Annotated in this window: 104 protein-coding genes, 1 tRNA gene and 1 pseudogene (1 of these 106 only partly in view); 56 read left to right on the top strand and 50 right to left on the bottom strand. The window is 61.6% G+C overall.

All coding sequences use genetic code 11. The annotated features are described in order from the left end of the window. The 13 genes from J7E36_RS00995 to J7E36_RS00935 form a co-directional block, all read left to right on the top strand. A protein-coding gene (locus J7E36_RS00995; protein ID WP_214999012.1) for a DKNYY domain-containing protein crosses the window boundary here: on the top strand, positions 1-1,920 show its 3' portion. 102 nt of this gene lie to the left of the window's left edge; 1,920 of the gene's 2,022 nt are visible here — the last part of the coding sequence; the start codon falls outside the window, past its left edge; it ends in the stop codon at positions 1,918-1,920. Between the two features lie 224 nt (positions 1,921-2,144). Beyond that, entirely contained in the window at positions 2,145-4,019 is a 1,875-nt protein-coding gene (locus tag J7E36_RS00990; protein WP_214999010.1) for a 3-dehydroquinate synthase, read from the top strand. Beyond that, positions 4,016-4,906, top strand: a complete 891-nt coding sequence (locus J7E36_RS00985; RefSeq protein ID WP_214999007.1) for a UbiA family prenyltransferase — start codon at positions 4,016-4,018, stop codon at positions 4,904-4,906. The genes J7E36_RS00990 and J7E36_RS00985 overlap by 4 nt, the downstream gene beginning before the upstream one ends. After that, on the top strand, positions 4,903-5,676 hold the full coding sequence (locus tag J7E36_RS00980) for an EboA domain-containing protein (protein WP_214999005.1): 774 nt from the start codon (positions 4,903-4,905) through the stop codon (positions 5,674-5,676). Before J7E36_RS00985 ends, J7E36_RS00980 begins: the two co-directional genes overlap by 4 nt. A gap of 37 nt (positions 5,677-5,713) precedes the next feature. Further along, positions 5,714-6,598 (top strand): TatD family hydrolase, encoded by an 885-nt coding sequence (locus J7E36_RS00975; protein WP_214999003.1) that lies wholly within the window; start codon positions 5,714-5,716, stop codon positions 6,596-6,598. Beyond that, entirely contained in the window at positions 6,595-7,824 is a 1,230-nt protein-coding gene (gene eboE / locus J7E36_RS00970) for a metabolite traffic protein EboE (RefSeq protein ID WP_214999002.1), read from the top strand. Before J7E36_RS00975 ends, eboE begins: the two co-directional genes overlap by 4 nt. Beyond that, complete coding sequence (locus J7E36_RS00965) at positions 7,814-9,259, top strand: alkaline phosphatase family protein (protein ID WP_214999001.1); 1,446 nt, start codon at positions 7,814-7,816, stop codon at positions 9,257-9,259. Before eboE ends, J7E36_RS00965 begins: the two co-directional genes overlap by 11 nt. Beyond that, positions 9,238-10,380, top strand: coding sequence for a hypothetical protein (locus J7E36_RS00960; RefSeq protein WP_214999000.1), 1,143 nt, complete (start codon positions 9,238-9,240; stop codon positions 10,378-10,380). The genes J7E36_RS00965 and J7E36_RS00960 overlap by 22 nt, the downstream gene beginning before the upstream one ends. A gap of 10 nt (positions 10,381-10,390) precedes the next feature. Further along, complete coding sequence (locus J7E36_RS00955) at positions 10,391-12,751, top strand: hypothetical protein (protein WP_214998999.1); 2,361 nt, start codon at positions 10,391-10,393, stop codon at positions 12,749-12,751. 59 nt (positions 12,752-12,810) lie between these two features. Further along, a complete protein-coding gene (locus tag J7E36_RS00950; protein WP_214998997.1) occupies positions 12,811-13,734 on the top strand; it encodes a hypothetical protein in 924 nt (307 codons plus the stop codon). A gap of 84 nt (positions 13,735-13,818) precedes the next feature. Beyond that, complete coding sequence (locus J7E36_RS00945; RefSeq protein ID WP_214998995.1) at positions 13,819-15,108, top strand: hypothetical protein; 1,290 nt, start codon at positions 13,819-13,821, stop codon at positions 15,106-15,108. Positions 15,109-15,111: 3 nt separating this feature from the next. Continuing rightward, a complete protein-coding gene (locus tag J7E36_RS00940) occupies positions 15,112-16,926 on the top strand; it encodes a hypothetical protein (protein WP_214998993.1) in 1,815 nt (604 codons plus the stop codon). 29 nt (positions 16,927-16,955) lie between these two features. After that, entirely contained in the window at positions 16,956-18,005 is a 1,050-nt protein-coding gene (locus tag J7E36_RS00935; protein ID WP_214998991.1) for a hypothetical protein, read from the top strand. 75 nt (positions 18,006-18,080) lie between these two features. Here the strand turns inward: J7E36_RS00935 and J7E36_RS00930 are convergent, their stop codons facing one another. Then, positions 18,081-18,782, bottom strand: coding sequence for a GntR family transcriptional regulator (locus J7E36_RS00930; RefSeq protein ID WP_231286349.1), 702 nt, complete (start codon positions 18,780-18,782; stop codon positions 18,081-18,083). Positions 18,783-18,956: 174 nt separating this feature from the next. On the opposite strand from J7E36_RS00930, the gene J7E36_RS00925 reads away from it, so the two are divergent. The 5 genes from J7E36_RS00925 to J7E36_RS00905 all read left to right on the top strand — a co-directional run bounded on the left by J7E36_RS00925 (position 18,957) and on the right by J7E36_RS00905 (position 25,262). Continuing rightward, entirely contained in the window at positions 18,957-19,790 is an 834-nt protein-coding gene (locus J7E36_RS00925; RefSeq protein WP_214998989.1) for a fumarylacetoacetate hydrolase family protein, read from the top strand. Positions 19,791-19,869: 79 nt separating this feature from the next. Then, on the top strand, positions 19,870-20,790 hold the full coding sequence (locus J7E36_RS00920; protein ID WP_214998986.1) for a VOC family protein: 921 nt from the start codon (positions 19,870-19,872) through the stop codon (positions 20,788-20,790). A 105-nt stretch (positions 20,791-20,895) separates the two neighbouring features. Beyond that, positions 20,896-22,515, top strand: coding sequence for a bifunctional 3-(3-hydroxy-phenyl)propionate/3-hydroxycinnamic acid hydroxylase (locus J7E36_RS00915; RefSeq protein ID WP_214998984.1), 1,620 nt, complete (start codon positions 20,896-20,898; stop codon positions 22,513-22,515). Positions 22,516-22,583: 68 nt separating this feature from the next. Continuing rightward, positions 22,584-23,945, top strand: a complete 1,362-nt coding sequence (locus tag J7E36_RS00910) for an outer membrane beta-barrel protein (protein ID WP_214998982.1) — start codon at positions 22,584-22,586, stop codon at positions 23,943-23,945. A gap of 60 nt (positions 23,946-24,005) precedes the next feature. Next, positions 24,006-25,262 (top strand): MFS transporter, encoded by a 1,257-nt coding sequence (locus J7E36_RS00905; RefSeq protein WP_214998980.1) that lies wholly within the window; start codon positions 24,006-24,008, stop codon positions 25,260-25,262. 238 nt (positions 25,263-25,500) lie between these two features. Here J7E36_RS00905 and J7E36_RS00900 read toward each other — a convergent pair whose 3' ends face one another. The 13 genes and pseudogenes from J7E36_RS00900 to thrS form a co-directional block, all read right to left on the bottom strand. Continuing rightward, positions 25,501-25,638 carry a hypothetical protein gene (locus J7E36_RS00900; protein ID WP_214998978.1) on the bottom strand — a complete coding sequence of 46 codons (138 nt, stop codon included), beginning with the start codon at positions 25,636-25,638 and terminating at the stop codon, positions 25,501-25,503. Positions 25,639-25,706: 68 nt separating this feature from the next. Continuing rightward, a pseudogene (locus J7E36_RS25150) lies at positions 25,707-25,865 on the bottom strand (type II toxin-antitoxin system ParD family antitoxin); the annotation flags it as partial. Positions 25,866-25,879: 14 nt separating this feature from the next. Then, a complete protein-coding gene (locus J7E36_RS00895; RefSeq protein ID WP_214998961.1) occupies positions 25,880-26,521 on the bottom strand; it encodes a DUF4276 family protein in 642 nt (213 codons plus the stop codon). Beyond that, positions 26,518-27,687, bottom strand: a complete 1,170-nt coding sequence (locus J7E36_RS00890; protein ID WP_214998958.1) for an AAA family ATPase — start codon at positions 27,685-27,687, stop codon at positions 26,518-26,520. The genes J7E36_RS00895 and J7E36_RS00890 overlap by 4 nt, the downstream gene beginning before the upstream one ends. 145 nt (positions 27,688-27,832) lie before the next feature. Then, positions 27,833-27,909 (bottom strand) — tRNA-Pro (locus J7E36_RS00885). A gap of 91 nt (positions 27,910-28,000) precedes the next feature. Then, entirely contained in the window at positions 28,001-28,357 is a 357-nt protein-coding gene (locus J7E36_RS00880; RefSeq protein ID WP_003179985.1) for a MerR family transcriptional regulator, read from the bottom strand. After that, entirely contained in the window at positions 28,338-28,640 is a 303-nt protein-coding gene (gene ihfA, locus J7E36_RS00875; protein WP_002553164.1) for an integration host factor subunit alpha, read from the bottom strand. The genes J7E36_RS00880 and ihfA overlap by 20 nt, the downstream gene beginning before the upstream one ends. A 3-nt stretch (positions 28,641-28,643) precedes the next feature. Further along, entirely contained in the window at positions 28,644-31,022 is a 2,379-nt protein-coding gene (gene pheT, locus J7E36_RS00870) for a phenylalanine--tRNA ligase subunit beta (RefSeq protein ID WP_214998956.1), read from the bottom strand. A 179-nt stretch (positions 31,023-31,201) separates the two neighbouring features. Beyond that, a complete protein-coding gene (pheS, locus tag J7E36_RS00865) occupies positions 31,202-32,218 on the bottom strand; it encodes a phenylalanine--tRNA ligase subunit alpha (protein ID WP_214998954.1) in 1,017 nt (338 codons plus the stop codon). A 109-nt stretch (positions 32,219-32,327) separates the two neighbouring features. Continuing rightward, positions 32,328-32,684, bottom strand: a complete 357-nt coding sequence (rplT, locus tag J7E36_RS00860; protein WP_002553161.1) for a 50S ribosomal protein L20 — start codon at positions 32,682-32,684, stop codon at positions 32,328-32,330. Between the two features lie 30 nt (positions 32,685-32,714). Further along, a complete protein-coding gene (rpmI, locus tag J7E36_RS00855; protein WP_002553160.1) occupies positions 32,715-32,909 on the bottom strand; it encodes a 50S ribosomal protein L35 in 195 nt (64 codons plus the stop codon). A 60-nt stretch (positions 32,910-32,969) separates the two neighbouring features. Beyond that, a complete protein-coding gene (infC, locus tag J7E36_RS00850; protein ID WP_178084319.1) occupies positions 32,970-33,521 on the bottom strand; it encodes a translation initiation factor IF-3 in 552 nt (183 codons plus the stop codon). Further along, a complete protein-coding gene (thrS, locus tag J7E36_RS00845; RefSeq protein WP_214998952.1) occupies positions 33,521-35,443 on the bottom strand; it encodes a threonine--tRNA ligase in 1,923 nt (640 codons plus the stop codon). Before thrS ends, infC begins: the two co-directional genes overlap by 1 nt. A gap of 374 nt (positions 35,444-35,817) precedes the next feature. Between thrS and J7E36_RS00840 the strand changes: the two genes are divergently transcribed. Together J7E36_RS00840 and J7E36_RS00835 are read left to right on the top strand one after the other, a co-directional pair. Next, positions 35,818-36,120, top strand: a complete 303-nt coding sequence (locus tag J7E36_RS00840) for a hypothetical protein (RefSeq protein ID WP_214998950.1) — start codon at positions 35,818-35,820, stop codon at positions 36,118-36,120. Between the two features lie 289 nt (positions 36,121-36,409). Next, positions 36,410-36,622, top strand: a complete 213-nt coding sequence (locus tag J7E36_RS00835; protein WP_003179963.1) for a cold-shock protein — start codon at positions 36,410-36,412, stop codon at positions 36,620-36,622. A 69-nt stretch (positions 36,623-36,691) separates the two neighbouring features. Here J7E36_RS00835 and J7E36_RS00830 read toward each other — a convergent pair whose 3' ends face one another. Together J7E36_RS00830 and J7E36_RS00825 are read right to left on the bottom strand one after the other, a co-directional pair. Continuing rightward, positions 36,692-37,006: an I78 family peptidase inhibitor gene (locus J7E36_RS00830; RefSeq protein ID WP_214998948.1), complete on the bottom strand. Its 315-nt coding sequence runs from the start codon at positions 37,004-37,006 to the stop codon at positions 36,692-36,694. 164 nt (positions 37,007-37,170) lie between these two features. Next, positions 37,171-37,476: a hypothetical protein gene (locus J7E36_RS00825; protein WP_214998945.1), complete on the bottom strand. Its 306-nt coding sequence runs from the start codon at positions 37,474-37,476 to the stop codon at positions 37,171-37,173. 128 nt (positions 37,477-37,604) lie between these two features. Here J7E36_RS00825 and J7E36_RS00820 point away from each other — a divergent pair, with 128 nt between their 5' ends. Beyond that, positions 37,605-37,802, top strand: a complete 198-nt coding sequence (locus tag J7E36_RS00820) for a hypothetical protein (protein WP_214998943.1) — start codon at positions 37,605-37,607, stop codon at positions 37,800-37,802. Positions 37,803-37,926: 124 nt separating this feature from the next. Here the strand turns inward: J7E36_RS00820 and J7E36_RS00815 are convergent, their stop codons facing one another. The 7 genes from J7E36_RS00815 to J7E36_RS00785 are packed head-to-tail and all read right to left on the bottom strand — an operon-like array spanning position 37,927 to position 44,887. After that, positions 37,927-38,955, bottom strand: a complete 1,029-nt coding sequence (locus J7E36_RS00815) for a nucleoside hydrolase (RefSeq protein WP_214998941.1) — start codon at positions 38,953-38,955, stop codon at positions 37,927-37,929. Between the two features lie 28 nt (positions 38,956-38,983). Then, positions 38,984-39,388, bottom strand: a complete 405-nt coding sequence (rbsD, locus tag J7E36_RS00810; RefSeq protein ID WP_214998939.1) for a D-ribose pyranase — start codon at positions 39,386-39,388, stop codon at positions 38,984-38,986. Beyond that, positions 39,385-40,299, bottom strand: a complete 915-nt coding sequence (gene rbsK / locus J7E36_RS00805) for a ribokinase (RefSeq protein ID WP_214998937.1) — start codon at positions 40,297-40,299, stop codon at positions 39,385-39,387. Before rbsK ends, rbsD begins: the two co-directional genes overlap by 4 nt. A 24-nt stretch (positions 40,300-40,323) precedes the next feature. Then, positions 40,324-41,343, bottom strand: a complete 1,020-nt coding sequence (locus J7E36_RS00800) for a LacI family DNA-binding transcriptional regulator (protein ID WP_214998935.1) — start codon at positions 41,341-41,343, stop codon at positions 40,324-40,326. Positions 41,344-41,346: 3 nt separating this feature from the next. After that, entirely contained in the window at positions 41,347-42,324 is a 978-nt protein-coding gene (locus tag J7E36_RS00795; protein ID WP_214998933.1) for an ABC transporter permease, read from the bottom strand. Next, positions 42,321-43,874 (bottom strand): sugar ABC transporter ATP-binding protein, encoded by a 1,554-nt coding sequence (locus J7E36_RS00790; protein WP_214998931.1) that lies wholly within the window; start codon positions 43,872-43,874, stop codon positions 42,321-42,323. Before J7E36_RS00790 ends, J7E36_RS00795 begins: the two co-directional genes overlap by 4 nt. 56 nt (positions 43,875-43,930) lie before the next feature. Continuing rightward, positions 43,931-44,887: a sugar ABC transporter substrate-binding protein gene (locus tag J7E36_RS00785; protein WP_214998929.1), complete on the bottom strand. Its 957-nt coding sequence runs from the start codon at positions 44,885-44,887 to the stop codon at positions 43,931-43,933. A gap of 296 nt (positions 44,888-45,183) precedes the next feature. Here J7E36_RS00785 and J7E36_RS00780 point away from each other — a divergent pair, with 296 nt between their 5' ends. Both J7E36_RS00780 and J7E36_RS00775 read left to right on the top strand, forming a co-directional pair. Then, positions 45,184-45,462 carry a DUF1654 domain-containing protein gene (locus J7E36_RS00780; protein ID WP_214998927.1) on the top strand — a complete coding sequence of 93 codons (279 nt, stop codon included), beginning with the start codon at positions 45,184-45,186 and terminating at the stop codon, positions 45,460-45,462. Between the two features lie 5 nt (positions 45,463-45,467). Further along, on the top strand, positions 45,468-46,157 hold the full coding sequence (locus J7E36_RS00775) for an endonuclease (RefSeq protein WP_214998925.1): 690 nt from the start codon (positions 45,468-45,470) through the stop codon (positions 46,155-46,157). A gap of 141 nt (positions 46,158-46,298) precedes the next feature. On the opposite strand, the gene J7E36_RS00770 is transcribed toward J7E36_RS00775, so the two are convergent. Continuing rightward, positions 46,299-46,664 (bottom strand): SPOR domain-containing protein, encoded by a 366-nt coding sequence (locus J7E36_RS00770; RefSeq protein ID WP_214998923.1) that lies wholly within the window; start codon positions 46,662-46,664, stop codon positions 46,299-46,301. Between the two features lie 247 nt (positions 46,665-46,911). Between J7E36_RS00770 and csrA the strand changes: the two genes are divergently transcribed. Beyond that, a complete protein-coding gene (csrA, locus tag J7E36_RS00765) occupies positions 46,912-47,106 on the top strand; it encodes a carbon storage regulator CsrA (RefSeq protein WP_003179932.1) in 195 nt (64 codons plus the stop codon). A gap of 197 nt (positions 47,107-47,303) precedes the next feature. Here csrA and J7E36_RS00760 read toward each other — a convergent pair whose 3' ends face one another. The 3 genes from J7E36_RS00760 to J7E36_RS00750 all read right to left on the bottom strand — a co-directional run bounded on the left by J7E36_RS00760 (position 47,304) and on the right by J7E36_RS00750 (position 51,062). Continuing rightward, a complete protein-coding gene (locus J7E36_RS00760) occupies positions 47,304-47,759 on the bottom strand; it encodes a DUF2214 family protein (RefSeq protein ID WP_214998921.1) in 456 nt (151 codons plus the stop codon). A 201-nt stretch (positions 47,760-47,960) separates the two neighbouring features. Next, entirely contained in the window at positions 47,961-49,343 is a 1,383-nt protein-coding gene (gene cysS / locus J7E36_RS00755; RefSeq protein ID WP_214998919.1) for a cysteine--tRNA ligase, read from the bottom strand. Between the two features lie 21 nt (positions 49,344-49,364). Beyond that, positions 49,365-51,062 (bottom strand): glutamine--tRNA ligase/YqeY domain fusion protein, encoded by a 1,698-nt coding sequence (locus tag J7E36_RS00750; protein ID WP_214998917.1) that lies wholly within the window; start codon positions 51,060-51,062, stop codon positions 49,365-49,367. A gap of 249 nt (positions 51,063-51,311) precedes the next feature. Here J7E36_RS00750 and J7E36_RS00745 point away from each other — a divergent pair, with 249 nt between their 5' ends. Beyond that, positions 51,312-51,815, top strand: a complete 504-nt coding sequence (locus J7E36_RS00745; protein ID WP_214998915.1) for a peptidylprolyl isomerase — start codon at positions 51,312-51,314, stop codon at positions 51,813-51,815. Beyond that, the gene (gene lpxH, locus J7E36_RS00740) at positions 51,812-52,564 is read left to right on the top strand and encodes a UDP-2,3-diacylglucosamine diphosphatase (RefSeq protein ID WP_214998912.1); all 753 of its coding nucleotides are present in this window, start codon (positions 51,812-51,814) and stop codon (positions 52,562-52,564) included. Before J7E36_RS00745 ends, lpxH begins: the two co-directional genes overlap by 4 nt. Before the next feature lie 131 nt (positions 52,565-52,695). On the opposite strand, the gene J7E36_RS00735 is transcribed toward lpxH, so the two are convergent. The 7 genes from J7E36_RS00735 to J7E36_RS00705 all read right to left on the bottom strand — a co-directional run bounded on the left by J7E36_RS00735 (position 52,696) and on the right by J7E36_RS00705 (position 63,928). Beyond that, positions 52,696-54,225, bottom strand: coding sequence for a DHA2 family efflux MFS transporter permease subunit (locus tag J7E36_RS00735; RefSeq protein ID WP_214998910.1), 1,530 nt, complete (start codon positions 54,223-54,225; stop codon positions 52,696-52,698). Positions 54,226-54,417: 192 nt separating this feature from the next. Then, positions 54,418-55,620, bottom strand: a complete 1,203-nt coding sequence (locus J7E36_RS00730; protein ID WP_214998908.1) for an HlyD family efflux transporter periplasmic adaptor subunit — start codon at positions 55,618-55,620, stop codon at positions 54,418-54,420. A 15-nt stretch (positions 55,621-55,635) separates the two neighbouring features. Next, entirely contained in the window at positions 55,636-57,105 is a 1,470-nt protein-coding gene (locus J7E36_RS00725; protein WP_214998906.1) for an efflux transporter outer membrane subunit, read from the bottom strand. Beyond that, entirely contained in the window at positions 57,102-57,575 is a 474-nt protein-coding gene (locus J7E36_RS00720; RefSeq protein WP_214998903.1) for a MarR family winged helix-turn-helix transcriptional regulator, read from the bottom strand. Before J7E36_RS00720 ends, J7E36_RS00725 begins: the two co-directional genes overlap by 4 nt. Positions 57,576-57,801: 226 nt before the next feature. After that, positions 57,802-61,488 (bottom strand): translocation/assembly module TamB domain-containing protein, encoded by a 3,687-nt coding sequence (locus tag J7E36_RS00715; RefSeq protein ID WP_214998901.1) that lies wholly within the window; start codon positions 61,486-61,488, stop codon positions 57,802-57,804. Further along, complete coding sequence (locus J7E36_RS00710; RefSeq protein WP_214998899.1) at positions 61,485-63,212, bottom strand: autotransporter assembly complex protein TamA; 1,728 nt, start codon at positions 63,210-63,212, stop codon at positions 61,485-61,487. Before J7E36_RS00710 ends, J7E36_RS00715 begins: the two co-directional genes overlap by 4 nt. Before the next feature lie 65 nt (positions 63,213-63,277). Continuing rightward, positions 63,278-63,928 (bottom strand): GNAT family N-acetyltransferase, encoded by a 651-nt coding sequence (locus J7E36_RS00705; RefSeq protein ID WP_214998896.1) that lies wholly within the window; start codon positions 63,926-63,928, stop codon positions 63,278-63,280. 176 nt (positions 63,929-64,104) lie between these two features. On the opposite strand from J7E36_RS00705, the gene xthA reads away from it, so the two are divergent. From xthA to J7E36_RS00690, 3 genes are all read left to right on the top strand, one after another. Next, the gene (gene xthA / locus J7E36_RS00700) at positions 64,105-64,917 is read left to right on the top strand and encodes an exodeoxyribonuclease III (protein WP_214998894.1); all 813 of its coding nucleotides are present in this window, start codon (positions 64,105-64,107) and stop codon (positions 64,915-64,917) included. 296 nt (positions 64,918-65,213) lie between these two features. Beyond that, positions 65,214-66,548 (top strand): substrate-binding domain-containing protein, encoded by a 1,335-nt coding sequence (locus J7E36_RS00695; RefSeq protein WP_214998892.1) that lies wholly within the window; start codon positions 65,214-65,216, stop codon positions 66,546-66,548. A gap of 395 nt (positions 66,549-66,943) precedes the next feature. After that, the gene (locus J7E36_RS00690) at positions 66,944-67,270 is read left to right on the top strand and encodes a DUF6124 family protein (RefSeq protein ID WP_214998890.1); all 327 of its coding nucleotides are present in this window, start codon (positions 66,944-66,946) and stop codon (positions 67,268-67,270) included. 153 nt (positions 67,271-67,423) lie between these two features. Here J7E36_RS00690 and J7E36_RS00685 read toward each other — a convergent pair whose 3' ends face one another. Next, positions 67,424-68,509 (bottom strand): diguanylate cyclase, encoded by a 1,086-nt coding sequence (locus J7E36_RS00685; RefSeq protein ID WP_214998889.1) that lies wholly within the window; start codon positions 68,507-68,509, stop codon positions 67,424-67,426. A gap of 375 nt (positions 68,510-68,884) precedes the next feature. Between J7E36_RS00685 and J7E36_RS00680 the strand changes: the two genes are divergently transcribed. From J7E36_RS00680 to J7E36_RS00670, 3 genes are all read left to right on the top strand, one after another. Then, positions 68,885-69,814 carry an alpha/beta fold hydrolase gene (locus J7E36_RS00680; RefSeq protein WP_214998888.1) on the top strand — a complete coding sequence of 310 codons (930 nt, stop codon included), beginning with the start codon at positions 68,885-68,887 and terminating at the stop codon, positions 69,812-69,814. Positions 69,815-69,950: 136 nt separating this feature from the next. Continuing rightward, on the top strand, positions 69,951-71,327 hold the full coding sequence (gene hglS / locus J7E36_RS00675) for a 2-oxoadipate dioxygenase/decarboxylase HglS (protein WP_214998887.1): 1,377 nt from the start codon (positions 69,951-69,953) through the stop codon (positions 71,325-71,327). Between the two features lie 218 nt (positions 71,328-71,545). Then, a complete protein-coding gene (locus tag J7E36_RS00670; protein WP_214998886.1) occupies positions 71,546-72,064 on the top strand; it encodes an Hcp family type VI secretion system effector in 519 nt (172 codons plus the stop codon). Positions 72,065-72,618: 554 nt separating this feature from the next. Here the strand turns inward: J7E36_RS00670 and J7E36_RS00665 are convergent. From J7E36_RS00665 to J7E36_RS00645, 5 genes are all read right to left on the bottom strand, one after another. Further along, a complete protein-coding gene (locus J7E36_RS00665) occupies positions 72,619-72,792 on the bottom strand; it encodes a hypothetical protein (RefSeq protein WP_214998884.1) in 174 nt (57 codons plus the stop codon). A 27-nt stretch (positions 72,793-72,819) separates the two neighbouring features. Next, complete coding sequence (locus J7E36_RS00660) at positions 72,820-73,062, bottom strand: hypothetical protein (RefSeq protein WP_214998882.1); 243 nt, start codon at positions 73,060-73,062, stop codon at positions 72,820-72,822. Between the two features lie 65 nt (positions 73,063-73,127). Then, entirely contained in the window at positions 73,128-74,198 is a 1,071-nt protein-coding gene (locus J7E36_RS00655; RefSeq protein ID WP_214998880.1) for a lipocalin-like domain-containing protein, read from the bottom strand. Next, on the bottom strand, positions 74,195-76,672 hold the full coding sequence (locus J7E36_RS00650; RefSeq protein WP_214999048.1) for an ABC transporter permease: 2,478 nt from the start codon (positions 76,670-76,672) through the stop codon (positions 74,195-74,197). Before J7E36_RS00650 ends, J7E36_RS00655 begins: the two co-directional genes overlap by 4 nt. Continuing rightward, positions 76,669-77,337, bottom strand: coding sequence for an ABC transporter ATP-binding protein (locus J7E36_RS00645; protein WP_214998878.1), 669 nt, complete (start codon positions 77,335-77,337; stop codon positions 76,669-76,671). The genes J7E36_RS00650 and J7E36_RS00645 overlap by 4 nt, the downstream gene beginning before the upstream one ends. 207 nt (positions 77,338-77,544) lie before the next feature. On the opposite strand from J7E36_RS00645, the gene J7E36_RS00640 reads away from it, so the two are divergent. Beyond that, complete coding sequence (locus J7E36_RS00640) at positions 77,545-79,491, top strand: acyltransferase family protein (protein WP_231286348.1); 1,947 nt, start codon at positions 77,545-77,547, stop codon at positions 79,489-79,491. Positions 79,492-79,674: 183 nt separating this feature from the next. Here J7E36_RS00640 and J7E36_RS00635 read toward each other — a convergent pair whose 3' ends face one another. After that, the gene (locus J7E36_RS00635; protein ID WP_214998876.1) at positions 79,675-81,372 is read right to left on the bottom strand and encodes a sulfatase-like hydrolase/transferase; all 1,698 of its coding nucleotides are present in this window, start codon (positions 81,370-81,372) and stop codon (positions 79,675-79,677) included. Positions 81,373-81,753: 381 nt separating this feature from the next. On the opposite strand from J7E36_RS00635, the gene J7E36_RS00630 reads away from it, so the two are divergent. The 17 genes from J7E36_RS00630 to J7E36_RS00550 all read left to right on the top strand — a co-directional run bounded on the left by J7E36_RS00630 (position 81,754) and on the right by J7E36_RS00550 (position 100,679). Next, complete coding sequence (locus J7E36_RS00630; RefSeq protein ID WP_214998874.1) at positions 81,754-83,118, top strand: UDP-glucose dehydrogenase family protein; 1,365 nt, start codon at positions 81,754-81,756, stop codon at positions 83,116-83,118. Beyond that, the gene (locus J7E36_RS00625; RefSeq protein ID WP_214998872.1) at positions 83,115-84,173 is read left to right on the top strand and encodes an NAD-dependent epimerase; all 1,059 of its coding nucleotides are present in this window, start codon (positions 83,115-83,117) and stop codon (positions 84,171-84,173) included. Before J7E36_RS00630 ends, J7E36_RS00625 begins: the two co-directional genes overlap by 4 nt. Beyond that, on the top strand, positions 84,170-84,916 hold the full coding sequence (locus J7E36_RS00620) for a sugar transferase (protein WP_214998870.1): 747 nt from the start codon (positions 84,170-84,172) through the stop codon (positions 84,914-84,916). The genes J7E36_RS00625 and J7E36_RS00620 overlap by 4 nt, the downstream gene beginning before the upstream one ends. After that, a complete protein-coding gene (locus J7E36_RS00615; protein WP_214998867.1) occupies positions 84,917-85,561 on the top strand; it encodes a CpsD/CapB family tyrosine-protein kinase in 645 nt (214 codons plus the stop codon). It begins immediately after the preceding gene. 20 nt (positions 85,562-85,581) lie between these two features. Then, positions 85,582-86,607, top strand: coding sequence for a polysaccharide biosynthesis/export family protein (locus tag J7E36_RS00610; RefSeq protein ID WP_214998865.1), 1,026 nt, complete (start codon positions 85,582-85,584; stop codon positions 86,605-86,607). A gap of 15 nt (positions 86,608-86,622) precedes the next feature. After that, positions 86,623-88,215, top strand: a complete 1,593-nt coding sequence (locus J7E36_RS00605; RefSeq protein ID WP_214998863.1) for a GumC family protein — start codon at positions 86,623-86,625, stop codon at positions 88,213-88,215. After that, complete coding sequence (locus J7E36_RS00600; RefSeq protein ID WP_214998861.1) at positions 88,212-89,315, top strand: glycosyltransferase family 4 protein; 1,104 nt, start codon at positions 88,212-88,214, stop codon at positions 89,313-89,315. The genes J7E36_RS00605 and J7E36_RS00600 overlap by 4 nt, the downstream gene beginning before the upstream one ends. Then, on the top strand, positions 89,312-90,682 hold the full coding sequence (locus tag J7E36_RS00595) for an O-antigen ligase family protein (RefSeq protein WP_214998859.1): 1,371 nt from the start codon (positions 89,312-89,314) through the stop codon (positions 90,680-90,682). The genes J7E36_RS00600 and J7E36_RS00595 overlap by 4 nt, the downstream gene beginning before the upstream one ends. Beyond that, positions 90,679-91,638, top strand: a complete 960-nt coding sequence (locus J7E36_RS00590) for a glycosyltransferase (protein ID WP_214998857.1) — start codon at positions 90,679-90,681, stop codon at positions 91,636-91,638. The genes J7E36_RS00595 and J7E36_RS00590 overlap by 4 nt, the downstream gene beginning before the upstream one ends. Continuing rightward, positions 91,631-92,767 (top strand): glycosyltransferase family 2 protein, encoded by a 1,137-nt coding sequence (locus J7E36_RS00585; RefSeq protein ID WP_214998855.1) that lies wholly within the window; start codon positions 91,631-91,633, stop codon positions 92,765-92,767. Before J7E36_RS00590 ends, J7E36_RS00585 begins: the two co-directional genes overlap by 8 nt. A 12-nt stretch (positions 92,768-92,779) precedes the next feature. Continuing rightward, complete coding sequence (locus tag J7E36_RS00580; RefSeq protein WP_214998853.1) at positions 92,780-93,784, top strand: polysaccharide deacetylase family protein; 1,005 nt, start codon at positions 92,780-92,782, stop codon at positions 93,782-93,784. Then, the gene (locus J7E36_RS00575) at positions 93,781-95,085 is read left to right on the top strand and encodes a lipopolysaccharide biosynthesis protein (RefSeq protein WP_214998851.1); all 1,305 of its coding nucleotides are present in this window, start codon (positions 93,781-93,783) and stop codon (positions 95,083-95,085) included. Before J7E36_RS00580 ends, J7E36_RS00575 begins: the two co-directional genes overlap by 4 nt. 293 nt (positions 95,086-95,378) lie before the next feature. After that, positions 95,379-97,274: a hypothetical protein gene (locus tag J7E36_RS00570; RefSeq protein WP_231286347.1), complete on the top strand. Its 1,896-nt coding sequence runs from the start codon at positions 95,379-95,381 to the stop codon at positions 97,272-97,274. Further along, positions 97,271-97,960 (top strand): N-acetyltransferase, encoded by a 690-nt coding sequence (locus J7E36_RS00565; protein ID WP_214998847.1) that lies wholly within the window; start codon positions 97,271-97,273, stop codon positions 97,958-97,960. The genes J7E36_RS00570 and J7E36_RS00565 overlap by 4 nt, the downstream gene beginning before the upstream one ends. A gap of 79 nt (positions 97,961-98,039) precedes the next feature. After that, complete coding sequence (locus tag J7E36_RS00560) at positions 98,040-98,729, top strand: N-acetyltransferase (protein ID WP_214998839.1); 690 nt, start codon at positions 98,040-98,042, stop codon at positions 98,727-98,729. A 5-nt stretch (positions 98,730-98,734) separates the two neighbouring features. Further along, a complete protein-coding gene (locus J7E36_RS00555) occupies positions 98,735-99,913 on the top strand; it encodes a GNAT family N-acetyltransferase (RefSeq protein ID WP_214998837.1) in 1,179 nt (392 codons plus the stop codon). Further along, positions 99,885-100,679, top strand: coding sequence for a ChbG/HpnK family deacetylase (locus tag J7E36_RS00550; RefSeq protein ID WP_214998835.1), 795 nt, complete (start codon positions 99,885-99,887; stop codon positions 100,677-100,679). The genes J7E36_RS00555 and J7E36_RS00550 overlap by 29 nt, the downstream gene beginning before the upstream one ends. Positions 100,680-100,751: 72 nt before the next feature. Here J7E36_RS00550 and J7E36_RS00545 read toward each other — a convergent pair whose 3' ends face one another. Further along, positions 100,752-100,988: a hypothetical protein gene (locus J7E36_RS00545; RefSeq protein ID WP_435304147.1), complete on the bottom strand. Its 237-nt coding sequence runs from the start codon at positions 100,986-100,988 to the stop codon at positions 100,752-100,754. Between the two features lie 215 nt (positions 100,989-101,203). On the opposite strand from J7E36_RS00545, the gene J7E36_RS00540 reads away from it, so the two are divergent. Continuing rightward, positions 101,204-102,145: an alpha/beta hydrolase gene (locus tag J7E36_RS00540; protein ID WP_435304146.1), complete on the top strand. Its 942-nt coding sequence runs from the start codon at positions 101,204-101,206 to the stop codon at positions 102,143-102,145. 224 nt (positions 102,146-102,369) lie between these two features. Here J7E36_RS00540 and J7E36_RS00535 read toward each other — a convergent pair whose 3' ends face one another. Genes J7E36_RS00535 through J7E36_RS00510 form a run of 6 tightly spaced genes read right to left on the bottom strand, consistent with a single transcriptional unit; the run spans position 102,370 to position 108,320 of the window. Continuing rightward, the gene (locus J7E36_RS00535) at positions 102,370-104,112 is read right to left on the bottom strand and encodes an ABC transporter substrate-binding protein (protein ID WP_214998831.1); all 1,743 of its coding nucleotides are present in this window, start codon (positions 104,110-104,112) and stop codon (positions 102,370-102,372) included. Positions 104,113-104,159: 47 nt separating this feature from the next. Beyond that, positions 104,160-104,432 (bottom strand): DUF2160 domain-containing protein, encoded by a 273-nt coding sequence (locus tag J7E36_RS00530; protein ID WP_214998829.1) that lies wholly within the window; start codon positions 104,430-104,432, stop codon positions 104,160-104,162. Positions 104,433-104,442: 10 nt separating this feature from the next. Further along, complete coding sequence (locus J7E36_RS00525; protein ID WP_025212860.1) at positions 104,443-105,243, bottom strand: carbohydrate ABC transporter permease; 801 nt, start codon at positions 105,241-105,243, stop codon at positions 104,443-104,445. A gap of 10 nt (positions 105,244-105,253) precedes the next feature. Next, entirely contained in the window at positions 105,254-106,120 is an 867-nt protein-coding gene (locus tag J7E36_RS00520; protein WP_030142069.1) for a carbohydrate ABC transporter permease, read from the bottom strand. Further along, a complete protein-coding gene (locus tag J7E36_RS00515; RefSeq protein ID WP_214998827.1) occupies positions 106,117-107,226 on the bottom strand; it encodes an ABC transporter ATP-binding protein in 1,110 nt (369 codons plus the stop codon). The genes J7E36_RS00520 and J7E36_RS00515 overlap by 4 nt, the downstream gene beginning before the upstream one ends. Further along, positions 107,226-108,320 (bottom strand): ABC transporter ATP-binding protein, encoded by a 1,095-nt coding sequence (locus tag J7E36_RS00510; RefSeq protein ID WP_214998825.1) that lies wholly within the window; start codon positions 108,318-108,320, stop codon positions 107,226-107,228. Before J7E36_RS00510 ends, J7E36_RS00515 begins: the two co-directional genes overlap by 1 nt. Positions 108,321-108,739: 419 nt before the next feature. Here J7E36_RS00510 and J7E36_RS00505 point away from each other — a divergent pair, with 419 nt between their 5' ends. After that, positions 108,740-110,590: a sigma-54-dependent Fis family transcriptional regulator gene (locus tag J7E36_RS00505; protein WP_214998822.1), complete on the top strand. Its 1,851-nt coding sequence runs from the start codon at positions 108,740-108,742 to the stop codon at positions 110,588-110,590. Between the two features lie 33 nt (positions 110,591-110,623). Here the strand turns inward: J7E36_RS00505 and J7E36_RS00500 are convergent, their stop codons facing one another. Further along, the gene (locus J7E36_RS00500; protein WP_214998820.1) at positions 110,624-111,106 is read right to left on the bottom strand and encodes an anti-virulence regulator CigR family protein; all 483 of its coding nucleotides are present in this window, start codon (positions 111,104-111,106) and stop codon (positions 110,624-110,626) included. 347 nt (positions 111,107-111,453) lie between these two features. On the opposite strand from J7E36_RS00500, the gene J7E36_RS00495 reads away from it, so the two are divergent. From J7E36_RS00495 to J7E36_RS00485, 4 genes are all read left to right on the top strand, one after another. After that, positions 111,454-111,660, top strand: coding sequence for a hypothetical protein (locus tag J7E36_RS00495; RefSeq protein WP_214998818.1), 207 nt, complete (start codon positions 111,454-111,456; stop codon positions 111,658-111,660). A gap of 109 nt (positions 111,661-111,769) precedes the next feature. Further along, positions 111,770-111,946, top strand: a complete 177-nt coding sequence (locus J7E36_RS00490; RefSeq protein ID WP_214998816.1) for a DUF3606 domain-containing protein — start codon at positions 111,770-111,772, stop codon at positions 111,944-111,946. A 66-nt stretch (positions 111,947-112,012) separates the two neighbouring features. Further along, a complete protein-coding gene (locus J7E36_RS25370) occupies positions 112,013-112,147 on the top strand; it encodes a hypothetical protein (RefSeq protein WP_269216529.1) in 135 nt (44 codons plus the stop codon). Positions 112,148-112,415: 268 nt separating this feature from the next. Next, on the top strand, positions 112,416-112,841 hold the full coding sequence (locus J7E36_RS00485) for a DUF2628 domain-containing protein (protein WP_214998814.1): 426 nt from the start codon (positions 112,416-112,418) through the stop codon (positions 112,839-112,841). Between the two features lie 151 nt (positions 112,842-112,992). Here J7E36_RS00485 and J7E36_RS00480 read toward each other — a convergent pair whose 3' ends face one another. Continuing rightward, the gene (locus tag J7E36_RS00480) at positions 112,993-113,259 is read right to left on the bottom strand and encodes a YceK/YidQ family lipoprotein (protein WP_214998812.1); all 267 of its coding nucleotides are present in this window, start codon (positions 113,257-113,259) and stop codon (positions 112,993-112,995) included. Between the last annotated feature and the right edge of the window lie 438 nt (positions 113,260-113,697).

The raw sequence follows: 113,697 nt of genomic DNA, 5'->3' as shown, positions 1-113,697 counted from the left end.
GTGCCTGATGTGTACATCATGCTCAGCCCTGAAGGCGCACGCCCCGCTGAGTGGGCGCAATGTGCGAACGCCGGGCATTATCCGCCCTCGCCCTTGCTGGCAGGTCAACCGGTTTGGCGGCATCGACGCAGCCCTTGGGTCTTGCGCGACGCCCTGCGCGATTACTATCTGCTTCCAGGCTATCGGGAGCGCCACGGCTACCACGCGCTTCAGGCCCTGCCGTTTCGGTTCGACAAAGGCCTGGAGAGCCTCGGCCACCAGTACTGGCGTGACGAATCCCGCGCCTATTGGTTCGGTGAGTACGCGATCACTCAAATCCCCCAGGCGCGCCCCGACCGCCTGGCCCTGTTGGCAGCGACACCGGCCTCGGTGGCTTCAGCCTCCGCGCTGTTCAGCGACGGCGTGCATCTCTTTCTGCAAGGCCAATTTATCGCCAGCGCCACGGCGCGGGTGCGGTATTGCAACCACCCGTCCTATCGAGTGATCGACGATCAGGTCTACAAGGGGTTCAAGCCCCTGCACCAGAAAGACGGTACGCCGCTGCCGATTGCAAATCCGGACGACTTCCAGATGCTCGCCCATCGCTGGGGAACCGATGGGCAGTCGGTCATCGTGCAAGCGCAGCAAGGCTCGGGCATCTCCTATGAATATTTCTACCGTATCGACAATGCCGACCTGAGCACCTTCACCGTACTCAATGAACGCTACGCCAAGGACAGCCAGCGCGCTTACTACCTGACGGGCAAGACTATCCGCTACGTCGGCGACTTCCACCTGCTCAAGTGCTGGCAGCCAGCGTTCGATGAGTGCGGCCGCGTGGTGGGCGCCAGCGAGTACGAAGATGATTATTTTGCCGTGGACGACAGGTTCGTCTACGCCGCCGGAACCCGCTTGCGTGACGCTCATGGCCCCAGTTTTCGTCACTTGGGGTTCGATTACTACCGTGATCACCAACACGTCTACAAGCGCCAGAAACGCCTTGATGTCGATGTAGAAAGCTTCGTAGTGGCCCAGCTCTATCGCAACGACCAGGATGACGCGCCCGTACTGGCAGGTGACAAGAACGGTCCGCTGGACTCCGGCGGCATCATCGATGAGGCCATGCAAGAAACCTGGGCACCGTACTTCGAAGCCCATCCGCAATTGGAGGATTATTGGTGGCACCGCTTGCAGGCACTACCCGCAGCCGCGCAAACGCATACGCAAACGCTGCCGTTACAGCCCATCGGTCTCGGGTTCGAACGGGGCCGCCAGGTGTATTTTCACGGACGTGTGATCAACGGACTGGACGCGGCGAGTTTCAAATTGCTGGACACGCACCTGTGCGGCGATGCCCAAGGCTTGTATCTGATCCCGTTTCATAACGTCGAAACCCAGGTGCCTGAACGGTTTTCCCAAGAACCCGCAGAGCACTTCCGCTCACTCGGCCCGCCCTACCTGACCGACGGCAAAACCGTGTTCTGCCACCGGATTTTCTACCATCCCCCCGAACCGATTCGTAAGGCGCAACTGGCCACCTTCGAGTCCTGCGGCCATGGTTGGGCCAAGGACCGGGACGCGGTGTATTACTACGGCGAGGCGAAAAAACGTCTCCATCCCTCTGACACACGCATTCTCGGTACTTATGCCATCAGCCCGACCTTGATCTTCTCGGAAGGCAAGCCGTTGGATGTGGCGTTCGATCCTGAGGAGGTCCGCGTACCGCACCCCGATTTTTTGCAGTTGGGTACGCGCAAGCTGTTCTGCCACCGTCGCCCACTGAGCGCCAAGCGTATCGACCTGGCCACCCTCGAATTCCTGACAGACCGCTATGCCCGAGACAAGCATCGAATTTATCACTACGACGGCTATGCAACCCTGACCGAAGTCGACGAAGAACATTATCGGCAGTCTCTCGGCCATGGGGTGGCAAGTGTCTAGAACCTCCCAGTGCATATGCATTGGCCCGGAAAAAATCACATTGCCATCAGACGACCTTGCAAAAACACCATGTCCGACTAGATTCAAGACTGTCTTCACCCACACGGCCCACGGCTCGTAAAAAACAGCCCTCCCGGCGAGAGAATTTATTGATCTGAAACGCACCCGACGCTGCATTTGGTAACTGACACGGAATCTGTCGAAAACAACAAGAGGGATGCTTGATGAAGCGCAGCCGTTGGTTTCGTGCACGCTCGCAAAGAGAGCCTGCCCGTCTGTTTTGGCTTTCCTTACTGTGCTTCTCGGGCCTGGTCATTGCCAGCTTTCTGTTGTTCGAACAACAGATCCAGGACTTCCTGACCCACCTCAACCTGTACCTGCCTTCGACGCCTTCCCAGAAACTTGGCCTGGCGTTGTTGCTGATCGCGCTGCTGGCGCTGGACGTGGTGCTGCCGGTGCCTTCAAGCATGGTGGCGCTGCTGGCCGTGGCAATGCTCGGCAGTCTCGGTGGCTACCTGGCGATTTTCATCGGCCTGTGCCTGGGGGCCGGATTGGGTTACGCGCTGGGGGCCGGGTATTTTCGCCTGCTGTCCGGGCGCCTGGGCTTGCATCAGCGCCAGCCGGGGCAAATGGCCTACCGGTTGGGCACGCTGTCGTTGATCTGCCTGCGCGGCGTACCGGTGCTGGCAGAAACCTCGGTGGTCGCCGCCGGCATGCAACGCTACCCGCTGCGCCCGTTCCTGTTGGTCACCACCCTGGCGAATGCGGGCCTGGCACTGGCCTACAGCGCCATCGGGACCTTCCTGGTCGAACAGAATGCGTTGCTGGTGACCCTGCTCGCCAGCATGGTGTTGCCCGGGCTGTTCATCGCCGGGTACAACCTGACCAAGGCCCTGCGTCGCAGCGGCGCGGAGCAACCATTGCGCGGACGCTTCGAGGTCAGCTACGACTACCCGGTGCTGTTCACCGACCACCTGTTCGATCCGCTCAATCCTTGCCTGCACCGTCAACTCACGGCCCAGCACAGCGGCCCGGTAACGGTGCTGGTGTTCGCCGATGAACAGCTGTTGCAAAGCGCCCCGCCGTTGTTGGGCCAGATCGACGGCTACTTTGCCGCCCATGCTGCGGACTTGCGTTTGCAGGCGGCGCCCATTGCGGTGCCGGCTGGCGAATTGAGCAAAACCGCAGAGGTGCTGCAGCAGTTGTACACCGACATGCTGCACCATGGGCTGGACCGGCATTGCTATGTGCTGGCCCTGGGCGGCGGCGCGGTGCTGGATGCGGTGGGCTATGCCTGTGCGACCTTCCACCGTGGCATTCGCCTGATCCGGGTTCCGAGTACGGTGCTCGCGCAGAACGACGCCGGTATCGGCGTGAAGAACGGCATCAATGCCTTTGGCCAGAAGAACCTGCTGGGCGCCTTTTATCCTGCCACGGCAGTGATCAACGACTTCCAGTTGCTGACGAGCCTGAGCCATCGCGACCAGATTGCCGGGCTGGCCGAGGCGGTAAAGGTCGCGTTGATCAAGGACCGGGCGTTCTTCGAATGGATGGAGCAGCACGCCGATGCCCTCGCCCACTTTGATCACGCGGCCAGCCGCTACGCAATCCGCCGCTGCGCCGAACTGCACCTGGGGCACATCACCGGTGCCGGTGATCCTTTCGAACGTGGTAACGGGCGGCCCTTGGACTATGGGCACTGGGCCGCGCACAAATTGGAAAACCTCAGCCGCCATCGCCTGCGGCATGGTGAAGCCGTGGCGGTGGGCATGGCGCTGGATGGGCTCTACGCCAACGCCTTGGGGCTGTTGAGCAATGCCGACAGCGAACGCGTCCTGCGCCTGCTGGTCAAGCTCGGCTTCTGCCTGAATCCACCGGAGCTGGACTTGAAGGATGCACAGGGCCGCTCGCAGGTGCTGCTCGGGCTGGAGGAGTTCCGCCAGCATCTGGGCGGGCAACTGTCCATCCCCATGCTCAGCCGGATCGGCGAATCGGTGGACCTGCATGACATCGATACCGCGCGCATGGAGCAAGCATTGCAACGACTGTCCACCGGACTCGACCCCACGCTCATCCTCAGAGAAGGCTGCGCGCAATGAGCCCGCTGCCGCTGAACCTGAAGACCTGGATGACCCTGGGCCGGGTGTCCAACCTGCCCACGGTATGGACCAACGTCATGGCCGCCGCGCTGCTTGCCAGCAGTGCCGGCGCCTTGGCCCCGCCCTCTTCGTTGGTGTGGGTACTGCTGCTGGCCGCGCTGTCGCTGCTGTACCTGGCCGGCATGTTGTTGAATGACTTGCTGGACGCCGACTGGGACCAGCAACACCAGAACCCGCGCCCCATCACCCTTGGCCTGGTCAGCCGACAGCAAGTGAGGCTGGCCACCGTTTTGTTGCTGACCTTGGCCGCTGCATCGGTGTTGGGCCTGAGCCGGCTGATCGATCAACCGCACTGGCTGCTGGGCAGTGCCGCCCTGCTGGTGGGCTGCATCCTTGGCTACAACCTGCTGCACAAGAAATACGCCCACAGCGTCTGGCTGATGGGCGCCTGCCGATCGGCGCTCTACCTCACGGCGGCGGCCAGCCTGGCGGTGCCAGCGGAACCGATCTGGTTGTGCGCCCTGTTGCTCGGGGTCTACATCAGCGGCCTGACCTACCTGGCCCGCCAGGAACACCGCAACCAGTTGCTCAGCCGCCTCCCTCTGGTCCTGATGCTGAGTCCACTGGCCTTGGCGTTCTATAGCGACAACGTCTGGTTCTGGCCGGTGCTGTTGCTCTGGCTGGGCTGGCTGGGCTGGCACTACTGGCGTCACCTTGCCAACCCCCGGCAGCGGCAGGTGCGCGCGTTTATCGGTGCCGGCCTGGCTGCCTTGCCACTGTTCGATGCCTTGGTGCTGGCCGTGGCTGACCAGCCCTTGGGCAGCCTGCTCTGTGTCTTGGTGTTTTTTCTGCTTCCACACTTTCAGCGCTGGATCAAACCGACATGAACACGGACGTTACCAAGCCGCCATCGACGGCTCTCGACATGCGCCTGGGCTGTCTCGCCGAGCATCGCCAGTTGTTCGGCCAACAGCTCGATGACAGCGAGCTGCAGTGGTGGCGCCAGGCACAAGAACAGTTGGCGCAACACCCGGACGCCCGCACTGCGGCGCTGTTGAGCAGCCAGTGCAAGCGCCACCTCAAGGAACGTGAGCTGCCCGACTGTGCCGGCTGGAGCAGCGTTCAACTGGCGCGGGCGTTGCTGCTGGCCCAGGTGCTGGAGCAGCAACCCGCTGCCGAGCAATTGCCCGTGTTGCGCCAACTGTATTTGTGGGGCGACGACCAGGAAAAGATCGCCACCCTGAAAGCCTTCGACTGGCTCGATCGCCGCGGGCTCTGCGTGGAGCTGGCGTTGCAGGCCGGGCGTACCAGTAATAACCAGGTGTTTGCCGCCCTCGCCCTGGACACCCTCTACCCATCGCGACACTACAGCGAACGGGCCTTCCACCAATTGGTGCTGAAGACGCTGGGCATGGGCCTCGACATCCGGCGCCTGATCGGCCTGGCACAACGACAGGGCGTCAGCCTCAATCAGTTGGCCCTCGACCTGCTGGACGAACAACTCGCCGCCGAACGAACGGTGTCGGTCGGTCTGCCCCGGGTGATTGCCTTCGACTTGCTCAGCCCGGCGCAACGCCAGCGCTTGACCGGCCTGAACCAGCAGCAGCGCCTGCCGCCGGAATGGCACGACTACCTGGTCGGCCCCTCAGCGAAGTGATGCACAACGGTCCCGCCTTTTCTGATGAGGATTCACCATGCTCAAGTATTTCGACCCGCACATCCACATGGTCAGCCGCACCACCGATGACTACCAGAACATGGCGGCCGCCGGCATCACCGGGGTCATAGAACCCGCCTTCTGGCAGGGCCAGGCCAGGACCAGTGTCGGCAGTTTCATCGACTACTTCGACACCTTGCTGGGTTGGGAGCGCTTTCGTGCCAGCATGTTCGGCATCCATCACTTCTGCACCATCGGTCTCAACCCCAAAGAGGCCAATGATCTGTCGGTGGCCAATGAGGTGTTGGAGATTCTGCCGCGCTACCTGGTGAAGGAAGGCGTCGTGGCGGTCGGCGAAATCGGCTACGACGACATCACCCCCGAAGAGGATCGTTTCCTCGCCGCCCAGTTGGAACTCGCCAGGCAATTCAACCTGCCGGTGCTGGTCCACACACCGCACCGCGACAAGATCGGCGGCACCAGGCGCACCCTGGCGGTGATCCGTGAAGTGGGGATTGCCGAGCATCTGGTGATCATTGACCACCTCAACGAACTGACCCTGCCGCTGGTGCTGGAAAGCGATTGCTGGCGCGGCCACTCCATCTACCCCAACACCAAGATGTCGGAACAGCGCATGGTCGCCCTGCTCCAGCAATACGGCACGGAGAAAATGGTGGTCAACAGCGCCGCCGACTGGGGCATCAGCGACCCGCTCAAGGTGCCCAAGACGGGCCAGGCGATGCTGGCGGCCGGCTTCAGTGAAACCCAGGTCGAGCAGGTGCTGTTCCATAATCCGGTGGACTTTTTCGGCCAGAGCGGCCAGCTGGATAAAACCCTGGTCAGTACCCCGCTGCCCATCGACCAGCGTCGCCAATGGCAGGACAACTCCGCCTTGCGGGGCCAGGAACCGGTGATCAAATGACGGCCGGCACGGGTTGGGCAGCCGGGCAGATCGGTTACTGCAGCAATGTGCATCCGACCCGTGACCTCGCCGGGCTCCGGTCCTCCATCGAAGCGCATTTCCAGGGCGTACGAAGCCTGCGCGGCTTGCAGGAGCAGGACAGCGGGCTGTGGATCAGCGACCTCGCCGCAGCGCAGTTGCAACAGAAAGCGGCTAGCACGGACTTTCTCAACCTGCTGCAACGCTGTGGGCTACGCCTGACTTCGCTTAACGGCTTTCCCTACGGCCAATTTCATCAGGGCGCCGTGAAAGCCGAGGTCTATCTGCCCAGTTGGGCCGATCAGAAACGCCTGGCGTACAGCTTGAACCTGGCCTGGATCCTCGCCCAGGCCTTGCCGCCGGATTGTCAGCAGGGCGTGATCTCCAGCGTGCCGCTGGGCTATGCCGCGAACTGGAACCCGACGTTGCAGGAGCGCGCCGAATACCAGTTGCGTCAACTCACGGCTTCATTGGCGAGACTGCACCTGGAGACGGGCAAGAAAATTGTGTTCTGCCTGGAGATGGAACCGGACTGCGTGCTGGAAAACACCGACCAGGCGATTGCCTTTTTCCAGCACCTGCAAGCCAGCGACCCGCACCACGATCATCTGGCGCTGTGTTTTGATGTCTGCCACCAGGCCGTGATGTTCGAAGACTGTTATCACTCGCTGGACAAGCTGCGTCAGGCCGGGGTGCCCGTGGGCAAGATCCAGCTGTCCAACGCCTTGATCTGCCGCCTGCCCCAAGATGTCGAGCGGCGTGAACACGTGCTCAAGACCTTGGGCGACTTCGCCGAAACCACCTACCTGCATCAAGTGAAGGCGCGCGATGCGCAGGACCGGCTATCGGCCTGGGCGGACCTTCCCGTCGCCCTCGACGAATGCGCGAACAATCCGGGGCAACACCCCGAACTGCGCATCCACTTTCACATTCCTTTGTTCAGCGAACACTTGCTGTTGCCCGAGCTCAGCGGCAGTCAGGTCGCCCTGACGCAGACCTTCGACTTCCTCGCCGAGCACCGGGATTTTCGCCCCGTCCTGGAGGTGGAGACCTATAGCTGGGGCGTCCTGCCCGCGCCGTTGCGTCCCACCACCGAGCACGCCCAACTCCAGGGGATCACGGCGGAACTGCATTGGGTCGAAGCGCAACTGCACCAGCACCAGCTACTGCACGTCCCAGCGCTGGAGGCGTACGCCAATGCCCGCTGATCGCCCGCGTCAACCGCTGCTGCTGATCAACGTAGTGGGGCTGACGCCGGCACTGCTGGGGGACGCGACGCCGCACATCAATGCCCTGCTGAAAACCGCCCGGATGGCGACCCTGCAACCGATGTTCCCGGCCGTCACATCGACGGTGCAGGCCTCGATCCTCACCGGCCAGGCGCCTTCGGAGCACGGCATCGTGGGCAACGGCTGGTATTTTCGCGATCAGGCCGAAGTCCGCTTCTGGCTGCAACCCAACGCCTTGATCCAGGGAGAAAAGGTCTGGCAAGTGCTCAAGCGCCAGCTCCCCGGCTTTCGTTGCAGCCAGTTGTTCTGGTGGTACAACATGTATGCGGACGTGGACGCCGCCATCACCCCACGCCCTCACTACCCCGCCGACGGGCGCAAAGTCTTCGGCCTGTATTCGGCGCCAGCCACGTTGCACGAATGCATCGAGGAACAGATCGGCAAATTCCCCTTCCCGAGCTTCTGGGGCCCGGCGGCCGGCATTGCGTCAAGCCGTTGGATCGTTGATTGCGCCATCGCCGAGTTCCAGCTGAACCGGCCCGATTTGCAATTGACCTACCTGCCCCATCTCGACTACAGCCTGCAACGGCTGGGGCCCGATCATCCATCGATTGCGGACGAGGTACGGGCCATCGACGGCGAAGTGGGGCGTCTGCTGGCCTTCGCCCAGGAACAGGGCGCGGCGGTGATGCTGCTGTCCGAATACGGCATCGAAGCGGTCCGGCAATCGGTGTCCATCAATCGCCTGTTGCGCTCGGAAGGCCTGTTGCAGGTGCGCCAATCGCTGAGCTGGGAGCTGCTCGACCCCGGGGCCAGCGCGGCCTTCGCCGTGGCCGATCACCAGATCGCGCATGTCTACGTGAAGCAAGCGCAAGACATCCCTCGGGTCAAGGCGCTGTTGCAGCGCCAGCCCGGCATCGAGCGCGTGCTGGATAAAATCGAACAACGGGCCTGGCAACTGGATCACCCACGCAGTGGCGAGCTGGTGGCCGTGGCCGAGCCGGGGTTCTGGTTCGATTACTACTACTGGTTCGACGAGCGCAAGGCACCCGACTTTGCCCGCACCGTGGACATCCATCGCAAGCCGGGCTACGACCCGCTGGAGCTGTTCATCGACCCGGCCATTCGTTTCCCCCAATGGAAAGTGGCGCGCCGCCTGCTTCAGAAGAAGCTCGGCTTGCGCTACTACATGGACCTGATTCCGCTGGACACCAGGCTGGTTCGCGGCAGCCATGGGCGCCTGCCCGGCAGCACCCGGACCGGGCCACTGCTCATCACCAATTGTGATCTGCCATTGCCGCCGCACCTGGCGGCCACGGCCGTGAAACAACTGCTCCTCGAACACTTCCTGGGGCACCCTCATACCGACACGGCCAATGCCAAGGAGCTTCCATGCGGCGAGCCATATCCATAACCGTTCTCAGTGCCGTGGCCGGTTTGGCTCAGGCTGAGAACACCAACAGCTTCGATTGCAGCAATTTCCTGCAATTTGGCGCCAACGTCGACCAGACCCGGGCAGCGTTTGCCAAGAGTCCCGAGACCATGGCCTGGAACTGGTTCGTCTGCCTGAATCAGCCCGCCACCACCGGGAGCCCCAACCTCGAGTGGGAAACCATGAAGCCCTCCGATCAGGTCTACCTGCCCAATGGCGCCCCTCCCGGCGCCTACGGCGCGTCGGTGCCGCCGCCGGACGCGGTGCTCAAGCAAGCCCAGGCAGAAGGCCTGGACCTGACCCGGACCCTGCACAACCTCAATGCCACCCAACAGGTCGACGGGCTGATCCTGCAAATGGGCGGTGCCGTGCCCGCGTCCCAAAAAGGCAGCCCGGTACGCTTCCAATTGCTGATGGGCCAGGACACGTTCGATTACATCGTGCAGCGTCAGGTCTACAACATGAATGGCCAGGCCGCGCTGCCGGACAACCTGGTGTTCCCGTCCACCGCCTGGGAGTTGAAATCCGCCTGGTTGTGGATCGGTACGGACACGGCCTACAAGCAGACGCTGGAAAACGATGGCTACTACATTGCCCAGGCTTACTACCAGCAGAGCGACGGCACCTACGCGGTCGGCTATGCCGCCCTGAGCGGCCTGCACGTGGTCAACAAGCTGAACGCCAATTGGGTCTGGACCACCTTCGAAAACATCAACAACAGCAAGTACACGGTGACCAATGCGCCAAAAGCCGAACCGATGACCAACACCACCGGACCGACACCGGCGGCCAAGCCGGTCAATGCGCAGTTCCAGGCCAGTAACCCCACCCTGTCGAAGTACGAACTGATCGGCGTGGAGTTCCAACCCGTCACCCAGGTGCTGGCCAACTCACAGCTGGAATCGGCGTTCCAGAGCACGTCGTCGTGCCTGGCCTGCCATGGCACCGCCGCCTATTCGACCGATAAGGGTTACTTCAATTTCGCCATTCCGCATCAAGGCGGCATCGCCTACCCCACCACTCCGCTGCCGGACTCGGCTTTCGCCGGTTACAAAAAACTGGACTTTGTCTGGTCGCTGAAACGCGCCCAGTGGCAACGCTAAGGAGCATGACATGAGCGTATTGAATTTCCCGCGCATCTACCTCAACGGCCATATGTTCTGGAACCCGCCGACGGCCAACAATAACGACGTGCTGCCGCTTTATGACGCGGTGAAGATGGATATCAACTGGCCGTTTGTGGAAACCTACGGCATCACACCGGACAACGCTCCCACCACCTTGATGCCCTGGGCGATCAGCCCCGTGGAGACCTTCCCGACCTATGTGACGCAAGTACCCACCAATGGCGGACCCCCGTTCATACCCGCCGAATGGGACCTGTTCGGCGACAATGCCTGCGGCACGGTGAACTACAACCAGACCCAATCGCTGATCATCGGCGGCGAGCTGCAAGCCAACACCTACATCGCCCAGGATGCACTGGTCGGCAAGAGCTACCAGTTGAATGGCAATCCCTTTGGCAGCACCGGGCCTTCCGCCGCCCGCTTCGTGGATATCAGCCCGTGGCAGAACACCTTCACCGCGCTGTACTTCGACAAACTGGTGCTGGGGGATGCTACCTGCGGCCTGACCCTCAATCGCCAGCACCGCATGCTGGACCGCTTCCTTAACTTCAAGTGGGCGAACCTCGGCGGCCTGGCGTATGTCACCACCACCTGGCAGACCTGTTTCACCCAGGACAGCCTGGAGTGGGTCATCGGCAACTCGTCGCTGCTGAACAATCTTCAACAGCAGATGAAGCAGCAGAACGCCCAGGGCCTGATGTTCAGGTTCTCCACGTACCTGACCTGTTACGACAGGAACGGCGTGTTCAATGACTTCCCACCGATCGATACCCACTCGACGACCCCGGAGGCCATGGACAACGTGAAGAGGATGTACGAGGCGGGCCTGAACAACGTCGCCGATATCTTCTTCAACCCCGCCTACAGCCGCACCGCCGCGACCCTGGGCCTGTGGTTCGCCGACGAATACCCCACTGCCCCCGCCGGGCCGCGCCTGGTGCCCGCCGAAGCGGTCAGTCTGTATCAAGGCACCCAGGAGAAATCCATGACGCTGGGCGTAACGTCGGCACAAATCACCGGCAACACCCTGTCGCTGGACCTGGGGAACACCTTTCCTTTCTATCCGGTAGACCCCAAGGCCCCCATTCTGACCGCCGAAAAATACCAGGCCGGCGACTACCAACTGGGGGCGCGCAAAAATGGGGTGTTCACCCCGGTGGTGAGTTTCGGTTTCGACCAGTATCAACAATCCGCCTTCGACCTGCGCTCAGGCCTGCTGGACTTCACCCTGAGCGACGCAGACAAGGCCACCTTGCAGTCAGGTCCGCTGGAGCTGCACCAACAGGGCCCGGCGCCAGAGGAGCCGAAGATTGCCGCCACCCAGCAGGTGTGGACCGCCGAAGTGATCGAGAGTGGTACGTTCATCGATGTGGGGGACCACAAGACGCTGAACATCATGGTGCAGAAAAATGGCCAGCCGGCTGCCAACACCACGCTGTGGGTGGCGGAATATGACAACCCCTACATGGTCACCACCAGCGACTACTACCTGGCCTTCAGCAATGCGGCCGACTTCACACTGTTCTATGACAACCCGGCAGACCGCACGAAGAACACCGCCAACCTGCCGCGATTCGAGAACGCTCCCCCGGTGTCCCCTTACCTGGCGACCGGCAGTGGTCGCCGGCTCACCGCACTGCAATCGGTGGAGACACCAACGGGTACACCCATCGGCTATCAGCAGTTCCTGCATGGCCCGAGCAGCGCGATCGCCATCGACCTGCGCCCGTGCCTGGCCTTCGATGCGGCGATCTATACCACCGGGACGCTGGACAACAGCCAGTCCAGCCCGATCGATTACGCCTATGTCACTACCACGACCGACGCCAAGGGCATCGCTCAACTGAGCTTCAGGGCGGTTGCCCCGGGCTTCCCTACGCTGCGTTTTTTCGTGAAGGAAGACCAACGCGACCCGACCATCCCCTTCAGCTTCAAACTGCCCCAGGCCTACATCGACTTCCTCGCCCCGCTGCGGGTCCTGCCCTTGGACCCGCAGCTGCAACAGGACTTCGTCAACAAATGGAACGCCATCTACAAGGATCCGAACGCCCCCCAGGAGCTTTGGGACAACTTCATCTTCCCCCGCGTGCTGCAATCGTTCTATTACCTGTACCCGATCATGAACAAGTACATGCCGCTCAACTCCCAGGCACGGGTCGAAGGCGCCGTTGATCAGCTGATCGTGCTGATCAGCAAGGAGTACCAGGAAGAGAGCACGCTCTCGATGCCCATCACCCGCGACATGTCGCAAAGCCGACGCGCCGTGCTGGAGCTGTGGGCCAAGGCGTTGGTGAAGCGCAATTACCCGCCCATGCCACTGAAGATGAGCGACTACGGCGACCTCTGACGGTTTCACAGGACCACCGGGTGGCGAACCCGCCGCCCGGCATTTCACAGGAGTGACATATGAAAGCCAGCATTTTGAAACGGCTGTTGCTGCTGACCCTGCTGCTCAGCCCTTGCGTTTTAGCCCAGCAGGACAGCGGCGCCGTGTACTTCACCATGGGGGTGCACAACACCGAAGGCTGCAACGAACAGAACGGCAACTGCATCGCCAAACGCGCGCCGGGCGACCCGTCCGATCCGTTTTTCCCGGCGTTCTGGATCAGTGACTGGACCATGTACCGGGTGATGCACAACTACGAGAAGAACCCGCCGCCCTACAGCAATCCACCCACTACCCTCAGCCCGGCGGACTACACCGTCTCCCGCGGGACAAGCTACTACGACACCACCTACATCCCACCGGATGGCGACGGCTTCGGCGCGATGATGGAGCACTACGAGAAATACTGCCTGCCGATTTTCCCGATCAAGAACAACAACTACACCTGCTCCTTCGTGTCCCTGGGCAACAAGGCGTACTTCCTGACCTACCCGCAGGACCGCCCCAAGGACATGCCGGCCTGCTGCATGTTCTCGCCGATGAATCATCCGCCAAGGCAAGACTTCATCCAGCATTTGCCCTACAGCGCCGAGCGCAGCAAGAACCTCGACGGCAGCGTGCAGGCCTACGCCCTGGACCTCGACTCGCCGCAAGGGCCGATCCTGTTCGGCTACGCCTTCTACAAGAAGATGGCTGGCCAACCACCCTACCGGCCTGCGCAGTCGTTCTATTTCTCCGGTGACACCAGCGTCGCCAACGCACCGATTGTCAGCCAGAACTACACCCACTTCCGTATCGCCAAGCCTGATCCGGCCCAGACCTGGGCACAGGTCGCCGCGATGTGCCCGTCCAATCCACCGCCCTGCCAGCTGTTCGAGCCACCGGCTTCACAGAGCAACGGCCAAAAAGCCCAGTGGAACAAACTGATGCAGCGCAAACCCTGACGATTCATTTATGGATTTGGAATGAGTGTGTGGGAGGGAGCTTGCTCCTTCCCACAGTGAATCGACTCAAGACGAAGGATTGCCATGAAAACGTTCACCATGCTGTTGCTGGGGCTCGCCAGTTTGCCGGCCCTGGCGCTGGATCAAACCCAGGCCCGGAACACACCGACACAGACCAGCCTGAATTGCCAACCCCCGACCACGGCACCCGCCGCCAACGCCAGCCAGGACCTGTTCGATCAGTACAGCTGGCAGTTGTTCATCGCCTTGAACTGGCCCGCGCAGAATGGGCAGCGCGGTGATCCCGATTGCAGCAAACAGCCTGGGGACCCCGGCTACACCGTCTGGCAAACCTACAAGACCGTGGCGGAAATCTTTCTGCCACAAGGGGCCGACCCGGGCCCCTGGAATACCCCGCAGGCGGCCAAGAGCCTGGGCATCATCAACATCGCCGCGCTGAAGAACAGCACCCAGGTGAATGCCGTCGACCAGGCCGTCGGCGGCTGGCTGATCGACCAGGCCGGCAACCCGACCTACTACGACATCTCGGCCAACGAGACCTCCTACGACTACATCGTCAACAACCAGTTCTACAACGCCAATATCGTCTCCAAGGCCAGTAACATCAACTTCCCCAACGGCGTCATCGAGGTCAAGTCGAGCTGGCGCATCCTCACGTCCAATGACAATGCCAGCCACTACCTGACCCAGTTCGCCCGCGTCGCCACCTTCGATGACCAGGGCCAGCGTAACGGTGTCACCGAAGCCTACCTGGGCCTGGTGGGCCTGCACCTGATCACCAAGGTGAACGGTTATCCGCAGTGGATCTGGTCAACCTTCGAGCAGATCGACAACGTTGCGCCCAAAACGCTGGAGCACGGTCAGTGGGTCGATCAGCCGGCAACGGGCACAGCCTATTCCTACTTCAACGCCAGCACCCCCGCCGCCAGTCTCAACCAGTCCCCCTGCGACTGGCAGACCCAAGGCGGCCACCTGGTCTGCGTGCCCAAGCCCGGCACCACTTTCCAGACGCCGAACCCGCTGAACCGGGTCACGCCGATTGCCGGAGTCACCCAGGAGGTCAACGCCCGCTACCGCAGCGACCCGGACCTGCGCAACAGCGTGCTGAAGTATTACCAACTCATCACCACCCAGCGCCCGCTGATGCCGGACAACCCCAGCAATCCCCTGGGCCAGCCGACCCCGGCGCTCTCGGCCAACGTGACCATGGAAAGCTATATCCAGCCCAACAGCAGCTGCATGAACTGCCACTCCATGGCGACACCGGTCAAAAACCCCTACAAGGCCGACTTTTCCTACCTGTTCAAATTCGCCAATTCGCCTGCCGCCATAACCATCAAGGACGAGGAATAGAGCATGAGCATCCTGAACGGACCACGATTGAATTTCTGGGGCGGCATCCGCACGGACGTCAGCGTGCCGAACAACTCCCCGACCATTCCTTACGACGGCAATGCCAAGTGGCCGCTCTTCGACCTGACCACCTCGACCCTGGCACCCGGCGCCCAGTCTTATACCGATGACCAGTTGAACAGCATGATCAACGCGCCCAACGGCAAGAAGTACACCGCCGGCGGCTGGAATCACTACGGGCAACACGTGGTCGACATGCAGAATGCCTTGATCAGCTCTCAAGGTGCTCCGGGCAGTGTCAGCACCACCGGTGACCTGGTGGGCCAGCCGGTCTACCTGCTCGGCTCGGTGGATCCGCTGACCCAACAGGCCCCCGTTTCCGGCCCGATGATGGTGGACCTGGACCCCACCGCCTCGACCACTACGCAAATCTTCGTCGGCGGCCTGCAAATCGGCGGCACCAACGACATACAGCTGTTGATCCACAGCAATGCCGTGTGCAGCAGTTTCGACGTGGCGGGCCGAGTGCTGCTGCCGGCCACAATGGATGCGCCAGGCTCCTTCCACGCCAGCGGGACCTTCCAGCTGACCTTCCCCCTGAGCAGCATCGTCAGCTGGAACCAGAACAGCAGTGGGCTGCGCTCGATCATCCAGGCGCCGGGCGCGACAGGCATCGTCCTGCGCTTCGTCATGTTCGAGATGTGCCCGACCATGACCACCGCACAGCTGGACGCCGATTACGCCGCCGGCAAATACACGCCCAACCCGAGCATCGGCCGGGTCATCGGCACACTCGCCCCGGCCTTCGCCGACGAGCCGCTGGGCTGCCAGCCCGGTCGGCAACTGGTCAACCCGTGCACAGGGAACGCCGGTTATGCCGACCTGGGCGAAAACAACAGCTACCTGAGCATCGACATGGTAAACGTCATCCCGAAGGAAACCTTCCGGGCGGTCAGGGACGACATCACCAGCCCCATCGGGCCCAATGCGAATTACGGCACAGTCACCATCACCGCCGGCACCACCCCCCTGGGCGCCCTGGACCCGACCCACAGCCCGTTGCTCGACTACTACGTGTATGGCGGCATCGTCGACCTGCCCCTGACCACGACCCAACAACAGGCCGTGCAGGCCAATGCCCTGGCGATCAACGCGCCAGGCACCGTCGCCGACACCACGTTGCAGGTCACCGAATCGACCTATCGGATCTATGCCGACCAGCGCAACGTCTATCTGGAGGACTACCCCAATGGCCTATCGGTCACCCTGCAGGTCAGGTACCTGGGCGGAGCGGTCCCCAGCGCTACCGAAATAGACCTGAAGCCAGGGCCACCTGCGCCCGTGTACGTTGATCCGAAGTACTGGGACTTTCTCGATTTCCCGGATTCGCTGACCGTAAACGCGGGCGAGCTTTCAGTCAGTTTCCCCGTCACCCTCAAGCCGGGCAGCGCCGCCCAGGCCGGTTTCGTCGCGCTGACCTGCACGGCCAAAGGCTTCACCAGCAGCGCCTGGCTCACCAACTTTCGCAAGTACGCCCAGACCGATTTCGGCATTCCCCAGGGCACCACCATCACCTGGCCGCTGATGTACCCGAACGTCCTGCGTTTTCACTACCTGGCCTTCCCCGCCATGTCACGCTACATCCCGTTGAATCAACCCGACGCGATCATGGGCGCCAAGAACCCCATTCTCGCTCGCACCTCGGACGCCTACAAAGGCACCACCCTGTTCATGCCCGTAGTGCGCTCGATGTCGCTCTGCCAGCGGGCGCTGCTGCGGGCCTATCTCACCGGTGAACCGTGGCAACCGCCGCAGTGATCGCCCCCTATTCACACGGAGAGAAACTCATGCCCATGCATATCCCTGCGCGACCCAGCGAAACCCTGCGTGCCAGCACTATCATCGCCGAAGGCCTGCTGAACCCGCGCGGCCTTTGTGTGCAGGCCGACGGCAGCCTGCTGCTGGTCGAAGCCGGTTCAGGCCTGCCGGAACAGACCTTCAGTGGTCGCATCAGCCGACTGCGACCCGATATGAACAACCCCGGCGCCTACCTGCCCCGGGAAACACTGGCCGACGGTTTTCGCGCCATGAACATGCAGGCGCGCATGTTCCGCGATGAAATCATGGGGCTGTCGGACATCGCCTGCGGCGACGGGCGCTGCCTGGTCAGCCAGACCGATTACGTCGGGGGTTCCAAACTGCTGGACCTGCAATACACACCGCCCGAACCAGTGTTTCACAGCCGAGGCAACCTCAATGCGCTGTGCTACCACCCGACCCGCCGCAGCTGGCTGGCCGTCAAACCCGATACCAATCAATTGGTGGAGTTCGCCCCCGGCCAGGACGAACGGGTATTGGTCCAACTGCCCGACCTGGACCAGGGCCAGGAAGCCGTCCCGGTCACCCTGGTGTACGAACCGGCGACAGACGCCGTGCTCATCAGCCTGTTCTCCGGCGAACTGCGCACCGACCCGACCCGCAAGGGCATCGACTTCGCCGACAAGGCCGGCCAGGTGATCCGCGTCTGGCCCGCCAGCGGACAGATCGACAGGCTCATCAGCGGACTGCAACTGCCCACCGGACTGGCGTTATGCCCGAAAGGCAATGTACTGGTGCTGGAACTCTGCGACAGCGTGCAACAACCCTTGCTGCCTGACTGGAACGGCGAAGCGCTTCACGGCGGCTTTACCCGGTTCAGCGGCCGACTGCTGAGCTGCAATCTGCAAACTGCCCAGATCACCGTGCTCGCCCATGACCTGGATACCCCATCCAACTTGTGCGTGGTGGAAGACGCGGTATTGGTCAGCGAAGGCATGGGACTGGCTGGGCGGTTGTTGCCGGGGCCGGGTCATCAGGTGGTGCCGTTGAGTGGGTGGGTGCGTCGGGTGGTGTTTTGAAATCGATAAAACCGAATGCTGCCTGCTCGCTAAGCGACCAAAGAGTATTGATTGCACGCCAAAGGGCTCGCCGGCCTAGACCAGCAACGCGTGCTTCAACACCGAATCCGTCGTCGTCTGGTAATGGCTGGACAACATCTCGCACGCCTTGTCGATGTCCTTGGCCAGCGCCGCGTCCATCAACTGCCGATGCTCGTGGGGAACATCCCGTTGACTGCTCTCCTTGTAATGCATCGACAGGAAGCGATAGCGTGCTGTCTGATCGCGCAATGCTGAGCACAACCGCAACAACGTCGGAGAGTTACAGCTGGAAATCAATGCCTGATGAAAGAGTTCATGGGCATTTTCCCATTCCGGCTTGAGCAGGCGCTCGGGGCCTTCGACGATGGTCAGGCGATCGAGCCGGTGATGCGCGGCCAGTACGCGGCTCTCCCATTCCACATCGCCCTGGCGAATCGAATCGGCCAGCGCTTTGCATTCGATGTGCAGCCGAGCGGCGGTGATGTCGGCAATTTCCGCGGCGGTAATCTGCCCGACGCTGAAGCCTTTCTGGTCGGCTGCCGAGACGAAGCCACTGCTGGCCAGGCGCGACAGCGCTTCGCGCAACGGAATGACCCCGACGTCGTACGCTTCGGCCAGCTCCTTGAGGCGCAGGCGGCTGCCTGGGGCCAGATGACCGTTGATGATGTCCTGGCGAATCCTGGCTTCGAGTTGCGAGGCCATGGTGCGTTTTTCCGCGGGCTCCGCGGATTGCCAGTTGATCTGAGGGGAATTCACGCTCGACTCCTTTTTGCGTTGTCCGTTGAATCATACACAGAACCAAAAATTTATCACATTCATCAAAATATATATTTTCTTGTTGACGATATATTTTATTGAGCCTAGCTTTATGGCTAAGCGGTCGGCTGCCCATCACGCCGGCCCTTTTTCACTCCAACAAGAGAAACCGTCATGCGCTACGTTCGTTTCCTCAATCAAGGCCAACCTGTCCTGGGTGTCGTTACTGCCGAAGGTGTACGCGTTCTGGGCACCGAGTCGCTTGAGTCCCTGCTGGCTCGTGGCGTGGACCTGACCACTCACGGCACCGAAGCCAGCGGTGCGCTGGTCGAGATTGCCGAAGACGCCTACCTGCCCCTGATGGCGCGTCCGACCAAGATCGTTTGCGTGGGTCTGAACTATGCCGACCACACCAAGGAATCGCCGTACGCCCAACCTGATTACCCGACCCTGTTCCCGCGCTGGAACTCCAGCCTGACCGCCCACAACAAACCGCTGATTCGCCCACGGGTATCCGACAGCCTCGACTACGAGGGTGAAATGGCCGTGGTGTTGAAAAGCGGCGGCCGTCACATCAGCAAGGAAGATGCGCTAACCCATGTTGCCGGCTACGCGTTGTTCAACGAAGGCTCCGTGCGCGAGTACCAATTCATTTCGCCGCAGTGGACCGTGGGCAAAAACTTCGATGACACCGGTGCATTCGGCCCGGTGCTGGTCACCGTCGATGAATTGCCGGTAGGTGGCAAGGGCTTGCTGCTGGAAACCCGGGTCAACGGTAAAGTTGTGCAATCGGCCAACACCAACGACATGCTGTTCGACGTGGCCACCATCATTTCGACCCTGAGCCAAGCGGTGACCCTGGAAGCCGGCGACGTGATTGTCAGCGGCACCCCGGCAGGCGTCGGCTTCGGCATGAACCCGAAGGTGTACCTGAAGGCCGGTGACGTGGTGGAAGTGTCCATCGAAGGTATCGGCAAGCTGGTGAACCCGGTGGTCGACGAAGCCTGATCACACTGATTCGACTCAGCGCAGGGCCGCCCGACAGCCCTGCGTACAATAACTACAATAATTGAAAATGGAGGCAATCATGAGCGTGTCCCATGGTGTGCATTCAATCGATCACTACGCACTGAACGTTCCATCGCTGGACGAAGCCTGCCAATTCTTTGAAAGCTTCGGCCTCGATGTGGAACGTCAGCCGGGCCAGCTCCTGCTGCGGGCTGCCGACGGGCATGTGTGGGCAAAAATCCTGCCTGCCGCCGCCAAATCCATGGCCTACCTGAGCTTCAATTGCTACGAGCAGGACTTCCCGGCGCTACGCCAGCAGATCGAAACCGCTGGCGGGCGTTTTGAAGATCATCCCGGCGAAGGCATCTGGTTCCGCGATCCCGATGGCAACCTGTTGCAAGTCAAGGTCGGCGAAAAAACCATGCCTGATCAGAAGACTGACCACCTTACCCGTAGCACTCCGGCCAATAACCGTGGCGCAACCACGCGCGATGGACAGGCCCTCATCCGTCCGCGTCGCCTGTCCCATGTCCTGCTGTTCACGCCGGACGTCCTTGGCGCCCTGCACTTTTACGAACAAGCGCTGGGCCTGAAGCTTTCCGACAAATCGTTGGACATCATCGCCTTCAGCCACGCGCCGCACGGCTGCGATCATCATCTGGTGGCCTTCGCCAAGAGCAGCGCCAAAGGCTGGCACCACGCGGCCTGGGAAGTCGACAACATCAACGAAGTCGGCGCTGGCGCTTCGCAGATGGCAGCTGCCGGGCACACAAAAGGCTGGGGCACCGGTCGTCATTGTCTGGGCTCCAACTATTTCCATTACGTGCAGGACCCGTGGGGTTCGTTCTGCGAATACTCGGCCGACATCGACTACATCGACCAAGGCGTCGAATGGCCCGCCAGCGATTTCCCACCGGAAAGCTCCCTGTACCTGTGGGGGCCGAACGTGCCGGACAACTTCATTTTCAATACTGAAGCGGACACTCCGGCACCGGCCTGAGCCCCCCCTCAGCCAACCCGACTTCCTGCATCGCGCGAGTCCACTGACACGCGCGACGGGCCCGGCCATGTCCGGACATCATTGAGCAGTACACGAGGCACAGTCATGAATCAGCACACCACAGTCGATGTCGCCATCGCCGGTTACGGTCCTGTCGGCCAGACCCTGGCCATTCTGTTGGGTCAGATGGGTTACTCGGTCGCCGTCTTCGAACGCTGGCCGGCGCTTTATCCGCTGCCACGCGCGGTGTTTTACGATCATGAGATCCGCCGCATTTTCTTGTCCATGGGCCTTGGCGAAGAGCTGGCGAAAATCTCCCAGCCGTCGGCGCGCTATCAGTGGTTCAACGCTGACTGGAAAGTGCTGGTGGAGATCGACTGGTCGGCCGAATCCATCAGCGACGGACCGTTCGGCTACCTGTTCAACCAACCTTCGCTGGAAGCCGCACTGGACCGCAAGGCCAAGAGCATCGGCAACGTGCAGATTCATCAGGGCTGGGAAGCCACTGCACTCAAGCAGGACGCGAATGGCTGTGACATGGCGCTCAACAGGGTGATCCGCCAGAACGGCAAATTCGCCCTCGGTGAAGAACAGCAAAGCGTTCGCGCTCGCTACGTGATCGGTGCCGACGGCGCCAACAGTTTCGTGCGCCAGTCGCTGGGCATTGAATGGCAGGACCTGGGTTTCCAGGAAGACTGGTTGGTGGTCGACCTGCAGCCAAAGCCCGGTGTGCAACTGGACGTGCCGGACATCGGCCAATGGTGCAACCCCGAGCGCCCGACCACCATGGTGCCCGGCGGCCCCGGCTATCGCCGCTGGGAATTCATGCGCCTGCCCCACGAAACCATCGAGGACCTGCAAGACACCGACAAGGTCTGGTCGCTGCTGTCGCGTTGGGTCACGCCGGACACCGCCGACCTGGTGCGCCACGCGGTCTATCAGTTCCGCTCGCGCATCGCCGCGAACTGGCACAGCGGCCGGGTGCTGCTGGCCGGCGACGCGGCCCACGTGATGCCACCGTTCATGGGCCAGGGCATGTGCTCGGGCATTCGCGATGCGTGGAACCTGTCCTGGCGCCTGGACCTGTTGCTGCGCGGTCTGGCCGACAACACCCTGCTGGACAGCTACACCCTGGAGCGCAAGCCGCAGATCCGCGCGGTGATCGAAGCGTCGATGGCCATGGGCAAAGTGGTCTGCGTGTCAGACCCGGTGGAGGCTGCCGAGCGTGACGCAGCTTACCTGAGCGGCAACGTTGCACCGCTGCCGCCGTTCCCCGGCCTGACCGATGGACTTTTGCAGGAGGACGGTCAATTGCGCGGCATTCTCGGCGTACACGGTTCGATTGAAATCGGAGGCCAGGTCGGTCGCTATGACGACGTCATAGGCCGTGGTTTCCACCTGCTGGTCAGGGGCGACGAAGACCCTTTGGCGCAGCTCGATCCGCAACTGCTGGCATTCATCAACGAATCCGACCTCAAGGTCGTGCGACTGGCCAGCGTGGCCGACAGTGCCAAGGGCATCTACCGCGACGTATCTGGCAAATACTTGCAGTTCATGACCGAGGCCGGGCTCAAGGCTCTCGTCGTGCGCCCGGACTACTACTGTTACGGCGGCGTGGCCGAGCTGTCGGAACTGCCGAAGCTGCTCGGCTCACTGCGCCAGCAACTGCAACACAGCACCCGCCACAACGCCGTCGATAACGACGCGAAGGCCTGTTACGTCTGACACCGATCTGCCGAGGCATGGACGCCCCTTTCCTCTGAAACTCTGACAATAAGAAAAAGAGAGAGACAATGCACACCATCAAAGTGAAAACCCTTGGTGCGGTTCTGGCCGCCTTCGCGACGCTCAATGCTCACGCGGCAGAACCCCCCGAGACCGGTGAAGGTACGCTGTTTCGCAGCCTGTTCGGCGACACGCTGGAAAAGGATTACGGGATCACGGTCTCCGGTCTGTTTGACGTGGGCTACTCGCGCAACAACCGCTCGACCCACGACGAGCGTCAGGATGGCTTGAGCAACCTGCCGCTGGTGGGCTTCGCCGATGAAGGCCTGGAATGGGGCGGCCTGCACCTGTTCGTCGACAAAGCGCTCAAGGGCGACATGATCCCGCGCATCACGCCCCTGCCCGGCCCGGCGCCGACCAAAGCCTCCTTCGGTTTCACCTTCGAGATGAACTACGGCCGCAATGCGCAATTCGCCCGGACCCAAGGCTGGGACATGCATTGGGGCGTGAACTCACCGGGCGATGACGACCCGGCAAAGGCTCAGCGTGACAAACAGAAATTCCTCGCCATCCCCAACATCGCCGCCACGGCTTACTTGCCTTACGGTCCCGGCATCACCGCCATGGCCGGGGTTTTTGGTCCGGCGCTCGGTTATGAAATCCCGCCGAACATCCGTGCCGCGCGCAACCCTTTCGCCAGCAAGACCTACGCCTTCGTCAGCGAGCCCGGCACCGTGGGTGGCGTTCAGCTCGGAACTCGCCTGTACAACGGTGAGTCGGGGATTCTCGGTGTGGAGCTAGGCGTGGTGCAGGGCTGGAACAACCTGCGCGACAACAACGACAGCAAGTCGCTGATGGGTGCCATGCGTTGGCGCACCGCCGACATGCAGACCTGGATCGATTATGAATTCATCCTCGGCGATGAACAGAACGACAGCTTCAGCGATGTGCAGGAGCCGACCTCGCGCCTGGTGTCGGCAGACGGCCAATTCAAACAGCAGCACTCGCTCAACGGCTGGCATCGCTTCGACTCGAACTGGTCGATGGGCGCCGAAGTGGTCTACGGCCATCAGGACGGCGACGGCAAAGCCAGCACCGTCGACATCATCAACGGCCCCGGTTTCAACGGCGCGCATTGGTGGGGCGCGAACGCGGTGCTGACTTACCAGCAGCGGCCGGACCTTTCTTACTCGGTGCGCGCCGAGCATTTCGCCGACCCGGACGGTTTCATCCTGCTGCCCACCTCCACCGCCCGCGGCAACTTCAATGCCGTCACCGCTGGCCTGCGTTATGACCTGAACAAGTACATCTCGCTGCGTCCCGAAGTGCGTTACGACATGTTCGATGGCAATGCCGACGATCACCCGTTCGGCGCCGGGCGTGACCGCACCCAACTGACCGGGCTGGTCGAAGCGCTGGTTTATTTCTAAGCCCCTGGCAACCGCGTTGCTGGTGCGGCGGCCCTCCTCAACTCCATCCGAGTAACAACCATGAATAACAACAAGCATGCGTGGGATGTTCGCTACGAGTTCAAAGCGGTGGCCATGCTGGCACTGGGTTTCGGCCTGGTGGGCCTGGACCGGTTCATCATCCTGCCACTGTTCCCGGTGATGATGAAAGACCTCGGCCTGGACTATCAGGACCTCGGTAATGTGACCGCTGTCTTGGGCCTGGCCTGGGGTATTTCTTCGATTTTCATGGGCCGACTGTCCGATCGAATCGGCCGGCGCAAGGTACTGATCCCGGCGGTGCTGGTGTTTTCGTTGCTCGCGGGGCTGTCCGGTCTGGCCACCGGTATCGGTGGCTTGATGCTGATTCGGGCGATCATGGGCATCTCCGAAGGCGCCTTCACGCCGACAGCACTGGCGGCCACGGCCGAGTCTTCGCACCCGGCGCGGCGCGGGATGAACATCGGCATTCAACAGGCGTTCTTCCCGATCCTGGGCCTGGGGCTGGCACCGATTCTGGCCACGCAGTTGCTGTTGGTCGTGCCATCCTGGCGTTGGGTGTTCGTGATCGTCTCGCTGCCGGGCTTCCTGCTGGCCCTGGCGATGTACCGCTACCTGCGGGAAACCCGCACCGCCACGCCGCAAAAAGCCGAAAGCCGCACCGCTACCGATCAACCGGGCTGGCTGGATGCCCTGCGCTTTCGCAATGTGTGGCTGAACATCGTTGGCATGTTTTGCATGCTCACCTGTCTGTTCGTCATCAGCGTGATGATGCCCAACTACCTGATGGACTATCTGCACCTGCAGGTGCAGCAGATGGGCTTTGTGATGTCGGCCATCGGCCTCGGTGGTTTTCTCGGGCAGTTGATCATGCCGGCGGTGTCGGACCGTATCGGCCGCAAACCGGTGGTGCTCATCTCGTTCGTGGCCACCGGGGTGTTCCTGTGGCTGCTGATGGGCACGGGTGCCGAGCCGGTGAAATTGTTCGCGCTGCTATTCCTGACGATCTTTTTCAACTTCAGCATGATCTGCATGACCGTCGGGCCGCTGACCAGCGAGTCGGTTCCAGCGGCGCTGACCTCCACCGCCACCGGTCTGGTAGTCGGCATCGGCGAGATTTTCGGTGGCGGCGTCGCGCCGGCCATCGCCGGTTATATCGCCCAGCACCATGGCATCGAAAACACCATGTATCTGGCACTCGGCGCTGTGCTGGTCGGGCTGCTGGTCGCCACCTGCCTGCGCGAAACCGCACCGGCCAGGGTTTCTGCTCCGGCCGCCGAGGGCATCGACAGCGTTTGACTCATTCACTCCTTTCGGGGAGCGACAGGATGTCGGAATGGGCGTTTCTGCATGCAGTAAAACGCCCCGTCATGCACAGGGGTGCATGCCAGTGCCGAGTGCCACGAACACTCGGCACTGAACTCTCCAATAGCGTTTCATTGAAACAACGGCGCCAGCCACAAGCTGGCGCCAAATCATTTCTTCTTTGAGGAAAATCCGTTGTTTGCGTCCCGCGGGTTGGGCAACGGTTCGCCGATCATTTCCGGTCACCCGACAGCGAGACCTTGATGCCGTCGGCGCGAGCCTCCAGCACCTGGGTGAAGTTAATGGCACCGTCCAGGTCCAGCGGAACCTTCGTCAGGCCGGCGGCGCGCTGTTGCATGAGTGATTGCATGGCGTATCCCTCGGTGTTGGGTTGGCTGCCATAGCCGTCGGGTCCTGCAGGACGAGCATGCGGAAGTCTCGAAGCTTGTGAACCCTGGCACGTAACGATGCGAAATAATCGCCATCCGAAGGAACAGCTGGAGCAGACTCGGCTCCAGCCAATAACAGGCCACGCAGTTGGTGCCGATCCTGATGCATGCGAATCAGCTTCTGCACATATTTGCTACTGGGACTGTAGTAATGTTTACGCATCACATACGTAGCTCAAGAATTTCAATAAATCGTTTGGCCCAAGGAGAGGCGTCACTCACTTTGCCCGGATCAATAAGCCCTAACAGCTTGAAAGAATGGTCTCCTTTACCGTACTGACTTTTAGACTTGCAGTCCCGTGTAGCTTTGGCAAGAGCATCATAAACCTGTGCCTTGGGCACACGCTCAACAGAGTTTCCAATCGCTGGCAATTGTCCTTCCTGAAAACCCTGTCCGAAAAAATCCCTGAGTGCTCGCCGATCCGCTAACAGCCAGCTTTCCATGCACTGTGCCATCAAATGACACTGCCAGTCCGCAGAGCCCACCGGCTTTTGCCAACCATCGTCCTGACGTTGCTGCAAATGCTGCCAGGGTAACCAGCGGGCCCGATCAATAGATTGCTGTGCATCACCCGGCTGGGTAAATTCGGATAACGGCGCCTCACTATCTACCAACAGCATGGCCAGCTCACCGTTACGCATCGCCGTACAAAAGGAGTCAAACGCATCGTTACGACTGCCACACGCTACTATTCTGGGCATACGCCCTTTGAAACCGGCCTTTTCTAGAAATTTCGAAAACCCTTCGCGACAAGCTGTTTTCAGTGAAGCGGCGTCTCCTCCCCCTTCGACGTAGAGTTTCACCAACGTGTTCCTCCAATCTCTCCCCTTGTCCACAATTGCCCAAGCCTGTATTTCTCCAGCCAGGGCCTCAGTTTTTCGGCGTTGAGTCGCGTTAGCGTCGTACCGGTGTCTGTTTTCTCCGACACTAGAATAGATTCTGGCTGATCACTCATAGCATCTACCAGTACATCGGAATGTGTAGTCACTATAAGTTGTGTACGCGTAGCGGCTTCCTTCAGCAGCTCCGCCAGCGTCGGCAGAATATCGGGGTGCAATCCCAACTCAGGCTCTTCGATGCAAATCAACGGCGGAGGGTTGGGGTGACACAGAACAGCCAGCAGGCAGAGATAACGCAGAGTACCGTCGGACAACCGGGTCGCAGGCACTGTGAACCCACCCTCGTGGAAGAACACCTGCACCGTGCCGCCCTCAATCCGCACATCGTAATCATCAATACCGCTGTAAAGCGCCTGTAAAGCCGTCAACAGACGGTGTTTGACAGCAGGATCACGGCGCAGCCGGTTGAGCACGAGTCCCAAGTTGCTGGAATCAGGCTCCAACACGTCATTAGGCAAATCCGCCTTTTGAGGTAACCGAGGGGCGGTATAGCGCCCAAAACTCCACTCTCTATAAAGCTGAATCTTGCCCAGTGCTTGTCCTAGATAGGTGATTTCCGGGTACTGATCCGGATCGCGACGCTGAGATAGGATGGACTTTTCCAGATCGACATCCTCCTGCCGCAGGGAACGAACCTCTCCACCCTTCAGGTTCAGAACCGGTCGTCCCTTATTGAAATGGTAAAAAAAGTACGGCTGAGGATGTTTGGGTCCGTCGGGATTTTCATTTTCAACCCGCTCATCCGCGATCTCGAAACGCTGCCCCACCTCGGTAAAAGCCAGGTGATAACGCAGGTTCTTGGAGCCATTCGGATGGGGAAGCAAAACATCCAACGAGGCTATAGGCGTGCCCTTGGCGCCTTGCCAAAGCCAATCGCGAACACCGCCACCCTCGCGTATCGGCTTGAGCAGTTGCTCCGGCGCACTGCGTAAAAGCTCAATAGACTCCAGCAGGTTGGACTTGCCCGATCCGTTCGGCCCAATAATGACATTCAACGACCCCAAAGGAATAGCGGCTGTAGAAGCCCCGAAGCTCAGAAAGTTAGTCAGTTGAATGGACTGGATCAGCATCGCATCTGCTCCTTGGTTAAACCTGATTAGTATCGCGCTTTGCAGCCCCATCATAGAAGGGTATCCAAGGATACCCATACAAACCGTTTCCTGCGGACATGAAAAAGCCCAACCGCTAACGGCTGGGCCAGATCATTGAAAAATATGGTCGGGACGGAGTGATTCGAACACTCGACCCCTAGCACCCCATGCTAGTGCGCTACCGGACTGCGCTACGCCCCGACTAGGCGTGAATCTTGTTTCGCTTCTCAGCGGAACGCTCAGGAATATATCGCAAGCTTTTGAAAACTGGAAGTATTTAAAAGCAGAAATTTTATTTCTTGAGCACCACCAGCACATCTTCAAGCTCGGCGATCATCTGGCGGATCATTTGTTTGTACTGGGTTGTGTCGTCTTTGGCTTCGTCACCCGACAGGCGCAGGCGTGCGCCGCCGATGGTGAACCCCTGGTCGTAAAGGAGCGCGCGGATCTGCCGGATCATCAGCACGTCCTGTCGCTGATAGTACCGGCGGTTTCCGCGGCGCTTGACCGGGTTGAGTTGAGGAAACTCCTGCTCCCAATAGCGCAGCACATGCGGCTTTACCGCACACAGCTCGCTGACTTCACCGATGGTGAAGTAGCGTTTGCCCGGGATGACGGGTAGTTCGTCGTTATGACTTGGTTCCAGCATAAGCCTCAACTCGGGCCTTCAACTTCTGCCCTGGACGAAAGGTGACCACACGGCGAGCCGTGATCGGGATTTCTTCTCCCGTTTTCGGATTGCGGCCAGGCCGCTGGCGTTTGTCCCGCAGGTCGAAATTGCCGAAACCGGACAACTTGACCTGTTCGTTGTCTTCCAAAGCGTGCCTGATTTCTTCGAAAAACAGTTCGACCAATTCTTTGGCTTCCCGTTTATTCAGGCCCAGCTCCTCATACAGACGTTCCGCCATCTCAGCTTTCGTCAGAGCCCCCATACGTCACTTCCTTAACGTGGCGTTCAACCTGGTTTCGAGCGAGGTGAGGATGTTTTGCGTTGCGGTATTCACCTCATCGTCATTAAGAGTGCGCGATGGATGCTGCCAGGTCAAGCCGACGGCAAGGCTTTTTCTATGCGGATCAATGCCTTTACCCTGATACACGTCAAATAGCCTGAGGTCCGTCAGCCATTCGCCTGCATTTTCACGGATTACCGCCAGCACAGCACTGGAGGCCACCTCGCGATCGGCCAGCAACGCCAGGTCACGGCGCACTTCAGGAAAGCGCGATAACTCCTGGAATTTCGGCATTTTCCCCAACGCCACTTCGGCCAGGATCAGCTCGAAGACGAACACCGGACGATCAAGTCCGAGGTTCTTCGACAGTTCAGGGTGAATCGCGCCGACGTAGCCGACTTCACGCCCGTCGCGCTCAATGCGCGCGGTCTGCCCCGGGTGCAGTGCCGGATGCTTGCCCGGTACGAACGTGAACGCGTCGAGCGCCCCGGCGAAACCGAGTACCGCTTCCACGTCAGCCTTGACGTCGAAGAAGTCAACGACATCGCGGCCTTGTGCCCAGCCTTCCGGCAGACGGCTACCGCAGACGACACCGGCCAGCATCGACTCCTGCTTCAAACCGTCCAGTTGACCGACAAAGCGCAGGCCACTTTCGAACAGGCGCACGCGGTCCTGCTGGCGGTTCAGGTTGTGCTGCAGCGACTTGACCAGGCCAGGCCACAGAGACGAGCGCATGGCCGCCATGTCGTTGGAGATCGGATTGGCCAGCAACAGCGGCTCGACGCCCGGGCTGAACAGTTCGAACTGGCGCGGATCGATGAAGCTGTAGGTGATCGCTTCCTGATACCCACGGGCCACCAGCAGTCGGCGCAGTTCCGGCAGGTCGCTACGGGCTTCAGCCTTGGCCTGTGGGGCCAGGCGAGCTTGCGGGTAGCGAACCGGCAGGCGGTTGTAGCCGTACAGGCGGGCCAGTTCTTCGATCAGGTCGACTTCCAGGCTGATATCGAAGCGATGGCTTGGCACTTCGACACGCCACTGCCCTGCTCCATCGGCGCTGATGTTCAGGCCCAGGGCGCCAAGCAGACGCTCGACTTCGGCAGCCTCCATGTCCATCCCGAGCATCTGGGAAATGCGCTGGGCACGCAGGGTGACCGGGGCAATTTTGGGCAGGTGCTGCTCGCTGACGGCCTCGATGATCGGGCCGGCTTCACCGCCGGTGATGTCCAGCAGCAAGCCAGTGGCGCGCTCCATGGCTTCACGGGCCAGTTGCCAGTCCACGCCGCGCTCATAGCGGTGCGAGGCGTCGGTGTGCAGGCCGTAGGAACGAGCCTTGCCAGCGACTGCGATCTGGTCGAAGAAGGCGCTTTCGAGGAACACGTCACGGGTGGTCGCGGAAACGCCGCTGTGCTCGCCGCCCATCACGCCGGCAATCGCCAGGGCGCGGGAATGGTCGGCAATCACCAGGGTATCGCTGCGCAGGCTCACTTCCTGGCCGTCGAGCAATACCAGCTTCTCGCCCTCTTCAGCCATGCGCACGCGGATGCCGCCGTTGATTTCGGCAAGATCGAACGCGTGCAGCGGTTGGCCCAGCTCCAGCATCACGTAGTTGGTGATGTCGACAGCAGCATCGATGCTGCGCACGTCGGCGCGACGCAGGCGCTCGACCATCCACAGCGGCGTCGGCTTCGACAGGTCGACATTGCGGATAACACGACCCAGGTAGCGCGGGCAGGCTGCCGGTGCCAATACTTCGACCGAACGTACTTCATCGTGCACCGCCGGTACGGTTGCGACCACAGGACGCGTCACCGGAGCGGCATACAGTGCACCGACTTCACGGGCCAGACCGGCCAGGGACAGGCAGTCGCCACGGTTCGGCGTCAGGTCGACCTCGATGCTCGCATCGTCCAGGCCCAGGTATTCACGGATGTCCTGGCCGACCGGCGCATCGGCCGCCAGCTCCATCAGGCCATCGTTGCCTTCGCCAATCTGCAGTTCGGCCTGGGAGCACAACATGCCGTTGGATTCGACGCCGCGCAGCTTGGCTTTCTTGATCTTGAAGTCGCCGGGCAGCTCGGCACCGATCATGGCGAACGGGATCTTCAGGCCCGGACGCACGTTTGGCGCGCCGCAGACGACCTGGAAGGTCTCCGTGCCATTGCTGACCTGGCACACCCGCAGCTTGTCAGCGTCCGGGTGCTGTTCGGTGCCCAGCACCTCGCCCACTACCACGCCGCTGAACTCACCGGCGACCGGTGCAACGCTATCGACCTCAAGGCCGGCCATCGACAGGCGAGCAACCAGCTCGTCCCGGCTTACCTGCGGGCTTACCCAGCCGCGCAGCCATTGTTCACTGAATTTCATCCTGTCCCCCTAATAGATTCGTTACCGACTGCGACCCAGGCCTTGTACGTAAAGTGCCTGCGCGACGATCATGCTGCGTTGAAAACAGGCTCGGAATGCTCATTTACAACCAGTAAACTCCGCTTCCTCGCCTGTTTTCGCCTTGCCTGATCGCCGCTCGGCGACTTTTCGTACAAGCCCTAGCGAAATTGCGCAAGGAACCGCAAGTCGTTGTCGAAGAACAGGCGCAAGTCATTCACACCGTAACGCAGCATGGCCAGACGCTCGACGCCCATGCCGAAAGCAAAACCCGAGAATTCTTCCGGATCGATGTTGGACATGCGCAGCACGTTCGGATGAACCATGCCGCAGCCCATGACTTCCAGCCAGCCGGTCTGCTTGCAGACGCGGCAGCCTTTACCGCTGCACATCACGCACTCCATGTCGACTTCGGCGGAGGGCTCGGTGAACGGGAAGTACGAAGGGCGGAAACGCACCGCCAGCTCTTTTTCGAAGAACACCCGCAGGAATTCTTCGATGGTGCCTTTGAGGTCGGCGAAATTGATGTCGCGATCAACCAGCAGGCCTTCGACCTGGTGGAACATCGGCGAGTGGGTGATATCGGAGTCGCTACGATACACACGGCCTGGGCAAACGATGCGGATCGGCGGCTGTTGCGATTCCATGGTGCGGACCTGTACCGGCGAGGTATGGGTGCGCAACAGCATGTTCGCATTGAAATAGAAGGTGTCATGCATCGACCGGGCCGGGTGATGGCCTGGGATGTTGAGCGCTTCGAAGTTGTGATAGTCGTCTTCGACCTCAGGGCCTTCGGCAATGCCGTAGCCGATGTGGGTGAAGAACTGCTCGATGCGTTCCAGGGTCCGGGTCACCGGGTGCAGGCCGCCGGAGGTCTGGCCACGGCCAGGCAGGGTCACGTCGATGGACTCTGCGGCGAGCTTGGCAGCCAGATCCGCCTCCTCGAACAATGCCTTGCGCGCATTGAGGACTTCTGTGACACGTTCCTTGGCGACGTTGATCAGCGCACCGACTTGCGGACGCTCTTCGGCCGGCAGGTTCCCCAGGGTCTTCATCACCTGAGTCAACTCGCCTTTCTTGCCAAGGTAGTGAACCCGGATTTGCTCCAGGGCATTGATATCTTCAGCGCTTTGCACAGCCTCTAGAGCTTGAGAGACCAGCGCGTCCAGGTTTTCCATGTACAGACTCCAGATACAAAATAGGGGAAGAGCTTTAAGGCTCTTCCCCTATTTATGACGTTTGACACCCAGGCCCACAGAGGTGGACCCCGGTGACTGCCGGGGGTACTTAAGCCAAGGTGGCTTTAGCTTTCTCGACAATCGCAGCAAACGCCGCTTTTTCGTTCACTGCCAGATCAGCCAGAACCTTGCGGTCGATCTCGATGGACGCTTTTTTCAGGCCGGCGATGAAACGGCTGTAGGACAGACCGTTAACACGAGCACCAGCGTTGATACGAGCGATCCACAGAGCGCGGAACTGACGTTTTTTCTGACGACGGTCACGGTAGGCGTATTGGCCTGCCTTGATTACCGCTTGCTTGGCAACACGGAATACGCGGGAACGCGCGCCGTAGTAGCCTTTAGCAAGTTTCAGAATTTTTTTGTGACGCTTACGGGCAATGACGCCACGCTTTACACGAGCCATGAGTTACTTCCTCTATTCTTGATCCAAAAATTAACGAAGGCGCAGCATGCGCTCGACTTTTGCCACGTCAGACGGATGCAGCAAGCTGCTACCGCGCAGTTGACGCTTACGCTTGGTCGACATTTTGGTCAGGATGTGGCTCTTGAAAGCGTGCTTGTGCTTGATACCGTTAGCAGTTTTCAGAAACCGCTTAGCAGCACCACTTTTAGTTTTCATCTTTGGCATGTTCGGATACTCCGCATTCAGTTGATAAACATAATCGCAAGGCCTGCCGTGCCCTGGTGATTACTTCTTCTTTTTCGGGGCGATGACCATGATCAGCTGGCGTCCTTCCATCTTAGGATGCTGTTCGACCGAACCGTACTCGAGCAGGTCTTGTTCAACCCGCTTGAGGAGTTCCATCCCCAGCTCCTGGTGGGCCATCTCACGGCCGCGGAATCGCAAGGATACCTTGGCCCTGTCCCCATCACTCAGGAAACGTACCAGGTTGCGCAGTTTTACCTGGTAATCCCCTTCCTCCGTCCCTGGACGAAACTTGATTTCTTTTACCTGAATCTGCTTCTGGTTCTTCTTCGCCGCGGCAACCTGCTTCTTCTTTTCGAAGATCGATTTGCCGTAGTCCATCACCCGACAAACCGGCGGGACTGCGTCTGCGGAAATTTCTACCAGATCAAGCTTCGCTTCTTCAGCAATACGAAGCGCTTCATCAATCGAGACGATGCCAATCTGCTCGCCGTCAGCGCCAATTAACCGAACCTCGCGTGCCGAGATATTCTCGTTGATCGGGGCTTTCGGTGCAGCTCGTTTATCTTGTCTCATTTCACGCTTAATAATAATTACTCCAAATCTGGGCGACCACGCCGGGAAACCGCTTGCGCGAGGAACTCAGCAAATTGGGCGACGGGCATCGAGCCCAGGTCAGCACCTTCACGAGTACGCACAGCGACAGTCTGCATCTCGACTTCCCGATCTCCGATAACCAAGAGAAAGGGTACCTTGAGCAAAGTATGCTCGCGGATTTTAAAGCCGATCTTTTCATTTCTCAAGTCGGACTTGGCACGAAATCCGCTTTGATTGAGAGTTTTTTCGACTTCGGCGGCAAAATCTGCCTGTTTATCAGTGATATTCATGATCACTGCCTGGGTCGGTGCCAGCCACGCCGGGAACGCGCCCTCGTAGTGTTCGATCAGGATCCCGACAAAACGCTCGAAGGAACCGAGGATCGCGCGGTGAAGCATGACCGGGTGCTTGCGGCTGTTGTCTTCGGACACATATTCGGCGCCCAGACGGATCGGCAGGTTAAAATCGAGCTGAAGGGTACCACACTGCCAGACACGGCCAAGGCAATCTTTCAGCGAGAATTCGATCTTCGGACCGTAGAAAGCGCCCTCACCCGGCTGCAGGTCGTACGCAAGGCCCGCACTGTCGAGGGCTGCGGCCAGGGCCGCTTCGGCGCGGTCCCACAGCTCATCGGAACCGACACGCTTTTCCGGACGAGTGGACAGTTTCATCTCGACTTCGGTGAAGCCGAAGTCCCGATAGACGTCCATGGTCAGCTTGATGAAGGCGGCGGATTCGGCCTGCATCTGCTCTTCGGTGCAGAAGATGTGCGCATCGTCCTGGGTAAAGGCCCGCACGCGCATGATGCCGTGTAGCGCGCCCGAGGGCTCGTTGCGGTGGCAAGCACCGAACTCGGCCAGGCGCATCGGCAATTCACGGTAGCTTTTCAGGCCCTGGTTGAACACCTGCACGTGGCACGGGCAGTTCATTGGCTTGATTGCGTAGTCGCGGTTTTCCGACTGGGTGGTGAACATGTTGTCGGCGTAGTTGGCCCAGTGCCCGGATTTCTCCCACAGGCTGCGGTCCACCACTTGCGGCGTCTTGATCTCGAGGTAACCGTTTTCACGCTGGACCTGGCGCATGTACTGCTCGAGCACCTGGTACAGGGTCCAGCCGTTCGGGTGCCAGAACACCATGCCCGGCGACTCTTCCTGGGTGTGGAACAGGCCCAGGCGCTTGCCGATCTTGCGGTGATCGCGTTTCTCGGCTTCCTCGATGCGCTGGATGTAGGCCGCCAGTTGTTTCTTGTCGGCCCAGGCGGTGCCATAGACGCGCTGCAACTGCTCGTTCTTCGCGTCGCCACGCCAGTAGGCGCCGGACAGTTTGGTCAGCTTGAAGGATTTCAGGAAACGCGTGTTCGGCACGTGCGGGCCACGGCACATGTCGACGTATTCTTCATGGTAGTACAGGCCCATGGCCTGTTCGTCCGGCATGTCTTCGACCAGACGCAGCTTGTAGTCTTCGCCACGGGCCTTGAACACCTCGATGACTTCGGCGCGCGGGGTGACTTTCTTGATGACGTCGTAGTCTTTCTCGATCAGCTGCTGCATGCGCTGTTCGATGGCCGCCATGTCTTCCGGCGTAAAAGGACGTTCGAAGGCGATGTCGTAATAGAAGCCTTCGTCGATGACGGGCCCGATGACCATTTTCGCGCTCGGGTACAGCTGCTTGACCGCATGGCCGACCAGGTGCGCGCAGGAGTGGCGAATGATCTCCAGCCCCTCTTCGTCCTTGGGCGTGATGATTTGCAGCGTGGCGTCGCTGTCGATGACGTCGCTGGCGTCGACCAGTTTGCCGTTGACCTTGCCGGCCAGGGTGGCCTTGGCCAGGCCCGCGCCGATGGATGCGGCGACCTCGGCTACGGAAACCGGGTGATCGAATGAACGTTGACTGCCGTCGGGAAGAGTAATAGTTGGCATGGCGCCTCCTCTCCTAGTGGTGACCCCTACCAAAGGTCACGTGGGTTGGGATGAGCCAGTACAAGATCCAGCCCAGGCCATTCAATGACGAACGCCTGCCTTACAGCGGCAGGAGCCTTGCGGCCAACCGTGGAAACCGAACCAGAGTGACTGGGATTCAAATCAGGGTTAAGTCGAGCATTGACCGCCGCCGGGACCTGTCGTCATCCGCAGCCTGAAAATACCCAAGCCCGGCATGCTAGCACAGATGAACGGTCATCGCCGTGCTCGAAATGAAGCGGGCGTAAAACCACGGGTTTTATGCCAGAGTGCTGAACTGAAGCAAACGCAACACCTCAGATAACAAGACATTCACCCGAAAGGAGCATCCTCGCATGCGTCTGAATACATTGTTCGCAGTAGTCGCCCCCCTCGCCCTGCTGCTCCCGCTGACCGCCCATGCCGACTGGCCCAAGGGCGAGCGCGATAAGTACATGGCCCAGTGCACGCAAGCCGCTACGCCACAGATCGGCGCGGCAGCGGCCAAATCCCACTGCGCGTGCGGCGCCGATGCGATCAAGTCCTACCCGGCCGCCGACATTCAAGCGCTGATGGACAACAAGGCACCCGAGGCATTGCAACGAAAAGCCCTCGGAGAAATCGCCAAATGCAAGGCCCAGGCCCCGGCGAAAAAGTGAGCAAAACCGACTGTTGAACCCCTTCTGAATCGATAAAACCAGCTGAATTGGCCTTTTTTTCGATGAATTTTTAAGGTTTTACAGCTTTTTTTATCGCCTCGATTTTCGGCTGAAAGCCTTTAAAACCGGGGCTTTCAGCGAGTTGAGGCGGTAAAGAAAACACGACTGATTGGCAAACAGTGCCTCTGGGGGGCTCCCAAATCGAACATTTCGACTATGATACCCGGGTGTGCCCAGTTGGCCTGAGCAGCACAGTACACTGAAAATATATGTTTCTTGGAGATACACCATGTCTAATCGCCAAACCGGCACCGTTAAATGGTTCAACGATGAAAAAGGCTTCGGCTTCATCACTCCTCAAGGTGGCGGTGACGACCTGTTCGTACACTTCAAAGCTATCGAAAGCGACGGTTTCAAAAGCCTGAAAGAAGGCCAGACCGTTTCCTTCGTGGCTGAGAAAGGCCAAAAGGGTATGCAAGCTGCACAAGTTCGCCCTGAGTAATTTCTCGGCGCGCTAAAAAAACCCCGTCCATGTGACGGGGTTTTTTATGGTCGATTGTAAAGCCGGCGATCAGCCGCAGTTCACCCGATTGACCACCAGGTTGGCATCGGTCGTGAGATTCAGGCGATCGGAACGGTACTCCAGCGTGACCATGTCATTGGGCTTGAGGATCCGGGCATTCTGCGCGCCGGCACGGGCACGGGCCTGTTCCAGCAATTGCGGTGAAGCCTGCTTGCCAATGGCGAACTCCGCCCCCTTCGCTTCACAGCGGCCGTTACCCGTCTGCGCTGCCACAGGATCAGGGGTCGACTCGGACGTACTGCTGCAACCGCTCAAGAGCGCGGTAGCCAGCAAAGTAGTCAATGACACGAGCTTCCAAGGCATGAAGCCTCCTTTCTTGATAAATAAACAGAGAACGTGCGACAGCCCAAATGGCGTTTTGGTTTCAACACCCGCCCTATCAGCCTGCCTACCTTCAGAAAACCGGCAGTTTGCCTGAGCCGGTCGTGCCGTTGCGCATTGAATCGTGTCTGAATATGAACGCCCGCTCAATAAACATCGATGTAATCAAAGGGCGGATTAGGCCAGTTGTCCTTCAGCGCGTTGTAAATCTGCATAACCCAGACCTCATCGCTGGCGGCGACGCGCCCGACATACCCCGAACCTTTCGCCCAGGTCTCGAGCCGAAACAGCAAGCCGTCGATCTCGGCGCCGCCGACCACCCCCGAAGACAGGTAGGCGATGCCCGCCTTGGTCACGCGCAGTTGGGTATGCTCGTCATCACTGGCCGAAGCCAACAGTTGACGGACGGCGTCGAGGGTCAGGCCACCAGGCGCGTTCAAATCGATCTGCACGGCGGGGCTCCTTGGAAAAATCAAAGCGCAAGTGTCGCACAGCCCTCCCCCAATGCCTAAGTCGCAGTGCCAAACCCCGGGCAAAAATGCTTAACTCAGCTTATAGCCCTTCAACTCGCGAGCCCACCATGAGCACCGTCAGCATCGAAGCCACCATCAAGGCCAAATGGTCGGAGGGCCACAGCACCTATAGCCCAAGCAGCCCGGAAGAGCTGGCGATCATCGGCATTGAGCTGTTGGTGAGGGAGTTGGGCACGGAGGTCGCCCGCGGCTTTATCCAGCAGGCATTCGAGCGCCACCCCAGCCTGATCGACGCGCAGGATTGAGGCGACACCAAGCACCTGCGGGAGCCGAGCTTGCTCGCGATAGCGGTGGTCAGCCAACATTATGGTGGGCTGAGATACCCCATCGCGAGCAGGCTCGCTCCCACAGGTCCTGTGCCAGGTACGGTTACTTGAGACGCGCCAGACGCTCGGTCAGCAGGTCAAAAAACCCTTGGGCATCACCGTTCTCCACCCAGAACGCATTCTTCGGCGCTTTCAGACCGTCGTACCAATCGACGATGGTTTGCCCGAAGGTCGGCCCTTCGCGGCTGTCGACCACGACGTTGACCGAACGACCGGTGAACAGCTGCGGCTTGAGCAGGTAGGCAATCACCGTCGCGTCATGCACCGGCCCGCCGCTCATGCCGTAGTGCTCCATGTCGCCCTTGACGTACTCGTTGAGGATATCGCCGACCAGCTTGCTGGCGTTGTTGTTAACCGCCGCGATCTGCTTAAGGCGCGCTTCGCTGGTGAGGATCTTGTGGGTCACGTCCAGCGGCAGGTACGTCAGTTTCACGCCGCTTTTGGCGACCACCTCAGCCGCCTGCGGGTCGGCGAACAGGTTGAATTCAGCCACCGGCGTGATGTTGCCGCCGTTGAAGTGCGCACCGCCCATGATCACCACTTCCTTAATGCCCTGGACAATCTCAGGTTCCTGGATCAGCGCCAGGGCCAGGTTGGTCTGCGGACCGAGCATGGCAAGGGTGATGCTATGGGGCTTGGCGGCCTTGAGGGTGTCGATCAGGTAGTTGACGGCGTTGCCCTCGGCCAGGCCCTTCTTCGGCTCGTGCACGGTGACACCCGACAGGCCTTCCTTGCCATGGATGTTTTCCGCGTAGATCGGCGTGCGCATCAGCGGCTTCGGCGCGCCGGCGTAGACCGGCACCTCTTCGCGCCCTGCCCATTCCCGGGCCAGCCGGGCGTTGCGGGAGGTCTTGTCCAGGCGCACATTGCCGGCGACGGTGGTCAACGCACGGATGTTCAGTTCCTCGGGCGAAGCCAGGGCGAACAACAACGCCACCACGTCATCGGCGCCGGGGTCGGTGTCGATGATCAGGTCGATTTTTTCCGCCGCGTGGGCGCTCGTAGCGGTGATCAGTGACAAAAGCAGCAGCCTCCGGAACAGTTGATGCATTTTCTGAGCATAGCGGTGCATGGCGCACTCCTTGTGCAAGGTTACAGGGTTAGAACGTGACGCCAGCGATCAGCACGATGTTGCAGTACGGGGAACATTCCCCTGTGCGAATAATCGCCCGGGCTTGTCGGCTAAGAATCTTGAACTGTTCGTGACTGACCAGTGCCTGGGCACCCAGCGCGCCGTCAGCCTGCAGGGCCTTCAGTGTCGTCAGGGCCGACGGCTGTTTGTCGAAGATTTCCTCGGCCAAGACGTGGCTTTCCACCTGCATCTCGCTGAGCAGCACCTTCAATGTGGTGACAAAATCAGGAATGCCATGGGTCAGGGCCAGGTCGATCAACTCGACGCCGGGCGGTACCGGCAGGCCGGCGTCGCCGATGACCACCTTGTCGCCATGGCCGAGAGAAGCAATCAATCGCGACAGTGCCACATTCAACAACGGGGTCTTTTTCATGCTTTGAACGCCTGTACTTCCAGCAACGTGGGAATGGAGGGTTGCGCACCCGCGCGGGTGACCGACAGCGCGGCGGCGACCTGGCCGAAACGAATCGCCTCGACCTCGCCCTTGCCACCTGCCAGGGCGGCGGCGAACCCGCCGACAAAGGTGTCCCCTGCCGCAGTGGTGTCCACTGCCTTGACCAGCGGGGCCGGGAAGTGCTCGAAGCTCGTGCCGTTGGCAAACATCAACCCCTGGGCGCCGAGGGTCACGATCACTTTACCGGCGCCGGCCGCGATCAGATGCGTCGCGGCGGCTTCGGCGGTTTCCAGGGAGTCCACCGCGAGCCCGCTGAGCATTGCGGCTTCGCTTTCGTTGGGAATCAGATAATCGACGTAGGCATACCAGTGGGCCGGCAACGCATGGGAGGCCGGCGCCGGGTTGAGAATGACGATCTTGCCCAACTCACGGCCCCGCTTGAGCGCATGACCCACCGTGGCGTCCGGCACCTCCAGCTGGCAGATGATCACCTCGGCGCCTTGCAGCACCTCATCGACCCGGTCCAGGACCTCGGGCGTCAGCGCGCCGTTGGCGCCGGCCACGATCACGATCGCATTCTGGCTGTTATCGTCGACGACGATCAGGGCCACGCCGCTGGAGCCGTCCACGACGCCGACTGCCTGGCAATCGATACCCTCGGCCAGCAGCGCCCCGCGCAATTGCTGGCCGTAGGCATCGCTGCCCACGCAACCGACCATGGACACCTGCGCGCCCAACCGTGCGGCGGCCACCGCCTGGTTGGCGCCCTTGCCGCCCGGGATGGTGGAGAACGACTCACCGATCAGCGTTTCGCCGCCGCGGGGCAAACGTGGCGCCCGGGTCACCAGGTCCATGTTCAGGCTGCCTATTACCACTACTTTTGCAGACATACGTCACTACTCATTCATTCGGTTTCAGCGGTATTGGGCGAAGGTGCCGGACAGCGGCGCAGTTGACTCACGCAAGACAATGCTGGGTGTCACGATCCGCTGATCGGTGGCGATCCCCGGCGTCGCAATCCGTCGCAGGAGCACTTCGGCCGCCATCTCGCCCAATTGCAGGATCGACTGTCCGACCGTGGTCAGCGCCGGGTACACATAGCGGCTCATCTGGATGTCATCGAAACCGATCACCGACAGTTCGCTGGGCACGCGCACGTTGCGTTCAGCCGCAGCGCGCAACACACCGATGCCGATCATGTCGTTGGCCGCGAAAATCGCACTGGGCGGCTGCCGGTCGAGCAACCCGGCCGCCGCACGATAGCCGCCGGTGCTGGTGAAATCGCTTTCCAGCATGCGCTCGACGGGCAATTCGATCCCCGCTTCTTTCAGCGCCCGGCAATAACCCGCCAGGCGCATCTGTGCCACGCTGGTCTCGGCCGGCCCGCCGATAAAGGCGATGTCACGGTGACCCAGCTCCAGCAAGTGGCGGGTCGCCAGGTACGCGCCGTATTCATGGTCGATGCGCACCAGGTCCGCGTCGACGCCATCGAGCCCACGGTCGACGATGACCATGGGCGTGCGCACGCTGGTCAGGCCTTCGGCCAGGCCGACGTCACCACCAGCAGACGCAACGATCAGGCCGTCGATGCGTTTTTCCAGCAACACCCGCAGATAACTGCGCTGCTTGTCCGGGTTATCGTCGGAGTTGCAGAGGATCACGCAATAGCCGTTGCGCTCACAATAATCCTCGATGCCCCGGGCCAGTTCGGCAAAGTACGGGTTGAGGCTGTTGGGCACCAACAGGCCGATGGTCGCGGTGGTCTTGGCCTTGAGCGAACGGGCGACGGCGCTGGGCACGTAGTCCAGGCGCTCGATGGCTGCCTCGACCTTGCGCCGCACCTCGTCACTGACCGGCCGCGTCTTGTTCACCACGTGGGACACAGTCGTGTAGGAAATCCCCGCGAGCGCCGCCACATCCTTGATCGTCGCCATGGTTCAGGCCCGCCGACTGGCGCGCTGGCTGCGGTAGGTATCGAGCACGACCGCGACCACGATCACCGCACCGGTGATGATGCGCTTGGTCGGCTCGGTGGCACCGATCTGCGCCAGGCCTGCCGCGAGCACGGAGATGATCAGCACGCCGAAGAAGGTGCTGATGACCGAACCGCGCCCGCCCATCAGGCTGGTGCCGCCGATGACCACGGCTGCGATGACCTGCAATTCGAGCCCGGAGCCGGCGTTCGGATCTGCGGCTTCCAATCGGGAAATCTGGAACAGCGCCGCCACACCGGCCAGCAAGCCCATCAGGCTGAACACCAGGATCTTGTAGGGCTTTGGATTGATGCCCGCCAGGCGCACGGCTTCTTCATTGGTGCCAATGCCGATCAGGTAGCGGCCGAACACCGTACGGGTCAGCACGGCCTGGGCAATGAAGATCACCAGCAAGGCAATGATGAACGACGGTGAAATGCCGAAGGCGATCGGGTTGGACAGCCAGGCGAACGAGTCGCCGATGTAGGCGGTCCGCGAGCCGGTCATCTGGTACGCCAGGCCCCGGGCCATTTCCAGCACGCCGAGGGAGACGATGAACGACGGGATCCGCCACGCCACGGTGATCGAACCGGTGACGGTTCCCGCCAGCGCCGCCACGGCCATGCCGAGCAAGGCCGACGGCCAGACGCTCCAGCCCCAGCCGAGTACGGCCACGCTGACCGTCGATGCCGCCAGGGCCAGCACCGACCCGACCGACAGGTCGATGCCGCCGATGATCAGAATGAACGTCATGCCGACCGCCAGCACCATCAGGTCGGGAATCTGGTTTGCCAGGGTGCTGAAGGTGTCATAGGACAGGAAATGGCTGCTCAGGCTCGAGAACAGCGCGACCATTGCCAACAAGGCGCCGGCCAGGCCCAGGTAGGTACCCAGGCCATAGAAGTTGCCAGTGGATTTACCGATGGCAGGTACGGTTTTCATGAAAGATCCCTAGGCGCTGCCTCGTTGAGCAACGCATCACGTTTCTGGTAGCCGGCAAATGCCGCCGCAAGCAAGTCATCCTGGGTCCAGCTGTCGCGCTCGAACGTGTCGATCAGCCGCCCGGCGGAGAGCACGCCGATCCGGTCACAGATCAGCATCAGTTCGCGCAAATCACTGGACACCACGACCAGCGCCTTGCCCTGGCGCGTCAACTCACCGAGCAATGCATAAATGTCGAATTTGGCGCCGACGTCGATGCCACGGGTTGGCTCGTCGAACAGCAGCACTGAACAATCGCGTTCGAGCCAGCGGCCGATCACGACTTTCTGTTGATTGCCGCCGGACAGCTCGGACACCAACTGCGTCGGGCTGGAACTGCGGATGCGCATCGCATCGATCTGCCGCTGGGCCAGGCCGAGTTCATCGCTGCCATTGACGACGCCGGCGCTGGAAATCTCCGGCATGTTGCCCAGGGCAATATTGGCCGCGATCGATTGCGTCAGCAGCAGGCCTTCGCCCTTGCGGTCTTCGGTGATCAATGCGATGCCGTGGGCCACCGCATCGGCCGGGGAACGAATGTTCGCGACCTTGGCCGGCGAACCCAGCGCGACACTGCCGCTGTCGGCGGCGTCGGCGCCAAAGATCAACCGCAACAGCTCGGTACGCCCTGCCCCGATCAGGCCGGAGATGCCGAAGATCTCGCCGCTGCGCACTTCGAAGGACACGTCGCAGACCTTGTCGGAACGGGTCAGGCCCTTGACCGTCAGCGCCGGTGCGCCAATCTGGCGTGGGCCCAGGTCGATGTGCTCGCCCAGCTCCCGGCCGACCATCAGGGTCACCAGTTGCTCGCTGTTGTAGTTGGCCATCGGCTCGACGCAGACCAGGTTGCCGTCACGCAGTACCGCGATGCGCTGGGCCACCCGCGCCAATTCTTCGAGGCGATGGGAAATGTAGATGATCGACACGCCCCGGGCCTGCAGACGGGTGATCTGTTCGAACAGCATCTCGACTTCGCGCGCCGTCAGCATGGCGGTCGGCTCGTCGAGAATCAGCACGTGGCAATCGCCGATCAGGTTGCGGGCGATCTCGACCATCTGCTGGTGACCGATGCCCAACTCGCCGACCAGCGTGTCGGGATCGATCGCATCGAGCCCCACCTGGGCCATCGCTTCGATCGCCGCTTTGCGCAATTGCTTGCGATCGATCCAGCCGCAGTGGCTGGGCAGGTTGTCGAGAAACAGGTTTTCGGCCACGGAAAGGGTCGGCAGCAGATTGAGCTCCTGCATCACCATGCGCACGCCCAGCTCTTCAGCCTGGGTACGGCTGCCGGGACGATAATCCTGCCCTTGAAACTGCATCTGCCCGGTCGTCGGCGTCACCAACCCGCCGATGATCTTGGACAAGGTGCTTTTGCCGGCGCCATTCTCACCGGTCAGCGCCAGCACTTCACCGCGCATCAACGTCAGGTCGATGCCGCTCAGTACCGGCTGGGCATAGGTTTTACCGATGCCGCTGACAGTCAAGACAGCGTTCGGGTCGAAAACGGACATAAAAACTCTCCATGCGCTCGCCCGGATGGGCGAGCGCCACTCCATCGCCAGGGTGATTACTTCGTAACCAGCTCGACCGGCGTTTCGATCACGCCGTTGGCGCCGCTGTCGACTTTCTCGCCCTTGAGCATCTTCAAGGCTGTCTCGATACCGAAGACCGCCTGCTTGGCAGCGAACTGATCGGCCGTCGCCAGGACGCGACCGTCCTTGAGCATCGGCTTGATGGCGTTGATGTTGTCGTAACCGACCACTTGCACCTTGCCAGCCTTGCCCGCAGCACGCACGGCGGATACCGCACCGACTGCCATGCTGTCGTTACCGGCCAGCAGCGCCTTGATGTTCGGGTATTCGCTGAGCATCGACGCGGCTACCTGGTTGCCCTTGTTGATTTCCCAGTCACCCGACTGCAGCGACACGACCTTGACCTGCGCCGCTTCCATCGCATCCTTGAAGCCCGCGGTGCGCGCCTGGGCATTGGTGGTGGTGGACACGCCCTCGATGATGCCGACTTCGTCACCGGCCTTGAGCTGCTTGGCCAGGTATTCACCGACCAGGCGGGCGCCCTTGCGGTTGTCCGGGCCTACGAACGGCACGTTGATGTTCTTGCTCTTGACCACGGCAGGGTCGAGTTGGTTATCGATGTTGATGACGGTGATGCCGGCGTCGACGGCTTTCTTGATCACCGGCACCATCGCTTTGGAGTCGGCAGGCGCGATGATCAGGGCGTCGACCTTGGACACGATCATCTGCTCGACGATGCGGATCTGGTTGGCGGTGTCGGTTTCGTCCTTGATCCCGTTGGAGATCAGGTCGAAATCGGCGGAGTGTTCTTTCTGGTAGGCCTTGGCGCCGTCTTCCATGGTCAGGAAGAATTCGTTGGCCAGGGATTTCATGACCAGGGCGACCTTGGGTTTTTCAGCGGTCTGGGCGAATGCCGAGGAGAGAGGCAGCGCAGCGGAGGCGGCCGCGAGCATTGCAACAGCGAGAAGGCGTCCAGCGAATGGCAACTTCATGGGTTCACTCCGATCTTATGATTATTGTGAGCAAATCATTGCACGGAACGCCGCGCAAACGTTTGCGTGAGGTGAACTATGGTAAGGGTTTCAGAATTTGTCAACGTTGCCATTTCAACCCCGACGCCTTGGATCGATTCGTCCCGTCAGCTCTGGTAGCGAAAGGTACAGCGGTCAGGTTTTTCTGTCGCGGCTAGAAATAAAGATTTTTTTCCTACATCAAAACGCCAAAAGCGCTGTCAGACGATTTTCTTGAATTTTAAGTAGTTGCGTAAAAGCCTACGGTTAAATACTGTATGCCCGTACAGCTTAATAAGGATAATCCTGTGGCCCCGCCCTCCGCTGCAACTACCCCTTTGGATTCCTATGGGCGACTCGCCCTGCGGGTCTCGAAAATCATCAATGGCCCCACCGCGCAAAAAGCCAAGGCCGCGCTGATCTTCCGGCTGCCCGATGAGCCAGTGGATGAGTGGGAGCGTCTTCTGGAAGAAATCGATGAGAACGACAACGTGACCCTCGCCTATCGCGACGATGGTGGTGTGCAGGTTTTCTGGGTTGTGCCGAAGGAAGATTGAGCGTGATGAGTGTTCGCTGTTTTGCGTTATTGCTTGCGTTGGTAGCGATGGGGGCGCAGGCCGCTGCGCCGCGCACCTTCAACGAAGCCAAGAAAGTCGCCTGGAAGCTCTACGCACCGCAATCCACCGAGTTTTATTGTGGCTGCAAGTACACCGGCAACCGTGTGAATCTGGCCGCCTGTGGCTACATACCGCGCAAGAATGCCAGCCGTGCGGCGCGCATCGAGTGGGAACATATCGTTCCGGCGTGGGAGATCGGTCATCAGCGCCAATGCTGGCAACAAGGCGGGCGCAAGAACTGCACCCGCTACGACCCGGTCTATCAGCGGGCCGAGGCCGACCTGCACAATCTGGTGCCGAGCATCGGCGAAGTGAATGGCGACCGCAGCAACTTCAGTTTCGGCTGGTTACCGGTGCAGAAAGGCCAGTACGGCTCGTGCCTGACCCAGGTGGATTTCAAGGCCAAGAAGGTCATGCCCCGCCCTTCCATCCGAGGCATGATCGCCCGCACGTACTTCTACATGAGCAAGCAGTACGGCCTGCAATTGTCGAAGCAGGACCGACGCCTGTATGAAGCCTGGGACAAGACCTACCCGGTCGAAAGCTGGGAGCGCCAGCGCAACCAGAGCGTGGCGTGCGTCATGGGGCGCGGGAACGAGTTCGTCGGACCGGTGGATATGAAGGCCTGCGGCTGACCTCGCATTTGTGAACGCCCCCATCAAAACCTGTGGGAGCGAGCCTGCTCGCGATAGCGGTAGATCACTCAACATCTGCATAGGCTGATCCACAGCCATCGCGAGCAGGCTCGCTCCCACAATTGATGGGATGCTGCCCGATTATTGGGCCGTCGGGTAATCCACCACCTGCGTTTCGATGTTGCGCTTTTTCGCCCGGACCAGCGCGGCAGTGACCTGCTCCTGACTGGCTTCGGCTTCGGCCTTTGAATTGAACGGGCCGACCAAGACCCGGTCCTTGCCGTTTTCCTTCACCACGTTCGACATGAAGCTGTGCTCGATAAGCCACCCGGTCAGGTCGCTGACCGCCTGCGGCGTCTCGCCCCGAACCTCGACCGCCCACTGCGGCGCGGCAGCTGCGGCTGATACGGAAGTCGCGGCGGGTCTGGGCTTCGATGCCTGGACGTCGCGTCCTTCACCACAGCCTGCCAGCATCAACACCGCGGTAACCCAAGCCAATTTGCGCACAACGTTTCCTCTGGAAGACATGAGGCGAAGATTTTAGCACCCACGCCCGACAAGAACCCCGTAAACAGTGCGCAAAACACAAGAATCCTGCCCTGCCTCTCTGTATAGTCGCACCCTGGGAATTAATGCAGCATCTGCACGTCAGAAAGAGGCACCCACATTGTGACACTTAGCACTAATCTATAAGCAGTACCGACATCTGCACTGTCTGAATCAGGTGCCCTATAAAGCAATCAAGGAGAACACCATGCTGATACTCACCCGCAAAGTCGGTGAAAGCATAAACATTGGTGACGACATCACGATCACCATTCTGGGCGTTAGCGGCCAACAGGTCCGGATCGGCATCAATGCCCCGAAAAACGTCGCGGTGCACCGCGAAGAGATCTACCAGCGTATTCAGGCAGGCCTTACCGCCCCCGACAAGCCGCAGACTCCCTGAGCCCTGCAGCAGTCCGTAGCCAGCCCGTTTGCATCGCCGCAATGGCTGGCTAAAGATTCTGGCCGACCGCGCCTTTACCTTGCTCCATCCCGCCTTTGATTTTCGTCCAGCCCGTGAACCGATACTAATGGCATGGCTCGTAGCATGGCTGTCAGACGTTTCGTTTTAATGGCGCTGAAGCAGGCGTTCGCGGCCGGTCAGCCCAGGCTTACGCCCCGCGCCATGCCCGTGGCTGCCACCACCATCAAGATCAGCAGCAAGGCTTCGATGTGGCTGATGCGGGCAAACCGACCGGCCCGCGAAGCATCGATCGCCGCCCCTTTGCCCAGGGCGATGCGCCATTTGATGAGGACGATCATCGGCGCGATTTCCAGCAACAGGATCAGCAGCAACAGCGTCATCTTCAGGTGAAACAGCGGTTGGTGCAGGTAATAATCCGAGCCTTTCTCGTAGCCGCCGAACGCCCGCATCCCCCCGGTTATCAGTAGGACCAGCGCCGACAGGCCCCACACGTTATCCGCCATCAACACGTTGCGCACCGCATCCGCGCCGCCCGCCAGGCGCCGCAGCGCCGTGCCGCGGGTGAGCACTGCCCAGAAGCCGAGGGCGAAGGCCAGGAGATGGATTGCTGCGAGAGACCAATGAGCCAACATGAGAGAGACGCCTGTCAGTGAACGTCGAATCGACCTGACAGTACTAGCTCATAAAAGAGGAATCAGCAGGCCGGGCACAAAAAAAACTGTGGGAGCGAGCTTGCTCGCGAAGGCATTGGATCAGTCAACAGGGATGTTGATTGATAGCTTGCTATCGCGAGCAGGCTCGCTCCCACGGGTTCAGCATCCGACTGAGGGAGGTCAGTCCGCCAAGCGCCAGGTCGTCCCGCCCTTCCCGTCTTCCAGCACCACGCCCATGGCGGTGAGCTGGTCGCGGATGCGGTCGGATTCGGCCCAGTCCTTGTTCGCCCGCGCGCTCAGGCGCGCCTGGATCAAGGCCTCGACCTTGGCGGCGTCCACACGGCCTTCGGCGCCGGCCTGGAGGAAGTCATCGGCTTCGAGCTGCAACACGCCCAGGACATTAGCGAGCTCCTTCAGGCGCGCCGCCAGACCCGCCGCAGCATTAAGATCGCTCTCACGCAGGCGGTTGATCTCGCGCACCATCTCGAACAGCACCGCGCAGGCTTCCGGCGTGCCGAAGTCGTCGTTCATCACATCGGTAAACCGCGCCACGAATGCTTCGCCACCGGCGGCGGGCACCTTCGGCAGGCCTTTCAACGCGTGATAGAAACGCTCCAGGGCGCCCTTGGCGTCCTTGAGGTTGTCTTCCGAGTAGTTGATGGCGCTGCGGTAGTGGCTCGACACCAGCAGGTAACGCACGACCTCGGGGTGGTACTTGTCGAGCACGTCGCGGATGGTGAAGAAGTTGTTCAAGGACTTGGACATCTTCTCGCCGTTGATCCGGATCATGCCGCAATGCATCCACGCGTTGGCGTAGGTCTTGCCGGTGGCCGCTTCGCTCTGGGCGATTTCGTTTTCGTGGTGCGGGAATTCCAGGTCGCTGCCGCCGCCATGAATGTCGAAGGTTTCACCCAGGCAGCAGGTGGACATCACCGAGCATTCGATGTGCCAGCCCGGGCGCCCGGCGCCCCATGGCGACTCCCAGCTCGGCTCGCCCGGCTTGGCGGCTTTCCACAGCACGAAGTCCAGCGGGTCCTGTTTCGACTCGTCGACTTCGATGCGCGCACCAATGCGCAGGTCTTCGATTTTCTTGCGCGACAGCTTGCCGTAGCCCATGAACCTGGCGACGCGGTAGTACACGTCGCCATTGCCCGGCGCGTAGGCATAACCCTTGTCGATCAGGGTCTGGATCATCGCCAACATGCCGGGAATGTGGTCGGTGGCACGCGGCTCCAGGTCCGGCTTGAGGATGTTGAGGCGCGCCTCGTCCTCGTGCATGGCCTGGATCATGCGCTCGGTCAACGCATCGTAAGGTTCACCGTTTTCGCGGGCGCGATTGATGATCTTGTCTTCGATGTCGGTGATGTTACGCACGTAGGTCAGGTCGTAGCCGCTGAAACGCAGCCAGCGGGTTACGAGGTCGAAAGCGACCATGCTGCGACCATGGCCGATGTGGCAGTAGTCGTACACGGTCATGCCGCACACGTACATGCGTACCTTGTTGCCATCCAGCGGCTTGAAGACTTCTTTGCTCTTGGTGAGCGTGTTGTAGATCGTAAGCACAGGGTTTCCCTTAAGACTTGATCACTGACCCCAGGAATCGCGCAAGGTCACGGTACGGTTGAATACCGGAGCACCTGGTTTCGAGTCCTTGATATCCGCGCAGAAGTAACCTTCGCGCTCGAACTGGAAACGGTCTTCCGGCTGTGCGTTGCCCAGCGAAGGCTCGGCACGACAACCCGTGAGGACTTGCAGGGAGTCAGGGTTGATGTTGTCCAGGAAGCTGGCGCTGTCTTCAGCCTTCTCCGGGTTCGGCGAACGGAACAGGCGATCGTACAGGCGCACTTCGCACTCGACGCTGGCGGCGGCCGGCACCCAGTGGATCACGCCCTTGACCTTGCGCCCTTCCGGGTTCTTGCCCAGGGTCTCGGGATCGTACGAGCAACGCAGCTCGACGATGTTGCCGTCGGCGTCCTTGATCGCTTCGTCGGCACGAATCACGTAGCTGCCGCGCAGGCGCACTTCACCGGCCGGTTCCAGGCGCTTGTAGCCTTTTGGCGGCTCTTCCATGAAGTCGTCACGGTCGATGTAGATTTCCCGGGCGAACGGCAGGACGCGAACGCCCATGTCCTCTTTCGGGTGGCAAGGCAGTTCGAGGTTCTCGACCTGGCCTTCCGGGTAGTTGGTGATCACGACTTTCAGCGGACGCAGCACGCACATGGCGCGCGGGGCGCTGTGGTCGAGGTCGTCGCGGATGCTGAATTCCAGCATGCCGAAGTCCACCACGCCGTCGGAACGGTTGGTGCCGACCATCTCGCAGAAATTGCGGATCGATTTCGGCGTGTAGCCACGCCGACGGAAGCCCGACAGCGTCGACATGCGCGGATCGTCCCAGCCATTGACGTGCTGCTCGTCCACCAGTTGCTTGAGCTTGCGCTTGCTGGTGATGGTGTAGTTCAGGTTCAGGCGGCTGAATTCGTACTGGCGCGGGTTGGCCGGCACCGGCAGGTGCTCCAGGAACCACTCGTACAACGGACGGTGGCTCTCGAATTCCAGGGTGCAGATCGAATGGGTGATGCCTTCGATGGCGTCCGACTGACCATGGGTGAAGTCATAGTTGGGGTAGATGCACCACTTGTCACCGGTCTGGTGGTGATGGGCGTGACGGATGCGGTACATGATCGGGTCGCGCAGGTTCATGTTCGGCGAGGCCATGTCGATCTTGGCCCGCAGCACCCGTGCACCGTCCGGGAATTCGCCGGCGCGCATGCGAGCGAACAGGTCCAGGTTCTCTTCCACGCTGCGCTCACGGAACGGGCTGTTCCTGCCCGGCTCGGTCAGGCTGCCACGGTATTCCTTGGCCTGTTCGGGGGTCAGGTCGCACACGTAGGCCTTGCCGGCCTTGATCAGCTCCACGGCCCAGTCGTGCAACTGGTCGAAATACTGCGAGGCATAGCGCACCTCACCGGACCATTGGAAACCCAGCCACTTGACGTCGCTTTCGATCGCGTCGATGTATTCCTGGTCTTCCTTGGCCGGGTTGGTGTCGTCGAAACGCAGGTGCGTGACGCCGCCGAACTCCTGGGCCAGGCCGAAGTTCACACAGATCGACTTGGCATGGCCGATGTGCAGGTAGCCGTTGGGCTCCGGTGGAAAACGGGTAACGATCTGTGTGTGCTTACCCGAATCCAGGTCCGCCTGGATGATCGGGCGCAGGAAATTGACCGGCACGGCCGGGCCGGTCTTGGAATTCGAGGTAGGGTCGACAGTGGGCTTGCTCATAGGATCCTTGAACAGACAAGTGCGCGGCCGGGTGCGGCCTGATAAATCAAAGCCCGTATCATAGCCGATGCTGTCAAGCACCTGACAGGCCAGGCCGGCAAACGATTGAATTTAATCGACGACCCGATGAAAAACAGCCTCGAAATTCGTGCCCGGCGCGCTAAACTGCCCGGCCTGGCCGATCATAGCCAGACCGGTTGCGGGCCTCACAGCCCCGAAACCCACGAATTCCCAGAAAGAGAAGCCATCATGAGCAAAGTCAAACTGACCACCAACCACGGTGACATCGTCCTGCAACTGAACGCCGAAAAGGCGCCATTGACCGTTGCCAACTTCGTTGAGTACGTCAACGCCGGCCACTACGAAAACACCGTGTTCCACCGCGTCATCGGCAACTTCATGATTCAGGGCGGCGGTTTCGAGCCGGGCATGAAGGAAAAGAAAGACAAGCGCCCAAGCATCAAGAACGAGGCCAATAACGGCCTGCCGAACAAGAAGTACAGCGTTGCCATGGCCCGTACCATGGAGCCGCATTCGGCCTCCGCGCAGTTCTTCATCAACGTGGCGGACAACAGCTTCCTCAACCACAGCGCCGAAACGGTGCAGGGCTGGGGCTACGCGGTGTTCGGTGAAGTGATCGAAGGCACCGACGTGGTCGACAAGATCAAGGGCGTTTCCACCACGTCCAAGGCCGGCCACCAGGATGTCCCGGCAGAAGACGTGATCATCGAGAAAGCCGAGATCATTGAGTGATACTGCTGATTTCAGACTTACATCTGATCGATGCGCGCCCGGACATCACCCGGGCGTTTCTGGATTTACTCGCCACCCGCGCCCGCTCGGCGCAGGCGTTGTACATCCTCGGTGATTTTTTCGAAGCCTGGATCGGCGACGACGCCATGACGCCCTTCCAGCGTTCCATCTGCCAGGCCCTGCGCGAACTGAGCGACAGCGGCACGGCCATCTTCCTGATGCACGGCAATCGCGACTTCATGCTCGGACAAGCCTTCTGCAAAGCGGCCGGCTGCACCCTGCTCAAGGACCCGAGTGTCGTGCCGTTCAACGGCGAGCCAGTGCTGCTGATGCACGGCGACAGCCTCTGCACCCGCGACGAAGGCTACATGAAGCTGCGCCGCTGGCTGCGCAACCCGGTCACGCTGTTCATCCTGCGTCACCTGCCACTGGCCAGCCGGCAAAAGCTGGCGCGCAAACTGCGCAGCGAAAGCCGCACCCAGGTGCGCATGAAAGCCAACGACATCGTCGACGTCACGCCCGAAGAAATCCCGCGGATCATGCAGCAATACGGCGTGAAAACCCTGATCCACGGCCACACCCACCGCCCCGCCATCCACAAGCTGCAACTCGGCGAACATGCAGCCAGGCGCATTGTGCTGGGGGATTGGGACAAGCAGGGCTGGGCCTTGCAGGTGGATGAACAGGGGTTTGCGTTGGCGCCGTTTGGGTTTGCCCCGCCTCCACAACTGGCAGCTCCGTCTCACTGACGCCAAACATATCCCCCCTGTGGGAGCGAGCCTGCTCGCGATAGCGGCATGCCAGTCACTGATGAGCTGACTGATACACCGCTATCGCGAGCAGGCTCGCTCCCACAGGGGAATTGCATTTCAATTCCCGGTCAGTGCCCACTCGCCTCCGGCCCCGCCTTCGCCGCAAACGGCGGCTTGGCCAGCCACACCAACACGATCAACCCCATGAACGCCCAACCCAACAGCGTGAAGTAATCCACCGTGGAGAGCATGTACGCCTGACTCGTCAGCACTTGATCAAGCTGCGCATAGGCCGGCGCACTGGCGCCACCGAGCTGGTTGAGCGCCTCGCGGGTGGCCGGTTCAAACGTGCTGATACTTTCACTGAGATAGGCATGGTGCAGGTCGGCCCGACGGATCCAGATCCAGGTGGTCAGCGATGCCGCAAAGCTGCCGCCCAGGGTCCGCAGGAACGTCGCCAACCCGGCGCCGTCGGCAATCTGCTGCGGCGGCAGGTCCGACATCAGGATGCTCAGGGTCGGCATGAAGAACAGCGCCACGCCGATGCCCATGAACAACTGCACCAGGGCGATGTGCTGGAAATCGACCTCGTTGGTGAACCCGGCGCGCATGAAGCAGCTCAGGCCGATGGCCAGGAACGCCAGGCCGGCCAGCAGGCGCAGGTCGAACTTGTGCGCGTATTTGCCGACAAAGGGCGACATCAATACCGGCAGGATCCCGATGGGCGCCACGGCCAGCCCGGCCCAGGTGGCGGTGTAGCCCATCTGGGTCTGCAACCACTGCGGCAGGATCAGGTTGATGCCGAAGAACCCGGCATAACCGCCCACCAGCACGATGGTGCCGATGCGGAAGTTGCGGTAGGCGAACAGTCGCAGGTTCACCACCGGATGGTCGTCGGTCATTTCCCAGATCACGAACACCGCCAGGGCCACCAGCGAAATCAGCGCGCCGACGATGATGAAGTTCGATTCGAACCAGTCCAGGTCGTTGCCCTTGTCGAGGATCACCTGGAGCGCGCCGACACCGATGATCAGCGTGATCAACCCGACGTAATCCATTGGCTGGCGGCTGGTCACCACTGGCCGCGCCTTGAGCTGCTGGCGCACCACCATCGCCGCGAAGACGCCAATGGGCACGTTGATGAAAAATATCCATGGCCAGCTGTAGCTGTCGGTGATCCAGCCCCCCAGAATCGGCCCGGCTATCGGCGCCACCACCGTGACCATCGCCAGCAACGCCAGGGCCATCCCGCGCCTGGCCGGCGGGTACACGGCAATCAGCAGCGTCTGGGTCATCGGGTACAACGGCCCGGCCACCAGCCCCTGGAGCACGCGAAAGCCGATCAGCTCGGGCATCGAGGTGGAGATTCCGCACAAGAACGACGCGAGCACGAATAGCATCGTTGCCCACAAAAACAGCTTCACCTCACCGAACCGCCGGCTCAGCCAACCGGTCAGCGGCAGCGCGATGGCGTTGCTCACCGCGAACGAGGTGATCACCCAGGTGCCCTGCTCCGAGCTGACGCCCAGGTTGCCGGAAATGGTCGGCAAGGCAACGTTGGCAATGGTGGTGTCGAGCACCTGCATGAACGTCGCCAGCGACAGCCCGATGGTGCTGAGCAACAGGCTGGGCGGCGTGAAGGACGCGTTATTGCTCATTGCGAAATCCTATGAAGCGAAACGGACGGGACGAATTCGCGGATGAATCCGGTGGCGAGACCAAACACTGTGGGAGCGAGCCTGCTCGCGATAGCGGTGCATCAATCACCACTCAAGCAAGCAGTTGCGACGCCATCGCGAGCAGGCTCGCTCCCACACTGGACCTCGGTGCACAGGTCAAGCCATGGGTGACTAACGCTGTACGGTCTTACCCACCGCCGCGCTGTTCTCGTGGATCAGCCGCGTGATCATCGCGTCGGCGTCGGCCAGCTGGCGGTCGTAGACCTGGGTGCTGAACGAGGCTTTCTGCGGTGGCTGCTGGGCCAGCACCGGGCCGCTCTGGTCGTGCAGATTGACGCTGACCTGGGTCGACAGGCCGACCCGCAGCGGGTGCTTGGCCAGTTCCTCGGCGTTGACATGAATGCGCACCGGCACTCGCTGGACGATCTTGATCCAGTTACCGGTGGCGTTCTGTGCCGGCAACAAGGCAAACGCACTGCCGGTCCCCGCGCCAAGGCTGTCGATGGTGCCGCTGTACTTCACGTCGCTGCCGTACAGGTCGGTCTCGATGTCCACCGGTTGGCCGATGCGCATGTCACGCAGTTGGGTTTCCTTGAAGTTGGCGTCGATCCACAACTGGTCCAGCGGAATCACCGCCATCAACGCCGTGCCCGGCTGCACCCGCTGGCCCAGCTGCACGGTGCGCTTGGCGACGTAACCGGTGACCGGTGCGATCAAGGTGGCGCGGGCGTCGGCCAGGTAGGCCTGGCGCAATTGCGCCGCAGCGGACTGCACGTCGGGATGGGACGACACCACGGTGTCATCCACCAGTGCGCTGGTGGTCTTGAGCTGCTGCCGGGCATTGGCCAGGGCGTTTTGCGCCGAGGTCAAATCGTCCCGGGCGTGGGACAGTTCTTCCTGGGAAATCGCCCCGCCAGCCGCCAGGTTCTTGCGCCGGTTGTAGTTCTCCTGGGCTTTCTGCACTTCGGCCTCTTGAGCGTTGACCTGCGCGCGCATGCCGTCGACGTTGCTGTACAAGCCACGCACCTGACGCACGGTGCGGGCCAGGTTGGCCTGGGCACTTTGCAGCCCGACTTCGGCATCGTTCGGGTCGAATTGCACCAGCACCTGGCCTTCACGCACCAGGTCGCCGTCGTCGGCGCCGATGCTCACCACCGTGCCGGTGACTTGCGGGGTGATCTCCACCACGTTGCCATTCACATAGGCATCGTCGGTGCTTTCATTCCAGCGGCCATACAGCTCGTGCCAGGCCCAGACGCCCAGGCCGGCAAGGATGACGATGACCGCCAGGGCCAGCAGCATGACCTTGCGCTTGCGCGAGTTGCTGCGGTTTTGGGAATTCTCGGTGGGTTGTGCAGTGTCGGCAGTGGCCATGACAAGGTCCTCGAATCAGTTATTCGGCGCGGTGGAGGCCGGCGTGGCCGCGGCCAGGGCCTGGGGGTCGAAACCACCGCCCAGGGCCTGCATCAGTTGGATCGACAGATCGATCCGCTCGGCATTCAGGGTCGCCAGTTGGCGCTGGGCCTGGAGCAATTGCTGCTCGATGCTCAGCACGTCCAGGTAATTCCCGATGCCCGAGCCGTAGCGCTGGACCACCGTGTCGTAGGAGCTTTGGGCAATATCGGTGGCGTGTTGCTGGGCGCCGATCTGGCGGTCGATGTCGCGCAACTGGTTGATGGTGTCGCTGACATCCCCGAGGGCCTTGACCAGGCTTTTGTTGTACTGCGCCACCGCCAGGTCGTAATCGGCGTCCCGGGCATCGAGGTCCGCCCGCAAGCGGCCGCCGTCGAAGATCGGCAGCGACACCGTTGGCGCCACGTTGAAGAAGCGGCTGGCCGAACCGAACATCGCATCCCCCAGCAGCGACTGCACCCCTGCCGCCGCGCTCAGGTTGAGGTTGGGGTAGAAGTTGGTCTTGCCGGCCTCGATGTTCTTGCCTGCCGCCTCGACCCGCCAGCGTGCCGCGACCAGGTCCGGACGTCGGCCCAGCAACTCGGCCGGCAGGTTCGATGGCAGGGCCACGGCACTGGATTGCAGCACGTTGGGCCGGGCGATTTCATTGCCGCGATCCGGGCCTTTGCCCAACAGCACGGCCAGGGCGATCTTCGCGCTTTGCAGGCGTTTCTCGGCGTCGATCTGGGTCGCATCGGCGCTGGCTTCCAGGCTTTCGGTCTGTTGGAACTGATACTCGCTGTCGATCCCGGCGCTGAGGCGGCGCTTGCTCAGGTCGAGCATTTGCCGGGTGCGCTTGAGGTCTTCAGCGGCCAGATCATGAATGATGTGGGCCTGGCCCAGGTCGCTGTAGGCCCGGGCGACATCGGCGGCCAACGTCAATTGCGCGGCCTGGCGATCGATTTCGGCAGCGCGGGCCTGGCCCAGCGCGGCTTCCCAGGCAGCCCGCTGGCCGCCCCACAAGTCAAAGTTGTAATTGAGGTCCACGCTCAGCGACCGCAGGGTGCTGTAGGCGCCACCCTGCCCCGCCGGGTCCTGGTCGCGGGCCAGGCGCGAACGGCTGACGCTGCCGTTGGCATCCAGTGTCGGCATGCGCGCTGCGTTGGCGGCGTAAGCGGCAGCACTGGCCTGGTGCACGCGGGCGCTGGCGATCTGCATGTCCGGGCTGTCGCGCAGGGCTTCACGGATCAGGCCATCGAGTTGTGGGTCGCCGAGGCTTTTCCACCAGTCGCTTTTCGGCCACGCGGCCGGCGACAAGGTCACGCCGTTCAGCGACTGTCCGGCCTTGAGACTCTGGGCCTCGAGGCTGACGCCTTCGGTCTTCAGGCCGCGATAGCTGGCGCAACCGGCCAGGCTCATGGCAAGCAGCACCAGGCTCAAGCCAGTACGCAGGGTTTTACGCTTCATTTGTCCCCCAGGCGCAACACGGTGATGGGATCACCGGCGGCGAGCAGTATTTTCTTGAGAATCTCTTCGAGCGTTCGCAGTTCATCGCGGCTGATCGCCCCGGCCAATTGGTTCATGGCATCGGCGCCAATCACCGGCAGGCGATCCGCCAGGGCCTGGCCGGCGTCGGTCAGCACCAGCAGCACTTGCCGGCGGTCATCCACCGAACGCTGGCGGGCAAGGAAACCTTTCTGTTCCAGGCGATCAAGCATCCGCGTCATCGAACCGCTGTCCAGGGACAGGTAGCGACACAGTTCGGCCGGCGTGTCGATGCCATGCTGAGCCATGATGATCAACACCTTGAACTGCGCGGCCGTGATGCCGACCGGTTCCATGTGGGTGTCGATGATCCGGTCCTTGAGCAACGCAGCGCGGCCGAGCAGCAGGCCGAGATGGCAGTTGTGGAATTCGTCGGGGGTGAAATGCTTCATCTGATCACCGTTTGCTGCCTAGGCAGTGAATGTATGTCGAGATATTACTGCTTAGGCAGCAAATGTCAAATAAATAGTTAGCTTGCTACATACAAATCGGATAGACGCAGCAAAGCTCTGTGGGAGCGAGCCTGCTCGCGATGACGGTATGCCAGTCACTGATGAATCGACTGATACACCGCTATCGCGAGCAGGCTCGCTCCCACAGGGTTAGAAGGTGAGGGTTTTAGAAATCGCGCTTGTAGAAGATATCCAGCGAGCTGGCGACGCCGCTGGCGGCTTCGAGGTAGACCTTCTTGCTGAGCTTGTAGCGCAGGGCGATGGTGTTGGCCGGTTCGAACACGCCGACGCCGTAGCGCAGGCTGAGTTTTTCCGACAGGTTGCCGCTGGCGACCACGCTGGTGGTGTCGCCGCTGCCCTGGGTGTCGAGCTGGAAGTCCTTGATGCCCAGGTCATTGGCCAGGCTGGTGGTCACCCCTGAACTGCCCATCAAGCCCAGCCCCAGCGCCGCCTGGGCGAGCATGTTGTTGTCCTCGCCGGTGGTGCTCAGCGGCCGCCCCAGCACCAGGTAGGACAGCGCCTGTTCCTGGCTCATGGCCGGTTCCGAGAAAATTTGCGTGGTCGGTTGCTCGGCGCTGCCGCTCAAGCGGATACCGGCGATCACGTCGTCGGTCTGGCGGATCGCCTCGATGTCCAGGTACGGCTGGTCGATGGGCCCGGCGAACAGCAGCCGCGCTCGCCGCACCGTCAACCGTTGCCCGTAGGCCCGGTAACGACCGTCGTTGAGCCAGAGTTCGCCACGGGTGTCCATGTTGTCGCCGATGTGCACTTGGCCCTGGACATTGGCGGTCAGGCCGAAACCGGAAAACGCCAATCTGTCCTGGCCCACGATGACGTCGATGTCCATCGCCATGGCGATCGGCGGCGTGCCCGCTTCGGTCTGGTGGCCGACGATCACCGTGTCGTCCGACACTTTGACGGTGGACGGCGGCAGCTCGCGAACGGTGATTTCACCCTTGGGCACCAGAACCTTGCCGGCCACCGAAAGTCGCTCGCCGTGCAGGGTGATATTCAGGTCCGGGGCCACGTCCAGCACTGCATACGGCTCGACCGTGACCGGTAATTGCGACCCCTTCAGCGTCAGGTTCATGCTCAAGGCCTCGCCCCAGCCGATCTCCCCGGTCAGGCTGCCCTGCCCGCTCTTGCCGCTTTTCCAGTCGCCGTTGAGCCGCACCGTTTCCCCGGCGATCATCGCCCTTACCTGCAAGGCTTCAAGGCTGACCGGCAGTTCCGGCCCGGACACTGTGCCGTCGCTGAGCACCAGGCTGCCGTTGACCTGGGGCGCCAGCAAACCACCGGACAAGGTGCCGCTGCCGTTCAAGTGGCCGGTGAGGGTTTCGACCATCGGCACGAACGGCCGCGCCACGGACAGGTCCAGGCCGGTCAGGCGGAACGAACCACTGAGGGGTTTGCTGGCCGGGATCGGGTTGATCTGGGCCTGGAGCATCAACTCGCCAAGCCGGGCGCCGACGAAATTCAGCTGGGTGTCGATGCGCTTGGGGGTCAGGCGGCTGTCCAGTGTCAGGGTCTGGTAGGGGAAGTCCAGCCACTGCGCCTTGTCGCCCTGCTTGTCCCGAATCCGCAGCGTGCCGCCACTGGCGTCCACCAGGACCCGGCCATTCGGGCCGCTGGCCGGCAGGTCCAGTTGCAGGTCGGCATTAAGCTGGCCCTTCCAGGCAAAATCCTTGGGCATCCACTGGGCCAGGCTTTCGATGGGAAATTGCTTGAGGTGATAGCGCAACTTTGGTTCTGGCAACAGGCGCTGGTCTTCGCCACACAGGCTGGCTTGCCCGGAGCGCCAGCAATGGGCGCCCACGTTGAGCGTGCCATCGGCCAGGCGTTCCAGTTTCGCCGGGGCTTGCAGGCGCCAGGCCTGACCGCCGGCCTGAATGTCGCCGCTGGACAAACGTCCACGCCAGTTGGCCTGATCCAGCGCGCCGTCCAGCGCCAACGTCGTGTCGAGCTGTGGCCCTTGCAGGTCGAGGGTGAGTTTCTGCTGCTTGAGGTCGCCCTGCCCGCTGACCGTCAGCACACCGAGAGACGTTTCGCCGGCACGAACGCCGCTGGCCTTGAGGTCGACCTTGCCCCGTTGCGCGCTGTCGAGGGTCGCGTCGAGGTTCAGGCTTTGCAGGCGATTGTCCTGGAATGCCAGCTGCGTGCCTTGCAGGCCGAGCTTGCCTTGAGGTGCCTTGAGCGTCCCGGCCACGTCGATGTGGCCCAGGACCTGGCCGCGCAATTGCGGCCAGAGCTGGGCCAGGCGCGAGAGTTTGATGTCAACCTGGCCGCTGAGTTTCTGTTGCAGGCTGCCGCTGCCGTTGATGCGGTTATCCCCCAGGCGGATGTCCAATGCGCTGAGGTTCCATTGTTCGCCGGCACCGCTGGCCTTGGCCTGGAGCAACGCCGGTTGGCCGCGCAGCGTGCCCTTGAGGTTCAGGTCTGCATCGAGGTTGAGGCTGCCGCTATTCATCGCCCCTTTGCTGCGCAGCTGCCCGGCCAGGGTGCCGGGCAGCTCGCCGAGCCAGTACGCCGGGTTGATCGCCGACAGCTCCAGCGCCGTGTCCCAGGCGATGCCCTCGGCAAACCGCAGGTCCAGGTGCCCTTCGGCCTTGCCCTGCCCGGCCGCGAGTTTGAGTTCCGGCAAATGGATTTGCGTCAGGTCGCCGCTGAACGGGCTGCCCAGGCTGAAAGCCCCGGCGGGCCCGTCCAGTGCCGCCTGGAAGTTGCCGAGGTATTTTCCATCGGTGTATGAGACTTCGCCGTTGAAACTGCGCACGGTCACTTGCGGCTCGTCGATCAGCGGATAGAGGTGATGCCAGGGAAAATCCAGCCAGGCCACTTTGGCTTCGGCGCTCAAGCCGTCGCGCCAGTCCAACTGACCGCTGAGCTTGAGGCTTTGCCGGTCGCCAGCATCCAGGTCGAGGGCAGCGATCTGCGCGCCGTTGGCGTCCACCTTGCCTTGCAACAGCAACGCCACCGGCCATTTTTCGGCGGGCAACGTCGCCTTGCCGAGCAGTTGATAACCGTTTTTCAGGTCGCCCTCGCCGGTCAGCTCGACCTGATTGAGCAGCAGGGTGTCGGGCAGATCGGCGCTGGCCTTGAAGCCGTCGGCGGTGATGCGCACCTTGGCCGGCAAGTGGTCGGCCAGCGGTTGCAGTTCACCGACCAGGTGGCCTTGCAGGTAGCCGCTGCTGTCGGCTTTGAGGTTGAGGGTCTTGAGCAACTCGCCGTCGACGTCCAGGTCCAAGGCCCAGGGCGTCGCCCCCGGTGCCGGCAAGGTCAAGCGGCCTGCGGCCTTCAGCGGCCAGTTGCCGCCGGGTTTCAACAACCCCGAAAGCTTCAGGCTCAGTTCGTCGCGTTGCAATTGCACCGAATCAATCTGCAAGCCCTCGGCGGTCCAGTGGGCCACCAACTGCAAACCTTTGAGCTGCTCGCTGCCGTTGAAGACCAGGCTGCCAACCTGCACCTCGCCCAGTTCGATGGCGACCGGCAAGCTCAGGTCCGGCAAGCTGATCGGGCCACTGCTCGGCTCATCAACGGATGGCGGTAATTGCAGGCTGACCGTGTCGGCCTTGAGCTGTTCGATGCACAGGGTCATGCGCGCCAGGCACAGCGGCGACCAGGCGAAAATCAGCCCGTCGACTTCTACCCGGCTGCCGCCCTGTTGCCACAGCAGATGATCGGCGCTCCACTGTCCGCCGAGTCGTCCCTGGAAATTGTCCACGTCCAGCCCTGGCACCAGGCCGAGGGCCCAGCGGCTGCCGAGCGCGCTGCCGAGGATGACGCTCAGCGCCAGCAGCACCACGGCCAGCAGCGTACCCAGCGCCAGCAGCGTTATCTTCAAACCACGATTCACAGCTCTGGCCCCATGGAAAAGTGCAATCGAATGCCGCCTTCGTCGTCCAGCGCATGAGCCAGGTCGAGGCGGATCGGGCCCACTGGCGAAACCCAGCGCACGCCGATGCCCACGCCGGTCTTGAGGCTCGGCAATTCCAGGCTGTTGAAGGAGTTGCCCTGGTCGACGAACGTTGCCACCCGCCATTTCTCCGCGACCGAATATTGGTACTCAAGGCTGCCGGCGACCATGTAGCGGCCACCGACGCGATCGCCCTCGGCGTTTTCCGGCGACAGGCTCTGGTAGTCGTAACCGCGCACGCTCTGGTCGCCACCGGCGAAAAAGCGCAGCGACGGCGGAATAGAGGCATAGCCATTGGTGGCGCTGCCGCCGACCTGGGCCCGGGCCAACAGGCGATGCTTGTCGAACACCGTGGTCAAGCCCTTGACCATGGCAGTGCCGTAGATCAGGTTGTTGTCCGAGCCAAGCCCTTCCTTGGCGACCTTGGCGTCGAACTGCAAGCGGTAACCGTTGTGCGGGTCGATGCGGTTATCGCTGCGCAGGTAGGAATAGCTCACGCCCGGCATCAGCAGTGTGCTCAGGCCCGAATCGTCGCCCAGGCGGTATTCCTCGCGTTGCCATTTGAGCGACACCACCCGTTGCCAGCCGCTGGGCAACTTGCTGTGCCATTCCGGGCCTACGGTCAGCAGTTTGCTGAGGGTATCGGTGCCGGCCAGTTCTTCATATTGATAGCCGCCGGCGTAGCGCAGCTTGTCGGTCAATGGCGGGTCCAGCGGCACGTCGTACCACAGGCCGACGTTCTGCCGCGGCGCGGACACTTCCGCTTCCCAGCCATAACTGTGGCCCTGGGCGTTGACCCAGTGGCGCGTCCAGTTGGCCTTGGCCCGGGGCCCGACGTCGGTGGAAAAACCCAGGCCCAGGCCCATGGTCCGTGGCTTGCGGGTGTCGAGCCTGACCGCCACCGGGATCACGTTGTCGGTGGCGGCGGTCGGCGCCGCGTCGACCCGCACGCCTTCGAAATAACCACTCGATTGCAGGGCCTGGTTGAGTTCCGCGATGAGTTCGGAGTCGTAGGGCGTGCCCGCCTTGAACGGCACCATGCGGCGCAGCAGGTCTTCGTCGAACGGCGTGTCGCCTTCGAAACTCACTGGGCCCAGGGCGTAGCGCGGGCCGCTGTCGTAGATCAGCTCGATGTCGGCAACGCCGGCCTTGGGATCCACCGACAGCGTCTGGCGGGTGAATCGCCCGCTGAAAAAGCCATAGCGCGAGGCCTGGTTCTGGATCAGCCGCTTGGCGTCTTCATAACGACCGTGGTTGAGCACCGCACCGGATTTGAGGCCGGGGTCGTCCGGCAGGCGAAACGCCTTCAGGGAAGCCGCCGGGCCGTCGATGCGCAGCGTGACATTGCGCAAGTGCACTGGCTCGCCGGGATCAATGCTCAGGACCAGGCGCGGATCCTTGCCGCCCGTGACCTCGCTGTCGATCCGGGGCTGGTAGTAGCCCAACGCCTGGGCAGCCTTGCGTGCCTGTTCCTCGGCGCCACGACTGAAGCGCAACAAGGCCTCCTCGTCACGATCCCCCACACCGCCGATATAACCTTCTACGTTGGCCTTGAGTGCGTCGTTGGACGGTTTGACCCGTACTTCCAATTCACTTTTTGCCAGCACCGCACAGCTGAGGGACAGCATGAGCACGCCGCTGGTTATTCTTCTGGAAACATACATGGCGCGGATGCTAACACGAGCTTGGGAGCCTGATAGAGCCGGACATTTCCCAAAAGTTCGTCCGGTTATACCGTCGCGCTGTGCAGGACCTGCGGGTTGGCGTGGAAAAATACATGCTCGCGGATCGGTCCCACGGCAATCTCGCCGATTTCCTCATAGCCCTGGCGTTTATAGAACTCAAGGTAACGCGGGTTGCCGGTGTCCAGCACCACGCCTTGGGAATGTTCATCCACCGCGCACCAGTTGTGCACGGCCGTCAGCAACTGTTCGCCAAAGTGCTGGCCCTGGAACTGCGGGTGAATCCCCAGCAAGGGCAACACATGGACCGCATCCGACGGCAGGCAGGATGTCACCGCCGCGTGGTAATCCAGGTAACGCCGGGTGCAGCGAAACCCGGTGCTCAATACCATGCGCAAGCGCCAGGCCCAGCTTTCGGTAATACCCAGCCGACGCTGGGGCGGCGCGATCAGGGCAATGCCGATCAACCGGTCGTTGACCAACAGGCCGATGGCCGGCAAGTCCTGGAGAAAATGCTGCTTGACCAACTCGCGCACCGTGGCGCGCACCCGTTGCTCATAGCCGGGACGCTCGGACTCGAACAGGAAACTGAAGGTCGGCTCATGGCGATAGGCCTGGTACAGCAACGAACGGGCTTCGCGGGAATAACCGCTGTCGAGCATATGGATGTCGGCGATGGCGGTGGCGGTTTCGGGCATGGTGGCAGATCTCCTGGGCGGGCTCGGTGAGGCCCTGCTCTTATTGACTACGAACCCGACAGGGTTGTGATCGTTCCTACGTGCAAAGGACATTAGCAGCGCATTTGTCCTACTGCCACGCTGGCCCCCTTCCTACATTGTCAGCTAGCATCGCAGTTTTGCCAGGACAGCCGACCATGAAGATCGTCTCCTTCAACATCAACGGGCTGCGCGCCCGTCCCCATCAGCTGGCGGCGCTGATCGACAAGCACCAGCCGGACGTGATCGGGCTGCAGGAAACCAAGGTCCACGACGAACAGTTCCCGTTCGCCGAAGTACAGGCCCTGGGTTACCACGTGCATTACCACGGGCAAAAAGGCCACTACGGCGTCGCCCTGCTCTCCCGCCAGCCGCCCCTCAGCCTGCACAAAGGCTTCGAAGGTGACGACGAGGACGCCCAGCGGCGCTTCATCTGGGGCACTTTCGCCGATGCCAACGGCGTACCGGTGACGATCATGAACGGCTATTTCCCACAAGGTGAAAGCCGCGACCACCCGACCAAGTTCCCTGCCAAGGAACGTTTCTACAGCGACCTGCAACAACTGCTGGAAAGCCGCTTCAGCAACGACCAACCGGTGGTGGTGATGGGTGACGTGAACATCTCCCCGGAAGATTGCGACATCGGCATCGGCCCGGACAACATGAAACGCTGGCTCAAAACCGGTAAATGCAGCTTCCTGCCGGAAGAACGCGAGTGGATGGCCCGCCTGAAAAACTGGGGCCTGGTGGACAGTTTCCGCCACCTCAACCCGGACGTCACCGACCGCTTCAGCTGGTTCGACTACCGCAGCCGCGGCTTTGAAGACGAACCCAAGCGCGGCCTGCGTATCGACCTGATCCTCACGTCCCATGGCCTGCTGCCACGGGTCAAGGACGCCGGTGTGGACTATGAACTGCGGGGGATGGAAAAACCTTCGGACCATGCGCCGATCTGGTTGCAGTTGGGTTGACTCCAGTACAGCAGCGCTGTGTAAAACACAGACTTGCTGACCACTGAAGGTCCACATGTGGGAGCGAGCCTGCTCGCGATGGCGGCGGCACATTCAACACCTGCTCAAGCTGAACCACCGCTATCGCGAGCAGGCTCGCTCCCACAGGGGTTTGTGTCGAACACAAATCCCCTGGCCACTGCCGATCCAGTGGGGGCCTTTTGGTGATATCCCCAGACCAGTCGCACCGCTGTCATCTCCCAGTCACCTGACTGACTTAATCTTCCGCCACTTCCTAGGGTTCTGAAGGTGCCGGCATGCGGCTGTGGGTGGTTTTTTTGATCGGGGTCTGGTGGCCGTTCGCGACGTGGGCGGGCGGCCTGCCGCTGCCCGAGCGCGGCCCGGCCCTGCGCCTCCAGGGTTCGAACACCATTGGTGCGGCGTTGGGGCCGGCGCTGGTCAAGGGCTTGATGGAAGACCAGGGCCTGCTCAAGGTCAGCAGCGAAATCACCGGCCGGGACAACGAGCAGCGGATCGTCGGCCAGACCGCCGATGGCCAGCGGGTGGAAGTCGACATCGCCGCCCACGGTTCCAGCACCGGCTTCGCCGCCCTCAAGCAGGCCAGCGCCGACCTGGCAGCGTCTTCCCGGCCGATCAAGGACAGCGAACTGCAAGAGCTGTCCGCCCTTGGCGATCTGAAAAGTCCCGCTGCCGAGCAGGTCATCGCCATCGATGGCCTGGCGATTATTCTTCATCCGCAGAACCCGCTGCGTCAGCTCGATACCGCACAACTGGCAAGGATTTTCAGCGGCGAGGCCAAAACCTGGGAAGCGGTGGGCAGCGTTGGCGGGCCGATTCACCTGTATGCCCGGGATGAGCAATCCGGCACCTACGATACCTTCAAGGAACTGGTGCTCAACCGACAGGGTAAACGGCTGGATCCTGCCGCGCGGCGCTTCGAATCCAGCGAGCAGTTGTCCGACGCCGTCAGCCAGGACCCGCAAGGCATCGGTTTCATCGGTTTGCCCTACGTGCGCCAGGCCAAGGCGCTGGCGATTGTCGACGGCGATTCCCAACCCATGTTGCCGCTGAACAACCTGATCGCCACCGAAGATTACCCCCTGTCGCGCCGGCTGTTCTTCTACCTGCCACCGTGGGGCAAAAACCCTTGGGCAGAGGCGCTGCTCGACTTTACCCAGAGCGACAAGGGCCAGGCCATCGTCGCGGCCAACGGGTTCATCGCCCAGACCGTGCGGGCCATGTCGGTGACACCGAACGCGCTGATGCCGGAAGGCTACCAAGCCCTGAGCCGCCATGCGCAACGCTTGTCGGTGAATTTCCGCTTCGAAGAAGGCAGCGCCAGCCTCGACAACAAGGCCCATCAGGACCTGGGCCGGGTGCTCGACTATATAAAGCAGCAAGGCAAGCTTGACCGGCGCGTGACGCTGGTGGGTTTCGGCGATGCCAAGGACGACCCGGCGCGGGCCGACCTGCTGTCCAAATTGCGCGCCATGGCGGTGCGCCGCGAGCTGGTCAAGAACGGCGTGACACTACGGGAAGTGCGCGGGTTTGGCGCCCTGATGCCGGTGGCGGCGAACAGCGAGGATGAAGGCCGGATCAGGAATCGGCGAGTGGAGGTTTGGGTTTACTGAAGGTCGCTGGATGCCACGATGGCCCGTGGCGAGGGAGCCTGATGTTTACCGGGCTGGCTGCAAGGTAGGACCAAACCACCTCACCTTGCGCCATTACCTACAACTACGCCAGAATCCGCCGACTTGTGCACCTTGGGACCGGGCTTTATCGTTTTCCGGTCGCTGACAAAATCAGTGATCGGGTTTGGTAGCCCGGGTAAAACTAAGGTTCACAGCTTCGGCAAATACATTCCGTTGACGATTGTCGTCAGCAGATTTGTTATGGCGGCTGTGCGCAGGGCGCCCTTGTGGCGCGCTGGGGTTTCCTTGGTTCCCGGTCTACCAACCTGCGTATAGCCGCCACCTAATGTTTGGTAGCAATAGGTTGTGGCTCCATTAACCAAGGAGTTTCATCCATGTTCAAAGTGACCCCCAACCCTCCAGAAACCGATCCAAACTCAAGCGCCTTCGACAAAGCCGCCGACCGCGCCCTCGACTTCTACCTCAAGCCGGCCGAACCCGCAGCCGATCCAGGCCAACTCTTCACCGTCGTCAACGGCATCGACACCGAATGCCTGCTCGCCAACCTCAGCGAAACCCTGGCCTCGGCCAATGCGATGGTCAGTGACCTGGCGTTCGACCTGGACGGCTCCAGGCGGCATGTGGCAATGGGTATCCAACAACTGATCGAACTGAGCGGCCTGCTGGTAAACCGGGCACTGGATAACGTCGACCCACGCTAGCCCGAGCAACACATAACCCTTGTGGGAGCGGGCTTGCTCGCGAAGGCGGAGTGTCAGTCACCCTTGCTCAACTGACCGTCAGCATTCGCGAGCAAGCCCCACACCTGCCCGACAACGAACCAGGGCTCCAGACCGCTCGGGCTGATCGCCGCCTCAGAGAGGAATCGCCGACGCCTCCAGCAGCGGTCGATGGCGGTGGCACACGACCCGGTTGCGCCCGGTGGTCTTGGCCTCATACAGCGCCTCGTCGGCGTCGAGAAGCCAGAGGGTGGCGTCGCCATACGCCGGGTTGAACACCGCCAGGCCGATGCTCAGGCTCACTTTGAGCGCCGGATCCTGCTTGTAGGTCAGGGCCGTGAAACGTTCGCGCAAATTGTCCATGGCTTGCACCGCGCCGTGCCGCGTCAGGTCCGGCAGGATCACGCAGAACTCATCCCCGCCATAACGCCCGGCAATGTCGGCGGTGCGCAGGTGCTGGCTGAGCATCCTGCCGAGTTCGCGCAATACCCTGTCGCCGGCGCCATGGCCGTAGGTGTCATTGATGGTTTTGAAGTGGTCGATGTCGATCAGTGCAATCGCGCCGCGCCCTGCCCCGCTTTTCGGCTGACGCGAGCAGCGCTGGAACTCCTCGCTGAGACGGTCTTTCCAGGCGCCGTGGTTGAGTAGCCCGGTCAGGCTGTCGGTGCGGCTGAGGGCCAGCAACTCGCGCTTCTGCCGACCGAGGGTATGGGCCTGGCGAAAGCAGATCCAACCCAACGCCAGCGGATACAGGCACAGCAAGGGCAAACAGGCGTAGAGCTGCGCCGGGCTGGTCATGGGCGCGCTGCCCAAAGGGAAGATCGCCGCGCCGACGAAAATGCCCGCGACTTGGGCCACGGCCCCGAGCAGCAGGAAACGCATGCCGCCAATGGCGACATTGTTCATCGCCATCATTGCCAGGGTGACCGCCGTGGGCAGCGGGTTGAACTGCATCGCCACCACCCAGAAGCCACCGCTAAACGCGTCGATCAGCAGATTGCGGTGTTCGGCGTGGTACGGCACCGCTGAGCAGCGTGCCCAGCAGTAGGACAGGTGCGGCCAGAACAGGCCGTTGAACAACATGAGGCCCCAGACCCAGCTTGGCGGGTCGAGGGGATAGACCGCGACACTCACCAGCACCAACCCCAACGTCAGGCCCAGCAGGCGCGATACATAAAGCCTCCTGGCGAGCGACAGTCCCTTTTTTCCCGTTCTTTGCATAGAGGCCTCTGCACCGCGGGTGTCCCGGGTTGTCGGGAGGGATTGACTGGAGTCTATCAGGGCACCATCAAATAGCCACTACCGATTGCAGGGGTATTCATTCGTGTTGAATTGCCCGGCTTTGCGCGGATTATTGGCTATACATGACAAGGCGTTCGGCAAATCCCAACCGGTGGCGGAACAGCGCTACACGGCGATGATCCATCGGGAAATGCAGCGCACGGTGTGGAAATCCGGCGGCTGTCACAGCCGGTATCAAAGCAAAAGCGGCCGTGTGATCGCGATGTTCCCGGGTTTCAGCTTCACTTAACACTGGTTGACCCGCCGGCTCAGGTTGGCGGATCACATCCTGTCGTAACCCATGGAGGGCAGAACATGCTGGTGTTGTGGGTAGTCCTTGCCGTGTTTATCGCCTGGAGCTGGTTGACGTATCCGGGCATCGGCCATGTGCTGTACGACATGAGCACGGCCCTGGAAGCGCGGCTTTACCGGTTGCACAAAATCACCGTGCCCATCAGCGAGATGACCGTATCGACCTGGCAGGGTGGGCCTTATGAAGCGTCCGGCAGCATCCTGATGCTGCATGGCTACAGCGCCGACAAGAACCTCTGGCTGCGCTTTGCCCGGCATTTCGTCAGCGACTACCGGGTGGTGGTCCCCGACCTGGCCGGCCATGGCGAAACCGGCTTCAAGGCTGGCGGCGGCTACGACATTCCGAGCCAGGCCCGGCGTGCAATTGAGCTGCTCGACGCCTGCGGCCTGGACAAGGTCCACGTGATCGGCAATTCCATGGGTGGCTACCTCGCGGCGTGGCTGGCGGCCACTTACCCTGAGCGCGTGCTGACCCTGGCGCTGATCGACCCGGCCGGGGTCACCGCCCCCGAGCCCAGCGACATGGAACGCCACTTGGCTGCCGGGCATAACCCGTTCCTCATGCGCTCGCGGGATGAGTTCGCGCCGTTCTACGCCATGACCATGGCCTCGCCGCCATGGGTGCCCAGCGTGGTCCTGGCGGCCCTGGCCCAACGCTACGAGCAGCGCCGGGAAGAGCTGGCGGAGATCTTCGTCGACTTTCGCGCCAGCCCGCCGATGGAACCGCGCCTGTCGGATATCCGCGCGCCGTCGCTGCTGCTCTGGGGCCGCAAGGACCGGCTGATCGATGTCAGCAGCGTGCCGGTGTGGAGCAAGGGCATCGCCGATTTGCGGGTGGAAATCTGGGACGGGGTCGGTCACATGCCGATGGTCGAGAAGCCGGGGAAAACGGCGGCGTTGTATCGGGAGTTTCTCAAGGGGTTGGGGCAATGAACAGGCCCTGGGACCTCGACGCGGGTCAGTCCCTGGCAGAATGAAGTCCTGAAGATTCTTCGTTTGTCGGGGTCGGCGAAGGCTGCGATCTTTCGTGCAACTTATCTTTACCCCTTCCCATGCCAGGAACGCCACCATGAGTTTCGTCAGCCCCGACCTGATCCGCCAACGCTTCTCCCGAGCGATGTCCGACATGTACCGCGACGAGGTGCCGCTGTATGGCGCCCTGATGAAGCTGGTGGAGCAAACCAACGCCCAGGTGCTGATAGAGGACGCTCAACTGGCCGCCCACCTGCGCAGCACTGGCGAACTGCAACGCCTGGACCTGGAGCGCCACGGCGCGATCCGCGTCGGCACCGCGGCAGAGCTGGCGACCCTGGGGCGACTGTTCGCGGTCATGGGCATGCAACCGGTGGGCTATTACGACCTCACGCCTGCCGGGGTGCCGGTGCATTCGACCGCGTTTCGCGCGGTGCATGAAAGCGCCCTGCACGTCAGCCCGTTCCGGGTGTTCACCTCGCTGCTGCGCCTGGAACTGATCGAGAACGCCGAACTGCGGGGCTTCGCCGAGTCGGTACTGGCCAGACGGCAGATCTTCACCCCCGGCGCCCTGGAACTCATTGAGCGGGCCGAACGCCAGGGCGGCTTGAGCGAGCCTCAAGCCGACGAGTTTGTCCTGCAGGCCCTGGAAACCTTTCGCTGGCACCACAGCGCCACCGTCACCGCAGAACAGTACCGGCAACTGAGCGCCCAACACCGGCTGGTCGCCGACGTGGTGGCGTTCAAGGGCCCACACATCAACCACTTGACGCCGCGCACCCTCGATATCGACATCGTCCAGGCGCAGATGCCCGTCCACGGCATCACTCCCAAAGCAGTGATCGAAGGCCCGCCTCGTCGCCAATGCCCGATCCTGCTGCGCCAGACCAGCTTCAAGGCCCTTGACGAACCCGTCGCTTTCACTGACCAGCCCCACGGTCAAGGCAGCCACAGCGCCCGTTTCGGCGAAATCGAGCAACGCGGGGCCGCCCTTACACCCAAGGGCCGGGCGCTCTACGACCAATTGCTCAACGCCGCCCGTGATGCGCTGGGCGAGTTTCCCAACGAGGCCAACGCCCAGCGCTACGACGCGTTGATGAGCGAATACTTTTCGGCGTTCCCGGACAACCACGATGAGCTACGTCAGCAGGCGTTGGCCTACTTCCGCTATTTCGTGACACCCGAAGGCCTCGCCGCCAAAGACACCCTCGAACAACCGGCCTCCCTGGAACGCCTGCTGGAGCAGCAATACCTGCGCGCCGAGCCCCTGGTGTACGAGGATTTCCTGCCCGTCAGCGCCGCCGGCATCTTCCAGTCGAACCTCGGCGATGCCGCCCAGAGTCACTATGCCGGGCAGTCCAATCGCCAGGCTTTTGAAGCAGCGCTGGGGCGGGCGACGATTGATGAATTGGGGTTGTATGCCGAGACGCAGCAGCGTTCGATTGACGAATGCATGGCCGCGCTGGGTGTGTAGGAACGGACTGAAGGGTATATCGGCAGGAAACTGCGTTGATCCGGGCAAGCCTTGACGCGGTTTCCTGTTCAAATAGAAGGGCAATCAGCCGAAATACAGCTCAACTTATTGATTTATAGGTTTTTTTAAAAAAATGGCACAGCTCTTGATAACCAACAGGCCGCCTCGGGAGGATTCCCTCCCAGGCCTATCCCGTTATCCAGCAAGGAGAGCATCCATTGGCTACCCCCGCGTACATCTCCATCCGTGGCGCACTACAAGGTCTAATCACTGAAAATGCGTTTACAGAAGACTCGGTGGGCAACACCTATCAGGACGACCATGAAGACCAAGTCATGGTGCAACGCTTCGAGCATCGAGTGACCAGGCCTCGTGATCCGCAATCCGGCCAACCAACCGGCACACGTGTGCATCAGCCACTGGTCATCACCAAAGTCTTCGACAGGTCCTCACCGCTGCTGCATACGGCATTGTGTAAAGGCGAAAGGCTGCCCGAGGTCATCATTCATTGGTATCGCACGGCTGCAAACGGCAAGGAGGAGCTTTACTACACCACTGAATTGGAGGGCGCGATCATCGTCGAGATCAAGGACTACATGCACAACTGCCAAGACCTGGCGAACGGACACTTCACGCACCTGCAGGATGTGCACTTTTCATATCGCAAAATTACCTGGACACACGAAGTCTGCGGCACGACCGGTTCCGACGACTGGCGCAAACTAAAGGAAGATTGAATCGCAAGCAGCCGGATGACCATCGTCCCTACGACGGCTCAACTGGCATCTGGATAATCAATAACGTTTGATTCAGAAGTGGTGTTCGCCCAGTGCAATGGCCTCGGCATTCCATGCACTGGTAAAGAGCCTGACACTGGGCGAACGGACCCAATAATAGTGGAACTTCAACACGCTGTCCGCCCACCTGTTTAAATAATTATTAATCTTTAGTCGTAATGTTTAAACCTCATTGGTTTATTACATTCGCCGATTGAGCGCCCCCGTGACGAGGGAGCTTGCTCCGGCTGGGCTGCGGAGCAGTTACTATGAAAACCGTCGCTACGCGCCCAAGCGTGAGCAAGCTCCCTCGCCACGATTTACGACATACCTTGTTTCAGATAAATAGCTGTACAGGCACTTCTACAAAATTAAACACCCAGTCCAAGGACCATCACATCAAGTGCTGGCACAAGACCCGTCAAGTTAAACAGTTATTAACCAGCAGTTTCTAATATCCACGACCCGCCCCGTTGAACGAGTCTGAATTCAAGTGAGCGGGTGCAAAGAGCGCATCAACCCCGCCGCCCGGTTTTCTGTGCATCGGTATCCCCCGCCCCGGCATCACCCTCTTTCTCTTTACGCTTGGCCGGGTCATTGGGGCGCAGGGCGTCGTTATCGCGCTCCACTTCGCCGGGCATCGCCGGGCCATCGGGATTGTGCCGTGAGGGTTCGGGATTGTGTTTCATAGCGGACTCCTTGTTTTCAAGGGTGGGTCAGGCATCGGGGTCGGCGACTTCTTGCGCGACGTTGGCATCCGGGGAGCGCTGGTGAAGTTGCTCGGCCCTGGCTTTCAAATCCTGCCATTGCGTCAGGTCGATGGCGCCCTGGCCGAACAGGTCGTCCGCCATCCGCATCAGCTCGGTGAAATGCGCGTCGGGGGATTGCTGCCAATAGGCCTTGTCGTCGAACAGTCGCTGCCAATCGGTCAGCGCCGGAAGTTTGAGGTCATCGCTCATAGCAGGCTCCTGCGGGGCATTCATAAGCTATGAGGGCACACGAGCGCAGGGAGTTCCGGCGATTATCAATAGCCGGTCATCTCCAGATAACCGCTGCCACCGTGGCTGCCGCTCAGTTGCATCGGCCCTTCCCAATAAGGAATCCGCAGGTTCATCCAGGCGTTGGGGTTCAAGGCCTGGGTGGTGACGTCCAGCTGTTTGCCCGGGATTTTGATTGACCAGCGCACCGGCATCGCACGCCCGGCGACCTCGGCCGTATCCAGCGGCGCCAGGTTGATGTCCCCGGCCTGCAGCGCTTGTGAGTGGCCTTGGGCATCGATCCAGGTGCCGGTGAGGTAAGGCGCGCCGTCCTTGTGGCGCATGCGGTAAAGCATCAAGTGGTCACCGCTGTCCAGGTGCAGCGAGAACCAGTCCCAGCCGGTCTGGTTGGCCGTCAGCGGTTGGCTGCTCCACTCGCGATCGAGCCAGGCCGGGCCGCTGACCGTGTAGCGCTGGCCATCGATTTCCAGCTGGCCGCTGGCCTGGAAGAACGGCTGGCTGTAGTAGTACGACGCCTGGCCCTGCTCGGATTTCTGGCTGAAGCCGTGATCCCCCTGCAACACCAATGGACGGGTCGACGTGAGCCGCAAGTCATAGCTGAAGCGTGGATCACGGGCCTTCAATTGCATGTCCGCCAACGGATCGGCGCCTGACGCCTGAGTGCCGAACTGCCAGTCATCGATCCAGGCGCTGAAGGGCACCGTTTGCACCCCGGCCTGCCCCACCCCGCCTCGGGCGTAACGCTCGGCGGCATGATGCACGGTGGCGGACGTGACGGCGGCGTGACCGAGCCAGATCGTCTGGTTACGCCAGCCATCCGCCTGGGGCGCGGCGTCCAAGGCGCTGCGAAACAGCGTCCATTGCACGCCAAAATCGCGGCCCTGGGCATCCTTGAGATTGGCGGTGACGTACCACCACTCGATCCGAAAGCCCTCATGGACGCCATGATCAGCCGGGAAACCGAACAGCCGCCCAGGCACCACCGGCGTGTAGGCAATCGCCTGATCGCCGAGCCCGGCAAAACCCTTCTGTGGCGGCGGCGGGTTATCGCAGCCACCGAGCAACGCCAGCAACAGCAGGCCAACGTGGGTCTTCATGGGCAATCATCCTGGGAAAAACGCCTCAGCAAATCCGCTGGCTGCGTGCGGTACAGCGCGTACAGCGGCCAGGCCGAGGCCAACAGCGTGGCGAGCATCGCCAAGGCCAGCAACTGCGCCAACTGCAACGGGAACACCTGCAACGGCAAGCGCCATCCGAAGGCTTGCACGTTGATCACGGCGTCCAGGCACCAGGCCAGGGCAATGCCCAGCGGTAAGGCCAGCACCAGGGTCAACAATGCCAATAGCCAGGTCTGGCCGAGGTTGAGCAGCATCAGCTGCCGACGCGTCACGCCCAGCGCCCACAAGGATGCCAATTGCCCCAGGCGACTCTGGCTCTGGGTCAGCAGGCTGATGAACAACGCCACGCCGGCGACTGCCTGGGTCAGGCTGTTAAGGGCTGCGGTGGCGGCAAAGGTGCGCTCGAACACCTGGGTCGACCAGCCCTTGAGCCGGGCCTGATCGACGATGTGGCTGTCATCCAGGTTGAATCGACTTTGCAGCGCTGTCAGCACTCCCGGGATCGCGGACGGCTCGACCCGCAGGTTGAAACGATACGGCGTCAGGTGCGGCCAATGCGTCAACAAGTGATCGGCGTTGATCAGCACATGACCCTTGGGATTGCCGTAGTCGGCATAGATCCCGACGATGCGCGGCGTCCATGGCCCTTGCGGGGTCGGGAGGGTCAATTGATCGCCTATCTTCACCTTGAGCCGCCGGGCCAGCTGTTCGCTGAGCATCAGCGTGTCGGCACCGGCAAGTTGTTCCCACGCCTGGTCGCCGGACGCCTCCAGCAGCGGCCAATGCTGACGATACGCGGGGTGGTCGATGATGCCGAAGATGTCCACCGGCCAACCTTGCAGCGGGACGGACACTTGCCAGTTGGGCAGCACCGCAGTGACTGTCGGCTGGTGTTCGAGCCAGCGCTGCAGCTCGCCCGCTTGGGCCGGGGTTTGCGGGCTGATGTACAGCTCGGAGGTCAACCGTTGTTCCAGCCAATGGTTGAAGGTCTGGCGGAAACCTGAGGTCATGCTGCCGGCGCCGATGTTGGCCGCCAATGCCAGCAGCAGCGCCATCAGTGCCAGGCTCAGCGTCGGCAATTGCTGCCGGCAGTCGGCGAGAAACCACTGTCCGAGTACCGAGCGGCTGCCGCGCAACAACAGGTTCAACGCGCTGTTGAGCAGCACCGGCAAGGCCAGCGCCGCGCCCAGCAATAAGGCGGTCATCAGCACAAATCCGCTGGCGAGGCTGTCACCCCAGATCAACGCCGACCCAGCGATCAATGCCGCCAGCGCTGCCACCCACCCCTGGCGTCGCAGCCGGCGTGCATGGGCCTGATGCCAGGCCTGGGGCTTGGCCAACGCCAGCAATGGCAGGCGCGCCGCCCGCAGCAAACTGTCAGCCCCGGCCAGCAGCGCGCCCAACAGGCTCAGGCCGACCCCGCTGAGCCACCACCACGGGCTGAGGTTCAGATGGCCGGCCACTTCGGCACCGTACAAGCCGCGCAAGCTCGCGGCGACGTCGGGCAATAGCAGGCTCGCCAGCCAATAACCGCTCAGCACCCCGGCAATGCCGCCCAACAAAGCCAACGCACCCAATTCGATCGCCAGGCTGACGACCAGCCTCCGCGCACTGATGCCGCAAGCGCGCAACGTGCGCAACAAACTGCGGCGTTGCTCCAGGGCCAGGCCGATGGCCGCGTGAACGATGAACAGCCCCACCACGAACGACAGAAACCCGAGGGCATCGAGGTTCAGGTGAAAGCTTTCGGTCAGGCGCGACAGGTTGTTTTCTTCATCGGCGCGCTTGAGTTGCAAGCGACCGACGAATGCCTCCGGCAGGCCAGCGTTGAATGTGGCGGGCAGCAGTAACCGCGACAACTGGTCCGGCAGCCCGAGCATGCGTTGGGCAAACCCGATGTCCATCAACAGCATGCCTGGCGCCATGTCCGGTTGACTGTGCAAGGGCGGCAAGGCTTGCCCGTCGACTGTCTGGGGTCGATCGCCCTCAGCCAGTCCCAGGGCTTGCAGGGTTTGCGGGGCGATCCAGGTGCGGCCGGGGTCGGTGAAAAACGCCACCACCTCGCTCATCTCCCGTGCCTGCCCCGCCAGCGCCGCACCAGGCGGCAACGACACCGGGTCGATGCCCATCAGTTGCAGGCGCTGGTCTTCGTACCCCTTGAGCATCACCCGGGCCTGCAACACCGGCGACACCGGCCAACCCTGACGGCGCAGATCGACGAACCATTGTTGAGGGAACGTGCCGCCACCGGGCGCGCTGAGGCTGGCCTGGGGCTGCCCGCCGATGAGCTGGCTGGCGCGGGCGTAGCTGTCCCGCGCCTGACTGTTCAACGCTTGCACGCCAGTCAGCAGGCTGGTGGCGAGCCAGAGCCCGGTCAGCACGCTGAAAAATTGCACCGGGTGGTGGCGCCAATGGCTGAGCAGCGCCTTGAGGGTCTGGCGAAAGATCATCAGCCCTGGCCCACTTGCGCCAGTCGTCCGCTCTGCAACACCACGCGCTGCGCCAGGCGCGCCGCCACCCGAGCGCTGTGAGTGACCATCAGCAGGCTGGTGGGACTGTCGGCCAGCAGTTCCAGCAGCAGCTGCAACACTTCGTCGCTGGTGGCCTCGTCGAGGCTACCGGTGGGTTCGTCGGCCAGCAACAGCGGTGGCCGCGAGGCCAGCGCCCGGCCCAGCGCCACACGTTGCTGCTGGCCGCCGGACAGTTGCTCGGGATAACGTCGCAGCAAATCCTTGAGCCCGAGCCGTTGCACCAGATGGGCCTGCCAGCCAGGGTCATGGCGACCGCACAGCCGCGCCTGGAACGCCAGGTTGTCCGCCACTGACAAGCTGCTGATGAGGTTGAACTGCTGGAACACCAGGCCGATTTCCGTGCGCCGCCAGTTGGCCAATTGGCTTTCGCTCATGCCGTCGAGCCGATACTCGCCGCTGCGGATGCTACCGGCATCGACTTTATCCAGCCCGGCCACCAGGTGCAGCAACGTGCTCTTGCCACTGCCCGACTCCCCCATCAGCGCCAGGCTGCTGCCCGGCATCAGCGTCAGGTCGACGCCCTGGAGCACCGGCAATGGGCCCTGGGGGGTGGTGTAGCTTTTGAAAACGTCACGGACTTGCAGCATGGAAAAGCTCTGATGAGAAAACGTGAAGCTCAGGATAGCGGAGTTAGAGGCCGGACTCCCTTGCATGGGGTCTACATCACCGACCAACCGTTTATCAGAGATCGAATTCATTTTCTTGCCCAACGCCCATTTTCAACTATCAATCAATGAGTCATGCACGCCGTTTAGAGGCCGTCGGCGCGACCGTCATGAATATGACGAACTTGAATGACTGTTTTCAAGGAAATCGCCGACATGGCTCACACCCACTATCGCCGCGATATCGACGGGCTTCGCGCCGTTGCGGTCATCGCCGTGCTGATCCACCACCTCAATACCAACCTGCTCCCCGGCGGGTTCGTCGGCGTGGATATTTTCTTCGTCATCTCGGGTTTTCTCATCACGTCCCAGGTGTTTTCCGAGATCAAGGACCACACCTTTTCGCTGAAGCGCTTTTATCAACGGCGCATCAACCGCATCGTTCCGGCGTTGGCGACGGTGGTGCTGGCGAGCGTCATCGCCGGGGCCTTCATCCTCTCTCCGACCGACCTGACGCGGTTCAGCGTCAGTGCGCTGCTCTCCCTGCTGGGGGTTTCGAACGTCTACATCTGGATGAAGTACGGCAACTATTTCGCCGCGGACGCCCGCGAAGCGCCGTTGCTGCACACCTGGTCGCTGGGCATCGAAGAGCAGTTCTATGTGATCTGGCCACTGCTGATCCTGCTGCTTTTTCGCTTCGCGCCCCGTTACCTGCTGGCCGTGCTGGGGGTCGGCATTGTCGCGGCGATAGGTGTTTCGGAGTACGCGACGAATGTCTTCGTCACCGCGTCCTATTACCTGCTGCCCACGCGCTTTTTCGAATTGATGCTGGGTGGGGCGCTGGGCATTTATCTGCATCAGCCTCGTGCGCTCAACCGGCGAGTTGCCCTGGCCTGCGCACTGGTGGGAGCGGGATTGATCGGTTTTTCCCTGTTCACCCTGAGCCCGGACGCACCCTTCCCAGGCCTCAATGCCTTGATGCCGTGCCTGGGCGCGGTGCTGTTGATACTGGCCGGCAGTGCGGGCGCTCAGTCGCGCCTGCTGGACAATCGGCCGATGGTGTTCATTGGCCTGATTTCCTACTCACTGTATCTGTGGCATTGGCCCTTGATTGCCTACTTCAATTACCTGGGCATCGCCATGACGCTGCCGGTGGAGGTCTCGCTGCTGGCGATGTCGATTGCGCTGTCCTGGTGGTCCTGGCGTTATGTCGAAGCCCCGTTTCGACGCACCGGCGCGCACCTGCCATTTTCGCGCGTGTTCACCCGGCGCTTCATCGCGCCGGCCCTCGGGCTCGCGGTGTTGGCGGCGCTGAGCCTGCAATGGCACGGCTTCCCCCAGCGCTTTTCGGCTGAAGTGGCGACGCTTGAGGCCATGACCCTGGTCGAACCGAACAAGCTTCGCAGCGACTGCCACATGCCCAATGCGCAATACGGCACCGAGCCCAACCCCCATTGCCGGCTCGGCGCGCGCAAGGGGCCGCTCGACGGGATCATGGTCGGTGACTCGTTCGCCAATCACTTCACCGGCATGGTCGATATCCTGGCCGAACCCAACGGCATCGGGCTGATGGACTACACCCTGGACGACTGCCCGCCGATCTTCGGCTACACCACTCGAGTCATGACGGTGTATGTCGCCCATTGTGTGGAGCGCAACAAACGTGTGCTCGGGCTGATCGAGCAGAATCACTACCCCTACGTCGTGCTGGCCGGGGCCTGGCCGAGGGATGCCGCGACCGGGGAGATGATCGAAGCGAGCATCAAGCGGGTAGCGGACAGTACCGGCCAGGTCATCGTGATCCTCGACAACCAACACATCGACAAGGCCGCGACCTGTCCCGTGCGCCGCTTGATGTTCGGCACCGGCCGCGCCTGTACGACCCCACTGGAGATCGCGGCGCCTTACTGGGCAGGGATACGCGCCAGGCTGCCCCAGGTGCACTTCATCGACCCCAATCAGGTGATCTGCCCGGCGCGGTTGTGCAGCCCGATCATTGACGGGCAGATGCTGTACCGCGACGACGCCCACTTGAACGATGTGGGTTCGCGCTTCATCGGCCGCACGCTGCGTGACCGGGGCTTTTCACTGCTGCACGACCCCATCCGCCCGGGGACGATCGCGACAACGAGGTAGAACACCACAGAGCCCGCGCCACAGGGATGGTAGTGAATACATCGCCCGCATGTACCGCAGAACCATTGTGGGAGCGGGCTTGCTCGCGAAGACGGTGGCACATGCGACATCACATCCAGCTGACCCACCGCTTTCGCGAGCAAGCCCGCTCCCACAGGAGGTCAGTGGTCGGGAGGCATGCGATTACTGCCCCGCCGCCATTTCCGCCTGGGCCGGCTTGGGCGTGACGATGCAGTTCAGGTCAATGTGCCGCCACTCAGGCTTCGCCCCTAGCCGCGCATTGAAGCGGTAGTTGAAGGTGAAGTCATCCTCGGTCGGCTGGCCCAGGGATTTCCCATAGGTCGACTCGACCCCGACCGGGTCGTAGCCCATCAACTGCAGCAAGGTCGGGAAGATGTTGTAGTGGCTCGAGCGGTCCTTGTCCTGCACCAGGGCCTCGCGCCAATCAAGGGTGTGCAGTCGCTTGCCCTGAATCACCACCAACGGCACCAATCCCTCTTCCGCCACCGGATCGCCACCGCAGTGGGTGTTGAGCCCGGGGTTGCCGCGCTCATGCAGGTCCTGGCCGTGATCGGAGGTGTAGATCACCACCGCATTGCTCAAATCGGCCTGCTGGAAAATGCGCTTGAAGAACTCACCGACATTCCACAGCAAGGTGTTCTGGTAGGCATTGCGGTACAGCACCCAGTCGTCCTTCTGGCCGTTGAAGCCATCCCGCTTGCCGGTGTCCGCCACTTCCTGGAACTGCCCTCGCGGCAAGGCCGGACGGTAGCTCATGAAGTCGTCGGGGTATTTGTCGTGGACCGGGAAATGCGCGCCCACCTTGTTGATCACTACCAGCTCGGCCTGGCCATCACCCAGAAGTTCGATCAACTTTGCCGCCGCTGCCATGTCGCGGTCGCGCACGCGGGTCTGGTCGAATTGGATGAAGCTGTCGATGTCCTGTTTTTCGAGGTCGGTCATCAGGTTCTGCAGGTTGCCGCCGGTGCGCTGGGCGTCGATGTAGACGGTGCGCAAACCGGCCTTTTTGGCGTACTGCCAGATCGACGGCAACGTGGTGTTGATGCGCATGTAGTCAGCGCGCGTACCGCCGTAACGCAAGGTGACGTTGGTGTCGACGCTGCAATTGGCGATGGAGGCCGCATACCCGTAATTGAAAATCTCCACGCCCTCCGGCGCTGTTTTCAAGCCGCTGGGCACGCCAAACGGCGTGTTGATATCCAGGTAATTCCCGGCAATGCTTTCATCGATGATAAGCACAATATCGTGGTTGATTGGCGCCGTTGCCCGCCCGATCCGCACCGGCTCGCGAGGGCCGACAGTGCTGTGCAAGGCCTCGTAGAGGAACAGGTTCAAGTAAGCCAGCGGCGTGTACATAACTGGCAATCCGCGGGCGCCCTCTCCCGCCCGAACGAACAGCACCCCACTGAGCAACAGCACTCCAAGCAACGGCGCGGCGATGGGCAGGTACCCGGGTATCGCCAACTGCCGGCGGGGCTTGAGCCCGATGCCCAACAGCAGCAGCAAGCCACCGGCCATGGCGCTGATGATCACTTCGCGGTACTGATAGGCCGCCTCCTGGATGAAACCGCCCGAATACACCAGCGACACGAACTGGCTGTAGGTCAGGTAACTGTCCGTCACCTGCGTGTAGACCTCGAAGAACACCGCCGATGCAAACATCGCCAGTGCGAACAGATGCCGTACGAGTGACTGGCGAATGTACGCGGTCAGCCACAGCGCAATCACCAGCGCCACGAACATCGCGCCAAACAGCAACGTGGCGACGCCAAAACCCAGCGCCCCCAAGCGGTCCAGGTAGTACTCATGGCCGCGGATCAGGTACAGCAGCAAGAGCAGTTCCTTGAGGTATCGGGCCATGGGTTTCTCGGTGAATTCGCGGCGTTGAAAAGAGGTGCATTTCTGCACACTAGCAGCCGGTTTCCAGAGTGCAAGAAAAGCCCGCTTCCAACAGTGCGTCAAAAAATAGTTAGCCCAAAAATGACACACTTATCCCTCTAAAATCGGAAAAATCTATGGATTATGACCGTTCATCGTTTTTTAAAACACCGACAATCCCCTTTAAAACAGGCACTTTCTCAAGACAGTCAATAACTTGATATCAAAACGCCCGGCTCTTTCTAGTTTTGCCAACAGTGACAACTGTCATTTTGCTGACACGGTTTTCTGAGGCTGCGCTATACCCCCTCTTAACAGTTTCATCCGAGTTACATAAACGGGTTTTTACGAGGCGCGCCGAGAATGGACGTGAGCGTATTTGGAACGGGGTATGTGGGGCTGATCCAGGCCGCCGCGCTGGCCGATGTCGGACACCGCGTGTTGTGCATCGACATCGACCCGAACAAGATCCGACAACTGCAACAAGCGGTCCCCCCCATCAGCGAGCCAGGGCTGTCAGGGTTGCTCGAAGACAACATCAAGGCCGGACGCTTGTCGTTCAGTTCCCAGGCCAGCGATGCGGTCAACCACGGCGAACTGATTTTCATCGCCGTCGGCACCCCCGCCGACGAAGACGGCTCGGCCGACCTGAGCCATGTGCTGGGAGTCACCCGGCAGATCGCCGACTTCATGGACAGCGATCGCACCCTGGTCATCAAGTCCACGGTGCCGGTGGGCACGGCCGACAAGGTTGCCGAATGCGCCCGTCAGGCGTTGGCTCGACGGGGCCTGAAACAGCTGAACGTGCGCGTGGTGTCCAACCCCGAATTTCTCAAGGAAGGCAGCGCCCTCGCCGATTGCATGCGCCCCGACCGGATCATCGTCGGCACCGCCGATCCGCTGGCCCGCGACCAGATCAGCGAGCTGTACGCACCCTTTTGCCGCAACCACGAAAAACTCATATTCATGGACAACCGCAGTGCCGAACTGACCAAGTATGCCGCCAATGCGATGCTCGCCACGCGCATCAGCTTCATGAACGAACTGGCCAACCTCACCGAACGCCTGGGTGCCGACATCGAAGCGGTGCGCAAGGGCATCGGTTCGGACCCACGCATCGGCTATCACTTCATCTACCCGGGCTGCGGCTTCGGCGGTTCGTGCTTTCCCAAGGACCTGCGCGCCCTGCTGCACACCGCCGAACAAAGCGGCATGCCCCTGCGCCTGCTGCGCAGCGTCACCGAGGTCAATGACAGCCAGCGGCATATCCTCTTCGAGAAACTGTCCAAGCAATTCCCCGACGGCCTGGCCGGCAAGTCGATTGCCATCTGGGGCCTGGCGTTCAAGCCCAACACTGACGACATGCGCGAAGCCCCCAGTCGCTACCTGATGGAAGCGCTCTGGCGCGAAGGCGCCCGGGTCCAGGCCTATGACCCCGAAGCCATGTCCGAATGCCGCCGCCTCTACGGCTACCGCAAAGACCTGAACCTGTGCGCCACCCGCGATGACACCCTGGAAGACGCCGACGCCTTGGTGATCTGCACCGAGTGGAAAAACTTCCGCGTGGTGGACTTCGACCTGCTGGCAAGCAAGTTGCGCGCCCGGGTGATCATCGATGGTCGCAACCTCTACAACCCCGAGCACCTGGCCGCCGCCGGGCTGCTGTATCGCGGCATCGGCCTGCGGCACACCGTGCCGAATGCGCCTGCAGCAGGGCCGCAAGCGTGAATGTCCTGGTGACCGGCGCGGCCGGTTTCATCGGCGCCCACTGCGTACTGCGCCTGCTGCGCGACGGTCATCGGGTGTGCGGGCTCGATAACTTCAACGACTATTACGACCCGCAGCTCAAGCACGACCGCGTGGCGTGGGTAAAGGCGCAGGCAGGCGAGTTTCCGCTGTACCGGATCGACCTGACCGACGGGCCGTCCATCGAAGAATTATTCCAGCACCGCCGCCCGGACGTGGTGATCCACCTCGCCGCCCAGGCCGGCGTGCGCTATTCCCTGGAACACCCGCAGGCCTATGTCGACAGCAACCTCACCGGGTTCCTCAACATCCTGGAAAGCTGCCGCCGTTATCCGGTCAAGCACCTGATCTATGCGTCTTCCAGTTCGGTGTACGGCGCCAACCCGCAGACGCCGTATTCGGAGCAGGACAACGTCGACCATCCGCTGTCGCTGTACGCGGCGAGCAAGAAAGCCAACGAACTGATGGCCCACAGTTACAGCCACCTGTTCGGCATCCCTTGCACCGGCCTGCGCTTCTTCACCGTGTACGGCCCTTGGGGCCGGCCGGACATGTCGCCGATCCAGTTCGCCCGCGCCATCACCGAAGGTCGGGTGCTGCCGCTGTTCAACCATGGCGAGCACCAACGGGATTTCACCTACGTCGACGACATCATCGAGAGCATTGCCCGGCTGATCGACCTTGCGCCCCACCTCACTCCACTGGACGCATGCGCACCACCTGGCCCGGCCACCAGCCGCGCACCCTGGCGGATCTACAACATCGGCGGGCAGCACCCGGTGGCGCTGCGCACCTATGTGGCCTTGCTGGAAAAACACCTGGGCCGAACCGCCCACGTCGAACTGCTGCCCCTGCAAGCCGGCGATGTGCTCAACACCTGCGCCGATGCCAGCGGCCTGGCACGGGCCACCGGTTTCCAGCCGCGCATTGAACTGGACGAAGGCCTCGGCCGCTTCATCGCCTGGTTCCTCGATTACTACGCACGGCCTGTCGCCCACGCGCCGCTTGCGGCCGAACCTAAGCGGAGGAGTCTATGACCCGACATGAACACCACATACCGATCAACGCCCCCGGACGCGACAAACGTGTCGACCCCGACCACCGCAGGCGCCTCGACGCCGCCATCCACCGACAAGGTCGAGGCTGGCTGACCGGTCGCGACGGCGGGCGGCCCTGGACCGTCTCGCGCACCAATCGGGTGGTGGCTTGCCTCGGCGCCGTGGCGATCCTGCTGATACTTTGCCCGCTGCTGTTGGGCCTGGCGCTGCTGGTCAAATACTCCAGCCCCGGTCCGGTGCTGTTCGTGCAAAAACGCACCGGTTATCGCGGCAGGGTCTTCGGCATGTACAAGTTTCGCACCATGGTCGCTGACGCCGAGGCCCTCAAGGAATCGCTGCGTCATCTCAACAAACACGGCGCCGATGCGATCGACTTCAAGATCGACAACGACCCACGCATCACCCCGATCGGCCGGTTCCTGCGACGCAGCAGCCTCGACGAACTGCCGAACCTGATCAATGTAGTGACCGGCGACATGCGCCTGGTGGGCCCGCGGCCGACCTCGTTCAACGCCTATCGCTACAAGGACAGCCATCTTGTGCGCCTGAGCATCTACCCCGGCATGACCGGCCTTTGGCAGATCTCCGGGCGCAGCAATATCGACTTCGACCAGCGCGTGGAATTGGACCTCAGCTACATCGCTGAACAAAGCCTGATGCTGGATTTGAAGATCCTGATGCTTACCCCCTTCAAAGTGTTCAGCGGCCACGGAGCGAGTTAAATGGACGGTTCGACGAATATCCTCACCATAGCAAGCCCGAGCGAGACCAACCTGACCTCGACCGTGCTCGACCCTTCCCTGCGGATTCTGCTGCTGACGGCCGCCAACACCGGCACCGGCACCAGCACCAGCGCGATGGCACTGGCCGCGCAACTGGCGCAGATGAGCACTGGCCGCGTCTTGCTGGTGGATGCCAGCCAGTCACCGCGCAACCTCAGCCAACAACTGTCGCTGCACAAGGAGCGCGGCTTCAGCGACTTGCTGTTCAACAGCCTCGCCCCGCCCTTGCTGCAGGACTGCGTGGCGCAGATCCCCAGCCTGCCCTTTGACGTCCTGCCCCTCGGACGCCTGGGCCGCAATGCCGAACGCCTGAGCCCCGAGCAATTGCGCCCGCTGTTCAGGCAACTGGCGGCGCAGTACCGCTTCGTCGTGATCGACGCCGACGCGGTGTACTCGGCCTGCGACACGCTGGTGCTCAGTACCCAGGTCGATGGCGTGGTGCTGGTGGTACGCGGTGAGGACACCCGCTGGGAAGTCGCCCAGGCCGCCCGCCAGCGCCTGTCCCAGGCCGGTGCCAAAGTGGTCGGCAGCGTGTTCAACCGCCGCAAGTACTACATGCCCAAATGGCTCTACAACAACCTGTAAGCGTGCAGAAGGATGACGAGATGAACGCCAGAATGCTTGTCCTGCTGTTGCTGCCGCTGGCCGGTTGCTCCAGCACCACCGATACCCGCTCGATGCCGGTGCAGATCCTCACGGCCGCACCGGCCAACGCCCAGGCCACCGACATGCCCAAGGTCGAACAGACCCTGCGGCCGCAGGATGTGCTGGATGTGATTTTTCACATCAGCACCACTGGCCCCCAGGCCTACAGGGTGCAGCCGGGCGACCAGGTGGCCCTGAACTTCACCGCCGCCAGCCAGCTCAACGGCACGCAACAGGTGATGCCCGACGGCAGCATCGAACTGCCGGGCGCCAACACCTCGGTCAAGGTCGCTGGCCAGACCACCGACGAGGCCCGCCTCACGGTGCAACGGGCCTATGACCAGAAGATGCTGTTCCAGCCCAATCGCAACCAGTTGACGGTGCTGGTGACCAGCCCGCTGGCCAGCGAGACCAACCTGAGAAACACCTTGAGCCACCCCGGCACCGGCATGAGCCGGGAAATCACCGTAGGCAGCGATGGCTATGCGAGTTTCCCGGAAATCGGTTCCGTACCGCTGCAGGGCATGACGGTCAACCAGCTGGAAGCCTTCCTCAATGAGCGCTACGCCCAGCTGCCCGGCCACATGACCGTCGATGTGCTGCTCAAGTCCACCGCCGGCAATGAGATCTATGTGCTCGGTGAAGTGGCCCAGCCCGGCTCCTACCCGATCCGCCGGCCGATCTCGGTCCTTGAGGCGCTGACCCTGGCCCGCGGCACGAACGTCAAGGCCCGGCTCGACTCGGTGGTGATCATGCGTCGCACCGGCAACCAGGTCGAAGCGCGGCATTACGACGTGGAAAAGGCCCTGAGCGGTGACGCCTCGCAAATCGCCTACCTGCAACCCGAAGACATGCTCTTCGTGCCCAAGACCAAGCTTGCCAGCGCCGGCGAACTCGCCCGGCAACTGGCCGATGTGGTGCTGTTCCAGGGCGTGGGGTTCAGCTTCGGCTACCGCGTCGACAACAAAAGCAGCAACAGCAACTGACCCAGGTGATCGACCATGAATCCCAAGGAAAACTATCTGCATGAGTTCTTCAGGATCTTCTTCGCCAACAAGCAATGGGTGAAGCGCGTCTTCCTGATTTTCGCCGTGATCGCCCTGATGCTGCCGCTGATGCTCAAGCAGAGTTTCGATATCACCGCCCAGGTGATCGTGCAGTCGAAAAAACTCTCCCAGGGCGATGCCACCACGTCGCTGAACCAGGAAAACGCCACGTTCATCCCACCGTCCCTGGCGGACATGGAGACCGAGAGCAATATCCTGCGCTCGCCGGCCTTGATCCGGCAGACCATCAGCACCCTGCGCGACCAGGGCGAGTACACGCCCAGCCCGGGCGTGTTCAAGAAGTGGGTGAGCGATCCGTTCCAACGCTACGTCACCACGCCGCTGCGCGAATACGTCATCAACCCGCTGCGCGATGGGCTGGGGTTGGAAGTCGATCCGCTGCGCGACACCGTGCTCGATACCCTGACCGACGAGGCCGTCCAGAACCTCAAGATCGAAACCCTGCCCGGCTCCAACGTCATCTCCATCGTCTACAGCTTCGGTGACCCGGTCCAGGGCACCCGGTTCGTCGCACAACTGCTGCAGAACTACCTCTCGGGCCGCCAGGAGCTGCAATCGATCGAGCTGCCGCAAACCTTCTATGAACAGAAGAAAAGCCAGTACCAACAGCGCCTCGATGGCCTGGAAAGCACGCGCCTGACCTTGCTCGAAGGTGTCGGTTCGGCGGATCCCAAGGAGGAAATCACCTTTCGCCTGAACGCCATCAACACCGAGGAACAGGCCCTTAACCTGTACCAGGATCGGTTGCTGCAAAGCCAACGCTGGCTCGACTACCTCAAGACCAGCCTGGCGTCGGCGAACAGCTCACGGTTCAACGACTACACCTTCCCGTTCACCTTCACCACCACCGTGGACAACATCGCCTTCGAAGACCGGGAGATCAAACAATTGGGCGAGCAGTTGACCGGCCAGGTCAGCCGCTACATGAACGACCTGGCGATCTTCCAGCCCGGCAGCGAACCGATGCTGCTGGCCCGGGAGCAGATCGTGCGCACCCGCCAGCAGTTCCTCAAAGTGGTGAACAACCGGATCCAGGAACGCTCCACCGACCTGGCCGTGGTCAGTTCGGTGATCGACCAGAAAGTCGAACGCATCACCGCGTTCAAGGAACGCATCCACCAGTTGCAGCAAACCCAGAGCAAGCTGCGGCAGATGGACACCGAGATCGACGCGTTGCATGCGGCGTTCTCGACCTACGCCCAGCGGTTCGCCGAAGCCAGTACCGCCCGCTCGTTGGACAACGATTTGTCCAACGCCCGGGTCCTGAGCCCGCCGTTCGAACCGACCGCCCCGGCGTTCCCCAAACCGATGCTGATCATTGCCTTCGGCCTGTTCAGCGGCCTGCTGCTGGCGATTGCCCTGGTCTACGTGCGTGAGTTCTTCGACCATCGCTTCAAACACCCGGCGCAGATCAGCCAACAATTGGATGTACCGGTATTGCTGGTGATCAACGAGCAATCCCCCAAGCAGGTCAACCCGCACCGCAACTGGAGCCTGCCCAGCCTCGTCCATTGGGTGCGCAATTGAACGCGCCGTTCGGCCCGACCCGCCACAGCAGCCCCCTGTCGATCATTCATTTGCTCGACAGCGGCGGCTTCTACGGGGCCGAGCGGATGCTGCTCGATCATTGCCTGGCCACGCCGGGGCAGCACCAGGTGCTGTTCCTGGCGGCGCCGCCGACCTTGATCGCGCGCTTTCGCCAGGCCGGGATCGACTGCCGTCACTGCGCCAACTGGACCGAACTGTTGCAGTACCTGCGCCAGCGCCGGGACGAACGACCACTGATCAACACCCACAACTTCAAGGGCTTGTTGTTTGGCTGGTCCGCCGCCACGTTGCTGCGCCTGCCGCTGGTGATCACCCAGCACGGCTTCACCCCGCGCAGCCCCAAGCAGCGTTTCTATACCTGGCTGAGCCTGCAACTGTGCCGCACCGCCTCGGTCAAGCGGGTTGTCTGCGTGGCCGAAAGCATTGCCGCCCTGCACCGCCGGGCCAGCGTGCGGGCGGAAAAGCTCGACGTGATCCCCAACGGTCTGCCGGCGGTCAGCGCACCCCTGGCCCACCGCGCCGATGAGCAGCGCTGGCGGGTCGGCTACGTCGGCCGCTTGAGCAGTGAAAAAGGCCCGGACCTGTTCCTCGACGCCATGATCCCGCTGTGTCAGCGGCATTCGTCGCTGCACGCGGTGATGCTCGGCGACGGCCCGGAACGCCAGGCGTTGCTCAAGCGCATCGGCGACGCCGGGCTGCCGACGCGCATCGAACTGCCGGGTTACCAGACCGACATGAACGCCTGGTGGAGTCGCCTCGATGCATTGGTGATCAGCTCGCGCACCGAAGGCACGCCGATGATTCTGCTCGAAGCGATGCAGGCCGGCGTGCCGGTGGTGGCGTTCGGCGTGGGCGGCATTCCCGATGTCCTGCAGGACCGCCACAACGGCCTGCTCGCGGCGCCGGCCGACAGCCAGGAACTGGCCCAGCAGATCGAAACGCTGTTCAGCGAGCCGCCCCTGGCGCGGATCCTCGCCGACAACGCCCGCCGCACCCAACAGGACCGCTACGATCTGCGCACGCTCGCCGAACGCTGGTCGCAGTTGTACATCCGCACGGCACGGGAGGCGCGGCCATGATCGTCCCACTCTCGATCATCAGCCTGCTGGGCCTGGTCTGCCTGGCCTTGCTGGCCAGCCCTTATCCGTTCCTGGCGCCGGGCGCGGTACTGGGCCTGGTCGGTGTCGCGGTGCTTTACCGCAAGCCCGGCTGGGGCTTGCTCGGCATCGCTGCGCTGGTGCCGTTCGAAGGTCTGTTCAAGGACAACGCGTTCTCCGCCAGCAAATTCTTCGGCCTGGCCCTGGCACTGATCCTGATGCTGCAACTGGCGGTGCATCAGATCCCCGCATCGCGCCTGCGCAGCAACATCTGGCGGCCGTTGATCGGCTTCATGGCGCTGTACGGCCTGAGCCTGCTGTTGTCGGAAAACATGGACCTGTCCCTGACCCATTTTCGCGAACTGAGCGTCGGACTGATTCTGTTCGTCATCACGCTGCTGATCGGCCGCGGGCTGAACCTGGACCTGTTCTGTCGCCTGGTGACGTTGAGCGTGACCACCACCTGCGTGCTCGCGATGTTCTCGACCAAGTACCAGGACCAGGGCCGCGCGTCTGGCCTGCTGGAAGACCCGAACGCCTTCGCCCTGCTGATTGCCTTCACCGTGCCACTGGCAATGCTGCTGATCGTGCGCGGCCCGTACTTGCTGTACCGGTTGTTCTGGGGGGGCTGCTTCATCCTGCTGCTGGGTGGCATGACCAAGACCGAATCACGCTCCGGATTGGTCGTGCTCCTGCTCAGCCTGATCATCGGCCTGTATCACTACCGCGCTCAGTTGCCGCGCATCCGCCCCCGGCACCTGGGGTTCGCCATGCTTGGGCTGGCACTCGCGATCCCCTTGGCAATCGCCGTGATGCCCGCCGGTTATGTGGCGCGCATCCAGTCATTGAGCATCCTCAGCGCCGGCGCCAATGCCCACAAGGATGAATCCCTCGGACGACGTGCCTCCTACATCGTCGTCGGCAGCCAGATGATCCTCGAGAACCCGGTGCTGGGCTCGGGCCCCGGGACCTTTCCCCTGCACTACGCGCCCACCGGTTATGCCAAGGCATTCTCGGCCAACCGCAAATTGGGCGACCTGTATCGCCGGGCCCACAACACCTACCTGGAGATCTTCAGCGAAATCGGTGTTCCGGGCGGGCTGATGTTCGTCGGCATGCTCGGCCTTGGGCTGTACAACCTGCTGCGCGCCCGCCAGATCTGGCTGCAGCGACGCGACTGGGTACAGGCCGACCTGCTGACGCACCTGGGCATGAGCTTCCTGTCGCTGGTCCTGTTCTTGATGTTCCTCAGTGCGCCGAACCACAAGTTGCTGTGGATCATGCTCGCGCTCACCAGTGTGCTGCGCAACGAAGCCGAACAGCGCGCGCCAGGAGAGGCCCAGCCATGAGCACGGTCAGCATTGTGATCCCGATGTACAACGAGGCTCGGCACATCGGCCGCACGCTGCTGGCGGCACGGGAGGCCGCACGCCAGGCGCAGCTGGAATGCGAGCTGATCGTGGTGGACAACGGCTCCGACGACCACGGCCCGCGCATCGCCAATGAACTGGGCGCGCGGGTGCTGATCGTGCCTGGCGTGCACATCGGCGCCCTGCGCAATCGCGGAGCGGCGGTGGCCCACGGTGACTGGCTGGCCTTCATCGACGCCGACATCGAAATGCCCGGCGACTGGCTCAAATTGTTGCTGGAGCTCGAAGGCCATCAGGGCGATGTCCTCGGCCTGGACCTGGGCACCCCTCGCCAGGCGCCGTGGTTCGCCGAAGCCTGGCAGCGCCGCAGCCAGCGTCCCGGGGCTCATCGTCTGCACCGGGTGCAGTGGCTGCCCAGCGCCAACCTGCTGATGCGCCGCCGTTGGTTCGAACAGGTCGGCGGTTTCGACGAAAGACTGCGCACCGGTGAGGACAAAGACTTCTCCCTGCGCCTGCGCCAGGCCGGCGCACAGTTGCTGCTGGTCAACGAAAGCGTGGCCCTGCATTGGGGTTATGAAGGCAGTTGGCGTGAATGGATGAGCAAGGAACTGTGGCGCCAGGGCAGCCATCTGCAATTGCTCCGCAGCCATGGCCCGAGCCTGCGGTTATTGCGTTTTCCGGCGCTGTCCGTGGCGGCCTGGGGGTTGGACTTGCTCGCCCTGCTGGCCTTGCTCCAGGGCCAGTTGCGCCTGGCGCTGCTGCTGCTGCTGGTCACCGCGCTGCCCCCGCTGTTCCTCAGCCTGCGCCAAAGCCGGCGTGACCCGCGCCTGACGCTGCAATTGTGGGCTTTGCACGGGGTGCGCCTGCACCTGACCGGCGCCGCGTTGTTGCTCAATCTTTGTCGTTGGAATGTCAGGAGACCTGCCCGTGGCTGAATTCATTTACTGGTCGTGCCTGCTGCTGCCGGTGTATGCCTACCTCGGCTATCCGCTGATCTTGAGCCTGTTGGCGCCGCTGTTTGCGCTCCGCTACTACGGCAAGGCGCTGCCGATGGACGTCAGTATCGTCATTGCCGCCCACAACGAGGCGCGGCACATCGAAGACAAATTGCGCACGTTGCTGGCCCAGGACTACCGGGCCCACTCGCTGCAAATCATCCTCGCCAGCGACGGCTCCAGCGATGACACCGTGGCCTGCGCGCGCAAGGTAATCGACCCGCGCATCACGGTGCTCGACCTGCCCCGCCAGGGCAAGGCCGCGGCCCTCAATACCGGCGTGGCCCACAGCAGCGGCGCAATCCTGGTGTTCACCGATGCCGACAACCAATGGGCCAGCGATACCCTTGGCCATCTGCTGGCGCCATTGGGCGATCCGGAAGTCGGCGCCTGCGCCGGGCACATGGAGATCCCCGTACCGGGCAAGGGCCTGAGCCTCGGCGACAGCCTGTATCGCCATTACGAAGGCTGGCTGCGCCGGGTGGAAAGTCGCACCGGCTGCATGGTCTCGGCCGACGGTGCCCTGCTGGCCCTGCGGCGGGAACTGTTCGAGCCGATACCGGCGCACGTCAACGATGACTTCTTCCTCAGCACCTGCGCGCCGGCCGCCGGCAAGCCCATCGTCTACGCACCTCGCGCCCGGGTGACCGACCAGGGCGTGGACGAGGCCGACAAGCAGTTCCGTCGCCGCCAGCGGGTCACCGTCGGCGGCCTGCAGAGCCTGGCCCAGCGCCGCGAGCTGCTCAACCCGCTGCGCCATGGGCTCTACGCCATCGGGCTGATCAGCCACAAGCTGATCCGCCGCCTGGCGCCGGTGTTGCTGTTGCCGCTGTTGCTGAGCAATGCCTGGCTGTGGAACGAGCATCCGTTCTATCGCCTGAGCCTGCTGGCGCAACTGCTGGGCTACAGCATGGCGCTGCTCGGGCTGATGGACGCGCAGCACCGCTTGCCCAAACCCTTTCGCCTGGCCGCGTTCGTGCTGGTGACGCTGGCAGGCATGAGCATCGGGTTGTGGAAGTTTCTGCGGGGCCAGCACTACAGCCGATGGAACCCGGAGCAGAACCGCTAGGGAGGACGGCCAATGTCGATAAAACACATTTTCAAACGCACCGGCGGCTGGCTGTACCTCAACACGGCCCTGGGTCGCGGCCCGTTGCGTGGTGCCGGGGTGATCCTGATGCTGCACCGGGTGCTGAGCAACGACCGCGCCGCCGAACTGCCCCATCGCAACGAACTGTGCGTAGGGCCGGAAGCCTTCGAGCACTTGTTGATCTGGCTGCAACAGCACTTCGACTGCGTGCCCTTGATGACGCTGCTGCTGGCCGACCCGGAAAACGTGCCGAACCGCCCGCGGGTGGCGCTGACCTTCGACGACGGCTGGCGCGACAACGCCATGAACGCCTTTCCCTTGCTGCGCCAGTACCAGGTGCCGGCGAGCATTTTCCTGTCCACCGACTTCATCGGCAGCCGCCAGCACTTCTGGTGGGAGAGCATCGGCGAAACCCTCTGGGGCAGCCACGGCCAAGTGGCCCGGCGCTCGCTGATCGAGCACTTGCACCAGGCCGGGCGGCCATTGCCGGTGATGCTCGACGACCTGGACGATGTCCGCCGCAGCCTGTCGCTGCTGCACTATCTGCAAAGCCTCAAGACCCTCGACCCGCAGGTGCTGAGCGACCTCACCGAAGCCTGTCCCCATGGCGCCCAGCCGCAGTCCCTGGACTGGTCGCAGGTGCGCATGCTGGAAGATTCCGGGCTGATCCGCTTCGGTCCCCACGGTGCCAGCCACGCGATTCTCACCGGGCTTGACGACCAACGCCTGCACGAAGAACTGTCCCGCAGCCGCATCGCCCTGGAAAACGGCTGCGCCCAGCCGCTGCCGGTGTATTGCTACCCCAACGGCGACAACGATGACCGCGTGCGCCAGCAGGTGGCGGCCCAAGGGTTTGCGTTTGCCCTGGGCACCGAGACCGGGCTGTACCGCCACGACGGCGACCCCTTGAACCTGCCGCGTTTCGGCGTCAGCCAACGCTGCGCCCAGCAACCTGAACTGCTGGCCTGGCGAATTCGCCGAGGGACACGTCCATGAGCCGCGGTCATTACCTCAAACATTTGCTGCTGAGCATGGGCACGCGCCTGGCAATGATCGGCCTGCGCCTGCTGCGCAATGTGCTGCTGGCGCGGATTCTCGGGCCCAGCGAACGCGGCCTGTTTGCCTTGCTCAGCACCCTGCCGGACCTGATCAGCGCCGCCACCAGTGGCGGGCTGAATTCCGCCGTGGGTTATCAGGCGGCGCAGCAGCGCTCGATGGGCCTGCTGCTCAGCCAGGTGCTGGTGTTCGGTTGCCTGCTGGCCGGGTTGTTGACCCTGTTGGTGGTGGCGCTGGCGCGTGAGTTCGGCGCTGAACTGGACATCACCCTGCAGTTGGGTGTGCTGGCCTGGCTGCTGTTGATCGCCGTGCCGTTGACCGTGCTCAAGAGCGGCCTGCTCACGTTGCACAATGCTTCAGGGGGCGTGGGCGGCTTCAATGCCTTGCGCCTGATGGAATCCGTGGCGCCGCTGTTGCTGTTCCTGGCGTTGTTCTGGATGTGGAAAGACGCGGCCCTGGAGGCGGCGCTGATCAGTTGGCTGACGGGCCTGAGCCTGGTGGTGCTGGCTGGCTGGGTCTGGTTGCGGCGCGACCACGATGTGTCGCTGCAATGGAACCGCGCCAGCCAGGGCGAGCTGCTGCGCTACGGCGCCCGCAGCCACCCGGACCTGCTGTTCCAGCAGGTGATCCTGCGCTCGGACTACCTGTTCATCGGCGCCCTGCTGGGCAGCACCGCCCTGGGTCACTACGCCATGGCCAGCGCCGCCGCCGAATTGCTGCTGATCGTGCCGGAAGCCGTCACCACGCCGCTGATGAAGCGCTTGTTGCAACAGGACCGCGACATGCAGCGCCTGACGCCCCTGGCCCTGCGCCTGACCGCCACCGTGATGCTCGGTGCCTGCCTGGGCATGGCGCTGATCGGCCAATGGCTGATCGTCACTTTGTTCGGCGCCGCCTACCAACCGGCGTACCCGGCCTTGCTGGCGTTGCTGCCGGGGCTCTTCGGGCTGTGCTATGCGAGCATCCTGCGCCTGGACCTGCTGGGCAAGAACCGGCCCGGCAGCGTTTCACTGCTGATGGGCGCGGGTGCGTTGCTGAACCTGGCGCTGAACCTGCTGTTGATTCCTCGCTACGGCATCGTCGGCGCCGCCGCGGCGTCTTCCATCGCTTATCTGGGGGTGACCCTCGCTTTGCTGGCGATGTATTGCCGCCTCAGCGGCGTGGCGTTATGGCAGACGCTGATCATTCTGCCCAGCGACCTGCTGCCGATGCGCCAGATGCTGATGAGGAAATCGGCATGAATGTCGTCGCCCGACAGTCCGCCATCGCGAGCAGGCTCGCTCCCACAAGGGACGGCGATTACCCTGTGGGAGCGGGCTTGCTCGCGAAAGCGCTGGCTCGGCTTGCGCAGAGGTTGGATGTGACGGCCCCTTCGCGGGCAAGCCCGCTCCCACAGGGGACTTTCGCCGAGCCCGGTATCGTGGCCTGGCACAGATCCAGGGTGGGAGCGAGCTTGCTCGCGATGGGGGCGACGCGGTGCTGGGTGATAGGCGCATGCTTGTGGGCCCTGGCGCTGTCGGCCCATGGCGCAGCCATGACCTGGACCGGTATCCGCGACGGCAGCCTGTACTTGCAGACCGACCGGCCGGACACCGTGACCGTGCGCTGGGTCCCAGCCTGGCAGGCCGATGCAAACGCCGAGCACATCTACCTGCTGAACGGCCAGGGCCGCCTGGCGGGTGAGCGCCTGATCAAGGCCGACCAGGTACGTGGCGAGCAGCAATGGCCATTGCTGCCAGGCCCAGCCAGCTACCGGCTGGAAGTCCCCGGCTACAGTTTTCGCCGCTACAGCGTCGAGCACGATGCCCGCACCCAGGCGCAGTTCGCCCCGGCCAAGGTGCATTTCAGTGCCGAGACCCACGACGGCGATGAGCTGTATTTCAAGGTCGCGGCCGGTGAGCGGGCGGTGCTGGCGGGCAAGTTCCACGGCGGCGTGCGAGGCCTGCAAGCCCGGCGCGTCGCCGACGGCAAACAGCTGCAACTGGACCTCAAGCCCTACCCCGCCTATTGGCAGTTCGATCAACTGGCTCTGCCCGTTACCGACGTCGATCAGGTCTGGCGCCTGCGTCTGCTGGGCAATGGCAAGGCGGCGTTCTGGCTGGACGGCACCGCCAACCTGTTTGCCCGGGCGCCGGCGCAACTGCAACCGCTGCGCGAGGATCCGGGGCAAGCGCATCTGAGGGTTCACGACGAGGCGCTGGGCACCACCCCACGACTGGGAATGTCCTTGCCCTACGCCCTGCCGCCACCCGCCGCGTACCCGATCATCGACGCGCTCAAGCCTCGGGCGGCCAGCTACTACAGCATCGTCGACGTCATCGCGGCCAAACCCGCCTACGAGGACCGCTTCCGGCGCCTGTACCAGGACCGCTTCGGCATCACCCAGGACATTACCCTGCTCGCCGGCAGCGGGCGCAAAGCCGACCTGCAGGCCGACCGGGTCAGCAACGGCGGCTTGCAGGCCTGGCTCGAATCGACGCGCGCCCTGGGCGGCAAAGGGCTGCACTACCTCGGTTTCGCCGATGAGCCGAACCTCAACTACCCCGATTTCGACAGCTACCGACAAGTGTTCGAGAGCATGGCCAATGAGGTCAACGCCCTGCCCGCCAACGCCCGCGCCGGCGTGCGGATTGCTGTCCCGGCCAGCTCGCGGTTCACCAACGGTCCCCTGGCCGAAAACGCCGCCGACAAACGCGGTATCGACTGGGCGCGGCGTCTGCTGGACAAGTACGGCGATCAGATCGATGCCCTGGCCTGGCATGAGTGGATGGTTCGCGACCTGCTCGCCACGCGGGTGTACCGCGACAGCGTGCGCCGGGCCGCCGACCTGGTCGGCCTGGACATCAACGGTCGACCACGCAAGGCATTGCTGCTGGACCAGACCAACATGTCCAGCGGCTCGAGCCTGAGCCCCTACGACCAGGAAACCCACTATGCAGCCCTGTGGTGGACGTCCGTGGTGATCAACGCCTCCGCCGACGGCCTGCTGGACATGCTCAACTGGTTCCAGTGCGCCGACGAACCGGAGTACCCCAAGGGCATGGTCCGGGTCCTGGGCAATGATCGCTTCGAACTCAAGCCGGTAGGCCTGGCCCAGCAATTCATCCAGCAGCATTGGCTCGACCAGGTGCTGCGCCTGGACAACGACGCCTTTGAAGTGGACGCCCTGGCGATGGCCACCGGCGCGCAGCGCAGCCTGTTGGGGGTGAACAAAAGCACCCGAGCGCAACAGGTCAGCCTCGATGGCCCGACCTGCCCGCAGGCACAGCCGACCCTGGTGTATTTCGGCCCGGACAACCGCAGCCGCAACGCCTCGTTCAACTGCGAGGCCGGCCAGATCCACTTTCTCCTACCTGGGGAAACCCTGTTTGCCCTGGGCTGGAGCGCTTCCTCCTTTCCCCACCCCGCCACCCGTCAGGAGGCACCATGAACCCACTGCAGAAATTGCGTGATCGCATTCAGAAGAAAGGCCTGCGCGCTATGCTGAAACAGGTGATACGCCGCTACGTGTTTCTCCATTCGCGACTGGTGTGGCTGGAGCACGACGTGCGGGTCCCGCTACCGCCGCATCACCTCAAGCCCTACCCGCCGATGCGTCTGGAATTCATCACGGTCAGCAATGCCGATGCTTTTGCCCGGCACTTCGGCGACCGCGTCGAAACCATGCGCGAGCTGGCGGCCGAGGGCTACACAGGCTTGATGTACCTGGATGATCAGGGCGACACCGTGGGTTTCGCCTGGGCCAGTACGCGGGACTATTTCGACCGCCATTTCTATCGCTGCAATTTTCCGATCAAGCCTGGCGAGTATTTTCAGTTCGGTGGCGAGGCGATCCGTGAATACTGGGGTTCCCGTATATCGGCGGACATGCAGTTGGAAATGTGGAAAGTCATGGCAGGCCACGGTTGCAACACCATGGTCGATGTCTGCGATTTGCAAAACATCCAGGGGATCAAGATGCACCTGCGCATGGGCTTCCAGGAGCGCGGCAAGATCACCCACGTGTATCGCCTGTTCGGTCGCTGGCGGTTTTTCCGCGACACGCTCTACCGCGGCTCGGCACTGAACGCCTTTCGTAAACCGGCACCGCCGCTTCCGTCGACTGCGCCTGCCTGATGTCCATGGCGATCCAACCCCCATCGAGAGCAAACTCGCAATGGGGGCTTTCCCCAACCGCCGCCCGTCAGGAGGCACCATGAACGTTCTGCAAAAATTGCGTGATCGCATTCGGAAAAAAGGTCTGCGCGCTGTTCTAAAGCAGCTGTGCCGACATTACGTGTATTTCCACGAGCAACTGGTGTGGATGGAACGCGACCTGGTCAGTCCGATACGGCCCAACAACCTCAGGCCCTATACGCCGTTGCGCCGGGAAATAATCAACACCCGTAATACCGATGCCTTTGCCACGTACTTTCGCGACCATGCCGAGACCATGCGCGAGCTGGCCGCCGAAGGCCACACCGGAATCATGTACCTGGACGACAAGGGTGACACCGTCGCTTTTATCTGGGGCAGTACACGAGACTACTTCGACCGCCATTTCTTTCGCTGCTGGTTCCCGATCAAACCCGGTGAGTTCTTTCAATTCTGCGGTGAGCTGTACCGCGCCTACTGGGGGACCCGGCTATCGGTGGATCTGCAACTGGATCTGTGGAAAGCCATGGCCGAGCAGGGTTGCAATAAAGCGGTTGCTGTCTTCGAACTGAGTAACGTTCCAGCCGTCAAGCTGCACCTGCGCATGGACTATCAGGAGCGCGGCCAGATCACCCATATGTACCAATTGTTCGGTCGCTGGCGGTTCTTCCGTGACACGTTTTACACCGGCTCGGTCCTGGACTCTTTTCGTAAACCGGCCAAGTCGGTTCCATCCACTGCGGCGGCCTGACGTCCATGACTATCCGGTTCCAATGGTGTCGCTCCCTGGGCGCGGCGGACTTTCCTGTATCAGCTTATGAACAGCTGCGAACCCAGGTGGCCGACGCAACACCGTTCAACACCCTGGCCTGGCTGCAGGCGGCGGAATTTGCCCTGTCGCCTGATCAGCAATTGCATGTGCTGCTGGGCTGGCAGGATCAGGACTTGTCCCTATGCCTGCCCCTGGTTTCGGGACGTGAGCGTATCGGCGGACTGCGATTCCGGGTGTTGCATCACTTGGGTTACCCCTTGGCCGACCGCATCGCCCTGCTGGCGCGCCTGGACGCTGAAGGCATGGGCCAGGCGCTGATGCAGATCCGTCAGCAGGTGCCCCACGCGATGCTGCAACTCAATGAAGTGGTGGAGCCGGTCGGCAAGCAAAGCGTCCTTAGCGCCTGGATGACACTGAGTTCCACCGGGGAGCGGCGGCTCAGTTGCCGGGTTCCGGTGCACTTGATCAGCGACAGTGATCATCAGGAAGTCTCTGGCGATCCACGCTACAAGCTGCGTCGGGCGCGTAAGCGGATCGCCGCGTGCGGTGCCCGTATCCAGCGGGTGACGCCGGATGCCATCGGCATGGGCCCGCTGCTGCGAACCCTCGCCGAGGTCGAGGCGGTCAGTTGGAAAGGCGAAGAAGGTGTCGGCATCTTCTCCGCCCCCATGCACCGACAATGGATGAACCACGCCTTCACAGCCCTCGCCGCCGACGGGCTGGTGCGGGTGGTGATGCTCGAACTGGATGGGCATTGCATCAGCTATCGCCTCGGCCTGCTGGAGCAAGGGCGCTTGTACGACTACAACCTGGCGTTCCTGCCTGAGCATGCCGACCTGGGCAGCGGCCGGGTGCTGCTGGAGGAGTGGATCCGCTGGGGGCTGGACGAAAACTGGCGCTGGATCGACGCTTCCCGGGTCAGCCTGGAAAACTCCAGCCATCAACTGCATGAACGCATGACCGGGCAACTGGAGCACTGGCGCTGGAGTTTCTATTCCTGGCGCCCCGGTGGCCTGGTTCTGGGGCTGGCGTTACGGCTATGGAAAAGTCTCAAGCCGTGGCTTGGCAAGCGTGCGACCAAACCGAATGCAACGACTGTTTCATCATCCAATACCAAGAGCAAGGAGAGCGATCATGCCTCACCAAGTCATTATCAACGCTGACGACTTCGGACTCAGCTTCAGCGACAACGCAGTCATCCAATCGGCCTTCAAGGCAGGTGTCATCAGCTCCGCAACGGCGATGGCCAATACCCCGGGTTTCGAGCAAGCCTGTGAAATGGCCCGCCAACCCATGATAAAAGGGCGCGTCGGCCTGCACTTCAACATCACTTACGGCTCGCCGCTGAGCCAGCCGATTGCATCGCGCCGCACCTTTTGCAACGCCGACGGTGAATTCGACCTGAACCTGTCGCGCTATGCCCTGCGTCTGGACGCAAAGGACCAGGCGGCAGTGCAGGAAGAACTCGAAGCCCAGTGGCAACGCTGCCTGGACCACGGCGTGCGGCCCAGTCATCTCGACTCCCACCAGCATGTGCACAACATCTGGCCCATCGGCGAACTGGTGGCCCGCTTCGCCGCCCGGCACAACGTGCCCATACGCCTGGCACGCAACCTGGGGCCGAACCTGAACCTGCCCAAACGCGTCTTCAAGACGCTGCTCAACCGGCGCCTGCGCCACCTGAGCGGCGCCACGGCCGACTACGTCTGCACACCGGCCGACCTGCAACACGCCGCGCCACCGGACCACGGCTCCCTGGAAGTGATCGTCCATCCGTTGCACCTGGAAGGTGACTTTGGCGATGCCAGCCTGGAAGCCGGGCGCTCATTGACCGAGGTGTTGCGCAAGCGCCTCGATGGGGTGCCCAAGGTACCGTATGGCGGTGCGAAACAGCGGCTGGGGCTGGCTGAATTTGGCGAAGCACGCTGACTCAGCGAATCCGGGCATCTACCCGTGGCGCGGGAGCAACCGTTATCCCCGCGCTATGACCCGATACCGGTGTCATCGATCGAGCTTCTTCTCCACCTGCGTGACCTTCTCCTGCAGTTTTTCCGCGTCTTGCTCCCGGCTCCTGATCGACTTGGGCGTGATCACCTTATCGACCTTTTCAGTGGCGGGGTCCGGGTGGTGGATGTCCCGCTCAACCACCGCGACCGGTTCACCACTGGCATCTTTGGCCGGCATGGCCCCTGCCCCTTCGCCCGCCCGGTTTTTGCTGCTGGAATCATGAGTCGTCATGGCATCGTCCTCGATGTTTTAAGGGTGTTGAGTTTTCGAGTGAGGCTGGACGGGGGAGTTCGATCGGGTTGCAGCAGGATTGATGATGTGCACGCCTTGAACCATGCAGAATCCCAAGGTTACGCCGGTGCCAACCAACAGCCGTCCGAAATCGTGCCATCCTTCGAGCGAATCTGCTAAAACGCATCTTCTGTCTTGAGTAGTGAACCACCTCGATGCCGTTATTTTCACTTCCTCGTACTGGGCGACGCTGGCTGGCGTTGGCGTGCATGACCGCGATGCTGGTCGGGCTGCCGGTGGGTTGCGCGGTGTTGCAGCACAAGGAGCGCGAGCTGGTGTTTCGCATCGAGCCGGGAACAGCGAGCTGGTTCAGCGGTTTGCCCAGCAGCGTGCAGGAGTTCGATCTCAAGCCCAAGCATTTCAAGGCCGGGGAGAACATCCACGGTTGGTGGTGGCCGGCCGAGCGCAAGAACGCGCCGGCGATCCTGTACCTGCATGGTGTGCGCTGGAACCTGACCGGGCAATTGTTTCGTATCCAGCAGTTGAGGGACCTGGGCTTTTCCGTACTGGCGATCGACTACCGGGGCTTTGGCAAGAGCCATGGTGACCTGCCCTCGGAAGCCAGTGTGTATGAGGATGCTCGGATCGCCTGGGCACGGCTGGAAGTGCTGCAACCGGACCCGGCGCTGCGACTGATCTACGGTCACTCCCTGGGCGGTGCGGTCGCGGTGGACCTCGCGGCAGAACTGGGCCAGAAAGCCGCGAAGAGTGGCAGCGTTGTACCGGCCCGCGGTTTGGTCATCGAGTCCACGTTCACCTCCCTGGGAGATGTCGCCACGGCCATGGCGAACACATCGCTGCCAGTGCGCTGGTTGCTCTCACAGAAATTCGACTCCATCGACAAGATCCACGAGATCAACATGCCGCTGCTGGTGGTGCACGGCGCCGCCGACCGCTACGTGCCGCCGCGTTTCAGCGAACAACTGTTCAATGCCGCCCAGGAACCCAAGCGCCTGTTGCTGGTGCCTGGAGCCACCCACAACAACAGCATGAGCCTGGCCGGCAGAAACTACCGGCAGGCGCTGGATGCCTTGATGAAGTCCCGCCCCTCTCCGGTGGCCGGAGCGCCCAAGGCCAACACCGTCAAGGCGGGTTGATTCAGGCTCACTGATGTCACCCCTCCGCTGTGGGAGAGGGCTTGTGGGAGCAAAGCTTGCTGGCGATGAACGAAAACACAGTCAGTCGATCGTGGCGCCTTCATCGCCAGCAAGCTTTGCTCCCACAAGGGATCTCAGGGTGGCTTCGAAAATCAGAGGCCCCTCCACAGCTCAATAAAAAAACGGCACCTCCCGGTGCCGTTCTTTCATTGCAGCGCAAACACTTACTTACGCGCCGCCTCCCACGATTTCAGCAGCTCGTTGTAGTTCACCGTTTCACCTTTAGGCTTCTCGTTCGCCAGTTTCGGCTTCGGCGCGCCCGGTTGGTCGAACCAGTATTGCGCGTCGCGCTCCGGGTTCATCTTCGGTGCGCAGGTCGCCTGGGCCTTGGAGCGCTCCAGACGGGTCATGATCGCGTCCTGATCCTTGGCCAAACCGTCGAGTGCCTGTTGCGGGGTCTTCTCGCCGCTGGCCGCTTCGGCGATGTGGCTCCACCACAGCTGCGCGAGGCGTGGATAGTCCGGCACGTTGGTCCCGGTCGGGGTCCATTGCACGCGGGCCGGGCTGCGGTAGAACTCCACCAGGCCACCGAGTTTCGGTGCCAGGTCAGTCATCGCCTGGGAGTTGATGTCCGACTCACGAATCGGCGTCAGGCCGACGATGGTTTTCTTCAGCGACACGGTTTTCGACGTCACGAACTGCGCGTAGAGCCAGGCGGCGAGCCGTTGCTTCTCAGGCGTGGACTTCATGAACGTCCACGAGCCCACATCCTGGTACCCAAGCTTCATGCCTTCTTCCCAATACGGACCGCGCGGCGACGGTGCCATGCGCCATTTCGGCGTGCCGTCGGCGTTGACCACGGGCAGCCCCGGTTTGGTCATGTCGGCGGTAAAGGCGGTGTACCAGAAGATCTGCTGGGCGATGTTGCCCTGGGACGGCACCGGGCCGGATTCGGAGAACGTCATGCCGGCCGCTTCCGGCGGCGCGTACTTCTTCAGCCAGTCCACGTACTTGGTGGTTGCGAATACGGCGGCCGGGCCGTTGGTGTCGCCACCACGGGTCACGCTGGAACCGACCGGATGGCAGTCCTCGACACGGATGCCCCACTCGTCCACCGGCAAACCGTTGGGCAGGCCTTTGTCGCCGCCACCGGCCATGGAGAACCAGGCATCGGTGAAGCGCCAGCCCAGGGACGGGTCTTTTTTGCCGTAGTCCATGTGGCCGTAGACGCGCTTGCCGTCGATTTCCTTGACGTCTTCGCTGAAGAATTTGGCGATGTCTTCATAGGCCGACCAGTTCACCGGTACGCCCAGCTCGTAGCCGTACTTCTCCTTGAACTTGGCCTTCAGGTCCGGACGCTCGAACCAGTCGGCGCGGAACCAGTACAGGTTGGCGAACTGCTGGTCAGGCAACTGATAGAGCTTGCCGTCCGGTGCGGTGGTGAACGAAGTACCGATAAAGTCCTTGAGGTCCAGGGTCGGCGAGGTGAAGTTCTTGCCTTCGTTGGCCATCAGGTCGGTGAGCGACTCGGTCTTGCCGTAGCGGAAGTGCGTACCGATCAGGTCCGAATCGTTGATCCAGCCGTCATAGATGTTCTTGTCGGACTGCATTTGTGTCTGCAGTTTCTCCACCACGTCGCCTTCCTGCAGCAGGTCGTGGGTGATCTGGATCCCGGTGATCTCGTTGAAAGCCTTGGCCAGTACCTTGGATTCATACTCGTGGGTGGTCAGGGTTTCCGACACCACGTTGATCTTCATGCCGCGAAACGGCTCGGCGGCCTTGATGAACCACTTGAGTTCGTCGAGTTGCTGAGCTTCGGTCAGCGTCGACGGCTTGAATTCGCTGCCGATCCATTTTTTTGCGGCGTCTTCATAGGCGTCGGCCCAAGCCGCAGCACTCAGCCCGCTGAGTGCCAGCATGGCTGCCAATGAAACGCTATGTCGCAGCTTATTGTTTTTATTGAACATAGAGACCTCCTGTTTGGGTTTGAGAGCCTGATCGTCGAGGGTCGCGACTAGCCCCACCGCATCACTGCCAACAGCCACACCAAGGACAACGCGAACGCTATCCAGATGCTCCAGTCGGTAACGCCGACCACCAGCAGATGCAGGTAGGCGCTACCGAGAAGACCGATAAACAACCGATCGCCACGGGTGGTGGCAATCGGCAGGAAACCGCGCCGAGGAATACTCGGCGAACGCAGTTCCCACGTGGTCATGCCCGCCAGCAGCAAGGCAATGACCCCAAAAAACGCCGCCGTAGGGACGGTCCAGTTCATCCATTCCATCATCGACTCCTCAGACCCGACCCAGGGCAAAGCCCTTGGCCACGTGGTTGCGAACGAACCAGATCACCAGCATGCCCGGCAGGATAGTCAACACCCCCGCCGCCGCCAGCACCCCCCAGTCGATACCCGAGGCCGACACGGTGCGGGTCATCACCGCCGCGATCGGCTTGGCATTCACCGAGGTGAGCGTGCGGGCCAGCAACAGTTCGACCCAGGAAAACATGAAGCAGAAGAACGCCGTGACACCGATACCGGAGCCGATCAACGGGATGAAGATCTTGGCGAAGAACTTGGGGAAACTGTAGCCGTCAATGTAGGCCGTCTCGTCAATTTCTTTCGGCACCCCGGACATGAAGCCTTCGAGGATCCACACCGCCAGCGGCACGTTGAACAGGCAGTGGGCCAGGGCCACGGCGATGTGGGTGTCGAACAATCCGATGGACGAATACAGCTGGAAGAACGGCAACAGGAACACCGCCGGTGGCGCCATGCGGTTGGTGAGCAGCCAGAAGAACAGGTGCTTGTCGCCGAGGAACCGGTAGCGTGAGAACGCATAGGCCGCCGGCAGTGCCACGCTCAGGGAAATCACCGTGTTCAGGCTCACGTAGTACAGCGAGTTGAGGTAACCGGTGTACCAGCTCGGGTCGGTGAAAATCACCTTGTAGTTGTGGAAGGTGAAATCCTGCGGCCACAGCGTCAGGCTGCCGAGGATCTCGGTGTTGCTCTTGAACGACATGTTCAGCAGCCAGTAGATGGGCACCAGCAGGAACAGGATGTAGATCAGCAGCGGAATCAGCTTTTTCTTGCTCATCGTGCAGGCCTCAACGGTTGGCGTCGGAGTGCGTCATGGCGGTGTAGAACAGCCACGACACCAACAGAATGATCAGGAAGTACACCAGGGAAAACGCTGCCGCCGGGCCCAGGTCGAATTGACCGATGGCCATCTGCGTCAGGGTCTGGCTGAGGAACGTGGTGGCGTTCCCCGGCCCACCGCCGGTGAGCACGAACGGTTCGGTGTAGATCATGAAGCTGTCCATGAAACGCAGCATCACGGCGATCAGCAGCACGCTTTTCATCTTTGGCAACTGGATGTGCCGGAACACCGCCCAGTTGGACGCCCTATCGATCCGCGCCGCCTGGTAGTACACGTCCGGAATCGCCCGCAGCCCCGAGTAGCAGAGCAGTGCCACCAGGGACGTCCAGTGCCAGACGTCCATCACCAGCACGGTGACCCAGGCGTCCATGGTGTTGGCTGCATAGTTGTAGTTGATGCCCAGGCCGTTAAGGGTGGAACCGAGCAAGCCGATGTCGGCACGGCCGAAAATCTGCCAGATGGTGCCGACCACGTTCCAGGGAATCAACAGCGGAATTGCCAGGATGATCAACACCAGCGACGACCACTTGCCCTTGGTCGGCATGGTCAGGGCGATGGCGATGCCCAGGGGAATTTCGATCAGCAGCACGCACGCCGAGTAGATGAACTGGCGCAGCAGCGAATCGTGCAACCGTGGATCGAGCAGCACCTGCTTGTACCAGTCGGCGCCGACGAAGTAGCGGCTGGACTGGTCGAAGATGTCCTGCACCGAATAGTTGACCACGGTCATCATCGGGATCACGGCGCTGAACGCCACCAGCAGGAACACCGGCAATACCAGCCACCAGGCCTTGTTGTTCTGCACCTTGTTCATGGCTGCACCTCGCTCAACGGTTCCAGCAGGTATTCATCGGCATAGACCATCAGCCATTGGGCCGGAAAACTGATGTACGCAGTGCCTTCCGGCACCGGTTTGTCTTCGGCCAGGCGCACTTTCAGCGGCGCGCCATCGAGGTTGAGGGTGAGGATCTTGTAGGTGCCCAGGTCTTCGACGTGGATCACCTGCGCACGCATCGCATCGTCGTAAGGCCCGTCCCAGACATGCACGAACTCCGGCCGGATCCCGACCTTCAGGCTCTTGCCCTGGGCCTCGGCCACGCGCTGTTGCAGGGTGGGCGACAAAGGCAGATGGGTCGACGCGAAACCGACGCCACCGGGTTGCGCCGTGACCTCGATCAGGTTCATCCCCGGGCTGCCGATGAAATAGCCGACAAAGGTGTGGCTCGGGCGCTCGAACAAGTCCCGGGGCGTGCCGAACTGCACAATCTGGCCGCCATACATCACCGCGATTTTGTCGGCGAAGGTCGACGCTTCCAACTGGTCGTGGGTGACGTAGACCATGGTGATGTTGAACTGCTCGTGGATCTGCTTGAGCTTGCGCCGCAGTTTCCATTTCAGGTGCGGGTCGATCACCGTCAGCGGTTCGTCGAAGAGGATCGCCGACACGTCGTCGCGCACCAGTCCACGGCCCATGGAGACTTTCTGCTTTTCGTCGGCCGTGAGGTTGCGGGCCTTTTTGTCCAACAGGTTCTGCAGGTCGAGGACCTCGGCAATTTCCTGCACCTTGGTGTGAATCTTCGCCTCGGCCATGCCCTGGTTACGCAGCGGGAACGCCAGGTTGTCAAACACCGTCATGGTGTCGTACACCACCGGGAACTGGAACACCTGGGCGATGTTGCGCCGCTCCGGGCTCAGTTCGTTGACGACTTTGCTGTCGAACATCACTTGCCCTTCCGACGGGCTGAGCAAGCCGGAAATGATGTTGAGCAAGGTGGATTTGCCGCAACCCGAAGGGCCGAGCAACGCGTAGGCGCCGCCCTGCTCCCAGATGTGGTTCATCTCGCGGATCGCGTAATCTTCCGGGCCCGCCGGGGTGCTGGTATAGCTGTGGGCGAGGTTCTGCAATCGAATTTCGGCCATCAGGCAACCCTCGCAATACGCAGCCCGGGGGCCTGGACCAGCTTGCCCTGGGCATCGAAGACAAACAGTTTATGGGTCGGGATGTAGATGCGGATCGGCGCATCCACGTCGTACTCATGAACACCGGGCAAGTGCAGCACCAGCAGGAAATGTTCGTTGCGCACGTGCAGGAAGGTTTCCGATCCGCTGATCTCGGCCACCTCGACGGTCACCGCCAGCTCGAGGTCATCATCGTTGCTCGGCACCAGGGAAATATGGCTGGGACGCACGCCGAAACGGAATTCACCCTCGCCCACCGGGCGCAGATCGACGTTCAGCGGGAAGTGCACGAAGTTGGCGAAGCTCACCTCATTGCCGGCAATGCGGCCTGGCATGAGGTTGATCGGCGGCTCGGAAAACAGCTCGGCGGCCAATACGGTTTGCGGCTGGTGATACACGGAGGACGATTTGCCGCTCTGGATCACCCGCCCCTCGTGCAGGATGGTGGTGGTGCCGCCCAGGGCCAGGGCTTCGTTGGGCTCGGTGGTGGCGTAGACGGCGATGGTGTGACGGGCCTGGAACAATTCGCGCATTTCCTGGCGAAGTTCCTCACGCAGCTTGTAGTCCAGGTTCACCAGCGGCTCATCGAACAGAATCAGCTCGGCGTCCTTGACCAGTGCGCGGGCCATGGCCGTGCGCTGCTGCTGGCCACCGGACAACTCCAGCGGATGGCGCTTGAGGAATTTCTCGATGCGCAGCATCCGCGCGGTTTCCAGCACCTTGCTCTGGATCACCTCATCGGACACACCGGCCTGGCGCAGCGGCGAGGCGATGTTCTCGAAAACGGTCATGGTCGGGTAATTGATGAATTGCTGATAGACCATCGACACGTTACGCAGCCGCACCGGCTTGTTCGTGACGTCGACGCCGTTCATCAGGATGCGACCGCTGTCGGGTTTGTCCAACCCGGCCATCAGGCGCATGAGACTGGTCTTGCCGGATAGCGTACGGCCCAGCAGGACGTTGAAGGATCCGGGTTCGAAACTCAGATTGGCATCGTCGATCCAGGGCTGACCTTCGACGGTGCGACAGATGTGCTCAAGCTTTAATGACATGGCTCGGCCTTTTTATTATTTGGAGTCAAGCGACCCGAGCGATAAAGCGAAAGCCGTGCCAAAAAATGCAAGCGTCTGAATTACTTGGATTTATTGTATTCATGTAGGAAAAATGCGTTCGCTGGTGAACACAAGTGAACAAAGACGACTGAACAACTGAACAATTCGGCGGTTGACAATGAACAATTTTGAACAACACTGAAGGAAGCTTATCGTTGGCCGGACCGGTTCCCTGTGGGAGCGAGCCTGCTCGCGATGACGTCCGATCAGCCAGCAGCAATGTTGCCTGACAGACCGCTTTCGCGAGCAGGCTCGCTCCCACAGGATTTGCATTGTCCATGTGATTCGGAGCTGCCCAGCACAAGGAGTATGTGCGAGACTCACCACCACAATAAAAACAGCACCTGCGAGAGTGCCCCATGGTCGCACCTGCACCCGCCTTGTCACACGAGGCCATCATCCAGGCCTCCTGGTCCCGTTGCCGCGCCTTTGGCTTGAACCATCAGAGCGTGCCGGCCTTCGACCCGCTACCCGCCGACGGTATCGCCCAGTTGCTGGAAAGCCAGCATTCACTGGTGCAGACCACCCACCAGGAAGTCCTGCCGTATTACGAGAACATCCTGAGCAATTCCAATTGCCTGATCATGCTGGCCGACAATCAGGGCCAGGTCCTGACCTCCTGGGGCACCCAGCGCTTCATCGAGCCCAAACTGGCCCATGGCTTCAGCGCCGGGGCGAGCTGGATGGAACGCTGCACCGGCACCAACGCCATCGGCACCGCGCTGGCCTGCGAGCAAGCGGTGCACATCGAGCACGATGAACACTTTCTCAAGGCCAACCGTTTCATGACCGGTTCCGCCGCGCCGATCTTCGACGCCGAGCGCAAGGTCATCGCCGTGCTGGACGTGTCCAGCGACAGCTACCTGCCGCCCTCCCACACCCTGGGCATGGTCAAGATGATGAGCCAGACCGTGGAGAACCGGCTGATCCTGAACCTGTTTCGCGGTGAACACTTCCAGCTGACCTTCAACACCGGGTTGAACAACCTCGACAGCCAATGGGCCGGGCTGTTGATTTTCGATGAAACCGGGCAGGTGCTTTCCGCCAACCGCCGGGCCGACAACCTGTTGGGCCTGAGCCTGTCGCGGGTGAGCATCGAAAGTTTGTTCAAGGTCTCGTTGCTGGAGCTGCTGAACCAACCCGACGGCTTGCCGTTTGCGCTGCAAGCGTCCGGGCGCAATCGTTTCCAATGCCTGCTCCGGCGTCCGAGCCAGATGTCGATCAAGCCGCGGGTGTTCACCGAAGCAGCCCGCTCGCCGGCCCCGGCCACCACCACCAACATCATCAGCCTCAACACGCTGCACTTCGGTGACAGCCGTGTGGAAAAAGCCGTGCGCCAGGCCGAGCGCTTACTGGAAAAGGACATTCCACTGCTGATCCACGGCGAGACCGGCGTCGGCAAGGAAGTGTTCGTCAAAGCCCTGCACCAGGCCAGCTCCCGCTGCAAACAACCGTTCATCGCCGTCAACTGCGCCGCGATTCCCGCCGAGTTGGTGGAATCGGAACTGTTCGGTTACGAAAAAGGCGCCTTCACGGGCGCTAATCAGAAAGGCAGCATCGGCCTGATCCGCAAGGCCGACCGCGGCACATTGTTCCTCGATGAGATTGGCGACATGCCCCTGCCGACCCAGGCCCGGCTGCTGCGGGTATTGCAGGAGCGCTGCGTGCAACCGGTGGGCAGCGCAGAGCTGTTCCCGGTGGACATCCGCATCATCTCGGCCACCAACCGTTCGCTGCGCGAACAAGTGCAACTGGGTCGCTTCCGCGAAGACCTCTACTACCGCATCGGCGGCCTGACCCTGGAACTGCCGCCCCTGCGCGAACGCAGCGACAAGCAAGCGCTATTCAAACGCCTCTGGGAGCATCATCGCGAACCCACCCAATGGGCCGGGCTGAGCCGGGAAGTATTGGAGTTGTTCGACCGCCATCCATGGCCGGGTAACCTGCGCCAGGTCAGCAGCGTGCTGCAAGTGGCCCTGGCGATGGCCGAAGAACAGCCAATCCGCCCCGAGCATCTGCCCGACGACTTTTTCGTCGACCTGGAAATGGAACCGCTGGAAACCCCCGGGCCGCTGACGGTGGACCTGAACGACGCCGAAGACCTGAACCGACAGTTGCAAGCGGCGGGCGGCAATATTTCGCACCTGGCGCGACGCCTGGGGGTCAGCCGCAATACGTTGTACAAGCGCCTGCGACAGCTTGAAAACTGAGGGTGCCGCAGCCTGGAGACAGGCTGCGATACGCTAATCGAATGCACCGTTCAGCACCTCGTAGATGATGCCGCTGGCGATCGCCACCAGGATCAAATCGGTGCCCACCTGTTGCCATTCGTAGCCGTCATAGTGCGGCAACCGCCCCACCAGGCGCCCGTCGAGTTTCTTGGCGATCCCGGGTGGCAACGGCTTGCCCCTGGCGAGGTTCTTCTGGATGCCCGGCGGCAGCGCCGGTCCTGGTCGCCAATAGTCACGGTAGCCGCCGATCACACCGAGCACTCCGCCGCGGTCGATGCTTGGGCCGTTATGCCAGTCGCCGCCATCGCCAGGCGAGTTGGCCTTGCCGCCCTTGCTGCCCGACCCGCCCTTATCTCCTTGACCATGACCATGACCCTGGCCTTGATCGAATTTAGCGTTTCCCTTGCCGTTGCCAGGGTCCGCCAGGGCGGTCGCGGAAGTAGCCGCAACGGCGAGGCAGGCAATTACGGCGATCAGCGAGTGCAATTTGAACATGAGGTTTTCTCCAAGGCTAATGCACTGTAACTGTAGACGTTAACGGTTACCCCAGCATCCTGACCGGCAAGACGTCGCTGTGCCGATTTCATTATCTATTCAAACCTGCCACAACCGCCCCTACACCGGACACAGAGGGCTGCTTGTATCATCAGTGACTTATTGCTGAGGCATGGTTGAAGTGTCAACGGCGTTCGAACCTCCATTCGTCGCCTGCAAAGGATGGCCGGGCCTTGCTCGGTTGCGTCTGGCTTACGGTTTGCAGCAATCGCCGCAGCAGCCAGGACGACGACATTCTGACGCTGCGGCAACTCAATAATGCTTGGTCAGCCCACCGGAGATGTACCGTGTCAACTCTCAATGAAATCGCAGCGAACCACGCGAGAATGGATAAGGCAAAGGAAGAAGAGTCGATACGGCTGAGTGCGCTTCACGTTCAGGTAGTGGGCAGTTTTGAAATCCAGCCGATCGAGGCGAAGCAACAGATGCCGCTGCACTTCATGGCGGGCGTACAGGAGCATTCATTTGGGGAGGCCGCAGCCCTGGGTTTCTGACGGCGATGCTCGTCCCTCCAGGTGCAACAATTGAATGGCGCAAACAGCTCAGACTGATTGTCTACCTGAAGTCGCCTGGCAACGCCAGGCCTTATCAGGAGACTCGATAATGGCTGATGACTTGAGCAACCGCGGACCGCAAGATCGGAACCGTATCAGCACCAGCGAAGCCTGGGAGCTGAAATACTGGACGAAGGAACTTGGTGTGACTGAAGACGAACTCAAGGCCGCAGTTAAAGCGGTAGGCCCCTTGGCGGTAGATGTTCGCACGCATCTAAAGAAATAATGAATTCCTTGTAACGCCCTTCGGTCAGTCTCTATGAAACGCAGTAAATCTGACGAGGTAACAGCAATGACTATCGAAGCAGAGACACTCGTAGAACTGACCGAAGCCCTCCAGGATCGCGGCATGCTGCTCGTGTCTGAAATCGCGTTTACTCGCGCACCTTACCGGCATAACCATCGCTGGATCTGTATCGTGGAATAAGCGTTCTGCTGGCGGCGATCCTTGCGCTGCCAGTGCCCTTCCCCCAACTGTTCGAAAGCACCCGTGCGGATCATCGTGGCGACGGAGCTTGCTCCCGCTTGGGAGCGAAACGCCCACCACCACTTATACGAATAAAGTGATGCCCATCACAGATTGAACGGCCGCTTCAGTGACCAGAGGCATTTTTTCTCGTGAACGCTTATAAAGCCGAGCACAGGACCTCTCGGAAGAAACAACCCAGTTTCATGGAATATCAGGAGCAGTAAAAATGAGCACAACTGAACACGTGCAAAGCGGAAAATACAGTGCCAAGTGGCAGGAACGCTTCAACTTCTTCGACACCTACGGCGCCCCCAGCGATCCGCGCTATAAGGAAGCCCTGAAGGCACTGCCCGGCTTCAAGAAAAAAATCCTCATCAATGCCAATGTCATCGCGTTTTTCTTCGGCCCTATTTACCTGTTTGTCCTGGGCCTGTGGAAAAAGAACCTGGCGCTGCTCGGCATCATCCTTCTGGTCAACATCGTGCTGAGTGTGATTTTTGCGATGCTGGGCATGGAATTTCCCAAGCCCTTGAACGCCGGCCTGAATGGCGCCTCCTCGGTGATGTACGCGATCGCGACCAACTACGCATACTACCTGAAAGAAATCAAAGGCGAGCAAAGCTGGAATCCGTTCCAAGGCATGGGTTTCTGATTGCAATCCCGGCTGGTCAAGAGCCCGCACCTCTTCACGAACGTGCGGGCTTTTTGGTTTTTGGGGCCGGCGAAATGGCCGCGACAGGAAAATTGTTTAAAAGGGTGGCGATTGCCAAGGACAGTTGCTTGCGCTGAATCGCGCAGAGGCCCTAGTCCCCAGCGCCTGTATTGAAGGCCGTATATGGCAGAAACAATGTATCCGCGACCAGACTGAACGGCAGGTCAATCATTGCCAGCGGAGCCAGCACACGAAAAACGCCCGCATTATCCTCCGTAGCGGCCTTCATCACCTCAATGTCCGTTGAAGCTCCGCAATAGGGATGAGGTCCGCATCGCGGGCGATCATCAAAGGTTTCGGCTAACGTCGAACAGCCTGTCAGCAGCGCAAAGGCTGACACGGCTATGAAGAACTTCATGCAGCGACTCCAAAAATGGCGATCAAGCACCTACCCAAAACCTGCAAAAAAAGGCGACTCGCAAGCCGCTCATCCAATCATCCAGTCGCCTGCTCCCGCAACCGTCGCCCTATCACATCAGAGCTGTTCACCCTACCGGCGTGAAGCCCTACGCAGGGGCTACGGGACAGGCAACTGGCTTTCGAGACTGGTGCTTGATCCATAGGATACGGCCATTGATCGTTCCCTTGGACCATGATTCGGTAACCAGAGAGCAGTTGCCGCTCTGGTTCTCAACAAACGTCCTTGGATAGCCCTCGGGCTCATCGCCACCCAGACGCATCCAGTTTGGATCTGTCGAGGCCACGGAGTTATAAGGCATGCAGGCCGCCAATGTGACCAGCAAAAGTGCCAACACTACGTTTTTCATATAAGTCCCGATCCCCCGGTGTCAGGATA

It is taken from the genome of Pseudomonas fluorescens (assembly GCF_018614775.1).
Classification (GTDB): Bacteria; Pseudomonadota; Gammaproteobacteria; order Pseudomonadales; family Pseudomonadaceae; genus Aquipseudomonas; species Aquipseudomonas fluorescens_BY.
This window is presented reverse-complemented; position numbering and strand designations above follow the sequence as displayed.

What these genes read in the sequence shown, in the direction of transcription:
- J7E36_RS00990 (WP_214999010.1), top strand. Translation starts at nt 2,145, where the DNA reads ATGAAGCGCAGCCGTTGGTTTCGTGCACGCTCGCAAAGAGAGCCTGCC.
- J7E36_RS00985 (WP_214999007.1), top strand. Translation starts at nt 4,016, where the DNA reads ATGAGCCCGCTGCCGCTGAACCTGAAGACCTGGATGACCCTGGGCCGG.
- J7E36_RS00980 (WP_214999005.1), top strand. Translation starts at nt 4,903, where the DNA reads ATGAACACGGACGTTACCAAGCCGCCATCGACGGCTCTCGACATGCGC.
- J7E36_RS00975 (WP_214999003.1), top strand. Translation starts at nt 5,714, where the DNA reads ATGCTCAAGTATTTCGACCCGCACATCCACATGGTCAGCCGCACCACC.
- eboE (WP_214999002.1), top strand. Translation starts at nt 6,595, where the DNA reads ATGACGGCCGGCACGGGTTGGGCAGCCGGGCAGATCGGTTACTGCAGC.
- J7E36_RS00965 (WP_214999001.1), top strand. Translation starts at nt 7,814, where the DNA reads ATGCCCGCTGATCGCCCGCGTCAACCGCTGCTGCTGATCAACGTAGTG.
- J7E36_RS00960 (WP_214999000.1), top strand. Translation starts at nt 9,238, where the DNA reads ATGCGGCGAGCCATATCCATAACCGTTCTCAGTGCCGTGGCCGGTTTG.
- J7E36_RS00955 (WP_214998999.1), top strand. Translation starts at nt 10,391, where the DNA reads ATGAGCGTATTGAATTTCCCGCGCATCTACCTCAACGGCCATATGTTC.
- J7E36_RS00950 (WP_214998997.1), top strand. Translation starts at nt 12,811, where the DNA reads ATGAAAGCCAGCATTTTGAAACGGCTGTTGCTGCTGACCCTGCTGCTC.
- J7E36_RS00945 (WP_214998995.1), top strand. Translation starts at nt 13,819, where the DNA reads ATGAAAACGTTCACCATGCTGTTGCTGGGGCTCGCCAGTTTGCCGGCC.
- J7E36_RS00940 (WP_214998993.1), top strand. Translation starts at nt 15,112, where the DNA reads ATGAGCATCCTGAACGGACCACGATTGAATTTCTGGGGCGGCATCCGC.
- J7E36_RS00935 (WP_214998991.1), top strand. Translation starts at nt 16,956, where the DNA reads ATGCCCATGCATATCCCTGCGCGACCCAGCGAAACCCTGCGTGCCAGC.
- J7E36_RS00925 (WP_214998989.1), top strand. Translation starts at nt 18,957, where the DNA reads ATGCGCTACGTTCGTTTCCTCAATCAAGGCCAACCTGTCCTGGGTGTC.
- J7E36_RS00920 (WP_214998986.1), top strand. Translation starts at nt 19,870, where the DNA reads ATGAGCGTGTCCCATGGTGTGCATTCAATCGATCACTACGCACTGAAC.
- J7E36_RS00915 (WP_214998984.1), top strand. Translation starts at nt 20,896, where the DNA reads ATGAATCAGCACACCACAGTCGATGTCGCCATCGCCGGTTACGGTCCT.
- J7E36_RS00910 (WP_214998982.1), top strand. Translation starts at nt 22,584, where the DNA reads ATGCACACCATCAAAGTGAAAACCCTTGGTGCGGTTCTGGCCGCCTTC.
- J7E36_RS00905 (WP_214998980.1), top strand. Translation starts at nt 24,006, where the DNA reads ATGAATAACAACAAGCATGCGTGGGATGTTCGCTACGAGTTCAAAGCG.
- J7E36_RS00900 (WP_214998978.1), bottom strand. Translation starts at nt 25,638, where the DNA reads ATGCAATCACTCATGCAACAGCGCGCCGCCGGCCTGACGAAGGTTCCG.
- J7E36_RS00890 (WP_214998958.1), bottom strand. Translation starts at nt 27,687, where the DNA reads ATGCTGATCCAGTCCATTCAACTGACTAACTTTCTGAGCTTCGGGGCT.
- J7E36_RS00880 (WP_003179985.1), bottom strand. Translation starts at nt 28,357, where the DNA reads ATGCTGGAACCAAGTCATAACGACGAACTACCCGTCATCCCGGGCAAA.
- ihfA (WP_002553164.1), bottom strand. Translation starts at nt 28,640, where the DNA reads ATGGGGGCTCTGACGAAAGCTGAGATGGCGGAACGTCTGTATGAGGAG.
- pheT (WP_214998956.1), bottom strand. Translation starts at nt 31,022, where the DNA reads ATGAAATTCAGTGAACAATGGCTGCGCGGCTGGGTAAGCCCGCAGGTA.
- pheS (WP_214998954.1), bottom strand. Translation starts at nt 32,218, where the DNA reads ATGGAAAACCTGGACGCGCTGGTCTCTCAAGCTCTAGAGGCTGTGCAA.
- rplT (WP_002553161.1), bottom strand. Translation starts at nt 32,684, where the DNA reads ATGGCTCGTGTAAAGCGTGGCGTCATTGCCCGTAAGCGTCACAAAAAA.
- rpmI (WP_002553160.1), bottom strand. Translation starts at nt 32,909, where the DNA reads ATGCCAAAGATGAAAACTAAAAGTGGTGCTGCTAAGCGGTTTCTGAAA.
- thrS (WP_214998952.1), bottom strand. Translation starts at nt 35,443, where the DNA reads ATGCCAACTATTACTCTTCCCGACGGCAGTCAACGTTCATTCGATCAC.
- J7E36_RS00840 (WP_214998950.1), top strand. Translation starts at nt 35,818, where the DNA reads ATGCGTCTGAATACATTGTTCGCAGTAGTCGCCCCCCTCGCCCTGCTG.
- J7E36_RS00835 (WP_003179963.1), top strand. Translation starts at nt 36,410, where the DNA reads ATGTCTAATCGCCAAACCGGCACCGTTAAATGGTTCAACGATGAAAAA.
- J7E36_RS00830 (WP_214998948.1), bottom strand. Translation starts at nt 37,006, where the DNA reads ATGCCTTGGAAGCTCGTGTCATTGACTACTTTGCTGGCTACCGCGCTC.
- J7E36_RS00820 (WP_214998943.1), top strand. Translation starts at nt 37,605, where the DNA reads ATGAGCACCGTCAGCATCGAAGCCACCATCAAGGCCAAATGGTCGGAG.
- J7E36_RS00815 (WP_214998941.1), bottom strand. Translation starts at nt 38,955, where the DNA reads ATGCACCGCTATGCTCAGAAAATGCATCAACTGTTCCGGAGGCTGCTG.
- rbsD (WP_214998939.1), bottom strand. Translation starts at nt 39,388, where the DNA reads ATGAAAAAGACCCCGTTGTTGAATGTGGCACTGTCGCGATTGATTGCT.
- rbsK (WP_214998937.1), bottom strand. Translation starts at nt 40,299, where the DNA reads ATGTCTGCAAAAGTAGTGGTAATAGGCAGCCTGAACATGGACCTGGTG.
- J7E36_RS00800 (WP_214998935.1), bottom strand. Translation starts at nt 41,343, where the DNA reads ATGGCGACGATCAAGGATGTGGCGGCGCTCGCGGGGATTTCCTACACG.
- J7E36_RS00795 (WP_214998933.1), bottom strand. Translation starts at nt 42,324, where the DNA reads ATGAAAACCGTACCTGCCATCGGTAAATCCACTGGCAACTTCTATGGC.
- J7E36_RS00790 (WP_214998931.1), bottom strand. Translation starts at nt 43,874, where the DNA reads ATGTCCGTTTTCGACCCGAACGCTGTCTTGACTGTCAGCGGCATCGGT.
- J7E36_RS00785 (WP_214998929.1), bottom strand. Translation starts at nt 44,887, where the DNA reads ATGAAGTTGCCATTCGCTGGACGCCTTCTCGCTGTTGCAATGCTCGCG.
- J7E36_RS00780 (WP_214998927.1), top strand. Translation starts at nt 45,184, where the DNA reads ATGCCCGTACAGCTTAATAAGGATAATCCTGTGGCCCCGCCCTCCGCT.
- J7E36_RS00775 (WP_214998925.1), top strand. Translation starts at nt 45,468, where the DNA reads ATGAGTGTTCGCTGTTTTGCGTTATTGCTTGCGTTGGTAGCGATGGGG.
- csrA (WP_003179932.1), top strand. Translation starts at nt 46,912, where the DNA reads ATGCTGATACTCACCCGCAAAGTCGGTGAAAGCATAAACATTGGTGAC.
- J7E36_RS00760 (WP_214998921.1), bottom strand. Translation starts at nt 47,759, where the DNA reads ATGTTGGCTCATTGGTCTCTCGCAGCAATCCATCTCCTGGCCTTCGCC.
- J7E36_RS00750 (WP_214998917.1), bottom strand. Translation starts at nt 51,062, where the DNA reads ATGAGCAAGCCCACTGTCGACCCTACCTCGAATTCCAAGACCGGCCCG.
- J7E36_RS00745 (WP_214998915.1), top strand. Translation starts at nt 51,312, where the DNA reads ATGAGCAAAGTCAAACTGACCACCAACCACGGTGACATCGTCCTGCAA.
- J7E36_RS00735 (WP_214998910.1), bottom strand. Translation starts at nt 54,225, where the DNA reads ATGAGCAATAACGCGTCCTTCACGCCGCCCAGCCTGTTGCTCAGCACC.
- J7E36_RS00730 (WP_214998908.1), bottom strand. Translation starts at nt 55,620, where the DNA reads ATGGCCACTGCCGACACTGCACAACCCACCGAGAATTCCCAAAACCGC.
- J7E36_RS00725 (WP_214998906.1), bottom strand. Translation starts at nt 57,105, where the DNA reads ATGAAGCGTAAAACCCTGCGTACTGGCTTGAGCCTGGTGCTGCTTGCC.
- J7E36_RS00720 (WP_214998903.1), bottom strand. Translation starts at nt 57,575, where the DNA reads ATGAAGCATTTCACCCCCGACGAATTCCACAACTGCCATCTCGGCCTG.
- J7E36_RS00710 (WP_214998899.1), bottom strand. Translation starts at nt 63,212, where the DNA reads ATGTATGTTTCCAGAAGAATAACCAGCGGCGTGCTCATGCTGTCCCTC.
- J7E36_RS00705 (WP_214998896.1), bottom strand. Translation starts at nt 63,928, where the DNA reads ATGCCCGAAACCGCCACCGCCATCGCCGACATCCATATGCTCGACAGC.
- xthA (WP_214998894.1), top strand. Translation starts at nt 64,105, where the DNA reads ATGAAGATCGTCTCCTTCAACATCAACGGGCTGCGCGCCCGTCCCCAT.
- J7E36_RS00695 (WP_214998892.1), top strand. Translation starts at nt 65,214, where the DNA reads ATGCGGCTGTGGGTGGTTTTTTTGATCGGGGTCTGGTGGCCGTTCGCG.
- J7E36_RS00690 (WP_214998890.1), top strand. Translation starts at nt 66,944, where the DNA reads ATGTTCAAAGTGACCCCCAACCCTCCAGAAACCGATCCAAACTCAAGC.
- J7E36_RS00685 (WP_214998889.1), bottom strand. Translation starts at nt 68,509, where the DNA reads ATGCAAAGAACGGGAAAAAAGGGACTGTCGCTCGCCAGGAGGCTTTAT.
- J7E36_RS00680 (WP_214998888.1), top strand. Translation starts at nt 68,885, where the DNA reads ATGCTGGTGTTGTGGGTAGTCCTTGCCGTGTTTATCGCCTGGAGCTGG.
- hglS (WP_214998887.1), top strand. Translation starts at nt 69,951, where the DNA reads ATGAGTTTCGTCAGCCCCGACCTGATCCGCCAACGCTTCTCCCGAGCG.
- J7E36_RS00665 (WP_214998884.1), bottom strand. Translation starts at nt 72,792, where the DNA reads ATGAAACACAATCCCGAACCCTCACGGCACAATCCCGATGGCCCGGCG.
- J7E36_RS00660 (WP_214998882.1), bottom strand. Translation starts at nt 73,062, where the DNA reads ATGAGCGATGACCTCAAACTTCCGGCGCTGACCGATTGGCAGCGACTG.
- J7E36_RS00655 (WP_214998880.1), bottom strand. Translation starts at nt 74,198, where the DNA reads ATGAAGACCCACGTTGGCCTGCTGTTGCTGGCGTTGCTCGGTGGCTGC.
- J7E36_RS00645 (WP_214998878.1), bottom strand. Translation starts at nt 77,337, where the DNA reads ATGCTGCAAGTCCGTGACGTTTTCAAAAGCTACACCACCCCCCAGGGC.
- J7E36_RS00640 (WP_231286348.1), top strand. Translation starts at nt 77,545, where the DNA reads ATGACTGTTTTCAAGGAAATCGCCGACATGGCTCACACCCACTATCGC.
- J7E36_RS00635 (WP_214998876.1), bottom strand. Translation starts at nt 81,372, where the DNA reads ATGGCCCGATACCTCAAGGAACTGCTCTTGCTGCTGTACCTGATCCGC.
- J7E36_RS00630 (WP_214998874.1), top strand. Translation starts at nt 81,754, where the DNA reads ATGGACGTGAGCGTATTTGGAACGGGGTATGTGGGGCTGATCCAGGCC.
- J7E36_RS00620 (WP_214998870.1), top strand. Translation starts at nt 84,170, where the DNA reads ATGACCCGACATGAACACCACATACCGATCAACGCCCCCGGACGCGAC.
- J7E36_RS00615 (WP_214998867.1), top strand. Translation starts at nt 84,917, where the DNA reads ATGGACGGTTCGACGAATATCCTCACCATAGCAAGCCCGAGCGAGACC.
- J7E36_RS00610 (WP_214998865.1), top strand. Translation starts at nt 85,582, where the DNA reads ATGAACGCCAGAATGCTTGTCCTGCTGTTGCTGCCGCTGGCCGGTTGC.
- J7E36_RS00605 (WP_214998863.1), top strand. Translation starts at nt 86,623, where the DNA reads ATGAATCCCAAGGAAAACTATCTGCATGAGTTCTTCAGGATCTTCTTC.
- J7E36_RS00595 (WP_214998859.1), top strand. Translation starts at nt 89,312, where the DNA reads ATGATCGTCCCACTCTCGATCATCAGCCTGCTGGGCCTGGTCTGCCTG.
- J7E36_RS00590 (WP_214998857.1), top strand. Translation starts at nt 90,679, where the DNA reads ATGAGCACGGTCAGCATTGTGATCCCGATGTACAACGAGGCTCGGCAC.
- J7E36_RS00580 (WP_214998853.1), top strand. Translation starts at nt 92,780, where the DNA reads ATGTCGATAAAACACATTTTCAAACGCACCGGCGGCTGGCTGTACCTC.
- J7E36_RS00575 (WP_214998851.1), top strand. Translation starts at nt 93,781, where the DNA reads ATGAGCCGCGGTCATTACCTCAAACATTTGCTGCTGAGCATGGGCACG.
- J7E36_RS00570 (WP_231286347.1), top strand. Translation starts at nt 95,379, where the DNA reads ATGACCTGGACCGGTATCCGCGACGGCAGCCTGTACTTGCAGACCGAC.
- J7E36_RS00565 (WP_214998847.1), top strand. Translation starts at nt 97,271, where the DNA reads ATGAACCCACTGCAGAAATTGCGTGATCGCATTCAGAAGAAAGGCCTG.
- J7E36_RS00560 (WP_214998839.1), top strand. Translation starts at nt 98,040, where the DNA reads ATGAACGTTCTGCAAAAATTGCGTGATCGCATTCGGAAAAAAGGTCTG.
- J7E36_RS00555 (WP_214998837.1), top strand. Translation starts at nt 98,735, where the DNA reads ATGACTATCCGGTTCCAATGGTGTCGCTCCCTGGGCGCGGCGGACTTT.
- J7E36_RS00550 (WP_214998835.1), top strand. Translation starts at nt 99,885, where the DNA reads ATGCCTCACCAAGTCATTATCAACGCTGACGACTTCGGACTCAGCTTC.
- J7E36_RS00545 (WP_435304147.1), bottom strand. Translation starts at nt 100,988, where the DNA reads ATGACGACTCATGATTCCAGCAGCAAAAACCGGGCGGGCGAAGGGGCA.
- J7E36_RS00540 (WP_435304146.1), top strand. Translation starts at nt 101,204, where the DNA reads ATGCCGTTATTTTCACTTCCTCGTACTGGGCGACGCTGGCTGGCGTTG.
- J7E36_RS00535 (WP_214998831.1), bottom strand. Translation starts at nt 104,112, where the DNA reads ATGTTCAATAAAAACAATAAGCTGCGACATAGCGTTTCATTGGCAGCC.
- J7E36_RS00530 (WP_214998829.1), bottom strand. Translation starts at nt 104,432, where the DNA reads ATGGAATGGATGAACTGGACCGTCCCTACGGCGGCGTTTTTTGGGGTC.
- J7E36_RS00525 (WP_025212860.1), bottom strand. Translation starts at nt 105,243, where the DNA reads ATGAGCAAGAAAAAGCTGATTCCGCTGCTGATCTACATCCTGTTCCTG.
- J7E36_RS00520 (WP_030142069.1), bottom strand. Translation starts at nt 106,120, where the DNA reads ATGAACAAGGTGCAGAACAACAAGGCCTGGTGGCTGGTATTGCCGGTG.
- J7E36_RS00515 (WP_214998827.1), bottom strand. Translation starts at nt 107,226, where the DNA reads ATGGCCGAAATTCGATTGCAGAACCTCGCCCACAGCTATACCAGCACC.
- J7E36_RS00510 (WP_214998825.1), bottom strand. Translation starts at nt 108,320, where the DNA reads ATGTCATTAAAGCTTGAGCACATCTGTCGCACCGTCGAAGGTCAGCCC.
- J7E36_RS00505 (WP_214998822.1), top strand. Translation starts at nt 108,740, where the DNA reads ATGGTCGCACCTGCACCCGCCTTGTCACACGAGGCCATCATCCAGGCC.
- J7E36_RS00500 (WP_214998820.1), bottom strand. Translation starts at nt 111,106, where the DNA reads ATGTTCAAATTGCACTCGCTGATCGCCGTAATTGCCTGCCTCGCCGTT.
- J7E36_RS00490 (WP_214998816.1), top strand. Translation starts at nt 111,770, where the DNA reads ATGGCTGATGACTTGAGCAACCGCGGACCGCAAGATCGGAACCGTATC.
- J7E36_RS25370 (WP_269216529.1), top strand. Translation starts at nt 112,013, where the DNA reads ATGACTATCGAAGCAGAGACACTCGTAGAACTGACCGAAGCCCTCCAG.
- J7E36_RS00485 (WP_214998814.1), top strand. Translation starts at nt 112,416, where the DNA reads ATGAGCACAACTGAACACGTGCAAAGCGGAAAATACAGTGCCAAGTGG.
- J7E36_RS00480 (WP_214998812.1), bottom strand. Translation starts at nt 113,259, where the DNA reads ATGAAGTTCTTCATAGCCGTGTCAGCCTTTGCGCTGCTGACAGGCTGT.